The following is a 115343-nucleotide window of genomic DNA, read 5'->3' as shown; positions in this document are numbered from 1 at the left end:
CGAATTTGCATCCAGTTTATTGGCCAGCGAACTTGGCAGGGTAATTTCAAACGCGCCCAAAAAGGAAATGCCGAATACGATGAGCAGCAGGAAGAAGAAAATATTAAATATGCCGTTAGTGGCCAGCTCGTTAAGCGCGTCCGATCCGAAAATTATAGAGATCAGTAAGCCTAACGTAACATAAATTACGATGATTGATACCCCGTAAATAAGTGATTGCATAACAGCCTTGCTTCTGCTGCCACTTTTTTTGGTGAAAAAGCTTACAGTTAAAGGCAGTAAGGGATAGATACAAGGCAAAATTACCGCTGTGAAGCCACCTAATAGGCCTTCAATAAAGATCTGCCAGAGTGATTTTGGCTTTTCTGCTGTTTTTGAAGCGGCGGTGGTTGCTTTTGCTGGCTTTGCCGCTTCCGCTTTTTTTACAGAGTCGGCATGCTTTTTCCTGATAGCCAAGCTGTCGGCAGCGGTTGGGATATCTGTAAACGTAATACCGGCAGCTGCTGCGGTAGTATCGGCAGATTTTGCCTGCACAGCATAAACCGGGTTAGCTCCCGCTATATTAAGGATGATCAGGGTAATTAATGTGATAAGCCCGGCGCGTAGGGAAGCGCCTCTATTTAATAATTTCATGACTACTGTTAAGGTGTGCTGAATTATTTACCTAAAGGAATATTAAACTCAACATCTTCTGGTGGCAGGCATTTCATATCGTTACAGGTCATAAAGGTTAATTTACCTGTAACCGCTGTTGCTTTGGGCGATTTTAAACTGATTTTTTGGCTAAAAACAACTTCCTTTTCAAAATAGCTCACATTCATGCTGAATGACTTTTCGTATTTGGTGACAGGAGTTGGCTCAGAAGTTTTACCAACAGGAGCATATAATTTTGATGGGGTAAACTCAAATGAAGTTTTTATTGGGCCGCCGTCTTTTACGGTTTGTGAATAAATGTGCCAGCCGTTTTGTATAGTTGCTCTTAAGTATACAATAGCTTCATTATCATTCATTTTTTTTGCCGCGTATGACCACCTTACCGGCGATTCGATCTGGGCGTAAGCGCCAACGCTGATGATAAGCGCGGTTACCAATACCAATAGTTTCTTCATTTGTGTTTTAAGTTATTTATTTGTTTAAAAATTTCAATTCTTTGAGGTTAAACTCCAATTGCTGCCCCTTAGTATCTTCAATAACCAGCAAGCCATTTGGCAGTACATTTTTTACAGTGCCATTAAAAACTCTGTTGTTTGACTCAAAGCTTTTAACCTCGTTTAACCAGTATAGTCGGCTTAAGTAAGTATTCCTTACAAAATCAACTTCGCCAGCCTTGAGTTTCAGATAGTATACTTCAAGGCAGTTGCAAATTTCCGATAATAACAGGGTTAATTCATAATCCTTTTGTAAGATTTGTTTGACAGAAGTGGCATTTGATGCCCCGGAAGGGAAATTTTCCTGGTTTATGTTTAAGCCGATGCCAATAACCGAGTCTTTTAGCTGCCCGCCCTGTATGGTATTTTCAATGAGCATACCGCCAAGTTTCCGGTCGCCGTAATAGATGTCATTGGGCCATTTGATCTTTAGCTGCTCGCCCAGGATGGGTTGCAATGCGTCATATACGCCCAGGCTTGCTGCTCGGTTCAGGTCAAACTGATCGGCGATGGCTAAAAAATGAGGTTTTAATAACAGACTGAAAGTGAGATTTTTTCCGGGTTCGCTATGCCAGGTGTTTTGTTGCTGGCCACGGCCGGCATATTGCTCTTCTGCCATAATGACCGTACCTTCAGGTACTGGCGTGGAATTTGACAGTAGATTTTTAAGAAAACTATTTGTTGAGTCAACTTGTTTAATTGTTACTAAATTTTGACCAACAAATAATCCTGAAAATATGTTATTTTGCAAAGTGTAATAATTTTATACTCAAAAACGTTCAAAACTAATTCTTTTTGATGGTAAAAAACAAAGTGTTAAGTGAATCTGCCTATATTTCAGAACTGGCAATACATGGTATCCAGGAAAAAAAAGGCAATGATATTATTAGGTTAGACCTTCGTAATATTTTCAGTTCAGTAGCAGATTATTTTGTAATCTGTCATGCTGATTCGTCGACACAGGTAAAAGCTATTGCAAATAGCATTGAGGATGAAATTTTCAAAGCCACCCAAGCCGAACCCTGGCGCAAAGAGGGAATTGAGCATGGCGAGTGGATACTGCTTGATTATGTGGATGTTGTGATCCATGTGTTCAGGACCGATAAACGTGAGTTTTATGGAGTGGAAGATTTGTGGGGCGATGCAGATATTAAATATTATAAAAGTGCATAAACATCCGTCACAAAAAGGCTCAACGCATAGTCTTACTGTTACCGCGTAAAATTTAAATTATAGATTGTAAGTTTGAGCTCGTTAAAAGAAATGAAAGATATTAAAGATTCTAAATCAGAAAATCCAAGACCTATCCGAAAAATTGTGAACAAGAAGCCCTCTCCAAAACCGCCAAAGTTCAATATCATGTGGTTATATGGTATTGTTATCCTGGCTTTTTTATTGATCCCGGCCTTGTTAAACGGCGGATCGGGCAAACCGGTTACTTTCCAGGAGTTTGAAGCTAACATGCTTCGTACCAATGATGTTCAGAAAATTGTAGCTTATAAAAGTGGTGATTTGGTAATGGCCGATGTTTATATCAAACAACAAAGCTTATCAAAGCCGTATTTTGCCAATAACGTATCTAAAGACAAAAACTTTTTCAATACAAGCACCAGCAGCGGTCCGCAGTTTACTTTTACAGATGCCTCTTACGAGAGTCTGAAAAAATCAATTGCTGATGCTCAGAAAGATGTACCAGATGATCAGAAAGTATCGTTGCAATTTGAGCAGGGCCACGAAAGCCTGTTATCAAACTGGTTGGTACAAGGTGTTATTATGGTGATCTTATTTGCCGGTGTATGGATCTTTATCATGCGCAGAATGAGCGGTGGTTCGGGCGGTGGTCCGGGTGGCCAGATCTTCAACATTGGTAAATCAAAAGCTACCCTGTTTGATAAAGAAGCCCAGGTAACCGTTACGTTTAATGACGTTGCCGGTTTGGAAGAAGCCAAGCAGGAGGTAATGGAGATTGTGGATTTCCTTAAAAATCCTAAAAAATACACCAACCTGGGTGGTAAAATTCCGAAAGGCGCACTGCTTGTAGGTTCTCCTGGTACAGGTAAAACCTTGCTTGCTAAAGCTGTTGCCGGCGAAGCGCAGGTGCCATTCTTCTCACTTTCAGGATCTGACTTTGTGGAGATGTTTGTTGGTGTGGGTGCGTCACGTGTACGTGATCTGTTCCGCCAGGCAAAAGATAAAGCGCCTTGTATCATCTTCATCGATGAGATTGACGCTATTGGTCGTGCCCGTGGTAAAAACAATATAGTTGGTGGTAACGATGAGCGCGAAAACACCCTGAACCAGTTATTGGTTGAGATGGATGGTTTCGGTACCGATTCTGGTATCATCATCCTGGCTGCTACCAACCGTCCGGATGTATTGGACTCAGCGTTACTGCGTCCGGGACGTTTCGACAGGCAGGTATCTATCGATAAACCGGATTTGATCGGTCGTGAGCAGATCTTTAAAGTTCACCTGAAACCTATCAAATTATCTGACGGTGTTGACGCCAAAAAATTATCGGCTCAAACCCCGGGTTTTGCAGGTGCCGAAATTGCTAACGTTTGTAATGAGGCCGCGCTGATTGCTGCCCGTAAAAATAAAGAGTCGGTTGATATGACCGATTTCCAGGATGCTATTGACCGTGTTATCGGCGGTTTAGAAAAGAAAAACAAAATCATCTCTCCTGAAGAGAAACGCATTGTTGCTTACCACGAAGCTGGTCATGCTATTGCAGGCTGGTTCCTGGAACATGCCGATCCATTGGTTAAGGTATCTATCGTACCTCGTGGTGTTGCCGCTTTGGGTTATGCCCAATATCTGCCAAAAGAGCAGTTTTTATACACTACCGAGCAGTTGCTTGATGAAATGAGTGTATCAATGGGTGGCCGTGTTGCTGAGGATATCGTTTTCGGTAAAATTTCAACCGGTGCCCTGAGCGATTTAGAGCGTATCACCAAACTTGCTTATGCCATGACCAAAATTTATGGTATGAACGATAGTGTTGGTAACGTATCATTCTACGATCCACAGGGCGAGTACCAGTTTAACAAACCTTACTCTGATACTACTGCCGAAATGATTGACGCTGAAGTGCGTAAACTGGTTGATGTGGTTTATCAAAAAACTAAAGACCTGTTGAATGCTAAACGCGATGGCCTTGAAAAGATAGCTCAAAAGCTGTTGGAAAAAGAAGTATTATTCCAAAGTGATCTGGAAGAGATATTAGGTAAACGTCCGTTTGACGAGCGTACTACCTATGATAAGTTTGTAAACGGCGAGGCCGCGTTAAACCCGGATGTGGATAACAACGCTATTCCTGATACACTGACTAATCCTGAACTGTCAAGAGTAGACAGCGAAGATCCAAAACTTTAATTTTAAATAATAATACAAAGCCACCGGCCAAGCTGGTGGCTTTGCTTTTTTGTAGCCATGAGGGATATCACCACATCAAAAGAAAAACTGCTTAAAAAAATCAGGAAAGCGCTTTTGGAAAAAAGGGATAACCCGTACCCTCAACTGGAAGATCTTCCCCTTTACCCTCCTTCCGAAGAAATGCCCGAGGTAATCTTTGCCGAGCAGTTCACCAATGTGGCAGGTCAGTTTGTTTTTTGCGAAGATGAGCTGCAGTTTATTGAAAACCTGCTCACCCTTGCCGAAGAACGCAAATGGCATAAAATTTACTGCTGGGAACCCAAATTGCAGGAGATCCTGAACCAGTTTGAATACCCTCACTACGAAACCGATAAAGACTTTGAACAGGCCGAAGTGGGATTTACCCTTTGCGAAGCGTTAATTGCCCGTAATGGCAGTATCCTGCTTTCGAACGGAAACATGGCCGGCCGCAGGTTGAGTATCTATCCATCGGTACATATTGTATTGGCCTATACCTCGCAAATGGTTATGGACCTGAAAGATGGTTTTAAACTCATCAAAGCTAAATATGAAAACCAGCTGCCATCCATGATCAGTACGGTAACCGGTCCGAGCCGCACCGCTGATATCGAAAAAACACTGGTTTTAGGAGCCCATGGCCCTAAGGAACTGTTTGTTTTTATGCTGGAAGGTTGACCGCTGATTTTTTAGATTGCGCTGATTTCGTTGATGTTTTCTGATCTGGATTTAGGCTTAGCTTTATTGTTTTTACTTTTCGCCTTCATCTTTTCGCCTTTATCCTTTCACCTTCTCCCTTCTATCCTTTAATTACCGTGTTTTAACGGGGTATAAAACCGTTAAATAACGGATAGGTTGTTTTGTAATAATTATATAGATTGGGGGCAAAATTAAACCCCGAAATTTATGGACCCTATTGACTTAAAAACAGCCAGGGAAATGGTAGCCCGGTATAAGGAAACCCGAAAAGCAGTTATTGATAAACATCACGAAGTTAACGATACCGAATCGACATGGATCTCGATCGATAAGCTGAAGGAGTTTGTTAATAATTTGCCACCTGAAGCCACTGGTGTAAGGTTGCATTTCGGAGTTCATGATGCCGATCATAGCAATGCGCCGCATCAAACGTCGGTAGCTATTGTTGGTACTGTTGCAGGCGAGGGTAAAGATGAACATATTGATGCCATACAGAGTGATCAGGTTGCAAACCTGTCGGTAAACGGGCTTGCAGCTTTAAGCAGCGGAAGAGAATGCCCGCCTATGTGCCAGGGATAGAATAAATCAACCAGTTTCATGAATGCTAAAGTATATATGTTATTTTAGCATTCATGCTGGAGAATTTTTACTATGTAATGGATGTGGTGGCTTTTGTATGCTGCCTTTTTACATATAAAGGACTTGATAAGAACTTTAAGCGATTATTGCCCTTATTGAGTTTTTTGCTTGTTTACGATTTTGTGAACATTTTTGGCTGGCTAAATATCTATCATTCAAACGCGTGGTGTAATAATATTGAAGACATTCTGCTATTTGCCTTTTTTACATGGTTTATACAGGGATTTGATGAGCGCATTGAAAGACGAAAGAAGGTTTATATAGGTGCTGGGGTAGTCATCTTGCTATCAATACTTGATATTTTATTTGTACAAGGGGGGATTTGGAAAAGGGCTACTGCAGCTACCCTTATACAGGATCTTTTTTTGATATGGATGATCTGTGATTATTACTATCGCCTCTTGAACAATGATAGCGACGAGTATATTGAGCTGATAACCCACCCTCCTTTCCTGGCATTAACTGGCATATTTTTTTATTACTTATCCACAACGTTTTTTTACTCATGTTTTAGTTATATGGCGTATCGGAATAATTATCATTTTTATTTGATAACGGCAACGCTGCTCAACCTAACAACTTTTGCATTGAATTTTTTATTTTCAATAGCCTTTATATGCTCTTTCAAGAAGAACAGGTTATCCTCGTTATAATAGCGGGTTCCGCTTTTATGCTGTTGCTTGGCGTATTCATTATTGGGTTTATGCTTATGTATCAAAAAAAGCAGAACAAGAACCTGCTGGAGCGCGAAAATCTGAAAGCTTCGTTTAAGCAGGAGATGCTAAAAACCCAGATAGAGATCCAGGAGCAAACCCTCAATGATATCAGCCGTGAGATCCATGATAATATCACCCAGGTTTTATCATTTGTAAAACTAAACCTCGGTTTGCTTAACAATAGTCTGGACGAAGAAAAGAAAGGCCGTGTAAACGAAAACCGGGAATTGATTTCGCAAACTATTAATGATTTAAGGAACCTTTCGAAAAGCATGAGCTTTGAGCATATCAGCTCGCTGGGGCTCATAAAAGTACTTGAAGCCGAAACGGAGCGCTTAACCCGCAGTGGTATTATCAATGCTGTTTTTACTGTAGAAGGGGATGTATACAGTATGGGTGAACAGCGGGAGCTCGTGATATTTCGCATATTTCAGGAAGCGGTAAATAACACCTTGAAATACGCTAAGGCGGCTAACCTTAAAATCAGTTTGTATTATACTGCACAAATGTTTAATTTGCTCGTCGAAGATGATGGTGCTGGTTTCAATGCCGAAAAGGTTGAAAATAAGGGCGGTTCGGGGTTACGGAACATTGAAAACAGGGCAGCTTTAGTAGGCGCGGATGTAATTATTACCAGTTCGCCTGGTAAGGGTTGTCAGATAAAATTGTCGTTCAATCCCCTGGTACAACAAATTTATGCTAAAGGAACCCATTCAAATAGCCTTAGTTGATGACCACAAACTCTTCAGGAGTGGTATGGCTGCTCTTGTAACCAATTTCAAAAGATATAACATACTATTTGAGGCTGCAAACGGACAGGAGCTGGTAAACACTATCAAGAGCGGCACTGTTCCGGATATCGTATTGCTGGATATTAGCATGCCCGTTATGGATGGCGTAGAAGCGGCCCAGGTACTCAGGTCAAAATACCCAGGTGTGCGGATTATCATTTTATCTATGTTTGAGGATGCCGAAAAGGTGTTGCTCATGGTTAAAATGGGCGTAAAAGGCTATCTGCTTAAAGATTCGGAACCTTATGAGGTGGAAGATGCACTACTGAAAGTTTCGCAGGGTGAGCTCTACTACCCGGAATTTGTAACCCGTCACCTGATTACCAATTTCAACAGCAAATTAGAGAATATCAAACTCAACCCGCGCGAAATTGAGTTTCTTCGTTTTACGGGAACCGAGCTTACTTATAAAGAAATAGCCGAGGCTATGAATATCAGCGTGCGTACCGTTGATAGCTACCGCGATCAGCTTTTTGAAAAACTCCAGATCAAGAGCCGCGTAGGGCTGGTTTTATACAGCATAAAAAATAAATTGATTGAATTGTAATTTGCTAATTAATTTAGCAAATTTGTTCAATGTCACATGAGGAAAATCCGGAATTTTTTAAAGGACGCGGGGCACAGGTAAACACGCACAATAAGTTTCTGAAAAACAAGTATGTACTTGATCATATCGAGGGTATTGACGAGCCATTGCTCGAAAACACCAACACCCAACTTTTTGAAGAAACACCGAAAAAAATTGTAAGCGAATCCAACAGTCCCGATTTAAGCCATATGTATTCCATCAATCCTTACCAAGGTTGCGAGCATGGTTGCATATATTGTTATGCCCGTAACAGCCATGAATATTATGGTTTTAGCGCCGGGCTTGATTTTGAACGGAAGATCATTATTAAACCAAATGCCCCGGAGCTTCTGGAGCAATATTTCAACAAAAAAAATTACCAGCCGGTTTGCATCATGCTTTCGGGCAATACAGATTGCTATCAGCCTGTTGAACGCAAGCTGGGGATAACACAAAGGTTATTGGAAGTTTTTTGGAAATACAAAAACCCGGTAAGTATCATCACCAAAAACAACGTGATCCTGCGGGATATCGACTTGCTTGCCGATATGGCCAAGCTGAACCTGGTGCATGTAAATGTATCCATTACGTCGCTTAATGAGCAATTACGTCAAAAATTGGAGCCTCGCACAGTAACCGCGACAGGCCGTTTGGCAGTGGTACAAAAACTATCAGAAAGGGGCATTCCAGTACGGGTAATGGCAGCGCCTATCATCCCGGGCTTAAATAGTAACGAAGTACCCAATATCATCAAAGCGGCGGCCGACAGGGGAGCTTTAGCCGCTGGTTTTACGATGGTACGCCTGAATGGTAGCATAGCCGAAATTTTCAGCGACTGGATCTACAAAGCTTTTCCGGACAGGGCCGAAAAGGTGTTGAACATGATCCGGTCAACACACGATGGGCAGCTAAATGACAGCGATTACGGCCGTAGGATGAGCGGCGAGGGCAAAGTGGCCGAATCCATTCACCAAATGTTTAAAATGGCCTGTAAGCGCTTCATGGGCGACAGGCAAATGCCAGAATACGACTATAGTTTATTTGTGCCGAGGAAAGGAAAACAGACGAGTATGTTTTGAGGGGGTAAGTTACTTTAGCTTGTGATTTGTATATTGCTTTATGAGATACCTACTGCTTATCATATTCGCAATTTGTACTAAAACCTCCGCCTGCGCTCAGAGTTACGCACTTACAACCGATGATAAAGTAAAAGCAAAGCTTGACACCTTTAAGAATGAAAACGTTAGCAGGTATATTGTTTATAATGTGAGCTGTAGCGGAGTTCATCCAAGGCTTGTTGTTGATGGGCAATGCACTGTGTACGATATCAAATATGTTGTATGGTTGGAGAATGGAAAATCATACCTGCAACGATTTGATGAGTGTAATGAATATAAGGCTAAGTTAATAGATCAGGAATTCTTCAACACGGTTTCTAAAGGGATAGCTGAAATTAAAATAGCCAGGATTTTATCGCCACAAATTAAAGTAATGAATAATGGAAAGCTTGTATTGATGAATGTAATTCGTGATCATACCTGTGTTTCTATTTTTAAAATATACTGGGGTAGTGAATTTATAGAAAAACATGTCGATCAATTTAATCTATCTTTTAAGTATTCGGATGAAAAGCAGTTGAATATGCATTATCGACACAATCAAAATAGTATTCTGAATAAATTATATAAACAAATACACAGCGCGATTATCGGGGCCGGTTACGTTTCAAAATAGCTTTCTCAACCCCAACACCCATCCCTACCCCAATCACATAACACAACAAATCGCTCCACAAAAAGCCTTCGCCCAAAACCAACCTGCCAAACAAGGTGTGTCGCAGGTCATTTATCCAGGGCGCTTTATAAAGCTGGCTAAACTCTATCGCGAAGCAAAAGATTAAGGCGGCAATTACATTAAACCTAACGGGTTTGTTGATAAACAGGAACCGCATGATAAAATAAATCATGGTAGCCCATAAAATATCGCCTATAAATAATGGGATGAATTTAAAGTGCCGGGATAGTAGGCCCAGTATAATGGTTAATATTATTAATATGAAAAAGGTTATACGGTTTTTAAGCATGCAATAAATATCGGCTAAATAAGCGCAACAAAAAAGGCACCCATCGGGTGCCTTTGATATATTTAACTTTATAAGTGGTTGCTTATGCTTCTTCTACCTCTAAAGCCATTTGCTCATCAACAAGGATACGTCCGCAATGCTCGCAAACGATGATCTTTTTACGCTGACGGATATCTGACTGGCGCTGAGGCGGGATCTGGTTAAAGCAACCAGAGCATGAATCACGTTGAATAGTTACAACTGCAAGGCCGTTTTTAGCATTTTGACGTAAACGGGTGTAAGCAGTTAACAAGCGCTCTTCAATGTTATCCATTGCTTTTGCAGCTTGTGAGTTCAATTCGGTTTCTTCTTTTTCAGTTTCGGCGGTAATGGTGCCTAATTCTTCTTTCTTTGCGTCAAGGTCGCTCTGACGAGCTTCTAAGTCAGCAAGTGCTTTTTCGTAAACCTGGGTTTTGTTAGTGATTTCGAAGCCGTATTCACGGATCTTCTTCTCACTAACCTGTATATCTAAGCCCTGGATCTCAATTTCTTTTGAGATAGCGTCATATTCGCGGTTGTTTTTAACCTCGTTAAGCTGGCCTTCGTATTTTTTGATGTTTGCCTGAGCTTCTTTGATCAGGTTTTTACGGGTAACTATGTCATCTTCCACATCGTCAAGTTCACCTTTGATTTTTTGGATGCGGGTTTCAAGGCCAGCAACGTCGTCCTCAAGGTCTGCAACTTCCATTGGCAATTCGCCTCTTACCTGGCGGATCCTGTCAATCTTGGTGTGGATAGTTTGTAGCTCGTATAAAGCTTTAAGCTTTTGTTCTACGGTTTGTTCCATTAAATAAAATATTTGACGGGGTTTGTATTTACTTCTGTTAAACGGACGGCAAAGATAGGGAATTTTTTCCTAATTATTTCATACAATAATTGTTGCGTAAATTGTTCACTCTCAAAGTGTCCGATATCCGCGATAACTATCTTTCCTTCGGCATCAAAAAACTCATGATACTTGTAATCGGCTGTGATAAAAATATCGGCTCCGGCGGCTATGGCATGCTTCAGCAAAAAGCCTCCCGAGCCTCCGCAAACAGCTACTTTTTTAACGTGTTTGCCCAATAATTTAGTATGCCGTATCACATGGGTACGCATCTTATCCTTTACATGAAACAGGAAGCTTTCCTCATTGATTGGTATTTCCAGTTCACCAATCATTCCGGAGCCAACCTGCTGATGCTGATTGGTTAAATTGTAAAGATCATAAGCCACCTCCTCATAAGGATGGGCCAGGATCAGCGCCATCAGGATCTTACTTTCCAAATTGGCCGGATAAACAGTTTCTATCCTAACCTCATTTTCACTATGACGTTTGCCAACTTCGCCAACGTAGGGATTAGCGGCATCATTGCCTTTAAATGTTCCGGTACCCTCGGCATTAAAGCTGGTTTCGCTGTAATTGCCGATGTTACCTGCTCCAGCGCTAAACAAGGCGTCGCGTACGGCATCAGCATGGCTTAGGGGCACATAGGTAACAAGCTTTTTGATCAGGTTATGTTTAGGAAGCAGGATCCGGGTATTTTTCAGCCCTAAAGTTTCGCAGATGCGGGCGTTAACCCCGGTCATAATGCTATCTAAATTGGTATGAATGGCGTATATGGCAATGCCTTTGCGAATGGCTTTTTCAACCACGCGCTCCACATAGGTTTTGCCGTTGAATTTTTTAAGCCCTTTAAAAACTATTGGATGATGCGATATGATCACCTGGCAACCTGTTGCGATAGCTTCGTCAACCACGGCTTCGGTACAGTCAAGCGAAACCAAGGCCTGGCTCACTTCCTGGTCCGGATTGCCAACTATTAAACCGGAATTATCATAATCTTCCTGGTAGTTAAGCGGCGCTAAGCTTTCAAGGTAAGCGGTTAAGGCGGATAATTTCATTAAGCAAGTTTAGAGATAAATAATGGCTTGTTTAACTACTCATTTTAGCCATCTGGTAGCTTTCGTAAGCCATGTTTTTATTATACTCCAAAGTTATCGACTTATTGTTGATCAAATCGACAATAGTACCTATAACGCAAAGCCCTCCTGTTAAAAAGTAAAGGATACCCATGCCAATTTGGCCCAATACAAAGCGCTGTATACCTGCGAAGCCAACAAAACCCAGCAAGGTAAATAACAATATATCCTGCGAATTTTTACGCTTGTTGCTGTACACCATGTAGAAGTATTTTTTCTGGCTTTCGGTCAAGTCAGGAGTAGCATGTTGTAAAAAGCCCATTTCTTCGGGTGAAAAGCCGGCGAAAGTGCTGTGTGGGTCCTGGTACATGTTCATTTTAGGTAAGGCTTGTTTGATAGTTATTTCAAATTTAAATAATTCTGCCGTTAAACCTAATAGTTAATCATTCTGAAAAATTTAGCTATTACGGATAGGGGTAAACCTATATCCGGTTGTAATACCTGTATGAAAGTTTTAGTAACCGGGGCAACAGGTTTTATTGGCAGGCAGCTTAGCCTGATTTTGGCTATGCAGGGCTACGAGGTTAAAGCTCTATGCCGCAATACCGATCATCCGTATTTAATAAAGCATAAAAACATTGAGCCGGTTACGGGCAATATCTTATATCGGCAAAGTTTGGGCAGGGCTATGCAGGACTGCCAGCAGGTGTACCATACCGCGGCTATGGCCAAAATGTGGTGCCGCAACCCCGATGACTATCATGAAACCAATGTTGTAGGCACCCGTAATGTGCTTGAAGTTGCTGCCAATGCAGGTGTGCAAAAAATGGTTTATACATCTACCTGTGGTGTATGGGGCCCAACGGTTAAGCATCCCATGAGCGAAAATGATCCGCGGATTGCGGGTTTTCCTATTGCTTACGAGCGTACCAAATACCTGGCCGAGCTTGAGGTACAAAATTTTATAAAACACGGGATACAAATAGTTACGGTAAATCCGTCACGGGTTTATGGCGAGGGGCCGGTTACCGAAAGCAATACGGTTGGCAAAATGGTTTCGGCCTATATGCGCGGCAAATGGCGCTTTATTCCCGGTAACGGTGAGCAGGTGGCCAATTATGCGTTTTTAAGTGATGTTGTTGAGGGCCATATTGCAGCTATGGATAAAGGCCAAAGCGGAGAACGCTATATTTTGGGTGGAGAGGATATCAGTTTTAACGAATTTTTTAATACGGTTTGTGAGGTATCCGGCAAACAGCACCGGCTGATCCACCTGCCGCTAAAGGCGATTGAATTTTATAGTCATGTCGAAAAGCTTAAAACACAGCTTACTGGTTTACGCCCCTTCTTTTTGCCCGAGTTTGCCGAACGTTTAAAGTACGATCAGAAATATAGCAGCAATAAGGCCATAACACATCTGGGCTACCGGATAACTCCTTTTGCTGAGGGGATGCATAAAACAATTAATTACCTTAAACAAGCCTGAACCGTGATCACTCAAACAGCCATCATAACCGGCGCCAGCGAAGGACTGGGCAAGTCGTTTGCCATTGAACTGGCATCGCGCCATATTAACCTGGTATTGGTTTCATTGCCTGCATCCGGCTTGCCTGAATTGGCTTCCTTTATCCGCAAAAACTTTGAGGTTAAGGTGAATTATCTTGAAATTGATTTAACACTTGCAGAAAGTTACCCGGCAATTTTTAATTACCTTAGTGCTGAGCAAATTACAACCCACCTGCTTATTAACAATGCCGGTTTGGGCAACTGGTCGTGGTTTGAGGATCTGAATATTGGTTTCTACAAAAAACAAATTGAACTGAACGTGATTACTCCTGTACTGCTTACACGCTTATTTCTGGCCCAGGCCGATACTGCTTGTACTTCATACATATTAAATGTGGGCAGTTTGGGCGGTTTGTTTGTGGTACCTAAAAAGCAGGTGTATGGCGCTACCAAATCATTTATCAGGTATTTTACCAAATGTTTACAGCTGGAACTGCATGGCTCAAATGTGAAGATCAGCTTGCTTAGCCCTGGAGGTATTAATACCAAGCCCGAATTGCTGGTGATGAATAATAAGCTTAAAGGCATATCAAAGGCAACCATTATGGAGCCGGGACACGTAGCACGTATAGCGATAGATGGCCTGTTGAAAGGGAAAAAAGAAATTATCCCGGGTATGATAAACCGGGTACTTGTTTTATTAAACAGTTTGCTGCCCGCTGCTGTTAAGGAAATCATTATAAGGCAGCGGCTGGCCACCATTATTAAAAGCTGACGGCATGATCATTTCATTACTTACGTATAGGCATATTAAAAACCTCTGCAGCTTTTTTAAGCATACGCGCAATAGCTTTAAGCTTATTAATAACGAGCGTATTGTTATTATTTCGGGCAGCATGCGCGGGTTGGTATTGTATTTTGACCGCGATGCCTGCGAGGTGAAAAATGGCGAAACCGATTTTATCAGTATTGATATTACCCGCGATTTTTCGGTTGATATGCTGATGCGGATCCTGGTTAATCATAATATCATAACTCCCGCCTTTGAGGGCTGATGCCCTTGCCATCCCCGGCAGATTAGTTTGCATAATTGTTCCTTAGCGAGAGCAACCGTTTAAAGTCGTACACTGGTTGTAACGTTTCCGAACAATATGATCTTGTCTTTATGTGCAATTGATTCATTGTTAGTTGATTGTGTTGTGGCATGAAATTTAAAGTCATATTATCATAACTTAACCTGATATCACAAACATACCATCCTGATTATTTTTATATGGGCTGATATCCCGATTGGGATATTGCAAAATACATCCGGAATATAATAGCCGTAAAGCCGTTATGATCTGTATATTGAGGAGTAAAATCATCGGGAAATGATGTGGCTTTTTTTAGTAAACCTTTAAACCTACATACCATGATCAGAACTTACTTTAAACTCGCCTACCGTAATTTAATTAAGGACAAAGCTTACTCCATTATCAACATATCCGGTTTAGCCATCGGTCTTGCGGCAAGTATCCTGATATTGCTTTGGGTACAAAACGAAACAAGTTATGATAAGTTTCATGAAAACGCAGGGCAATTATATCGTATAAATTGGGATGTTGATGGCTTAACCATGGCCGGTACTCCCACTGCAATGGCCGCTTCAGTAAAAGCACAATTACCGGCTGTTAGAAACGCGGTACGTATAAGCCCTAAGAGTTACCTGTTTGAAGCCAACGATAAAAGGTTCATAGAAGACCGGGTACTTTATGCCGATCCTGATTTTCTGGATGTATTTTCATTTCCGCTTGTAAAAGGTGATAAGGCTGAAGCTTTTAAACAGATAGATGGCGTTTTAATAACCGAGGCAACGGCTGCCAAATATTTTGGCAATCAAAACCCGGTGGGGAAATTTCTGAAAAAAGACAATAGCGAAAATGTAGTAGTGACCGGGGTTTTAGCTAACATTCCCGCCAATTCACACATGCAATTTGATTTTGTAATGCCAACGGCAGCGTTATACCGGGCTAATCCTAAAGTAGAAAAATTTCAATGGGAAGCGCCTTATTTTCATACCTATGTTCAGTTGGACAAAAGCTTTGATCCAAGCCCCGCTAATTTGAAAAAACTGGAAAGCCAGATTTTTCAAATCTACCATAAACACGAACCGCAAATGAAAAGCGCGTTTCATCTTCAGCCAATTACCCAAATTCACATGGCCCCGGCTATCGAAATGGATTTGCCCGGCCATGGCAATGCGTTGTACTTAAAAATGTTTTTTGTTGTGGCTATTTTGATACTTGCCGTTGCCTGTATCAATTTCATGAACCTGGCTACCGCGCGCTCGGCCCGTCGGGCGAAAGAGATCGGCCTGCGAAAAGTAGCCGGAGCGCAAAGATTTCAGCTGATATTCCAGTTTTTAAGTGAAGCGGTGTTCATTGCTTTTTTATCACTCTTACTTGCACTATGGATAGTGATTTTAGTTCTGCCGATGTTTAATCAGTTAGTTGGCAAGCAGCTTACTGTTAATTTTGCGGATGCTAAGCTTTGGCTTAGTTTGCTGTGTATTGCTTTGATAACCGGGGTGATATCCGGCAGCTACCCGGCCCTGTTTCTGTCCGGCTTTAACCCTGTCAAAGTGCTTAAGGGGAATGTGAAATCAATGGGTGGTAATTTAATTTTCCGTCATGCTTTGGTAGTAACCCAGTTTGTGGTCTCGGTGGTACTGTTGATAGGTACAGTGGTCATTTACCAGCAGCTTAAGTTTGTAAGGGAAAGAAACCCTGGTTTCAATAAATCCAGCCTTTTATACATGGATATAAATGGTGATATGGAAGAAAAGGGGACCTTATTGAGAAATGAGTTGAAACAGAATCCGCTTACCAGTGATTTTACTATTACCAGTGAGCTCCCCATTGATGTTGGGATTGGTGCAAACGCCTCATGGCCGGGTAAGGATCCCAAAACGCTTGGTAACCCTACACCGGGAATGTACGTGAGTGAGAGTTTTGCCCGCTTATTCGGATTGAAATTACTGGCAGGCCGTTTCTTTTCTGAATCGATTAAAACCGATTCGAATAATTGCGTTATTAATCAGAAACTATTGGGTTTGATGGGCTTTACTGATCCTGCGGCAGCCATTGGAAAACCGATGTCCTTGCATGATAAACCAAGTGTTATTATTGGCGTTGTTAAAGATTTTAATTTTAAACCGGCCCAGTCGGCTATCGAGCCCTTGATCATTGCCTTAACCGACGGCGGCGGTACTGTGGTTATACGAACCAAACCCGGGGCAACCTTTGCAACTATTAAAGTGCTGGAAAAAATGAGCAGAGGAATTAGCCCGGCTTATCCTTTCAGTTTTAATTTTGTTGATCAGCAAATGGCCAGCCTTTATCACGGTGAGCAACAGATGGGCAATATTTTTAAGTTGTTTGCCGCGATAGGGATTTTTATATCATGCCTCGGTTTGTACGGTTTATCAGCATTTATTGCCGAGCAGCGTACTAAAGAAATTGGCGTGCGCAAGGTATTAGGAGCATCGGTATTTAACCTGGTTTACCTGTTATCATCCGGAATCACCAGGTTGATCCTGATAGCTATCTGCATAGCGCTACCGGTTGCGTGGTATGCGGCGAATACCTGGCTGGCCGGATTTGCTTATCACATTAATATTAGCTGGCTGATATTTCTTGTGGCGTCGGGTTCTGCTTTGGGTATAGCCTGGCTTACGGTTAGTTATGAATCTATCAAAGCCGCCAGTGTGAACCCCATTAAGAGCTTAAGGACTGAGTGATGTTTGCGTTACATAAATGAACACTCAATTGTCCGTATCCGAACGATAATGTTTTGTTGCTTTTGTTTAAGTTGTTGATATATAGTTATTTGTGATATTGGCATTGTTTTGCATACCACATAATAAGATAAAATGGATTTTTATGCTGAAGAACTATATCAAAACCGCCTGGCGTAACCTTGTTCGCAATAAATTTTATTCGGTGATCAATATTGCAGGTTTAACTGTGGGGCTTGCCATTGGCATCCTCATCCTGCTTTGGGTGCAGGACGAATTTAGTTTTGACAGTTTTCACAAAAATGCATCAAACATTTACCGGGTTGAACTTTTTGGCGGCACCGGCGCCAGCAGACAGATTTGGCAGGTAACTGTAGCACCCATGGGGCCGCTGGCCAAACAGGAGCTGCCCGCCGTGCAAAATCAGGTTCGCTTAGTCGATAATTGGCTTTACTCATTGTATAAATACCAGGATAAGGTTTTTGGTGAACAGTCGGTAGGCTTTGCCGACCCATCGTTGTTTACTGTTTTTGATTTTCCGTTGATAAGGTAATAAGGCAAAGCCTTTTGCCAATGATAATTCGGTAGTAATTACCAGGAGTACAGCAAAAAAATATTTCGGAAACGATAATCCCCTGGGAAAAGTTATTGTGGCCGATAACAAAGAAAACTTTACGGTATCGGGTGTTATTAATGATTTTCCGCTTAACTCAAGCATTCATTATGACATGATTATGCCCATGAGCTATCATTTTAAATACTTGAGGACTGATTTAAAAAATGATTTGAACCATGATTTTAGCAATTACTCGTACGAAACTTATTTGCAGCTAAAACCCGGTACCTCGTTAAAACAACTATCGGCCGATTTAAATAAGATCCATTTAAAAAGGAAACCTGAAGATACCGATGCTGATTACCTCCTGCTGCCTGTTACCAAAATGCACCTTTATAATGCCGATGGTACCGATAGGGGCATCAGCACTGTACGCATCTTTATTATTATTGCCTTAGTGATATTGGTTATCGCTTGTATCAATTACGTTAACCTGTCAACCGCCCGTGCTATGCTGAGGGCAAAGGAAATCAGCATGCGCAAGATCATCGGCGCGGCCAAAACACAATTGTTTATGCAGTTTGTAGTGGAAACTGCTTTGCTGTTCATGTTTTCGGCGGTTTTAGCCGTGCTGGTAATTTACAACGTGATGCCTGTTTTTAATGAAGTTGCAGGTAAGCAATTGGCGTTTAATCTTTCCGATTATCAAATTTGGTTTATTATCGCCGGAACAATAACTGCTACCTTGCTATTATCCAGCATTTATCCGGCTTTACTGCTTTCATCTTTTGAACCATTAAAAGCACTTAAGGGTAAAATATCAAGCGGTATTGGCGACGTGCTTTTCCGTAAAATACTGGTAGTAGTGCAATTTACTTTTTCGGTGGTGCTCATTGTTGGTACTTTGGTTATTACGCAGCAACTCAAATACATCCAGTCAAAAAATTTGGGGTATGATAAAAGCCGCGTTTTTGGTGTTTGGCTGCGCGATGCCTCAAAGCATTATGACGCTGTAAGGGCCGAGCTTTTGAAGGAACCCGGCATAGAGGCCGTAACCCATGCAACCAGCAGCATCATTAGTAGCGGCATGATATCGGGCGATAATTCATGGGATGGCAAAGCGCCGGGACAAACCTTTATCCTGCATCCAATGGGGATTGATAAAGATTTTATTCAGTTTTTTAAGCTCAAAATGCAGCAAGGCGGCGGCTTTAGCGGCGCCGTAGCTGATTCTACTCATTTTATACTTAACGAAGCCGCCATAAAAGAAATAGGGATGAAAAACCCTATTGGTAAGCATTTCCGTTTCCGAAAAACAAATGGCACCATTATTGGCGTAGTTAAAGATTTTCATTTTGCCAGCCTGCGCGAAAAAATTGCGCCCGCTATTTTCTTTTATCGCCCTTCCGTTTACCAAGCGATGTATATCAAAACCACCACTAATAATGCTACCAAAGCTATAGCGGCGGCGGGTGTGCAGTTTAAGCAATACAACGGCGAGTTCCCTTTTTCTTATAACTTTCTTGATGAAGAATTCAATAACCTTTACCAGGGAGAGCAACGCGAAGGCACTTTGTTTAACTATTTTGCCGGGATAGCGATTTTTATCTCTTGCCTTGGCCTGCTTGGTTTAGCAGCATTTACCGCCCAGGTGCGCACCCGCGAAATAGGTGTGCGAAAAGTTTTAGGCGCAACGGTAGGCAGCGTGGTTACCCTGTTGGCTAAAGATTTTATTAAGCTTGTGCTGATAGCCATTGTTATTGCCTTCCCGATAGCGTGGTTGGCCATGAATCACTGGCTTGACGCTTTCGCGTATCGCATAGGTATAAATTGGACAACCTTTGCATTAGCAGCCGTGATAGCCATTTTAATAGCCTTTATTACTATCAGCGTCCAATCCATTAAAGCTGCGCTTGCTAACCCGGTTGACAGTTTAAGGCGGGAATAGTTTTTGGGTAGAAAATCAAACTCGCGTCATTGCTGAGCGCAGCGCGGCAATCTCGTAACTATACAGAGCGGCTATGCTTCCGTGCAGTTGCCACGCTTCGCTCACAATGACACGGCCTCACCTGTAAACAAAAAGGGCCTAAACATTTAGGCCCTTTTGCTATAAATAACAGATATTACTCTTTACTTTCCAATGCTGCGGCAGCCGGTTCATCAACAAACCATTCTACCTCACCAGATATCGAATCAATAAGCTGAGCAGGATACAGTTCAATATCCTCATCATCTTCCAGTATGTGTTTCACAGCTTCGGCCTTACCTGCTCCGTAAACTAAAAACGCTATTTGGGCTGCGTCATTAATAAGCGGTGCGTTAAGGGTAATGCGCCATACCTGCTGATCTTCCAGCCATACTTCTTTCACACCGGGCACACGATCATGCAATACAGGTGTATACGGGAATAGTGATGCGGTGTGCGAATTATCGCCCAGGCCTAATAATACCAGGTCAAAACTTGCTTCATCATCGTCAAAAAACGCAGAGATCACTTCCCAGTATTTAGCGGCTGCCTCGGCAGGTCCAAATGATGTTTCAACCGGGAAAATTTGTGCCGGGCTTATCATCAATGGCTCAAACAAGGCCTTTTTAGCCATCAGGTAATTGCTGTCTTTATGATCATGGGGCACGTTGCGCTCATCTCCAAAAAAGAAGAAAACCTTTTCCCAGTTTACCTGGTCGGCATAGGTTGTTGAAGCCAGCAGTTCATATAGCTTTTTAGGAGAGCTGCCGCCCGAAAGCGCCACACTGAACTTGCCGTTTTTGTTGATAGCTTCCGTAGCCAGTGTAACAAAATGATCGGCCAGCCCGGTTAATACTTCATCTTCCGTGTTATAGATATTCAGTGTCATTAGCTTTTTATTTTTTACCGTTTACAGGTAAGGTAAACCAATTATAGCCATCGCGGGCAATTAAAGCTTCAGCGGCTTCAGGGCCCCATGAATCGGCCGAATAATTAGGGAAATTAAGGCTCTTTTTGCTTTGCCATGTATTCAGGATAGGCATTACCAGTTCCCATGCAGCTTCCACCTGGTCGCCACGCATAAACAAAGTCTGATCGCCCATCATGGTATCCAGTATCAGCGTTTCATAAGCTTCAGGAGCCTGGTTGGTATAAGTACCTTTATAGTCAAACACCATATCAACGGCGTTTAATACCATATCAATACCAGGGCGTTTAGCCTGAACCTGCAAACGGATGCTCATCTCTGGCTGTATGCTGATGATGAGCCTATTTTGCTGCCAGCTTTCTGTCGCCTCGGCAGGGAAAATCTGGTGCGGAACATCCTTAAACTGGATGGTGATAACCGATGATGACTGGTGCAGCCTTTTACCTGTACGCAGGTAGAAAGGAACACCTTGCCAGCGCCAGTTATCGATGAAAAACTTAATAGCCGCAAAAGTCTCGGTATTTGACTCTTTGTCAACTTTTGGTTCTTCACGGTAGCCGGGCACTTCACGGCCTTTCATCCATCCGCTGCCATACTGGCCCCTAACGGTCGAATTACGAACGTCTTCAGCAGTAAATTTGCGCATGGCTTTCAACACGTCAACTTTACGGTCGCGTACTTCATCGGCGCTAAAGCTTACCGGTGGCTCCATTGCGATGTGACAAAGTAACTGCAACAAGTGGTTTTGGATCATATCCCTCATAGCACCTGAGCCATCGTAGTAATCGCCGCGTTCTTCAACGCCCAATTGCTCAGTAACCGAAATCTGTACGTGCTCGATATAATTACGGTTCCAAAGCGGCTCCATAATGGAGTTGGCAAAACGGAAGGCCATAATATTCTGAACGGTTTCTTTGCCCAGGTAATGGTCAATACGATAGATCTGGCACTCGTCAAAAATGCTCTTTAACAAAGCGTTCAAGTCTTTCGCTGTTTCCAGGTCATGACCAAATGGTTTCTCAATGATGATCCTTACGCGTTTTTTATCTTCAGCCAGTTTAGCTTTTGATATGTTCGACGCGATGATCGGGAAGAAATTAGGTGCTACTGCAAGGTAGAATAACACGTTTGCCTTGGTTTTCCACTCGGCATTGTGTTTTTCAATACGTTTGCCAAACTCTTTATAAGTTTCAAAATCGTTAGCATCAGATACCTGGTAGTAAACGTTTTTTACAAATTCGGCCCATTGCTTATCGTCGGTTTTACCGCTGCGCGAAAACTGGTTGATATCCCTGTGCAGGTTCTCCCTGAATTGCTCGTCGGTAAGTTTGGTACGACCGGTACCTATAATAGAAAATTGCTTTGGCATCCAACCGTCCAAAAACAGGTTGTATAGGGCCGGTGCTATTTTACGCGCATTTAAATCGCCTGTACCACCAAAAATGATAAATATGGTAGGTTCTGATTTAGCTGTTGTGCTCATTGTTGTGTTTTAATTAAAACCGTTAATTAATCGTTTGCCGGAGCCCATTGTGTATGGAAAACGCCTTCTTTACCGATAAGCTCATAAGTGTGCGCGCCAAAGTAGTCGCGTTGAGCCTGGGTAAGGTTTGAAGGCATTCTTTCGCTGCGGAAAGCATCAAAGTAACTTAATGCCGAAGCATAACCCGGAGTAGCAACACCGGCAGCGATTGTAGCCGATAATACTTTCCTGATGCCCGGTAAAGTTTCTTTAACAAGGCTTGCTACATCGCTGTCAAGCAACAGGTGCGGCAATGCTTTATCTTTATTATATGCGTTGTAAATATCATTCAGGAATTCTGAACGGATGATACAGCCGCCTCTCCAGATCTTAGCGATTTCGCCAAGGTGAAGGTCGTAGTTAAATTCTTCTGAAGCTTTAGTAAGCAGGTGCATACCTTGTGCATAAGTAAGGATGCTGGTAAAGTAGAAAGCCTGCTCTAAAGCAACCAATAACTCTTCTTTACTGCCGTTAAGCTCTATTGGATCGTTGTAAACGGTTGAAGCTTGTTCACGTAACGATTTATATTTAGAAAGGTCGCGCATTGATACTGAAGTATCGATGGTTGGGATAGGGGTTACCAAGTCCATAGCCACCTGCGATGTCCATTTACCGGTACCTTTAGCCTTAGCTTCGTCTTTAATATCATCTAACAATAAATGATCGGTACCCGGAGCTTTGTATTTGAAAATATCTTTTGTGATATCTAACAGGAATGATTGCAAACGACCTTCGTTCCATTTAGCAAACAGATCGCCAATTTCTTCGTTGCTTGCTTTCAATCCTTTTTTCAGGATCTCGTAAGTTTCGGCAATTACCTGCATGATACCGTACTCGATACCGTTGTGCACCATTTTAACAAAGTGACCTGACGCGCCAGGGCCAATGTAGGTAACGCAAGGCTCGCCATTAACTTTAGCGGCAATGGCTTCAAAAATAGGTTTCATTACAGCATAAGCATCCTTATCGCCACCCGGCATCATGCTCGGGCCGCGGCGGGCACCCTCTTCACCACCAGATACACCCATACCAAAGAAATGAAGGCCTTTAGCTTCCAATTCTTCAACACGGCGGTTGGTATCGGTAAAGTGCGAGTTACCGCCATCAATCAGGATATCACCTTTTTCTAACAACGGGGTTAATTCCTCAATTACGGCGTCAACAATTTTACCGGCAGGTACCAGCATCATGATAGCCCTTGGCGTGGTTAAGCTTTGTATAAACTCTTTAACATCGGAAAACCCTTTGGCTTCCCTGTCACCAGCTTCCTGGTTTAATGAATCTACTTTACCGGTATCTTTATCGTGTCCGGCAACCGCGAAGCCATGATCGGCCATGTTCAGCAGCAGGCTGCGACCCATAACACCCAGGCCTATCATACCAAAGGCGTATTTGTTTTCTGTTGCGCTCATTTTGTTTTGAGGTTTTCTTTTTTAAGTGTTTCTAAAATTTTCTTGGTGCCTTCGAGGCTGGTGTGCTGGAACGAACGGATACCCAGTTTTTGCGCGGTATCAACAAACATTTTCCTGTCGTCAAAATACACGCATTGTTGCGGCGATGCCTGGGCAATACCCATGGCCAGTTGCCAGATACCAGGATCAGGTTTACGCATTTTAACTTCGCATGATGATACAAAAGCATCAAAACACTCATGCAGTTTAAATTTGCGTACACGGTAATCGTTCAGTTCTTTACCCTCGTTGTTCACCGATATAATACGGAAGCCGCAATCCTTTTTCCAGTCTTTAAGGAATTGCAGCATCGGCAATTCAACAGACGTAGAGTAGATAAAATCCTTAAAATCTTCGCGTACAAAATCCCTTGGGTGATTAAATATCACCGTATCCAAGTATTCATCAAGCGTGATGCTGCCAATTTCGTATACGTTGAAAATAAAATTGTGCAGGGCGTTAACCTCAGCGTAGTCGAGTTTAAAACGTTTGGCCGCTTCTTCACGGGCCTCATGTCCCCATCCGTTTGACAGCAGAATGCCGCCCACGTCAAAAAAAAGGATCTTCAGATCAGCAACTTCCATAGATGTAGTTTTTATTGAAGTCGGGAGTCTTTAGTCTTAAGTTCGAAGTCAAAAAATTATTCCGACTTCGAACTCAAAACTTTCGACTTAAGACTCAGAGCTTAATTATTTGTTTTTTTGTGCTTCGATAGCATTCAACAGCTTTTCAAATGGCTTGTTGAATTTCTCGATGCCTTCGTCTTCCAGTTGCTGGGTTACAGCAGCCAGATCGATACCTAAAGAAGGTAGTTTTGCCAGGATCTCAGTAGCTTTATCTAAACCTGCTTCTAAAGTGTTTGCTGCAATACCGTGATCACGAAAAGCGTCAACAGTTTCCAAAGGAACGGTATCAACAGTATCCGGGCCAATTAATGCCTCAACATATTTGGTATCTTTAAATGCAGGGTTTTTGCTGCCGGTACTTGCCCAAAGCAAGCGCTGTGGCTGTGCACCTTGCTCAGCAAGTTTTTTCCACCTTTCGCTGCTGAATACGCGTTTGTAAATTTCATAGGCTTTTTTAGCCGACGCGATAGCAACTTCACCATATAATTCTTTTTCGCCTTTAGCTTCGATGATTGGGTCAACAACCACGTCGATACGGCTCAGGAAGAAACTTGCTACTGATGCAATGTGTGCGATTTTGTGACCGGCAGCTAAATGCTCTTCCAAACCAGCGATATATGCTTCAGTTACTTCTTCGTAACGCTCTAAACCAAAAAGCAGGGTAACGTTAATGTTGATACCTTTTGCAATTGATTGCTGAATAGCGGCCAAACCTGGTTTAGTGCCAGGGATTTTGATCATTACGTTTTCACGGTCAACTTTTTTCCAAAGTTCTTCGGCTTGTTTAGCAGTACCTTCGGTATCTAAAGCTAAAAACGGAGAAACTTCAAGGCTTACATAACCGTCAACTTTGTTTGACTCTTCGTAAACACCTTTAAACAGGTCGGCAGCAGCCTGGATATCTTTAACAGCAATTTCAAAAAATAATTTTTCGTTGTCAGTTTCAGATTTAAGAGCAGCGATATCAGCATCGTAATCAGAACTGCTGCTGATAGCTTTTTCAAAAATTGCCGGGTTTGAAGTAACGCCGCGTACGCCGTCAACGTCAATTAATTCTTTAAGTTTTCCTGAAGAGATGATCTCACGGTCAATAAAATCAAGCCAGATACTCTGACCAAAACCATGTATCTGCGCTACATTATTAGTTGCCATAATAGGGTTCGTTTTTGTTTGTTAATTATTTTGTTAAAAGCGCGATGAAGGTAGCAAAAATTACTACCAAATCGGTCTGTTATGTAAAGTTCTTAATAAGAATGCCCTTAATTGTAAGGTTTATATCATACTTTGTTAACATATCATTGTTAAGCCGGAAGTTCTAAGTCTTAAGTCAAAAGTCTTGTTTTTCCTGACTTCGGACTTGCGACTTCAGACTAATTATTAGCCGCCATAATGATATTCAGATCAAAGCCGATAAAAAGCCCGCTTTCAATTACTCCTGTTATCGATTTAATATCCCGCTCAAAACTTTTACCGATCTCATTAAACTTAGCATCCAATACCAGGTTGCCATTTTCTGAAATTATCGGGCCGTCTTTACCTTTTGCCGGGCGAATAGTTAACTCCGTTGCACCCAAACTTTTCAGTTCCTTTTCAACGTAAGGCAATGCCTGCGGAAAAACCTCGATAGGCACCGGAAATTTCGAGCCTAACTTATCAACCATCTTCGATTCGTCGACAATGATATAGCTAACCGCGCTTGAGCTGATCAGCAACTTTTCTTTAAACATGGCCCCGCCACGTCCTTTGATCAGGCTTTTATCCGGATCAACCTCATCGGCGCCATCAAACAGCCAGTCGGGTTTATGCTCATACAGGGTAGTTACAGGCAAACCCAGTTTGGCGCAAAACATGGTAAGTTCAACCGATGTTGGGATAGCTTTTACATTCAGCTTTTCATCTTTTACCCTTTGGGCAATGGCCACCAGTGCCAGGTACGATGTTGAGCCCGAGCCAACACCTATAATATCGCCATCCTTAACTTTTGCCGCTATTTCGGCAGCTACCTTTTGTTTGCCTTCGATATTGATGATCTTATCGGCCCACTCCAGGTTATTTATCAGGTTGCTGTTCCAGTTCATTTCTTAAGAGTCAGGAAGTCAAGAATCAAGAGCCAGGAAGACAAAACCCCATCTCTCGGCCATTGATCTTTGCTTTTATAATTTTCAAAATCAAGAATCAGGAAAACTCTTGTCTCCTGACTCTTGATTTCTTGCTTCTACAACAGAGCTTTTGCTCTTTTAACAACGTTATCAACAGTGAAGCCGAAGTGTTTGTACAGATCTTCAGCCGGGGCCGATTCACCGAAGGTAGTCATGCCCAGCATATCGCCTTCGTCGGTGGTGTATTTATGCCAGCCCATTGGTGATGCCATTTCAACAGCCAAACGTTTTCTGCTTGCTTTAGGGAACACCGACTCTTTGTAAGCCGCATCCTGTTTTTCAAACAGCTCCCATGATGGCATACTTACCACACGGGTTGAAATACCTTCTGCTTCCAGTTTTTCCTGCGCCTGCATTACCAGTGCTACTTCAGATCCGGTCGCGATTAAGATTAAATCAGGGCCTTTGCTGCCTTCTGAAAGGATGTAAGCACCTTTTTCCAGGTTTTCGGCTTTACCGTATTTATCCTGATCAAGGATAGGTAAACCCTGACGGGTGAATACCAATACAGTAGGACCGCCTTTTTTCTCGATGGCAACACGCCAAGCATGAGCACTTTCGTTAGCATCAGCCGGACGGATCACGGTTAAGTTTGGTATAGAGCGTAAAGAAGCCAATTGCTCGATAGGTTGGTGGGTGGTACCATCCTCGCCCAAACCGATACTATCATGTGTATAAACAAAAATCGGGTTTATTTTCATGATGGCAGCCAAACGGATTGGAGGGCGCATATATTCAGAGAACATCAGGAAGGTAGCACCGAAAGGTAGCAAGCCTTTGGTTAAAGCCATACCATTTAAAGCCGAACCCATAGCATGCTCACGGATACCGAAGTGGAAGTTACGGCCTGCACGGTTTTCTGATGTAAATGAATCGTATTCTTTCAGGTTAGTTTCGGTTGATGGGGCAAGGTCAGCCGCACCACCAATCAGGTTTGGTAATGCAGGGGCAATAGCGTTCAATACTTTGCCTGATGCCTGGCGGGTTGCCATTTTAGGATCCGAACCTTTAAATACAGGCAGTTTATCTTTCCAACCCGCAGGTAATTCGCCTTTAGCTGCCGCTTCATATTCAGCAGCTAATTCAGGGAATTTAGCCTTATAATCTGCAAATAATTTATTCCATTTTTCTTCAACAGCTGCGCCACGGGCACCTTTGGTGTGGTAGTAATCCAATACTTCATCAGATACGTTGAATGATTTGTCAGGATCGAAACCGAAAAACTGTTTTACCAGTTTAATTTCATCAGCACCAAGCGGCGATCCGTGTGAACCTGCAGTACCTGATTTATTAGGGCTACCATAAGCAATCAGCGAACGAACGCGGATAAACGATGGTTTCTGAGTTTCTGCTTTGGCATTGATCAAAGCCAGCTCTAACGCATGGGTATCATTAACATCGGTAAGGTCCTGTACATGCCAACCATATGCACGGAAACGGGCGCTTACATCTTCATTAAATGCAATATCGGTACTGCCTTCAATAGAGATGTGGTTGTCATCATATAAATAGATCAGGTTACCCAATTGCAGGTGACCGGCTAATGAAGCTGCTTCTGAAGTTACACCTTCCATCAAATCGCCATCGCTGCAAATGGTGTAAATATTGTAGTTGAAAAGTTCAAAACCTGGCTTGTTGTAACGCGCAGCCAAATGTTTTTGAGCTATCGCGAAACCTACAGCATTAGCAAAACCTTGTCCCAGCGGACCGGTAGTTACTTCAACGCCCGGAGCCAAACCGTATTCCGGGTGACCGGCAGTTTTGCTGTTTAGCTGGCGGAACTGTTTGATATCATCTAAAGAAAGATCATAGCCGGTTAAATACAAAAAGTTGTACTGTAAAATACAGGCGTGACCGGCTGATAGAATAAACCTGTCGCGGTTTGCCCAATCAGGGTTTTTAGGGTTATAGTTTAAAAACTTTGTCCATAAAACGTGGCCCATCGGCGCAAGCGCCATAGCGGTACCGGGGTGGCCTGAATTTGCTTTTTGCACGGCATCGGCTGCCAATACCCTTACGGTATCTATTGCCAATTTTTCTATGTCTTTTTGGTTTTCCATTTTATTTATCAGGTATTGTAGTTAGTGTTAGTTTTTAAATTATTCGGTAGGGGTTGCTATTTTACGCTTGGTTTTGCTTTCGCTTTCATCGCGCCAAAGCCTTGCTCCCCCTTTTATGCCATCGGCATTAGTAACTATCTTCATGTTTTTATCAAGCTTAAAAGTAAGCTCGTCTGAATTGCCGCCGCCAATGTATAAAGTATCGTAATTAAATACGGTTTTCAGTATTTTGAAAACCTTCTTCATGCGCTTGTTCCATTTTTCTTTGCCTTCTTTTTCCAAAGCCTTCTCGCCTATGTAGTTATCATAGGTAATACCCTCCTTTATCGGGAGGTGGGCCAGTTCAAAGTGGGGCAATAAATGACCGTCCATTAACAATGCGGTACCAAAACCGGTGCCCAGGGTTATCACCATTTCAAGGCCTTTGCCGGCAACTACGCCAAGGCCCTGCATATCGGCATCGTTAACAACCTGTGCAGGTTTACCTAATGCTTTTTCCAGTTTTTTGCTCAGGTCAACATCCGCCCAATAATCGGTACCAAGGTTAGGCGCGGTTTTAACAACCCCATTTTTTACATACCCCGGGAAGCCAACCGATATTTTATCATAAGCAGGAAAATCCTTAACCAGGGTGTTGATAGCTTTTATAACGTTTTCGGGATTTGCAGGAGCGGGAGTAGGTATCTTATCGTACTCCATTTTTAAATCCCCTTTTTTATTCAGGATAGTGGCTTTAATGTGTGAACCACCGATATCGATTGAGAGAACCCTTAGCTGGGATGGTGTTTTTTTCATTTAGCGTAATTTATTTAGCTGGTTAGCAATTTGGTGAAACCCTTAGTTCCCAGCGCATAAATATCACATTTTAATAATATCAAATTGTTAAATAATCTGATAAAATCAATTTATCGTCCTTAAGCAACACGGTAAAGTTAGCGCTGCTTTTATTTAACAAGCCAATTTTTAAAAGCATTTTTACTTATGCGTGGCAAAATCAGTGTAATTAACGTAAAATGTTAATAACGTTGTAAATTTTTTCAGATAATTAAATTGTTAGTACCTGTTTTAAGCGTAAAAGTTTTCCCTTTCCATACAAAAATGCCGGATGTACCTTTCGGAAGCGTTACGTTTATATTCCATTTTCCATTGTTAAACAAATATTTGGCATAAACCTTTCCATTTGGATGAGGTACTTCGGCACTGATGCTTTTAATCTGCCCTAAATGTGGCTCAATTTTTATTTTGCTGAAGCCCGGCGCATAGGTATCCACACCTAAGATGGTGCGATAAAACTCGATGTTAGGACTTGCACCCCAGGCGTGACAATCAGAACGATTATGGTCAAGATCTGAGATCTCGGCCCAGGTGGTTAAGCCCATTTTAATATTATCCCGCCAGATGCTGAGCCAGTTCAGGTAATCATCGCCCAAACCACCTTTTACCATGGCCTGGTGCAGGTAGTATTTAAAGTAGATGGTACATTGGGTAAGCGCGGTATCATTCAGCAGTTTTAGGCTGATATCATGCGCACCTGCACTGTTAACCATACCTGCCAATACCGCTATAGAATTGGTATGTTGAGAAAATAGCTGCTTATCCTCGGTATCGGCATAAAGTTTTTTGCCGGCATCCCAGTATTTTTTTTGGATGGCGATTTTCAATTGCGCCGCTTTGGCTTTGTACATTGTAGCAAACGCGGGCATCCCCATCTTTGCTTCCATCTCGCCGGCTTGTTGATAAGCCCACATCAGCTGCAGATCTAATATGGCCGATGTTCCTTTGGCGCTTTTAGGGGCCTGACCAAAATCCCAGCCTTTATCGCTCACCCAGTCAACAAATGTCCAGTAGGGGGTATCTTTCAGTGAGCCATCGGCCTGTTGGTATTTGCTGAAAAAGTTGAGCACATCGCGCATACCGGGTAGCTTATCTTTGATAAACAAACTATCGGGGCGATACATCCAATAATCATGCAGCATACCTATGTACCATAACGAAAAGGTAGAGATAATTTGAGGCGAGAACGAAGGATGACGACTTAAGGTGATCCCCTCGGCCAGCCGCGAATGATCCATCTGATTGATGGCATTGCGCACCAGGCGGTCGTCCCCACTATTATAAAAGGATACCAGTGCCTGGATGCGGGTATCACCAACATATTGCAGCTGTTCGTAATACGGGCAGTCGGTATAGGTTTCTCCGGCGCAAAGGCGGGCGGTGCGCCAGCCTATATCCAGCATTTGCTGCATTTCGGGGTTAGATGTTTCCAATTTGGCGTTCATTTTAAACGGATAGCCGGTAAAGGTTCCGTAAATATCATCAATAACCAATGGCTCATCTTTGGTGGTTATTTTAACCTCGATATACCTGAACGTGCGCCAGGTTAACGTAGTGAATGAATTACCGGTGGCGCCATCAGAAACGATACTATCCCTGCGGCCAACAAAGATCTTTCCATCCACATCATCTCGGTTACCCTTAACAGTGCCTTCGGGACCGGTCAGTGTTTTAAATAATGATTCGGTATAACTGATGCCGATGCCTGCATTTTTCCCCTTGCTGAAATTGAGGGTTACAAAGGCGTTGGTTAAATACGTTTGATCAAGCAACAAAGTAGCCGAAGAGTTTGCAGGGATGGTGACCGCCGTTTTACTTCCCGGGAAAGATGAAGGTACGCTTATACCATCCGCCTTTCTTAATACCGGAATCCTTTGCAGGGTCATCTCCATGGCGGGTATGGACGAGGGTACCAGCATCCAGCCAAAAGCGTTGGTTACACCTTTAGGGTTTCCGTTATCAATGCGGATAGCGTTTTTCCAGCTGCTATCGTCAAGCCCGGTAGTATTCCAGTCTTTTATGGATTGATTCAAATCCACCCGTTCGCCCGGACCTGCTACATAATAAGGATGCCAGCCGATACCGGTAATAGGTTGAAATGATTTGTCGCGGATGCATTTCCAGGTTTTGTTGGTGTTGATGACCTCTTCAGTCGGGGTATCACCTTGCATAATAAAGCCCGTTTGTAATGAGATTTGTGCTTCCGGACGGTAATCACCGTCATTCCAAACTATAGCGGAAATAAGGTTTTCGCCCGCTTGAAGATATGGAGCCAGGTCAACCGTTTCGTAATTCCAGTAATAGGTATCCCCGCGCGCGGGGCCTAATGAAACCAGCGTTTGATTGACGTATAGTTTATAGCGGTTATCCGCAGATACATGAACCACAAAAGAAGCAGGCTTAGCGATAAGCTCAATATCCTTCCTGAAATAATAAACCCCGTATTCCTTTAAAGATTCCTGCGGAACGGTGATCCACGATGCCTTCCACTGGTATTTTAAAAGGTCCGGATTTATGGTTTGTGCATACGTTGACGCCGTAACTAAAAGAAAAAATGCAAAAAGATTGCGCGTAAAGAAACTCCTCATGAAATAGTGTGGTTTATAGGTGATTGGCAATTGCCTGCACAGCTAAATTACAATTAAAGCCGCATTATTCCATACGGGGTTTGCTTATTGATTAATCCTGCCGATGGTGGATTATTTCATAATTCCTTTATCTTTATTTTTTACAAACCTAAAACTATGGATGTATTAGCCGTCTTTTTACTGGTGGTTGTCATTATCATGATGCTAAATCACAAGGGCAGTTTAAACAATAAGATCAGGGAACTGGAGTATAAGATATTTGAACTAAAAGGCCTTATTGAACAGCTTAAAATAAACCGGCCTCCGGTTACCGAAGATAAAAAAGCCGAAAAACCTGCACCTATTATCACTCCGCCTCCTCTTGTAGCACCGGTTATACCTGAGCCTCCTGTTGAAAAACCACAACCACCTATTGAAGCTGAAATAAAACCAGAGCCTGTTATAACTCCAAAAGTTGAAAGGCAGCCTGAAGTTATTGAAGATAGTTTTTCAATTATCAATCGCCCGGTAAAAACACGTGATTTTGAGCCTGCTAAACCAGTAACGCCAAAACCATCCTTCTTTGAGCGCCATCCCGATCTGGAAAAATTCATCGGCGAAAACCTGGTCAATAAAATAGGTATAGCCATACTGGTACTGGCCATAGGCTTTTTTGTAAAATACGCTATTGATAATGATTGGATTGGCCTTGTTGGCCGGGTTGGCATAGGCATAGTTTGCGGCGGTATTTTAATAGGCGTTGCCCATATGCTCCGCAACAGCTATAAGGCTTTTAGCTCGGTGCTGGTAGGCGGCGGCCTGGCTGTATTTTACTTCACCATAACGCTGGCCTTTCAGCAGTTTCACTTGTTTGGCCAAACAACGGCATTTATCATTTTAATTGTGATCACCATTTTCGCGGTGGTACTTTCCCTATTGTATGATAAGCAGGAGTTGGCGGTAATTGCCCTGGTAGGCGGTTTTGCAAGTCCTTTTATGGTGAGTAACGGCACCGCCAATTATAATGGATTGTTCATTTACCTGCTCATATTAAATACCGGGCTGCTCATTATTGCTTATTACAAAGCATGGCGGGTGCTTAATATTGTATCATTTGGCTTTACAGTTATTGTTTTTTCTACCGTGCTTTATACCCTTACGGCGGCCACCTATCATATCGGCTTTACTTTTGCCAGTATTTTTTACGCGCTTTATTTTGCTATCAACATTGCCAACAACGTACGCGAAAACAAGAAATTCATCGCGTCGGATTTTAGTATTCTGTTACTCAATACCGGGCTATATTTCGCTACAGGATTATACCTGTTAACCATGATGCATGATGAGCAGTACCGTGGTTTGTTTTGCGTAAGCCTGGCTGTAGTAAACCTGGTGTTATCATACATCCTGTTCCGAAACCGTAAGGTAGATACCAACATTCTTTACCTGTTGATTGGCATTACGCTCACATTTATTTCGCTGGCAGCCCCGATACAACTGCATGGGCATAGCATTACGATATTCTGGGCTTCGGAAGCAGTGCTGCTATACTGGCTTTACCAAAAGTCAAACATCAATTTAATGAGATATACTTCGTTATTGCTGTGGATAGCTATGCTACTAAGCTTATTGATGGATTGGGAGCAAATTTACGGAAATACCAATGTAACGCTTACCGTCATTGCCAATAAGGGTTTTATTACAACACTTTGCGCGGCGGTGAGCTCATTCCTGCTCGCGGTATTAATGTTTAAGGATACAACTGAAGCAACCGGCAGGTTTAAGGTAGATAAACGCGTTTTCAGTATTACCGGGCTTGTCCTGTTATACTTAAGCGGTTTGCTGGAGATCAACCATCAATTCGTAACCAGGTTCCCGTACACCGATCTGAATATTTTATACATGATGGTTTATACACCAGTATTTGTATTTATTTACTACGTGGTATCATTCAAAATAGCCGTTATCAACTTTACCGATAACCTGAAACTTGGTTTGCTGTTAGCCTGCATTACCGTTTACCTGTTGTTAACACCACTGTTTTTTAATCTACAGCATGTAATGCTCGAAACAGGTAAAGTACCGGCTGCCCATTTCGTAGTACACTGGGTAGGCGCATTATTTACAGGGCTGCTGCTATATCGTGTTATCGCGTTAACCCGCAAAAATGAAAAAGCCGGCATTATAACTATATTCACCTGGGTATTGAGTATTGGTGTTGTAGTATTTTTAAGCCTGGAAGTAAGCCTGCTGAGCAACCTGTTATTTTACAACAAGGTAAATTCTATTGACAGAATAGAAACGGTTTATATAAAAACCGGACTGCCTATACTTTGGGGCCTGCTTTCCTTCGCGCTGATGTGGCTGGGAATGAAGCATAAACAGCGGGCTATGCGCGTGGCTTCGTTGACACTGTTCTCCATTACATTGCTTAAATTATTTTTGTTCGATATCAAGAACATCCCGATATGGGGTAAGATAGCGGCTTTCTTTTGCCTGGGTATTTTGCTGCTTATCGTTTCATTCATCTATCAAAAGGATAAAAAAAATACAGCTACAGATGAAGCTAAAAAAGCTGAATAAGCTAACACTTTTTACACTGCTGCTTTGCGGCATAGTATCACCGGCATCGGCACAAAAAAACTTTAAATACAAGGCAGCGCTGCAAAGTATTGACAGCACGGGCTTTTACCGTATTGGTCTGCAACCAGGGTTGATTGCCAAGGCGAAAGCCGATTTATCTGATATCCGCATCGCAGATTCCAAAGGCAATTTTGTACCATACATACAAGCCGGGAGTCTGCCGCAAAAAAGCCAGAAAAGCTTTGTTGTTTTTCCGGAGGTCAGCAACACGCCCAAAACAGATACCAGTACCGTTTTTATCATCGAAAATAAAACCGCCCTGGTACTCGACCGTCTTTGGGTCAGGTTACAAAACACTGCTGTAAAACGTAAAGTGAACCTGCTGGGCAGTGATAATCTTAACCAGTGGTTTGCTATCCAGGAAGACATTCCGCTGCAGGAAGCTATACAAAACAGCGAAGGAACTTATTTACAATTACTATCCTTCCCAGCAAGCAACTATCGTTATTTAAAAATCCAGGTAAACGATAAGAATAAGAACCCTGTTAAATTTTTGCAGGCCGGTGTTTATACCGAATACGCCTCGGCAGCACAAAGTTATACCGCTATAGCGCCTGTAAATGTTATCCGCGCGGATAGCAATAAAGCTACATTTATTGATATTAAGCTAAATGATAAGTACCAGGTAAATAAGCTGCACTTCAATATCAGCGCGCCGAAGTATTACAAACGCGGCGTCGCGGTTTATCAGTTTGTGAACAATGGCAAAGAATTGATTAGCGAAACCGAATTATCATCAGATAAAGACCCCGAGCTGCTGATTGCCGCGAAAACCAATCACCTGCTAATTGAGATCAGCAATGGCGATAACCAGCCGTTGAGCATCGGCGAGATTAAAGCTTATCAATCCGACGAATACCTGATCAGTTATTTGGAAGCCAAACAAAGCTACCAGTTTCTGGCAGGCGACTCATTGGCACAAGCCCCCGAATACGACCTTAAATTTTTTGCTGATAGCATCCGCGGCAACACACCCGTTATTAAACATGAAGCTGTTGTTAAAAACACCGGCTACGCGGCGGCGGTGAAACCTGCTGGTAAAGATTACACGGTGTTGATCTGGGTTGCCATCATAGTATCATTAGGGTTGCTGTTGTTTTTGACTTTGAAGATGACTAAGGAGGTGAAGAAGAAGGAAGGGGATAATTGAGTGCACGTGAACTCTGCTGTTCGAAGTCTCTGACTTCGAACTCATATGCCTGTAGTTTGCAACTACAGGAAATCACTGTAGTCTGAAGACTACAAACATAGTCGTCCGAAGTCAGAGACTTCGGACAGCGAGTAAAACCTTCAATCTGCAACCACTCTTGTATTCAATATCTGTTGCGTAATCTGCTTCTCTATGTTTTCGTTCAACATTTCAATATAAGGGTCGATATCTATTAAAGGCCAATCCGTTCCGAATACGATGTGATCTGTGCCAATTTTTTTGATTTGTTTTTTAAGCGCAATCAGCGGGCGCCAGGTTGTATTCCTTTTGACGGATTTGGTATGGTTACTATTTTCATCGAGCGGAAAAACAGCGCTGACATCAAGGAATAAATTGGGCCCAGGCTCTTTATTTGAATGTAAATAGGCAGCTATAAGCCTCAGTGCTTTATCGGATTGCCTGTCATACCCACCCCAACCTGCCATGTGAGCGATAACCACTTTAGTATTTTTTGCAAAAGGCAGTATTTGCTTTAACAGTATTTCAGTGTTTGCCGCACCGTCCCACTTTTCACTGCTGCGGAAATGAACAAGCAGAAGCAGCTTGTATTTATTGGCAACAGCAAAAACCTTTTGCAACTGTTTAATCTGGGCTTTATCAAAAAGGTTGATCTTACTATTAGCAAAGTGAAGCTTGAGACCGGTAAAACGTTTGGTGACCGCGCAACGCTCAATCTCTTTTATGGCGTAAGGTTTTAGCGGATTGATACTCATAAAAGCCCTCAACCGGTCAGGATACTGTGCGGCTTGCGCGGCAATCCAGTCGTTTTGCTTTTTCACTTCCTGGTATTCATTTTTTACAGGCGTTGCCGGCGAGCCGAACCAATACGCATTTGATATGATCCAGGCCGAATGAAATTTTGCCTTATCAAGCCGCGTGATAATTGTATCGGCATCAAAGCAAAGCGAATCTACCCTGGTGGCTTTCAGATGAAAAGCCTTTAGCATGCGAAATCCCAATTGTACCGTGGCAGAGTCCTGCAGGTGCACGTGATAATCGGTGTAGTGATTTGGCTTTACCTGTGCCTTTAGACTACCGGCCAGTATAAAGAAAAATATTAAGGCAATTGCCCACGGCAAATGGAACTTCATTAAGCCTAATATAACAATTTTATACGGGTCGAGTTCTGTCCCGGTCTTTCTGTTACCCCCTGATACTTAAAATATCATGCACCGCATGTTCCGCCCTTTCATACTGAAATTTAAAACCGCTATCCAGCAAACGTTTGGGAACTACCCAGCGGCTTTTTAAAATCAGTTCGGTTTCAGTACCGATCAGCAATGCGCCGGCCTCAAGCAGCCATTGGGGAGCAGGCAAACCGAAAGGCGCGCCATAGGCCTCGCGGATGACCTGCATCATGTCCGTGTTTTTTTCAGCTTTGGGAGCGGTACAGTTAAACACACCGTTTAACCCGGGATGATCAAGCAGCCATTGCGTGCTGCGGGCCACATCATGCTCGTGTACCCAGGCCATGTATTGCTGCCCGTCGCCTTGCTTACCACCAAGGCCAAACCTTACCAGGTTAAGCAACCGCGGAAAAACGCTGTCACTGTGGCCTAATACAATACCCATGCGCAGGGCAATTTTACGGGTATTAGGTGTATCTGTTTTAAAGAAAGTGCTTTCCCATATATTGCAAACATCGATAGAAAAGCCATAACCTATTTCGCCGGTTTCCTCATCCTGCGCATGGTCTTCGGCATGACGGTAAATAGTAGCAGAGGTTACGTTGATCCAAACTTTTGGCGGGTTAGTCATTTTATTGATCACCCGGCCCAACAGCTCAGTTGGTACTACTCTTGAACGGATGATTTCCCGTTTATTTTTTTCGGTATACCGGCAGTTTACATTTTTGCCGCACAGGTTGATCAGCATATCGGCACCGGTAAGGTGTACTGTCCACCCGGCTTCGGTTTCGCCATCCCAAAGTGCGGTATGCACATTGCCATCAACAGGTTTTTGTTTCCGGGCAAGAATGATCACTTCATCAGCCAGATCGCGATAGTATTTAGCCAGCACAGTACCGAGGTAGCCATTGCCACCTGCCAGTACGATTTTTTTATAGGGTTTCATGATCAGTTAAGGTTTAAAATGAGCAATAACAAAACAATACGGTAGGTTACCCAGGTAATGGTAAGTACCCAGCCAAGCCCCAGCAATTTGGTACGGCGCATATGTTCCAGCAACATCAAACCAGCCACGGCCATAAAATACATGGTATAAACCAGTGGACCGAATTGAAAAAAGCGACTTACCATCAGGCCAATCAAGAGCAATAAACTGCCTGCAAAAGAGATGGTCATCATATTACCAAGATAAGTCCACATGTTACGGCGGTCAAAACTGCATATCGCGGCGCCCTGGAAAAGGATTTGTCCACCGCAAATCAGGTATTCACGGTAAGGGTTACCCAAAGGCACCATTCCCACAAGCAAGTGCGCATACGCCGTTAAGATAAACCCGGTACAAAACCAGGTGAACAGCAGGTACAATAAGCGGTAATGCAGCTTAAAGGTAGGCTGATACTCAAACCCCGTTTCGGCGGCTGGAATAATTACCCGGCGGTTATATGATATAAAAGCATATGCCTTGCTCATAAGCCAGACAAATGGCTTTAAGGCAAATAAGGTGGAAAATATTGGCCAAGTGTTGGCAATTATTTTAAACAGACTTTTAACGCCGTAAGTCACCTCGCCATTTTCCAGGTTTATCAAAGCTATTTCGTTAACGGCCCGTTGCCTGTCATAAACAGGGCAGGTGCCCGCATGCGCTTCCTGGTAAGCAGAACGGCCATTGGCATCGAGCATACCGGTTTTTACAAACGCCCCGGTATAAACACGGCACATAGGGCACTCGGCATCAAACAAGATCATATGATTCTTAAGCGTTTTCATAACTTTCAGTGTTTTCTGAAACAAATATACGATATATTTTAAACTTTCAATAAATACTGAAAATTAAATTTCAATAAAAGTGTTTCACCCTCTTGCAAAATCAGATCTTATCTATAACTTTGAACAACAAAGTACTTTTAATGAAAGAACAAGATATTCATGCAGAGTTAAGTTCCATCCGCGACCTGATGGAGCGGTCGGCCAAGTTTATTTCGCTTAGTGGCCTTTCGGGGGTAATGGCCGGGATCTACGCGTTCATTGGCGCGGGGATAGGATACACTTTGCTTCAGGGCCAGTACGCCGCACTCAGAGAAGGTCAGGTCTTAATTGAAGAATCGCTGATCATTAAATTATTTATCGTAGCCATAGCTGTACTTGTACTTTCAATTGGTACCGGCATCTGGCTATCGATACGTAAAGCCAAAAGAAACGGTCAGCCGTTTTGGAACGCCGGCAGCAAGCGCCTGCTTATTAATATGGCAATTCCGCTGGTAAGCGGCGGTTTGTTTACCATAATATTGGTTTACCGCGGCTATTACGGCATTATAGCGCCTGCCACACTGATATTTTATGGCATGTCGTTAGTTGCCGGAAGTCATTATACATATTCGGGGATTAGAAGCTTGGGGATATTGGAGATTTTATTAGGTTTGCTTTGTGCCGTGATGCCGGGATACGGCTTAATTTTCTGGAGTGTTGGTTTCGGCCTGCTCCACATTATTTATGGTACGGTAATGCATTTTAAATACGATAAGTGAAGATATCATTAGATCAGTTTGATAAAGCCTTTGAAAACCGCATCCGCCTGCAAATCATGAGCGTATTGGTTGCCAACGAAAGCTATGACTTTAACTCGCTTAAAGAATTGCTTGACCTTACCGACGGCAACCTCGCATCGCACCTGAAAGCGCTGGAGAAAGAAGAATACATCCAGGTGGAGAAATCTTTCATAGGCCGTAAACCCAATACGCGCTACCTGGCATCCGAAAAAGGGCGCGCCGCATTCAGGCTGCACCTGCTTGCCCTCGAAAATTTGATCAAACAGCAGAAACTATAATTTTTTTTATTTATTCACTTTGAAATACAAAGTGAATAAATATTCGATTGCGCCTAAACCTAATCACTATAACACCCGGTATTCTCAATAACGAGAATGCCGGTTTTTTCTTTCAGATCAATGCATCTGTTTACAGGAAGCGTAAAACAACTTCAATAATTTTCTTACTACTTTTACATGAAGCATCTGGTTATTTCAAGCAATACATAAAGTATATCTCCCATGGAATTTCAAAACTTATTGATAGCAAATAAAGAGCGTATTCAATACATCACCATCAACCGCGAAAGCAAACTGAATGCCCTTAATAAAGATACCCTTGCCGAACTGCATACCGCATTTGCTGAGGCATTTCAAAATCCGGACGTTGGCGGTATCATCATCACCGGTGCAGGACCAAAAGCATTTGTTGCGGGTGCAGATATCAGTGAGTTCGCGGCACTGGATGTTGAAGGAGGGGCGCAGCTTTCACGCAAAGGCCATACCGAAGTTTTTGACCTGATAGCCAATGGCAATAAACCAGTAATAGCGGCAGTAAATGGCTTTGCTTTAGGCGGTGGACTTGAGCTGGCCATGGCTTGTCATATCCGCATAGCATCCGATAACGCTAAAATGGGCCTGCCCGAAGTAACTTTGGGACTGATGCCCGGTTATGGCGGCACGCAGCGCCTCACACAACTGATTGGCAAAGGCAAAGCCATGGAAATGATCCTCACCGCCGATATGATCACCGCTGCCGATGCCTTGCAATATGGCCTGGTTACCCATGTAACTATTCCCGAAGAGTTGTTAACCAAAGCCGAAGAGATCCTGAACAAAATATTAACCCGCGCACCTTTAGCACTTGCTGCCGCCATTCGCTGTATCAACGCCGCATATACCGATGGGGTTAACGGCTATGAAACCGAAATAACAGAATTTGGCAAAAGCTTCGGCACCAAAGATTTTAAAGAGGGAGTGGCCGCCTTTACGGAAAAACGTAAAGCGGAGTTTAAGGGGGAATAGAAAAATTATTCTCGCCCAATCAAGTGCCTATGCCATATCCGTTAACTTGAGGCAAAAAGGGGGATTGTGTGATTCCCCTCTTGAGAGCAGGGCTGTTGCATTCTAATATTGAGTTCTTAAAAACTCGCACGATTAAGCGTCTACGCTTGATCGTTAGCCTTAATTGAGCGTCCACGCTCCCGTAATACGTTATAGACGTAAGCGTGGACGCTTACTTTGGTTATTATTCAAGCGAAAGACGCTTGAACTTGCGTTATATGTTTTAGAATGCAACAGCCCTGCTCTTGAGAGGGGTGTAGGGGTGTGTTTCTGCTTTGATAAGCTAATCGTATAAACACACCCCTGCTATCGCTCATTCCTTCGCGCCCCCTCTCAAGAGGGGATTCTTCAAAGTATTCTTTAATTAATCCCTGGCTATCGCATTTTAGGAGCGTCCACATTCCCGCGTTACCCCTACCAATATTTCTTATCCGTAAGCCATGCTGCCAGGTCTTTATTATAATTAAAGTATGAGGCAGGCGGCATTTTAGCAGCATTCAGAATAATTATCGGCACTTTTATCTCATAAACAGAACCATGGCTTCGGTAAGTTTCCGGTAGCTCTTCTTCTGGGCTGCTTTCCAGGTCGCCAAAAACGGTGGTCGAATCACCAAGCACAACAAGATCACTTATCCTCGCAGGCGGGAGGTGATATTTTTTAGCTGCCTCGGCACGGGTAAGTACTGTTTCAACACCCTTAATTTTATATAGTGCCTTTTTTACTTCCGGGAGATCATCTTTACCCTGATAAACATAAGCAGCGCCGCCAAAGCCACGGTGATGCTTTACATATTTATCTTTCTCAGGGCTTAGCGCCAGTTTAATATCAACATGCTGCAACTGCAACGCTTTCTTCACATCTATGCAGCGACTTTTATGGTTCACGTCATGATCGGCAGTGATGAGGATGGTAGCATCGGGAGCCGTTTCACTGATCAGGCCTATCAGGTTATCAATATTAGTTAAATGCCTGATAGAATTACTATCCGCAGGTGCCCAGGTATGCATCGGATAATCGGTAGTATGGATATAGATACAACGGATGTCCTTACGGTTTTTAAGCAAATAGATGCCGGCCTTCATTGTCCAGTAATTTACTTCGGCACTGTAAATACTTGCAGGCGTGCCTATCTTATTTGTCCATGAGGTATCGGTTGTTTCCGGCGATACTACAATATCGGCACCTTCGGGCAGCAGCGTGGTGCTTTTCTTTTTGCTGGAGATTAGCGCCGATTTAATCCCATCCGCTTTCAACTTTTGAAAAATGGTAGGGGCAAGCACCAGGTGCTTATCCTCCATGTATTCTTCCTCACCCTTGTCATTTAAAAAGAAGTTTCCGCTGATGCCGTTTACTTCCGGAAAGGTGCCTGTGCAAATTGAAGTATTGTTGGCATTGGTAACTGTTGGCATTAAAGCGTTAACCTGTTTAAAAAAGCCTTTGGCAATCATAGCTTTTAAATGCGGCATAGGGGCATTATTAAAATAACTCATGCCAAAACCGTCCATCATAATGATCACTACCCTTTTACCCTGGTTAAATTGTTTCTGCTGGGCCAGGCTTATTTGTCCGGTCAACAATAAGATAAAAGCGATTATATAACGGCAGATATTTTTCATGATCATTTTTTAACGAAAATAACCCGCTCAAAACCCATCTATGTTAACAGGAAATAATTTAATTGAATAATGATCTATCCTTAACACTAAACCGCCTTGAATGACCAATTCTGAAAGTATTTTTTGAAAGACATTTTGCCATTTCACCCAATTTCACGCAGAATTCATCATTTTCAGGCTCAAAACCCCATGTTAAGACAATGTTAATTTTGACAGAAAAACAGCAATTACAAGGCCATTTGACAATATCCTGACCAAAATACCAATAGGGTCAAAAAATAAATTACTATCAATCAATTGATTAAATACTCATGACTTTTGGATGAAAAATCGAATCTGGATTATGCAGTTAATTTGCTTCGTGTTTCAAACAACATATATCAAAAACACAACAATAGTTATGAAAAATTTATTCAAAGTTTCAGCTTTAGCCCTTGCATTTGCAGGCTTAGCTTTTGGTGCAAAAGCACAAACATCTACACCTACTACCCCATCTACAACATCAACTACAACTAAAAGTGGCATCCGTTATAGCATAGGCGTTGAAGCAGGTTTACCTGTTGGCAATTTCAAAGACAACTACAAATGGAACTTAGGCGGTTCGGTTCAGGCTGATATCCCGGTTGTTTCAAACCAATTATTTGTTACTGTTAACGCAGGTTATAACAATGTATTTGGTAAAAACAACATCGGTGGTGTTCAAGGTCTTGATGCAACTGATTTCCACTTAATCCCGGTTAAAGCTGGTTTGAAATACTTCCCAATCAGCAACTTCTACGTACAAGGTGAAGCTGGCGCAGCATTTTTGCTAAACAAATCTGACGTAGGTGCTAACAAATCAACCGCGTTTGTTTATGCTCCACAAATTGGTGTACAATTCCCTGTAAGCGCAAGCAGCTTTATTGATGCTGGTATCCGCTATGAAGCAACTACCAAATATGCAACAGGTATTGATCAAAGCAAAGTGAACTTTATAGGTTTACGTGTAGCGTACGGCTTTTAATATATGGCCCTACAAATACCTTGACATAAAAAAGGGGAGCTCATTCGGGCTCCCCTTTTTTATTGTTTTTTTAATTCATATGAACCTTAATAATTAAATAAATCGTATAAATTAGCACATTGTTTGTATTTTGACACTTAATAAGACATTTACCGCACAATAATTGCTGAATATGAAGAGGATCCTCATCATTGATGATGAAGTTAATGTTGCGTTATTGCTATCGAAGTTTTTAACGCGAAATGGGTTTGACGTTAGTACCGCATCAAGTGGTACGGGGGGTATGGAGGCGTTGAAAAACGGTGAATATCAACTTGTACTTTGCGATTTCAGGCTTGAAGATACCGACGGGCGCGAAATGCTCCGTAACATTAAAATCCAGTATCCTAAAACTGGGGTTATTATCATCACCGGCTATTCAGACATTAAGATGGCTGTTGAGTTGATCAAAATGGGGGCTTATGATTATATCACCAAGCCGCTATATCCGGATGAGATCTTAAATACCATAAATAAGGCTCTTGAAACTCACCACGCGCTGGTTGAGGTTGATGAAGAACCACAAGCCGCTATTGTTTCCGAAAAAGCAAAGACCAATACTGTTAAAAAAACTGTTTTTGCCGCCGAATTTGTTACCGGCACCAGTCGTGCATCAAAAGAGCTTGCCCGGCAGATTGAACTGGTAGCGCCAACCAATTACAGCGTTATTATTTTAGGCGAAAGCGGTACAGGCAAGGAGTCGGTTGCCAAAAGCATCCACCTGAACAGTCCGCGTCATAACCAGCCATTCATAGCTATGGATTGCGGCTCATTAACCAAAGAGCTTGCTGCAAGTGAGTTTTTCGGTCACGAAAAAGGTTCATTCACGGGCGCTTTATATACCAAAATAGGCCACTTTGAAATGGCTAACGGCGGTACGCTGTTTTTAGATGAAGTGGGCAACCTTTCATACGAGATCCAGGCCGCATTGCTTCGTACCGTACAGGAACGCAAGGTTAAAAGGATAGGCAGCACCAAAGAGATTGACCTTGATGTGCGTATTATCATAGCCACCAACGAAAACCTGCAGGAAGGCATCCAAAAGGGCCGTTTCCGTGAGGATCTTTATCATCGCTTTAACGAGTTCAGCATTTACATGCCGCCATTGCGTGAGCGCGGACATGATATCATATTACTGGCCGAACACTTTTTAAAAATAGCTAACCAGGAGCTTGGCCGCAATGTCGAATCCTTTTCGCAGGAAGTTGTGGATTGCTTTATGAACTACCGCTGGCAGGGTAACATCCGCGAGCTTAAAAACGTGATCCGCCGTGCGGCGCTTTTGGCCGAAGGTAACGAGATTACACTTAAAGCATTGCCGCTTGAAATGTCGACCTATAAGTTATCATACGAAGCACCTAATCATTTCACGCAACAGCAACCGGTTGCTAAACCGTATGAGGCCCCAGAGGTTAAGGAAACCCGTCATGATCTAAAAAACGCCGCGCTTGAAGCCGAATATGAAACCATCATCAGGGTGCTTAGGGAGGTTAACTTCAATAAAACCAAAGCCGCCGAGATCCTGAACATCGACCGTAAAACGCTTTATAACAAAATGAAGGCCATTAACCTTAAATAGTAATATGGGGGCTAATGAAGATAAAAACGACGCCGAAGCCTTGCGCAAATTAAGGCACGATATAAAAAATCAACTATCAAACATACACCTTGCGCTTGAGCAGTTGCGGTACGAAATACCTAACCCAACGTCGGATTGTTTGTTTTACATGGATACCATAGAGATAAGCTCAACCCGGATCAATAACCTCCTTAACGATACCAACTAAAAGGCGTTGCAATTAATACTTGAAACGCCAAAACTTTTTGGCGTTTTTTTGTTTTAAGCAAATATCAACACAACAGCCTAAATGTCAGTATTCAACTATAAACAACGCAATAACATCATCCTGGTAAGCATTATTATACTGGGCTGTTTTTTACTTTACGCAATTAGCGGTTTATTTAGTTCGATACTTGGTGCTGTAGTATTGTTTACCATTTTCAGGCCGCTGTTTGTAAACCTGGTCGAAAAACGCAACTGGAACAAAACACTGGTAGCCCTGCTCATCATTTTCAGCTCGCTTATCGTCATCGTTATCCCTTTCCTAACGCTGAGCATCATGATTGTGGGCAAAATTTCAAGCATCAATATAAAAGACCTGCCTATTGACCAATGGACATCAAAAATTGATGCTTTTGCGGCGTCCAATTTAAATCAGCCCCATTTTGCTGAAGACACCCTTCAAAAGCTCGGGACTTTTGGCACAGGCCTGTTTCCATCAATATTAAGCAGCGCAGCCAACATTATTATTACCCTGTTGGTACTGTATTTTCTTTTGTATTTTATGCTTACCCAAATGCGTGAGTTTGAGGCCGGCATGTTAAAATATGCGCCTTTCCGAGAGCAGCATGCATTAAAATTTGCAGCCGCCCTACGCGATTCTACCTATTCCAACGTTTTAGGACAAGGTATAATTGCCGCCACACAGGGCTTTTTGCTGGCTCTGGGCTTTTACGCACTAAGTATTCCGGATGCTGTATTTTGGGGGGTAATAGGGGCATTCATATCTTTTTTACCTGTTGTTGGAGCGCCAACCTTGTGTATTCCGGCAAGTATTATATTATTTGCACAGGGACATAACTGGCAGGGGGTAGCAATACTTGTTTACGGTTTACTGGTTATAGGTAATATTGACAATGTTTTACGCATGATCATTAACAAGCGCATAGCCAACACGCACCCCATAATTTCAATAATCGGGGTATTTATTGGCTTACCTTTGTTTGGTATCCTGGGCCTGGTATTTGGCCCGGTGCTGTTATCTTATTTCCTGCTGTTGCTGGAGATATATGAAACAAACCGCATGGCGGCCGACAGGCTTGAGCGGATAAACAGCAGTGTATAAATTATACCGTACAGCCCTGAACAGTTTTGTGAACACAGGGTAAAATTTATTAATCAGATAAAAGTTAATTTATACTTAAATAAAAATAAATGCGCCAAATACACATATTTGGCAGGATATTTACGAGTAACTAATCAAATGTTCAACTTTAAATTATATTACAATGAATGATAACTCAAAAGTAGTTGTTGCATTGCTTGCCGGTTTAGCAGCAGGGGCAGCGTTAGGCATTTTGTTTGCACCTGATAAAGGAAATGAAACCCGCGACAAGCTTACCGAATCGTTAAAAAACCTTGGCGAGTCAATAAAAGATACTGCAGCTGCTGAAATTGACAACCTGGTTGGTTTAAAAGACAAAGTTGTTGAAAACATTAAGTCGAAAATCAAAGGCGCTGAAGAAGAATACCAGGATGACCTTGAGCACGCATAAGCATGTATAACACCAATCCCGGATGTGGATGAACACCATATCCGGGATATATAACCTTACCCTATGGAAGAGAAAAAAGATACCCAACCACCATTACCACCCATTATTGACCAGTTAAAAGAGTACGCCGAAACACGGTTTAAGCTTTTAAAATATGAAGCAATTGAAGGCGGATCATCCATACTGGCAAGTGTAATTGCCGATGTGGTAGTTGTGATCAGCATGGTGCTGGCCTTTCTTTTTGCCAGTGTTACGCTCGGTTTTTTTCTGGCCGATGTTTTTCACTCCTACTGGGAAGGTTTTGGATGTGTAGCCGTCCTTTACTTTTTGATAGCCATGTTTATCAAGATATTTAAACGACACCTTGAAAGGCCGCTTATTAACATCTTTATTCAAAAAATATTTAAACGATAAACCATGGATCTTCATATCACAAACGTAAGCGATCTGCAGGCCGAAATATTCAGGCTTAAAGCACTCGAAAAACAGCAAAGCGTTGCGCTTAAAGCGCGCTTCAATAGTCCATCGGCTATTTTTTCTACCGCGCTCACACTGTTCCCGCGTTCAAACGATACTGATGGGATAAAGGGTACCAGCTTCTTTCATCCGGATATTCTGAACCTTGTTTCCAGGTTTATTATCCCGCTCGCCTTAAACAAAACTTTATTTAAGCATTCAAATTTTTTGGTAAAAACGCTGGTTGGCCTTGTTTCGCAAAAAGCGTCAAACTATGTTAATGAGGATGCAGTTAGCGGTATTTGGGATAAAGCAAAAGCATTATTTAGCAAATTCACCAAAAAGAAAGAGGATAAGGAATACAAACCGGCACCATATGTTAAGCCGGTAGGTGGGGCTGCGGTATAAATCCTTATTTCGCCCGGTCTGATAAGCGCCTTGAGCCTCAGTTAGGTTTAAATTCGTAAAATTGGTGCTTATTAGATATTTTTGCGCTTTATTTTAAAAATTAAAGTGGGAAAAGATAAGATAAGACGTTTTGCCGAGATTGAAACCTTTAATAACGTACTGCAATTAGATGCCGGCAAACCTTTTAAAGGCCAGTGGAGCCGCGAGTTTTTTAAGAACGATAACCCGGTAGTGCTTGAACTGGCCTGCGGTAAAGGCGAATACACCGTAAACCTTGCCCGCATGTTTCCCGATAAAAACTTTATAGGTATCGATTATAAGGGCAACCGCATCTGGCGCGGCGCTAAAACTGCTATTGAAGATGGTGTACCCAATGTTGCCTTTTTACGTATTCAGATTGAAAACCTGCTCGATTATTTTGCTCCCGGCGAAGTTGATGAGATCTGGATTACCTTCCCCGACCCTCAGCCCCAGCTAAGTCGCGAGAAAAAGCGCCTCACCTCACCACGTTTCCTGGATAAATATGTGATCATACTTAAGCCAGGAGGCTTCGTTAACCTCAAAACTGATAATGATGGTTTGCATGCCTACACTGCCGAAAAGATAGACGAGCTTAAATTGAACCTTCACGTTAAAACCGAAGATCTTTATCATTCGGAGCATGCAGATGAAGTGCTGTCTATCAAAACCTACTACGAGAAAAAATATTTACAGGATAACAAGAACATTAACTACCTTAAGTTTTCATTTCCTGTAAAAGCTTAATGGAAGAGATTAATTTTTTTGAAAAAGTATACCAGGTAGCGCGTCTTATTCCACCGGGACGGGTAACCTCTTATGGCGCTATAGCGGCTTACCTTGGCACCAAAGGTTCATCGCGTATGGTGGGATGGGCTATGCAGGCAGCCGGAAATGTAAAACCTCCCGTTCCTGCCCACCGCGTAGTAAACCGCCAGGGATTGTTAACCGCAAAGGCTCATTTCGGCGGTAACAGGATGGCCGAAATGCTGGAAAGCGAAGGGGTAAAAGTTATTGACGATCAGATCCAGGATTTTAAATCGCATTTCTGGGATCCGATGGTAGAACTGGCGTTGTGATGTAACCCGCTTTCAGTTACCTACTTTATCGCACTTAATTACGTTCCCGCCATCCTGAATGGAAACCGAAGTTATTTTCCCATTTTGATCCTTCGTAAAAAACACTTTTGCGTCTAAATCTAACAGATAAAATTTATCTTCTGATTCAGGAACGAGGTACAGATCCGGGATGCCAGACATTCTTAGTACTAATTGACTTCCTTTCAAAGTAACCGTTACCATTGCCCCATCCGCTCTTTTAAAATTCCCTGTTCGGGACATTAATACTTCTGTAGCCAAACTCATTCTTTTAGGTTCTTCACTGATTGGAGCGCTCTTATAAGCTTTGTAGATTATTTGCGAACCCTCGGGAAAAGCTGCTCGCACAATGTTATTACACATAATGAGTCCATTATCCGCGTTGGTCATTACCACCACTCCCCGTTTCGATTTTGGCAACAATACAATAATTGACGCCACTCCGGGATCATTTCCTGCATGTTGCAATGCATATTCATAGTTGGGCAATCCATTAATAACGCGCCAGCCCAAGCCCTGGTTAATATTGGGGTTAATATAGGCCTGTTTGCTAACCATTTCTTTGTACAATTTGCCGGAAAGATGCGCGCCGTTCAGTACTTCAATGGCAAATTTCGACATGTCATTTACGGTAGTCGTTAAACCCGCTGCCGCGCTGCTTTGAACAGAATAATCATTCTTCACAATTTCTTTACCCTCTGCATCGTACATACCGCTATACAAGGCAAAATCCTTTTTCCCATCCCATTCATGGCTGGTGCTGTTCATGTGCAATGGCCTAAACAATAACGAGTCGGAGAGCTTAGCCAGCGATTTATGGAACCTATGCTCGATTGCCAGCCTGAGATATTCGAAACCTTCCCCTGAATAATTAAATTTCGTTCCCGGTTCAAAATTAAAAGTTAATTTTCCCGAAGCATTCATCCATCTCCAATTGTCAAATCCCGACTGCTGACTTAGCACGTGCCGGGTTGTTAGTTTTTTTGAATATACGTTCGAGGCAACTTCGGAATCGATATAGTAATTGCAAAGAGGCTCGTCTAAATTCCATTTACCATCCTGGACCAGTTTAAGCACCAAAGTGGCAAATACTACCTTAGTGACAGATGCTACCTCAAACAACATCGCTTTGGGAGCAGGTTGTCCATTGCGGGCGTTCCCATATACGTGCGCTTTTACCAATTTATCTTTATCAATTACAACGAGCCCAACGTTGGGAATATTGAGCTCTTTCTGCCATTTTTCTATCTTAAAATCAAGGTCATTATAGTCGTTTGGAGCTGCTTCCGTACTTTGTGAACTATTATTAACAGGTTGCTGAGCTTGGCATAAAGTGCAGGAAAAGCCAAATAGAAAAGCTGCGATAGCAACTACTGGCAAAGATTTTTTTGAATACATTATTAATAAATTCGTCTTTTTCTATTTACACCGTAAACTGCAGCAATTCCATTCTGTTTCCAAATGGGTCAATAAACGAAAACCGGGTGCGACCGGGAATAATCGGTTCTTCCCAAAACTCAACGCCATAACTTTCCAAATGCCGACGGGCTTCGGCAATATCAGTAACTTCAAAAGCGGTATGCCGCGATGTACGAGGCAAGGCATCTTCGGTACTTAAATGCAGTTGAATATCAGCTATCTGAAACCAGTAGCCTTTTGACTTAAAGGCTGGCCGTTCTATGCGTTGCAAGCCCACAACATCCGTATAAAAAATCTTTGCTTCTTCCAGCCGTTCCAGCGGAACACAAACCTGGATGTGGTCGGCGCGTTTAAAGTTGATCATAGTGTGAAGAGGTCGTCATTGCGGGGTGCGAATTGTTAACGTTATTCATGCTCGGCAAAAGTAAGCACATAGCCGTTATTATCTTTTATCGAAAACTCGGTAGCGCCATAAAAAGTAGTTTCAAGACCTTTTAATACGGTTACCTTTTCCTTTATTTCTTCAAAAAACGCACGGATATTTTTAAGGTTGATATATAACAGTAACGAACCTCCGTCGGTACGGTGTATTTCAGGCAGATCTTCGCCCAAACTATCATACGTCTGAAACATCATGGTAACGCTGCCATTAGTCATCATGGCCCAAACCAGATAGGTACCGGTTTCGGGGACACTCATGGTAACTTTGAAACCCAGCAGTTCATAAAAACTGATGGTTTGGTTAATATCATTTACAAAAATGTTGGGCGATAAACTTTCCATAATTAGTGCGTAAAAATTTTGATTAGTGGCTATAAAAATAACAATCCATTCTTTTAAATGCTAAATATTTTAGCTTAATTAGCTTAAATTTTTATTAACAAACACAACATCCCGTGGGAAAACTTGTAGAAGAATTTGACGCCTATCGCTCTAAGATGAACGAAAGGATCATGGAGACCGCCAATACCAACATCAAACGCTTTTTTGCGCTCGATACAACCAGTTATGCCGACGGCGCGCTTGATGTTAAAACCAAAGAGATGCTTGGCCTGGTAGCCAGCATGGTTTTGCGTTGCGACGATTGTATCAAATACCACCTCGGCAAATGTCACGAGGCCGGCGTTAATCATGATGAAATGAACGAGATCTTCATGATAGCCAACCTGGTAGGCGGCTCAATTGTTATTCCGCATTACAGAAGAGCAGTTGAATACTGGGATGAGTTGAATGAAGTGAAATAAGTATACCATTTTCACCACGTCATAGCCATAGCCGTTAACTTGAGCAAATAATGGGGAAAGAGTTTTTAAGTTCCCCTCTTGAGAGGGGGCGCGGAGGAACATGCGGTAGCAGGGGTGTGTTTATACGCTTAACTTATCAAAGCAGAAACACACCCCTCCACCCCTCTCAAGAGGGGAATCGCTCACCTCCCCGCTCTTTTTCTCCTTAAATTAACCGCCGTGGCATATTGCGCCTATAATCCATATAAACCTTAAAAACATGCCAACTTCAAACTCAGAACTTAAGAATCAAGACTTAGTAACCCGCTGCCGCTGGGCAGGCACTGATGAATTATATATTAAATACCACGACCAGGAATGGGGTAAAGAGGTTCATGACGACCATACTTTTTTTGAATTCATGATCCTTGAATCTGCGCAGGCAGGGTTGAGCTGGATCACTATTTTACGCCGTCGGGAGGCTTACCGTAAAGCATTCGCCAATTTTGACGTACAGAAGGTTGCAGCCTTTACTGCGGATGATGTTGAGCGCCTGCTGCAGGATGAAGGCATTATTCGTAATCGGCTTAAAATCCAAACATCCATCAGTAACGCTAAACTGTTTATTGATATACAAAAAGAGTTTGGCTCTTTTGATAAATACCTGTACAGTTTTATGCCGGGAGGTAAAGCCATCATGAACAACTCTAACGCAACACCGGCAACCAGCCCCGAGTCTGACGCGATAGCTAAAGACATGAAAAAACGTGGTTTTAAGTTCTTTGGCACCACTATTTGTTATGCTTTTATGCAGGCCACTGGTATGGTTAATGATCACATTCCTACCTGTAGTTTTAAATAAACAGACGCTAATTTGTATTAGCGTAATTCATTAAAATTGGTGTACTTTGCAGGAAACCATTACCTGCGCTATTGGGTGATGATTGCCTTATTGGTGTAATTCGTGTTAAAATAATTATGAAAAAACTATTTCTTTTGGATGGCATGGCCCTCATTTACCGGGCTCATTTTGCTTTGAGTAAAACACCCCGGTTTACATCAAACGGGTTAAACACTTCGGCAATGATGGGGTTTACCAATACCCTACTGGATGTTTTGAAAAAAGAGGCCCCCACCCATATGGCCGTGGTTTTTGATACGGAAGCACCAACCGAACGGCATACAGATTTTGAAGGCTACAAAGCCCACCGCGAAGCCATGCCCGAAGATTTGGCAAAGGCTTTACCTTATGTAATAAAAATCATACTGGGCTTTAACATCCCGGTTATCACATCTGATGGATACGAGGCTGACGATATTATAGGCACCCTGGCCAAAAAAGCCGAGCAAAAGGGCTACACCGTTTATTGCATGACACCCGATAAAGATTTCGGTCAGCTGGTATCAGATAATATTTTCATTTATAAACCTGCCCGCATGGGTAACGAGATGGAAATACAGGGCGTTAAAGAAATATTAGCCAAATGGGAAATTGAGCGCGTTGATCAGGTTATAGATATTTTAGGGCTCTGGGGCGATGCGGTAGACGGTATCCCGGGCATCCCGGGCATCGGCGAAAAAACAGCCAAAGCACTTATTAAGCAATATGGCTCGATGGAAAACATCTTTGACCATAGCCACGAGCTCAAAGGCAAACAGCGCGAAAACGTAGAGCAGTTTAAAGAGCAGGGGCTGATGTCCAAAAAACTGGCTACCATATTACTGAACGTTCCGGTTGAACTGGATGAAGAAGGTTTGGAAGTATGCGCACCAAGTAAAGAATTGTTAGAGCCATTGTTTGCTGAATTAGAATTCCGCACGCTTGGTCGCCGCGTGTTTGGCGATGATTTCAGTATTACGGAGTTAAAATCGGCCGGCACACAGACAGATCTGTTTGGGGCTCCGGTAGCAACCGGGCGCACTACCATGACTGTTGATGTGGAAGACATCCATGAGGACCTTACTATCGCCGCCAAAAACATTAACAATACCCCGCACGAATATCATTTGGCCGATACTGCCGAAAAGCGTGCAGACCTCATTAAAATATTAGCCCAACAGCAAACATTTTGTTTCGATACCGAAACCACCGGAACCGATCCTAACTATTGCGAGTTGGTAGGCCTGTCGTTCTCCGTTAAACCCGGCGAAGGCTGGTATGTACCGGTTCCAGCCGATCAGGTTGCTGCGCAAAGCATTGCTACCGAATTTAAAGAAATACTTGAAAACGAAAACATCGGCAAAATAGGGCAAAACATTAAGTTTGATATCCTGATGTTGAAATGGTACAACATTGAGGTAAAAGGCACCTTGTTTGATACCATGCTGGCCCACTATATCATTGATCCGGATACGCGCCATAACATGGATATCCTGTCAGAAAACTACCTGGGTTATAAACCTGTGTCCATCACCGAGCTTATTGGCGCCAAAGGCAAAAACCAGGGCAATATGCGCGATGTGGAGTTTGAAAAAATAAAAGAGTACGCAGCCGAAGATGCCGACATTACCTTACAACTCAAAAATGTTTTCGAGCCGAAATTAAAAGAGGTTGAAGGTGAAAAACTGGTAAATGAGATAGAGCACCCGCTGATCTATGTACTTGCCGATATGGAGTACGAAGGTGTAAAAATAGACCATGACACCCTGCGCGATTTCAGTAAGCAATTAGAAACCGACATAGCCCAGTACGAGAAAACAGTTTATGAAAAGGCAGGTGTAAAATTCAATATCGCGTCGCCAAAGCAATTGGGTGAGGTATTGTTTGAAAAACTGTTGCTTGACCCTAAAGCCAAGAAAACCAAAACAGGTCAATACCAAACCGGCGAGGATGTGTTACTTTCTTTAGCTGCCAAAAGCGATATCGTGCGTGATATCCTTGATTTCCGTCAGCTTCAAAAATTAAAATCAACTTATGTGGATGCGTTGCCGCAGATGGTTAACCCGAAAACCGGCAGGGTACACACATCATATAACCAGGCTGTTGCCGCAACAGGTCGTTTAAGCAGTGTTAACCCCAACCTGCAAAATATCCCGATCCGTACCGAGCGTGGCCGTGAGGTAAGGAAAGCTTTTATCCCGAGGGATAATAACCATACTATTGTATCTGCCGATTACTCGCAGATCGAGCTTCGCATTATAGCCGAGATTAGCAAGGATCCGAACATGATGCAGGCCTTTATCAATAACCACGATATCCATACAGCCACAGCTGCCAATGTTTATGGTATCGGGCTTGACGAGGTAACCAGCGATCAGCGCCGAAATGCTAAAGCGGTTAACTTCGGTATTATTTACGGTCAGTCGGCATTTGGCTTATCACAAAGTCTGGGCATCCCGCGTAAAGAAGCCGCTGAAATCATTGAACAATACTTTGTACAGTTTGCAGGTATCAAACAATACATGAGCGATACCATGAATTTCGCGCGCGAAAACGGGTACGTATGTACGCTGATGGGGCGTCGCCGTTATCTGCGCGATATTAATTCTGCCAATGCAACCGTTCGTGGTTTTGCCGAGCGAAATGCCATCAACGCCCCTATACAGGGATCCGCTGCCGATATGATCAAAATAGCTATGATCAACATCCATCGAGAACTGAAAGCCCAAAAACTGGATACCCGCATGACCATGCAGGTACATGACGAGTTGGTGTTTGACGTGCCGCATCATGAAGTGGAAATTGTAAAACCAATCATTATGGATAACATGAAAAATGCCATCAAAACCGAGGTGCCTATCATGGTTGAAATTGGAACAGGTTTGAACTGGCTGGAGGCACATTAATTGCCCCCGGCATTTTACTACGCCTAAGACTTACGAAGTTTTAAAAACTTCGTAAGTCTGGATTCTCCACCATGTAAGCGAAATACCCAATAACCTAAACTATAACAAAAAACTTGCATAGTCGCTCTGTAAATCGGGGATTGCTTCGTTCCTCGCAATGACGTATGGGATTAGACGCTTTCCCAATCCCCCCTTTTACCTATCATTTTTACAACTATAACATCTTAACGATAATAATATTTCAGCGCTTTTTATCTAAATTTTTAAAAACTATATTAATTCTCATAGGTTTCTCTTTTGGTAATCTTTGCTTAAATTGAGCCAATAAAACCTGAATGAAAATATACCATTTGAGTGCTGAATGCTATCCCGTTGCCAAAGTTGGCGGGTTGGCAGATGTTGTTGGCGCATTGCCTAAGTACCAGAACCTTGCAGGTTTGCAGGCTGCTGTTGTTTTGCCTTTTTACGACCGTAAGTTTACCCAGGAAAACGATTTTGAAATTGTTTTTGCCGCGGCAACCTTACTTGGCAACCGCCGTCTTTTCTTCGAGATCCTGAAAGAAAAAACAAATAAGCTTGGTTTTGAACTTTATTTAGTGAAGATCCCAGGTTTACTTGATAGAGAAAATGTATACAGCTACCCCGATGAACGCGAACAGTTCATTGCCTTTCAACTGGCATTTTTAGATTGGATCAGCTATTCGCAGCAAACGCCCGATTTGATCCACTGCCATGATCATCATACCGGGCTGATACCTTTCCTGCTTTATCATTCAAAACTTTATACACGTTTGGCTCATACGCCAACTGTATTTACTATACATAATGGCCAGTATCACGGTGCTTTCGGCTGGGACAGACTTTCATTACTCCCCGAAATCGATCTTACCAAAACAGGATTGCTTGACTGGGCAGGTGGTATTAATCCGCTTGCTGCCGCTGTTAAATGCAGCTGGCGCTATACTACGGTATCGCCAACTTACCTGCAGGAACTTACTTATAACTCAAACGGGTTAGAATACTTGTTTTATATTGAACGGGCAAAGGGATCCGGTATCATGAACGGCATCGACACCGAGGTTTGGAACCCTCAAACCGACCCGATGATCCCAACTAAATTTTCGGCTAAAACATTGGCTAAAGGTAAAAGGGCTAATAAAGAGGCCATTTGCAAGCGCTTTGAACTTGATCCTGAAAAACCATTATTCACCTTTATCGGGCGTTTAGTTGTTGAAAAAGGTGCCGATTTGCTGCCTGCCGCAATTGAGCGCAGCCTGCTGGAGAACGAGGGCGAAATAAACTTTGTGATATTAGGGGCCGGCGACAAGGAAAACGAACTGGCGCTACTTCAACTAAAAAATAAATACCCGGAACATTGCAATGTATTTATCGGCTATGATGAATCGTTGGCTCACCTGATATATGCCGGGGCCGATTTCCTGCTGATGCCATCACGCGTAGAGCCATGTGGTCTTAACCAATTATATGCGCTGCGTTACGGCACTATGCCTATTGTACGCACAACAGGAGGCCTCAATGATTCTGTTATTGACTTTGGCGACGAGGGCGGATATGGTATCCGCTTTGTACAAGCCAGTGTTCAGGATATATGCCACTCGGTGTTCAGGGCCAAACAACTTTATCAGGACACTACGAAAATGCAGCTGCTGCGCAAACAAATGATGGCGCTTGATTTTTCGTGGACACGCTCAACACAACAATACATTGAACTATACGAAAGCTTAAAACTCACTATATGACATCCAAAGTAATTTCCATTGTGCTCGGTGGCGGCCAGGGCAGCCGCTTATCACCGCTAACCGCAACGCGGTCGAAACCGGCAGTACCAATTGCGGGTAAATATCGTTTGGTGGATATTCCCATTTCAAACTGTCTGCACTCGGGCATTACGCGTATTTATGTGTTAACGCAGTTTAACTCGGCATCGTTAAACAAGCATATCAAAAACACTTATCACTTCAGTAGCTTTAGTGATGCGTTTGTTGATATCCTTGCGGCGGAACAAACGCCATCAAGTGTAGCCTGGTTCCAGGGCACGGCAGATGCGGTTAGGCAAAGCTTACACCATTTGGCAGTACATGAGTTTGAGTATGTTCTGATCCTTTCTGGCGATCAGCTATATCAGATGGATTTTGAAGATATGATCAACCATCATATCGAAACCAACGCCGAAATTTCAATTGCTACCATCCCGGTTGATGCAGCTGATGTTCCGGGCTTTGGTATCCTGAAAACAGACGAAAACAACATGATCACCTCGTTCATCGAAAAGCCAAAAAGCAATTTCGAAAGCTGGGCATCAGAAGTTAGTCCGGAAATGCAGGCCGAAGGCCGTGTATACCTGGCATCTATGGGTATCTACATCTTTAACCGCAAATTGTTGTATGATTTGCTTGAGGGCAACGAACGTACCGATTTTGGTAAAGAAATTATCCCGCAATCAATTGAAGGCCACCGCGTAGCCAGCTACCAATACGAGGGTTACTGGACAGATATCGGTACTATTCCTTCATTCTTTGAAGCAAACCTGGGCTTAACCGATAATATCCCTAAGTTTAACCTGTTTGATAAAAACCCGATATATACCCGTGCGCGCATGCTGCCACCGTCAAAAATATCTGGTACGCTGATGGAAAAGTCTATCGTTGCAGATGGTTGTATCATCAACGCCAAGCAGATCACACATTCGATAATAGGTATCCGTACCCGTATTGGTGTTAATACCATTATTGAAAACTGCTATGTGATGGGTAGCGACAACTATCAAACACTGGAGCAAATTGCCGAATCGAAAGAGAGTGCTTCGCCAATTATGGGTATTGGAGATAATTGCCACATTAAAAACGCGATCATCGACAAAAACACATACATAGGCGATAACGTAACCATTAACTGTGGCGAAAAGCTTGAAGACGGTGATTATGGCACACACACGGTGCAAGACGGTATTGTTGTAGTTAAGAAACGTGCTATAATACCAAGTGGCACAGTTATTTAATTAAAAAACAAGAGAAAACAATTCATAGTTAATTTGTTATAATAGGTACAAACCATTTAAAACATAATCAACTATGAAAAAGGCACTATGTATGATTGCTTTAGCAGCGATCAGTTTCAGCAGCGTTTTCGCTCATGGCACATTAGTTCGCCCATCCAAAGGCGTTATGCAAACTGATACTACCAAGAAGAAATCGAAGCCTAAAAAAATGAAAAAAGATACCATCATGAAAAAAGACACCATGAAAATGAGGAGGAAATAAGTCTTTAGTCGGAAGCCGGAAGTTTTAAGTCCGGTTGGTATCAAGCGAAAACCGCCCCGGCAAATGCCGGGGCGGTTCTTGTTTATAATCGTCATGCTGAACTTGTTTCAGCATCCCACATGACAAGTCTACACCCTGTAATGAGAATCTGCTTCGTGGGTTCCCGAAACAAGTTCGGGATGACGTGTGTTTTACAAATCCAAAGTTTCACCAATGGCCGGCAATTTCAAATTCAAACCGGCTTTGATAAACTTCTCAGCTACTTCATCTTTATCAATTTTGATAACCGGGAACGAATCATAATGCACGCCAATAATGTTTTTGCAGTTAATGAACGCCGCAGCTTTAATGGCATCATCTGCGCCCATGGTATAATTATCGCCGATAGGCAAAAATGCCCAGTCGAGATTTTCATCGGCCAGCAGCTTCATGTCATAAGTAAGCGCTGTATCACCAGCAAAATAGATCACTTTACCTTCAGCATAAATTAAAAAACCTGCAGGGTTACCGCCCGGAGAGCCATCAGGCAAAGTACTTGAATGCACGGCATTCACCATTTTAACACGACCGAAATCGAAATTAAAGCCGCCGCCAATATTCATTCCGTGTACATTTTCGATGCCTTTAGTGCCAAGCCAGCCGGCAATTTCGGCAATGCAAATTACCTTTGCGCCGCTGCTTTTAGCAATCTCCAAAAGGTCGGCCACGTGGTCGCCATGTCCGTGCGATACCAGGATGTAATCAGGTTTAATGCTGTGAATATCGATATCTTTTGCCAGTGGGTTAGGGCTTATGAACGGATCGAAAAGCAATTTCTTTCCTCCGGTTACAATCTCAAGGGCGCACTGGCCATAATAAGTAGTTTTCATAGAATGTTATTTTATGATCTGATCAAAAGTAAACACTTAATAACAGCGATTTGATTTAGTGGCAGAAAAGTTACAAATATGTGTTTGAACAACAAATAGCAACTTTTTATTATTCCGGAATAAGTTATTAAATGCAAAAAGCCGGGTTTGCTGCAACAAACCCGGCTTTTATATCTTTCGGAAAAATCCGTATTTACTTAAGTGTTATACCTGTTTTACCCATGGTACCGCCATCAGCATAAAGCATAATGGTGTAAGTGCCTTTCTGGAATGGAAGGGTTGGGTTAATCCAGTCAATGGTGTATTGTGAACCATCATCCTTAAAGTCGATTGATGTTTTATAAGTGTATTGCAAATCCTGGCCGTCGGCACTGAAAGTACCTGAATCTGGTGCGGTGATCAGGTTACCGGTTGGGTCAATCACACGCACATAAATATCGTGCATTGCTTTTGTAGCCAGTGTATTGCTTGCGACTGTGAAATTGATTTTCAATTTTTTAGCCGGATTTGCACGGGTAACATCCACCTCTTTACCGCTGCCCCGTATTTTATAGGCCACCACATCTGATGTGGCCAGCTTAAGCGCCTGGGCAACTTTCACCTTAGCGCCAAGGTCTTCATTTTGTTTAGACAGGGTATCTACCTTTTTAGCAACCGTTGCCAGGTTTGTTTTTAAGGTGTCCCTTTCGTTGGTAAGTGAGGTGTTTTGTTTTTTAAGCTCTTCGATATCTGCGGTGTATTTGGTTACAAAATAGCGGAGCTGTTTAACATCTTCCTGAACTTTTGCAAGCTCCTGTGCGGTAAGTTTACCTTTAGCCAGTTTGGCCCTCAGAACTTTAATGGTAGACTTTAATGAGTCGTTTTTTGCCGTTAATGCGGCGGTCATTTTGGCTTTGCCTGCGGTGACCTGTTCAACCTGCGATTCAAGACTATCAAGCTCGGTTTGCAGCCTCGTTTGCTCATCATGCTGATAAACTATTTTTTTATCGGAGTTGTTTTTTTGCAGGTACAGGTACACATCGGTACCCAATAAAGCAAGTACTACTACAATAAGAAAATAAATGACGTTTGAGTTTTTCTTAGGTTGTTGTTGCCCAGATTGGTTTTCCATAGCAATTAAATGTTAAGTTTTAGCATAGTTAAGCAAGTGGTATAACAAAAGCTTAGCTATAGTGTTTGTTTTTGGCGAAATATCAACTGTTAATTGATGTAAAGCACTATCCTGCAAGTATATACAGGTTGTTTATTTTTAATGGTTAACATAATGAACGTTAAAACAATAAAAATATGATTTAAAAAAAATTATTACATCAATTGTGTTAGGCGTGGGGCTAAAATAAATACAAAATGTTTAAAACACAATAAGGCTTCAATTTTTATACTTCATAATAAACCTGCTACGTTATGAGTTTATATCTTTGCAGCTTGCTAACTTAATATTATTTAATGCATATATACCAACGGTTCATACTCCTTATTATACCCCTGTTTACCTGTTTATCAGTTAATGCGCAGCCGGCAGAACTTGTACCGGCCCCGGTTGACGTAAAAATGCAACCCAAGCGCGAATTCAGGGGGGTATGGATAGCTACCGTTGTTAATATCGACTGGCCAACCAATTCCAAATCGCCGTCAGAAAAGCAGAAACAGGAACTCATTGACATATTAAACTCGCACCAGGAAACTGGAATAAACGCGGTGATGCTACAGGTAAGACCCGCTGCCGATGCCTTTTACGCCAAAAGCCGCGAGCCATGGTCAAAGTACTTAACAGGCAAACAAGGTCAGGCGCCAAGCCCAAACTACGATCCGCTTGAGTTTGCTATTACCGAAGCGCATAAACGCGGTATGGAGCTGCATGCCTGGTTTAACCCATACAGGGCAACCTTTGATGGCAACTTTGCAGCGCTAAGTCCGCAGCATATTACTAAAATCAAACCCGAGTGGTTTTTTACTTATGGTGGAATAAAAACCTTTAACCCCGGCTTACCCGAGGTGCGCGACTATATTGTGCAGGTGATACTGGATGTTGTGGATAATTATGATATAGATGGCGTACACATGGACGATTATTTTTATCCATATCCTATTGCCGGGCAAAAAATAAACGACAACGCAACGTTTAAACAATATGGCGAAGGCTATGATAATATTAAAGACTGGCGCCGTCACAACGTGGATTTGCTGATACATATGATTGCCGATAGCGTTCACGCGCATGACCCTAATATCAAATTCGGTATTAGTCCGTTTGGGATCTGGGCTAATAAGGCACAAAACGAAGAAGGTTCGGAAACCAATGGCGGCTCATCTTACTATGAAAACTATGCCGATACCCGCAAATGGGTAAAAGAGGGCTGGATAGATTATATCAATCCACAACTTTACTGGCAAATAGGTAACCGCGCTGCCGATTTTCAGAAACTGTTAAGCTGGTGGAGTGATAATACCTATGGCAGGCACCTGTACGTAGGTCAGGCAGCTTACCGCATTAACGAACGCAAGGTGCAGGCCTTCAGAAACCCGTCGCAGTTACCGCAACAAATAGGGCTTATTCGTGATAACCCGAGGGTGCAGGGCAGTGTTTATTTCAGCTCTAATTCGCTTACCAGCAACCCGCTTGGCTTTACTGATTCGTTACGTGATAATTATTACCAATATCCAGCCCTGCCACCTGTAATGCTTTGGCGCGATTCGATACCGCCCAATGCCCCGCAACAGGTTACGGCAAAAGCAGTAGGTAAAAGTGTGGCTGTAAGGTGGCTTACGCCAACTTTAGCTAAAGATGAAGAACCTGTTTACGGCTACGTGATCTACCGTTTTAACGATGGTGAAAAGATAGATATCGACAATCCTAAAAATATCCTGAAGATCAAATATGACCCAACTCTGGGTTATGATGACAATACCGTTATTAAGGGTAAAACCTATTTTTATGTGGTCACGGCATTGGATAGGATGAAGAACGAGAGTGAGAGATCTCCGACTATTGCGGTTACGGTGCCGTAGAGCAAAGTTCTTTTTCATTGTAGGGCGAGACTTGTGCGATTCCCTCCCCTGGGAGGGTGTAGGGAGGGGTTTCATCGACAGCTTATTTGCTAAATGGCGTATAAACCCCTCCCTGCCATTACACAATCAGCCGCCCTCCTCCCAAGGGAGGGAATTTGAAATTCATTTAAAGCTCTATCAAACCCTTTTCTTTCAATTTATTCAGGTATATATCAATCTCCGAATCGCCCATACCAAATATGCTTTCAGCTTTCCAAAAGGCGTGGTAAATTTCGATTTTGGTTTTGGCGCCGCTATTGTAAATATCCAGGAGTCTTTGTTCGATATAAGTCAAGCCATCCGCATTGGTTTGCATACGTTTCAGGTGGGCTTTCAACGCGGGCTTAAGCAATGGGACACCGCCCCAAAAGGTATTTTCATTGAGCCATTTTTCTAATCCTGGCAGATCGTTATTAACGTATAACCTCCAGGCATCAAAGGCAAGGCCGAGCTCCCATTCGTTCAGGCGTTCGCGGGCATCGTACAGTTCCTCAAACTGCTCACCGGTTAGTTCACCAAGGCCCTTCTTATTTTCAAACTGAACACAATCTGCTAAACAGATGAGATAAATAGCCGGAGCCGACATATCGGTTTTGAGCGAGAGCATTTCTAATACGCCCAAAAGGTTCACCTGGCAGTGCAAATCAAATTCAAACCATAAATTGATCTCTTTATACTCACTGCTTAGTTTACCAAGCTCATCCAACACCTTATGTTGATAATCATCCTCGGGATCATCAAAGGTTTTGCCGATCCAGTCGCGGCGGGCATTCCAGAAACTCGCCGACAGGATATCCTCCTGCAGCGGGCCTTCAGAAAACACCTCGCGCCAAACCATAACATCGCCATCGAGCCCGGTTTGATCAAAGCCATCTAACGCGGCATCGCCATTTAATATGTGTAGGATAGTGTTCATAAAAGCTAAGTTAAAAATAATTAATACCCCGGTTTCCTAAAGGGTAAGTTTTTTGATTTGTGATGACAATTGATTATAAGAATTGCTGTTTGAGGTTTGCAAAACCCTGTAGTTGCAAACTACAGGCATATTCGTCCGTAGACAGAATCAACGGAGAGTGCATTTGCTTAATTTGCGATAACAGTTATTACAAATCCATTGTCTTAGCAAACAAAAAACCCCGCCTGGGCAGGCGGGGTTAAACATAATTAACTATTTATAACTGATTGAAAAAATCCTTGTTTATTAAGAGCAGCCCATAGAGTTGCCGCAGTTTAAGCACTTGTAGCAGGTGCCGGAACGTACTGTGGTATGCCCGCAAACGTTACAGCTTGGCGCATCGCTTTGTACGCCCATACTAACGTCGAAAGATAAACCTTTTCTTTGAGGATTGACAGAATTATCCAAGGATACCTGATTGTTGGTAGTTGGCTGATATACATTACTTTCGTCCGCGTTAAAAGCATCATCGTCCATTTGCGGATTGCCGAGTATAGTTCCCTCAGTTATTACATGTACAAGGTCGGTACGGTTCTGATACTCATAACCCAGCATCCGGAAAATGTAATCGATAATAGAAGTTGCGCTTTTAATGTTAGGATGGCCGATAACCATGCCCGCAGGCTCAAAACGGGTAAAGGTAAATTTCTCCACATACTCTTCAAGCGGCACGCCATACTGTAAGCCAACCGAAACAGCAATAGCAAAGCAGTTCATGAGCGAACGGAAAGTAGCACCCTCTTTGTGCATATCCACAAAAATCTCGCCCAGGGTACCATCCTCGTATTCGCCGGTTCGTACAAATACATTCTGACCGCCAATGTTGGCCTTTTGTGTAAAGCCACGACGTTTATAAGGCAGGTTCTTTTTCTCCACCACACGCGATAGCTGACGCATGAAAGCCGTATCCTTTGATTTTTCCATAATGGCCATGGCCGCTTCAATAACCTGTTCCGGGGTTAGGTCGGCAAGTTTTACGTTGGCCGCTTCGCCTAATACTTCTTCAACGGTATCCAGCTTATCATCAGCTTCCTCCTTAACATCCGATTTGGTTGAGAGCGGTTGCGACAATTTACAGCCATCGCGGTAAAGTGCGTTGGCCTTTAAACCCAGCTGCCATGAAAGCTCATAGCAATCCTTGATCTCTTCAACCTTGGCCTCGTTTGGCAGGTTGATGGTTTTAGAGATAGCCCCTGAAAGGAATGGCTGAGCTGCCGCCATCATTTTAATATGACCATGAGCGTGGATATAACGCTCGCCTTTGGTGCCGCATTTGTTGGCGCAATCAAAAATCGGGTAATGCTGCAGCTTCAGGTATGGAGCCCCCTCAATGGTCATGGTACCGCAGATGTACTCATTGGCCTCGGCAATCTGTTTTTTATTGAAGCCGATGGCTTTTAATAAATTGAAGTCAGCAGCGTTATATAGCTCGGCAGCGATGCCAAGGCGTTTCAGGCATTCCTCCCCCAGCGTCCAGATGTTGAACGCAAAACCGATTTCAAATGCCGATACCATTGCCTTATCCAGTTTTTCCAGTTCATTGTCTGTAAAACCTTTGGCTTTAAGGGTATCAATGTTGATGTGCGGCGCGCCTTTTAATGTAGCAGCACCCTTGGCATAATTTACAATGGCAGTAACCTCATGCTCCTGGTAACCTAAATTACGCAGGGCTTCGGGTACGGCCTGGTTAATGATCTTGAAATAACCTCCGCCGGATAGTTTCTTAAATTTAACTAATGCAAAATCGGGCTCAATGCCGGTGGTATCGCAATCCATCACCAAACCGATAGTTCCGGTTGGGGCTATAACGGTAGTCTGCGCGTTGCGGTAACCATATTTTTCACCCATTTCAACCGCTTTATCCCAGGCATTGCAGGCTGCCGAAAGCAGGTAGTCAGGGCAGATCTTTTGATCAATACCCGGAGGAGCGATTTCAAGGCTTTCATAATTTTCGGTTGAGTTATAAGCAGCGTAACGATGATTCCGCATTACACGCATCATATGGGCCTTGTTATCGTTATATCGACTGAAAGTACCCAACTCACGGGCCATCTCGGCCGAGGTAGCATAGGCTGTACCGGTCATGATGGCGGTAATTGCCCCACCAATAGCTCGGGCTTCGTCACTGTCATAAGCAATGCCGCTAACCATCAGTGCCGAACCAAGATTGGCATAACCCAAACCAAGCGTACGGTAATCATAGGATAGTTGCGCTACCTCTTTAGATGGAAACTGCGCCATCAGCACAGATATTTCCAGTACGATTGTCCACATGCGACAGGCATGTTCAAAACCTTTTACATCAAACACACGGGTTTGCGCATCAAAGAAATGGGCAAGGTTGATGGATGCCAGGTTGCAGGCCGTATTATCCAAAAACATATATTCCGAACACGGGTTGGAAGCGTTGATCCGGCCACCTTCGGGACAAGTATGCCACTCGTTGATGGTACTGTCAAACTGCACACCCGGATCGGCACAGGCCCAGGCCGCAAATGAAATATCATCCCATAACTTTTGAGCAGATATAGATTTAACGGTTTTGCCACTCATCCTGCTGGTTAAATTCCAGCTTGAACCGGTTTTAAGCGCGTTGAAAAAATTATTAGGGATCCGTACCGAGTTATTGGAGTTCTGACCGGATACCGTACGATAAGCCTCGCCCTCATAGTCGGAAGAATAGCCAGCCGCAATCAGCGCCGCTACTTTCTTTTCTTCTTCCACTTTCCAGTTCACGAAGCTCTCAATTTCGGGGTGATCAAGATCAAGGCAAACCATTTTGGCTGCGCGCCGGGTTGTACCGCCTGATTTGATAGCCCCTGCTGCCCTGTCGCCAATTTTCAGGAACGACATCAGTCCGGATGAATAACCTCCGCCGGATAGTTTTTCGTTATCGCCACGTATTTTGGAAAAGTTGGTACCTACGCCCGAACCGTATTTAAAAATGCGCGCTTCACGAACCCATAGATCCATAATGCCGCCTTCATTCACCAGGTCGTCATCAACAGAAAGAATGAAGCAGGCATGCGGCTGCGGGCGCTCGTAGGCCGAGGTTGATTTGCTGAGTTGCTCTGTTACCGGATCCACAAAATAATGCCCCTGGGGCTTGCCTGTAATGCCGTATGAGGTATGTAAACCGGTATTGAACCATTGCGGCGAGTTTGGAGCGGCCAATTGCCCAACAATGGTATAAACTATTTCGTCATAAAATATTTCAGCGTCTTTAGGTGTGGCAAAATAACCGTAACGCATGCCCCAGTCCTTCCAGCAATTGGCCATGCGGTGGGCAACCTGCTTAATGCTTTTTTCGGATCCGGTTGTACCATCAGGTTGCGGCACGCCGGCCTTGCGGAAATATTTTTGAGCCAGGATATCAGTAGCCACCTGCGACCAGCTTGCAGGCACCTCAACATCGTTCATTTCAAACACCGCGTCGCCGGAAGGATTGCGGATAACCGACGATCGCTTTTCATACTTAAACAGGTCATAAACGTTAATGCCTTCTTTGCTGAAATAGCGTTCTGCTTTGAGTCCCTTTCCTCCGCTTGCCGGGGGTGTGTTCCTGGTAATGTTTTTAGCCATAGCTTTTCCTGAATTATGATAAAATTAACTGAGTAGATGCAACACTAAAAAAGGTTCAGGGGTTTTAACTCAAATCTATCAGTATGCTGAATAGCATAATAGCCAGAGTTTTCCACAGAGTAGATATAAATAAGGCGTATGAACTTTGGCTAATTTGCAGGGGCTGTTTTTCAGTTATTTACGGTGTTAATAACTAAGAATTGAGGGTGTTTTTGTTGGAGAAAACGAGGCGTTTTTAATCATGTTCAGCGACAGCGATTTAGGGGAACATAAGCTTCATCGTTGTTGTGCGAAAAAGTTTACTGGCTTGTAGCTGGCGCAAGTATGTAGGGCTGGCCTGAGCGACGGCTACTTGTGCCTTCGACGGCATAAAAGGCACAAGCAGCCTTTGCCCTTATTCCCTGCCCCACATGCTTGCGCCAGCAAAAGGAGAGCATCGTTATACAGCAAAAAGCCTCCGGATTACTCCGGAGGCTGTGGTTAATTGTTATATTAAGATCAGTCAACAATTACATCTCTAAAAAATGGTCGAAAGTATCGCTGCGGATACCCAGCCTTAAGGTTTCTAACGGAATGATATCCGTAGGGGCTATGTTACCCAGGCTCACGTTGGCGCCAATCAGTTTAATAAACCAAACCTGCTGTGCTTTTTGAGGGGCTTCCCAAATGATGGTTTCTTCCGGAATCTGGGTCAGGATCTCATCAACTAAACCCTGGCGTACTTCGCCCGAATCACGGTAGATCCCTACATTGCCGCTTTCGCGGGCTTCGGCAATAACCTTCCATGAACCAGCCTCAATTTCGGCACTCATCAGTTTAATCCATTTATACGGCGCAAAGATCTTTTGAACATCTTTTGAGCCTACTTCAGATATTACAGTAACCTGTTTGGCCAGCTCGCTGATGTATTTACATTTTACATCATGCTCAATGGTAATCGATCCGTCAGATACTTCGCAATGTTCCAACTGGTATTTATCTAATAAACGGCGGTAATCATCAAACTGGTTACGCACAATAAAAGCTTCAAACAAGGTACCACCAAAATAAACCGGGATCCCGGCCTCGCGGTAAAGTTTCAGCTTTTGTTCAAGGTTAGGGGTAACATATGATGTAGCCCATCCCAGTTTTACAATATCAGTGTAGGCGCCACCAACTTCAATAAAATCTTCAACCTGGCGTAAACTAAGCCCCTTGTCCATAACCATGGTAATGCCTTTATCACGTGGTTTAGCTGTACGTTCGGGAAGATGATTGATAGTGTAGTTCATTGTGAGTATTTGTTATAGCCTATAACTAAAAGTTCTAACGAGGCAAAGGTCGCAACAAATATGCAGATGTGCAAATTTCAAATGTTAAATGATCTTAAAGCTCATGGTAAATTCATGTTGTTGGTTATGGTGAGTGGTTGATTGTAATTTGACTTTTCTGGCGGTATAGCGGTAGTTGATATTCCTAAAACACGAAAGACGCACAATGTGCGTCTTTCGTGTTTTAGTTTATTTAAAAGGCAGAACCATTCACCTAATCAACTCAATCAACCATTCACTCCCTACTTCGTATACCTGTTAATGATATCCACAATTACTTTATTCTTTTGCAATTGTGGCAGGTAATCAAACAGGATATAGTGCTTTTCCGGGTCGGCAGCTAAGGCATACTCAAGGTTGTTAAGGGCTTCGTTGTACTCGCCTTTAGCAAACAGGTAGGCCACCATACGGTAGTAAAGCTCGGCAGCTTCGGGGTTGTTTTTAATGGCCTGGGCTATGATCTCTATAGCTTCATTAAGCTTTTGCTGCTCATAAAGTATTGATGAATAGTCCAGCCAGGCGTCAATGTCCAGTGGGTTTAATTCTACCACTTTCTCATAAGCCTTTTCCGCTTCATCTAAATGGCCAAGCTTGTATTCGGCATCAGCTATGGCAAACCAGTAATCGGCATTGGCAATATCCAGGTCGAGCGCTTTTTTGTAAAAGTGCAGGGCCTCAAAATAGCGCTCTTCAAAATCAAGGGTAACACCAATCCCAAACCAGGCATCGGCCAGTTTCGGATCCATCTTAACCGATTTTTTGTAGAAAGCACGGGCATCATCCATTTGCTCCAGCTTTTCGTAGCATTCGCCAATAGCGCAATAAGTATCGGCATTGGGCTGCTCATACTCAAAGGTGTGACGGTAAACCTCTATCGCTTCGGCATATTTTTCGAGGTTAACCAGCGCGTTACCTTTGTTGAAATAGGCCGATGCAAAACTGTCCTTAATTAATATGGCATAATCGTAAGCATCGATAGCTTTTTCAAACAGGCTTAGCTTGGTATAGGCGTTGCCTAAGTTATACCAGGCCGCGTAGCTATATGGTTCGTTATCTATATATTGCTGATAAAACTGCACGCTTTCCTGCTGGTTGTCCATTACGTCGTAGCAAAAAGCCAGTTCGTAAAGGGCATCCTGGTTTTCCATGTTTTGCTTAAGACAAAGCTTAAGGTAAGTAATGGCAGTATCATAATCGCCCATATTTTGGTAAACGTAGGCAATGTGCAGCAGTATCTCGTCGGTTTCTTCGGCAAGGTCAAGGGCTTTTTCGTAGTTTTCCAGTGCCTCGGCATAGCGCTCCAGGCTTTCGTACAGGTTACCACGGATAATATAAATATCCGCGTCCGACGCTTCAAGCATAGCAGCTTTATCCAGCGCGGCAAAAGCCTCCGGTACTTTGTTGCTTACCACAAGCAGTTGAGCCTGTTTAATCAGGAAAATTGCCGCAAAAGGGTGCTGATTTCGCGCGTACTCTGCTACCTGTAATGCCCTGGCCGGATCATTCTTTTCGATGTAGTAGTCGATAATGTTCTCAAACGCCTGGGCATCAAAAAAGTACAAGTCCTGATTTCTGATCATTTCCTCGTACCGTTCTACCGAGAATTTTGGGTCTTCGGTAAAACCAAATTCAAATTCTTCTTCCATTCAATTTTGTTTGCAGAACATCCGCTTTAGGTTGACAAATTGCCTTGTAAAGACTTATTAAGTGTCAAATTACAACAACTAACTTCCAAATTGCAATTTAGTTTTCAACATTCAAACATTGTTAACAACTGTTAAATACAAAGCATTGATAATTAATAGCAATGGATACAACAGGCAACGGACGAGTGATTCTGGAAAATTTGCCCTAAAGATTTCTACCTTTGACAAAAGTAACAATTATGGAGCCTAATATTTCAGATATCCTAAAACGTTTACATATAAACGATATTAATGAAGCCTTTAGTACAGGCGGCAACTGGGGCAGTAGCGCCGGTGCTGCTGTAAAAGATATAACATCGCCTGTTGATGGTAAAAAGATAGCTTCGGTACGTATGGCAACCGAAGCAGATTACAATCAAGCTGTTGATCAAGCTGCCAAGGCGTTCAAAACCTGGCGTAAAACCCCGGGCCCTAAACGCGGCGAGATTGTACGCCAAATTGGCGAGGCGCTGCGTGCCGCCAAGCAGGATTTGGGTACCCTGGTATCTTACGAAATGGGCAAAAGCCTGCAGGAAGGTCTTGGCGAAGTACAGGAAATGATAGATATTGCCGATTTTGCCGTTGGCCTGAGCCGCCAGCTATATGGTTTAACCATGCACAGCGAACGTCCGGATCACCGCATGTATGAGCAATACCATCCGCTGGGCATTGTTGGTATCATTTCGGCTTTTAACTTCCCGGTGGCAGTTTGGAGCTGGAATTCATTGCTGGCCTGGGTTTGCGGCGACGTGTGCATCTGGAAACCATCCGAAAAAACACCCTTGACGGCTATTGCCTGCCAGCATATTGCACAGGAAGTTTTTAAAAAGAATAACATTGAAGAGGGCGTTTCATGCCTGGTTATTGGCGACCGCAACATTGGCGAACTTATGGCTGCTGATACCCGCGTTCCGCTGGTTTCCGCTACAGGTTCAACCCGTATGGGTAAAGCTGTAAGTGCCGCCGTTGGCGCAAGGCTTGGCAAAAGCCTGCTGGAGCTTGGCGGTAATAACGCCATTATCATCAGCGAAAATGCCGACCTGGATATGTCACTTATCGGGGCGGTGTTTGGAGCGGTGGGTACTGCCGGTCAGCGGTGCACCAGCACCCGCAGGCTCATTATTCACGAAAGTGTTTACGAGGCTTTTAAACAAAAACTGATTAGCGCATACAAGCAGATCAGGATTGGTAACCCATTAAATGAGCATAACCATATGGGCCCGCTGATTGACACTGATGCCGTTGCCCTATACCTTAACTCGATTGAAAAATGCAAGACTGAAGGTGGCAATTTTGTAGTTGACGGCGGCAGGCTTGAAGGCGCAGGTTATGAGTCGGGCTGCTATGTAAAGCCTTGTATTGCCGAAGTTGAAAATCATTTTGAGATAGTGCAGCATGAAACCTTTGCACCTATCCTTTACCTGATAAAATACAGTACCATTGAGGAAGCCATTGAACTGCAGAACGGTGTTCCGCAGGGATTATCATCGGCCATTATGACCAATAATTTGCGTGAGGCAGAACAATTTTTGTCATACGCTGGTTCTGACTGTGGCATTGCCAATGTTAACATTGGCACGTCCGGCGCCGAGATTGGCGGTGCTTTCGGTGGTGAAAAAGAAACCGGCGGCGGCCGTGAATCAGGGTCAGACGCATGGAAAGTTTATATGAGGAGACAAACCAATACTATAAACTACTCAAAAACGTTGCCTTTAGCCCAGGGGATAAAGTTTGATTTGTAAATCAGCTCTTTGTCATTGCGAGCGAAGCGTGGCAATCGCATACTATACAAAGCGGCCATGCTTACGTGCGATTGCTTCGTCGTTCCTCCTCGCAATGACATGATTTTTTGTTTTTGCGTTAGGGATAGCAGCGGATACCGGCCATGAGCGTAATGCCTGCAGGCGTATGAGCGGATAGCCCGGCCGGAGGAAACGCCCGGAAATAAAGGGTCAAGATTTACCGATGGGAGAAAATAAATAAAAATTAAAAGAATAAATTAAACTTATATCTGATAGAAGCCGTTAAAAAAGGATTTAACTCAATAGTTTAAACAGCATTCCTGCAAGAACAAAGTGATTTTGCACTGTGCATAGCCGATCCGCCAATTGGGGATTGCTTCGTACCTCGCAATGACGCTTTTTTAATGCTTCTAAAGAATTCTATATACCATATAAACACTGTTCATGTTCAAATTTTGTAAGTACGTAAGCGCAACCACCTTATCAGCAGCATTATTAATTAATCTACCGGCATCGGCACAACAGGCACCCGCCGCCGATCCAGCCCCGCCAAAAGCATGGCACCTGCTTGATTTAAAGGAGACCGGCTTTTACGGCATCAGCTTAAAGCAGGCTTATTTGTTTTTACAAGGCAAAAAAAGTAAGCCCGTGGTTGTCGCAACTATCGACAGCGGTGCTGATACCCTGCAAACAGACCTGAAAACAGTGTTATGGGTAAACAAAAAAGAAATTCCAGGGAACGGTATTGACGACGACCATAACGGTTACATTGATGATATACATGGCTGGAATTTTTTAGGTGGCCCGGGCGGCAAAGCCGATTTTACCCAAACCACCGAAGAAGTACGCGAATACAACAAGCTGAAAGGCAAGTACGCCTCTGTTACCGACTCGACAGCCACGGATAAAAAGGAATATGCCTACTGGCTGCGTGTTAAAACAGTATATGACTCGACTGTGAACAAAGCTAACACCGAAATCGGCCAACTTTCGCCGGTAATGAACGCGCTGATGGTTACCAGCGGATACATTAAACGCGGTCTTAATTTGCCTGCCAATGGCACCTTTACGCAGGCCGACCTGGTACGCGTGAAAGCCAGCAATGATACCTTGAGCCAAAGCAAATATGTTTGGGAGTCGGTATTTGCGCAGGAGGGGGCCAACTCAACCAATGCCAAGATCATTAAAGACCTGAGCGAGTACCTGGCCAAGCTTAACAATGATATTTCGCCCGACCTTACTTCGCGCAAACGCATTGTGGGCGATGACCCAGATGTTATGGACGGCAAGCCATATGGCAATAACCTGGTAAAATTTGCTGATGCAGCGCACGGCACAGGCGTAGCCGGACTGATTGGCGCTGTACGTAATAATAACTACGGCATTAACGGCGTAGCCGACAATGTAAAACTGATGATCATTAAAGCCGTACCTAACGGCGATGAATACGATAAAGATGTAGCCAATGCTATCCGCTACGCGGTTGACAATGGCGCCAGGGTGGTTAACATGAGCTTTGGCAAAAAGATCTCGCCTCATAAAGAATGGGTTGATGCAGCCTTTAAATATGCCGCATCAAAGAATGTACTATTGGTAATGGCTGCAGGTAACGACAACCAGGATATGGACACACAGCCTGAGTTTCCGAATGATACCTTTTTAGACGGATCGTCAACAGACGCTGATAATGTAATCAGCGTGGGGGCTTCGGGCGCTAAATTAGGACAAAACCTTGCAGGTGATTTCTCTAACTACGGCAAAAAGAGTGTCGACGTTTTTGCCCCGGGGGTAAAGGTAACATCTATTACTACCGATGCTGAAGTTGATACTGAAGATGGCACCAGCTTTTCATCGCCAATAACAGCCGGCATAGCCGCTTTGATATTAGAATATTATCCAAACCTTAGTGCTAAACAGGTGAAAGAAGCCATTTTAGGCTCGGCTACACCACTTACCGGCACCATGGTTTTGAAGCCCGGCAGCAAAACCGAAAAGGTTGATTTTACAACACTTTCAAAAACCGGCGGTATTGTAAACGCTTACAAAGCGTTACAACTTGCGTCTAAAATGAAACCCGAGGTTCTGGTTAATTAATTTTATAATAATTAAGAAGAATAATGCGATGGCATAATCTTCTTAATTATCAACATTTTACCCTTAACTGCGTGCCTTTCAAACTGGTTAAAAGTCAAAATAAAAAAACACTTTCCAGTTATGGTATTTTTCCCTACATTTGCGGGCTAATTGTTGCTCATTGAAATCGCTTAAGAAATATTCGATTCCCTTTACGGGGCTTAAACTGGGGAAACACCAGTTTGAGTATGACATACAGGATGACTTTTTTGATGAGTTTGAGTACTCGTTAGTAAAAAAGGCAACCCTGCACTGTGAGGTTGAACTGGATAAGCAGGAAACTATGCTGATCCTGAACTTTAAGATTGACGGCACAATTGATACCACCTGCGACAGGTGTTTATCGCAATTGCCTCAACAGGTTGATATTACTGAACAACAGATAGCTAAGTTCAGTGATGAGGAGATTGATGAAGACGAAGAGATCATCACCCTTGGTAAAAACGATCATGAGATTGATATAGCCGGGTTGATTTATGAATACATAAACGTTGCAGTACCGTTTATTTCGGTTTGCGACAACGAGGGCGAAACCCCTTATTGTGATAAGGAAATGCTTGACAAGCTGAATAAGCTTTCGGCAAATGATGAACAAAGTGAGCAAACAGACCCACGGTGGGATGCGCTCAGGAACATGAATAAATAATTAATATTAGGATATTATGCCACATCCAAAGCGGAAATTTTCGAAATCAAGGAGAGATAAACGCAGAACTCATTACAAAGCGGAAGCTCCAACTTTAACTACCTGCCAAACTACAGGCGCTGTGCACTTGCCACACAGAGCATACACTGTTGATGGTAATGTTTACTACAACGGTAAAGTTCTTATTGAGAAAGCAGCAGTAGCATAAGTTTAATTTTCTGCAAATGAAGATTGGCTTAGACATTATGGGCGGTGATTACGCTCCCAAAGCAGCTGTTTTAGGAGCTATCGAAGCTTATAAAACTTTATCCGCCGACCAGAAACTGGTTCTTATTGGCGATAAGGAAGTTACAGTAAGTATTCTTCAGGAAAATGGTGTGAGCCCCGATCACTTCGAGTTTGTACATACAACCGAAGTTATTGGCATGGGCGAGCATCCTACCAAAGCTATTGTCCAGAAGCCTGACTCCAGCATATCAGTTGGTTTTCAACTGCTTAAAGCCGGCGAAATTCAGGCCTTCTCGTCTGCTGGTAACACCGGCGCTATGCTTGTTGGCGCCATGTTCAGTGTAAAAACCATTCCGGGTGTTGTACGCCCGGCTATGACTACTATTGTACCCAAACTTAAAGGAGGTTTGGGTATTTTGTTGGATGTAGGTGCCAATGCCGATTGCAAACCCGATGTGCTTGTTCAGTTCGGGGTACTTGGCAGCTTGTTTGCCCAAACCGTTTATGATATACCTAACCCACGGGTTGCGCTCATAAACATTGGCGAAGAAGAGGAAAAAGGCAATTTACTTTGCCAGGCTACCTACCCATTAATGAAAGAAACAAAGTTGTTTAACTTTGTTGGCAATGTTGAAGGACGCGATCTTTTTAGCGAAGGTACCGACGTGTATGTATGCGATGGTTTTACCGGCAATGTAATATTAAAGCTTGCCGAATCGTTTTACGTTATAACGAGGAAGAAACAGCTGAAGGACGAGTTTTTTGACAGGTTTAATTATGAACAATACGGCGGTAGCCCAATACTGGGTGTAAATGCCCCCGTTGTTGTTGGTCACGGCATCTCGAGTCCGGAGGCTATAAAAAACATGGTCCTTTTATCAAGGAATATGGTAGAGAGTAACCTCGTTGATAAAATAAAACAAGCATTCCAGTAATTTTATAAAGATGAGTAAAGTTCATGCCGCTATTACCGCTGTACATGGTTACGTTCCCGACTATGTATTAACCAACCAGGAACTGGAAACAATGGTTGATACAAATGACGAGTGGATAACCAGCCGTACCGGTATCAAAGAGCGACGCATATTAAAAGGCGAAGGCCTTGCTACATCTGATATGGCGGTCCCTGCCGTTACCGAGCTCCTTAAAAAACGCGGTATCGGTGCCGATGAGATCGATCTTATCATCTTCTGTACTACCACCCCCGATATGATATTCCCGGCTACGGCCAACATTTTAGCCCATAAAATTGGTGCAAAAAATGCATGGGGATTTGATTTACAGGCAGCCTGCTCAGGTTTCCTGTATGGCTTAACCTCGGGCGCGCAGTTTATTGAAAGCGGCAAGCACAAAAAAGTATTGGTTGTTGGCGGCGATAAAATGTCGGCCATTGTAAACTATAAAGACCGTGCTACCTGCATCATTTTTGGTGATGGTTGCGGCGCTGCCCTGCTTGAGCCAAATGAGGAAGGCAACGGCCTTATCGATTCTATTTTAAGAAGCGATGGTGCCGGCGGCCAGTACCTTAACCTTAAGGCAGGCGGTTCATTAAAACCAGCCAGTCATGCTACTGTTGACGCGGGCGAACACTACGCTTACCAGGAAGGGCAGGCGGTGTTTAAATTCGCGGTAACCAATATGGCTGATGTTGCACATGAGGTTATGGAGCGTAACAACCTTACAGGCGATGATATTGCCTGGTTGGTACCGCATCAGGCCAACAAGCGCATTATCGACGCTACTGCAAACCGTACAGGTATCAGCCCCGAAAAGGTGATCATTAATATTGAGCGTTACGGTAATACTACCAACGGCACTATCCCTCTTTGTTTATGGGAATGGGAAAGCAAGTTTAAAAAAGGGGATAACCTTATTTTAGCAGCTTTCGGCGGTGGCTTTACCTGGGGCTCTGTGTATTTAAAGTGGGCTTATTAATTTGATGTTAGTGTTCCAGATATGGAACAGATGGAACACCGGTAAATCGGTGTTAACTGCATCAAAAAAATAAAACATCTGTAAACGGCACATGTTATCTGCTTATAAAAACATATAAAACTGTTCAATTGTGATATAATTGAACCTCTGATTAATTAACTAACGTATAATTTGCAACAAAGGGCATTTGCACATCAGTACATGGATTTGCATATTTGCACAACGGGAATTTGCACATTAATTGTATAACTTAGATATAAACTTTGTCCCAAACCAATTAATCCTTCAACATGGATATTAAACAAATTCAGGACCTTATTCGCTTTGTTTCCAAATCGGGCGTGAACGAAGTATCAATCGAGCAAAAAGATTTTAAAATCACAATAAAAACCAACGAGGTACAACCTACGGTGGTTCATGCTACTATTCCGGCTGTTACACAACCTGTTACTCCGGTATTGCCATCTGCTCCGGCCCCAACACCAGTTGAACCTGCTGCACCGGCCGCTCCGGATACATCGAAATACATTACCGTTAAATCGCCAATGATCGGTACTTTTTACCGCTCATCAAGCCCGGATAAACCTTTGTTTGTAAACGTTGGCGACGAGATAAAACCAGGTACTGTAGTATGTATCATCGAAGCTATGAAACTGTTCAATGAAATTGAATCAGAAGTTTCGGGCCGTATAGTGAAAGTACTTGTTGATAACGCTTCACCTGTTGAGTACGATCAACCACTGTTTTTAGTAGAACCAGTTTAATTGATGTGCGAATGTGCAGATTTCAGATGTGCAAATGATGATTAAGTCATTTGCACATTAATAATTTACATATTTGCCAATCAATAATCCGCTAATATTTTTCATCTGCATATTTGCACATCTGTAATTTGCATATTAAAGAAAAACAATGTTTAAAAAAATATTAATAGCTAACCGTGGCGAGATCGCCCTTCGTGTTATCCGTACCTGTAAGGAAATGGGTATTAAAACGGTTGCTGTATATTCAACTGCCGACCGCGATAGTCTGCATGTTCGTTTTGCTGATGAAGCTGTTTGTATCGGTCCGCCGCCAAGCCGCGATTCCTATTTAAATATTCCTAACATCATATCGGCTGCCGAGTTAACCAATGCGGATGCTATCCACCCTGGTTACGGCTTCTTGTCTGAAAACGCTAAGTTTTCGGCTATTTGCGCTGAGTATGGTATCAAATTTATTGGTGCTACTGCCGAGCAGATCAACCAGATGGGTGATAAAGCTTCGGCTAAAGACACCATGAAAAAAGCCGGTGTACCTATTGTTCCCGGTTCTGATGGTTTACTTTCTGATGTTAAATCGGGTATTGCTATTGCCAACAAAATTGGCTACCCGGTTATACTGAAAGCTACTGCCGGTGGTGGTGGCCGTGGTATGCGTATTGTTTGGAAAGACGAAGAGTTTGAAAACGCATGGGACTCGGCCCGTGCCGAATCTGGTGCTGCCTTTGGTAACGATGGTCTGTACCTTGAAAAATATGTTCAGGACCCGCGCCACATCGAAATACAGGTTGTAGGCGACCAGTTTGGTAAAGTTTGCCACCTGTCTGAACGTGATTGCTCTATCCAGCGCCGTCACCAGAAACTGGTTGAAGAGGCCCCATCGCCTTTCATGACCGAAAAACTTCGTAAAAAAATGGGTGAGGCTGCCATTAAAGGCGCCAAAGCTGTAAAATACGAAGGTGCCGGTACAGTAGAGTTTTTGGTTGATAAAGACCGTAATTTCTACTTCATGGAAATGAACACCCGTATCCAGGTTGAACACCCGGTTACCGAAGAGGTAATCAACTTCGACCTGATCAAAGAGCAAATTAAAGTTGCTGCAGGTATCCCTATCTCAGGTAAAAACTATGAGCCAACAATGCATGCCATTGAGTGCCGTATCAATGCCGAAGATCCGTTTAATGGTTTCCGCCCGTCACCAGGTAAAATAACCAATTTCCACTCTCCGGGTGGTCACGGTGTACGTATCGATACGCACGTTTACTCAGGTTATGTTATCCCTCCAAACTACGACTCAATGATAGCTAAAGTTATTTGCGTGGCCCAAACCCGCGATGAAGCTTTAAGCACCATGGAGCGCGCTTTGAGCGAATTTGTGATTGAGGGAATTAAAACCACTATTCCATTCCATTTAAAATTATTGAAGGATCCTAACTTCCGGGCCGGTAACTTTACCACCAAGTTTATGGATACATTTGAGATATAATTCAAACTATCTTCATAAAATATTACGTACTTAGCAAGATAGCGTTTATACAGCGGTATATATTATAATGAGCGACAGCAAGATCATCAAGGCCATAAAAGATAAAGGGAAAACGTTAGAGGCAGAAATGTCGTTCTTTGATCACCTCGAGGCTTTAAGGTGGCACCTCGTAAGAGCTTCAGTAGCCATTGTAGTATTTACCGTTGTTGTTTTTTACTACTACGACTGGATTTTCAGTACCATTATTATGGGTCCCAGCAAGTCAACCTTCTGGACCTATCGCATGCTTTGCAAACTTGGTGCTGCGCTTCACCGCGATGGTTTCTGTATTGATAATGTAAATGTACACCTCATCAATACCGAAATGGCAGGTCAATTTACCCTGCAGATCAACTCTTCGCTTATCATCGGTATTACCTTAGGTGTTCCGTACCTGATATGGGAAATATGGCGTTTTATAAAGCCTGCCCTTCATGAGGCCGAGCGCAAAGCCGCCACGGGCTTTGTATTTTATGCCTGTATTCTTTTCTTTTTAGGGATCACATTCGGTTATTTTGTGATCACCCCAATGTCAATCAACTTCCTGTCGAGCTATACGGTTAGTACTGCTATTCAAAACTTGTTTGATATTGACTCTTATATTTCATCGGTAGCCACGCTTACGCTCGCTACCGGCGTGGTTTTCCAATTGCCTATATTGGTTTATATACTGGCAAACTTAGGCATTATGACGCCTAAGTTTATGAAAGAAACCCGCCGTTACGCTATTGTAGTGATCCTGATCATTGCTGCGGTGGTTACCCCTACACCAGATATGCTTACCATGACAGTGGTTAGTATACCGCTATTCGTGTTGTACGAGGTGAGTATAGTTGTAGCAGGCCTTGTTGAAAAAAGAAAGATTAAAAAAGAGCTGGAATTCAATAAGGGTAATTAATCCTATTTGACACCCCGCGCCTCTTCAAATGTTCTTCTAATGACAACCATCGCAAATAGGTGAGATCTGCATATTTTCAATTGGATTATTCGCCGTTTCGCGCCGAAGCAGATTAGCCTGTTTATAACAAATTATTTACCTTTAAAAAGTGATAAAACGTTATACTTTTGATAAATGATGCAAGGATTAAAAATCGCTATCGGTTCGGATCACGCCGGGTATGAATACAAACAAATTTTAACAGAAACACTTTCATCTATCGAAGTAAAAGACTTCGGCACTTACTCGTCCGAGTCGGTTGATTATCCTGATTTCGCGCATCCTGTAGCCAACGCAGTTGAAAGCGGTGAGTGTGACCTTGGCATCCTGATTTGTGGTGCAGCTAATGGCGTTGCTATAACGGCCAATAAACATCAGAACATTCGTGCGGCTATTTGCTGGAAAGAAGAAATTGCCGTACTGGCCCGCAGCCACAACAACGCCAACATAGTTTGCGTACCCGCCCGCTTTGTTACCCCCGAAGAAGCAAAGGCCATAGTTACCACATTTTTGAATACTGAATTTGAAGGCGGCAGGCATGCCAATCGGGTAGAGAAGATAGCCTGCGTTTGATAGGTGAAAGGACAAAGGCGAAAGGTTAAAGGTTTTTACCTCTTCTTTCGCTTTGCAAAATGCAGCTACCTTTCGCCTTTGACCTTTAGCCTTTACCCTTAAAAAAAGAACTATTAACTAAAAGAATGAATAAATTACCATTATTGCTTATCGCGCTGGCCTCGGCAACTACGGCCTGTGCACAGCAGAACGCCACGGCAATGAAATACGCCGGGCTGATCACTGCCGACGATGCGAAAAAGCACTTGAGCATCCTGGCTTCTGACGCCTTTGAAGGCCGCGAAACTGGCAAGCCCGGTGCCGAAAAAGCTGCTAACTATATAGCCGGCGAGTTTAAAAAATTAGGATTGCAGGCCCCTGTTAACGGCTCATATTTTTTTGATGTACCCCTTACCGAAAACGCGCTGAAAGTAACAGCATTTACGGTTAACGGTAAATCATTTGAGTATGGTACCGATTTTTATTTAGGCGGCGCATTTCCGGATAAAAGCACATCAGTAAGTGATATCGTTTTTGTTGGCTACGGCACCGATGCTGAAATTGGTAATACCGACCTGGCCGGCAAAATTGTGCTTTGGATTAATGAAGATAAGCCAGAAGCAGGCACTACGCCAAACACCAGCTACCGCATGAGCAATGCGCGTACTAAAGTTGTCAAAAACTTACAAAGCAAAAACCCGGCTATCATATTAGCGGCCAACCCCGGCATTGCAGCAGCTTTAGCCCGTTTCGGCAAAAGCGTAACAAGTCCAAGGTTAACTATTAAGGACGAAGCGGCTAAACCGGCAAACACCAACGCCCCTGTATTTAACATTACCGCGGTACTGGCCGATGAACTGGTAAAATCGACTGGTAAAACTTATGCCGATCTTAAATCTGCTTCGGCAGCGGCAACTACACCCGCTACGGTTATAAAAGACAATGTAGTTGTAAACTACGTAACCACTAAAAAAGACGTAAAAGCGGTTGATGTATTAGGTTACATGCCGGGCACCGATCTGAAAGATGAAGTATTGATCTTTTCGGCACACTATGACCATATTGGTCTAAATCCTGATGAAAAAGCTAAAGACAAAGTAAACAACGGTGCCGACGATGACGGTTCAGGCACTACAGGTATTTTGGAAATCGCCCGCGCATTCTCAAAGGCTAAAAAAGATGGTCATGGCCCTCGTCGCAGCATCCTGTTTTTAGGTAATGTTGGCGAAGAAAAAGGTTTATTGGGTTCTGAGTATTATTCAGATCATCCTGTATTCCCGCTGGCCAATACCATTACCGATTTAAATATTGATATGATCGGCAGGGTAGGTGAAGAGTACATTGGCAAACCCGACTCTGCAAACTATGTTTATCCAATTGGTTCGGCTATGCTAAGCAAGGAGTTACATGAAATTGGTGAGAATGCAAACAATACTTACACCAAATTAAAACTTGATTATAAGTACGACGATCCTAATGATCCTAACAGGTTTTACTACCGTAGCGATCACTACAACTTTGCAAAACACGGCGTACCAATTATCTTCTATTTTAACGGTGTACATGCCGATTATCACCAACCAGGCGATGAAGTAAGCAAAATCAACTTCCCGCTATTGGCCAAACGCGCTCAACTGGTATTTTATACCGGCTGGGACCTTGCCAACCGCGACAAGCGTCCCGTTGTGGATGCAGCTGCTGGGAAATAGTGAGTGGTTGATTGGGTTGATTAAGGGATTAGTAACCTGTTTAAGAATATTTTTGTAGAGGCGCATCACATGCGCCTCTTTTTGTTTTAAGAAAGTTTTAAAACCTTCTCATATATTATCTGTTCACAAACAACCACTCACTTAATCAACCATTCACCAAATTAAAAACAAAATCCTACTTTCGCATATATGGGAGCAATCGCTGAAGAATTTTTGGTAAAATCGGAAGAGAAGGCATTTGATGCTGATCATCGCCGTATTATCAACTTCAATATCGACCGTTATGATAATGCGGTGTCCCGTGGCCTATCACGTATTATCAATTTAGATAATGCCAAGAAAAAGGGCCATGTGCTCAAATGGAAAGTGATGGAAAACCTGGACAAGTTCCTGCCGGAATTTGAAGCCAATTTCCAGAAGCGCGGTGGCAAAGTGATTTGGGCCAACGATGTGGAAGAAGCACAACGCGAAATCCTGAACATCATTAATAAAGCCAATGCCAAAACTGTAGTAAAGTCCAAATCGATGGTTACAGAAGAAATTCACCTGAATGAATTTCTGGAAAGTAACCATATCGAGTCATTGGAAACAGATTTGGGCGAGTATATAGTTCAGCTTTTAGGCCAAAAGCCTTATCATATTGTTACTCCGGCCATGCACCTGAGCAAGGAGGATATCGCCAAACTTTTCCACGAAAGGTTTGGTACCCCTATTGATGCTACACCCGAACAAATTACGCTGAAAGCCCGCGAACTGCTTCGCGATAAATATGTACAGGCCGATGTTGGCATTACCGGAGCTAATTTTTTACTGGCTGATACCGGCAGCATAGCCATCAGCGAAAACGAAGGTAACGCGCGTCTTTGCACCACGTTCCCTAAAATCCATATCGCTATTGTGGGTATCGAGAAAATCATCCCTTCAATAACCGATCTGGATCTGTTTTGGCCCATGTTATCTACCCATGGTACCGGGCAAAACTTAACAGTTTACAATACGATACTAAGCGGTCCGCGCCAGCCAAATGAAACCGACGGCCCCGAAGAAATGTACGTAGTGCTCTTGGATAATGGCCGTACAAACCTACTGGCAAAAAAAGACCAGCGCCAGGGTCTTTACTGTATTCGTTGCGGAGCTTGCCTTAATGGTTGTCCTATTTATAAAAATATTGGCGGCCACACCTACGCTACAACCTACAGCGGCCCTATAGGATCTATCATTACCCCTCACACACGGGGCATGGAAGATTTTAAGCACCTGAGCTATGCTTCAAGTCTTTGCGGTAAATGCACCGAGGTATGCCCTGTTAAAATCGACATCCACAAAATGCTGCTCCTCAACCGCCGCGATGCCGTTAACGAAAACCTGGTGACCAACAAAGAACGCTGGGGTTGGGCCATTTGGAAAAAAGGGATGCTTAAGCGTAAGCTTACAGACTTTTTTGGCGGTGGCATGAAAAACTTCCTGCTTAAAACTTTCTTCAAACGCACCTGGGGACATCTGCGCGAGATGCCAAAAGTGGCTGACAAATCATTCAGCAAGCAATGGCAGGAAATGAATAACACTCCTGAAGAATAGCACTATGCGTAAAATAATATTAAATCTTGCTGTAAGCCTCGACGGCTTCATTGAAGGCCCCAACGGCGAATACGACTGGTGCCTTGCCGATCAGGATTATGGCATGACCGAGTTTTTAAGCAGTAGCGATGCTATTTTCATAGGCCGTAAAAGCTATGATCTGCTCATGAGTACCGATCCGGAAATGTTTGGTGCTTTGAAAATGTATGTCTTTTCGGATACGCTGCCACCATCGCCAAACCCCAACACCGAGATCATCAAAAGCGCCGACTTTAAATCGAGGGTTGAAACGATCAGGGATCAGCCGGGTAAAAACATCTGGATGTTTGGTGGGGCAAGCCTTGTTTCTGCTTTTATTGAAGAGGGGTTTATCACTGAGTTTTTACTTTCGGTACATCCTATTATTTTAGGAAGCGGCAAGCCATTGTTCATGGGCTCGAAAGATCGTGTCGAACTTATTTTACTTGGCAGCGAACAGTTTTCGAGCGGGCTGGTACAGCTTAGGTATACCATCAAACCAAAGTTTGATTTAGGAATGCTGGATGGTATGTAGACTGTGTTAAATACTTAAAAAGTTGTCATTTCGATAGAGCCGGTATGGCCGGTGGGTTGGCGCGAAAGAGAAATCTTGTACGCCATGCTTAGTTCGATTTGCAAGACGTATAAGATTTCTCCTCGTTCCTCGTTCGAAATGACATATTTTACAGGGCAAGCTTATCCCACCTGAATTACTACATAATCCTTTTGCATCCTTTTTACCTGCTCGGCCATGCGTTTGATGAACAGGTAATTTGCTGTGCCGCCTATAACCGCGCCCACAACGGGCACCAGGCGTTCGGCGGTACGGGTGCCCAATATCACGAGCATACGTTCGGCTATGCCCTCCATCATGCTCCTGGTGATGGCCACACCGGCCTCTACACGGACCGACGTTGCCACTAAGGACATAAAATCGTCGAATCCGTTATCATATGTACCCCTGTAATAATACATGATCCCCATAATAGCCCTGAACTGTTGGGTGATGAGGTTAATGAAATCAAAAGGGATTCCCGCTACAAGTGTAAACATGCCCCCACTCCCGGCCATAGCACCGGAGCCTGCCGCAAGACAGGCACACTGGTTAATAAAACCTTCGAGGCCCAGCTTATCAACACCGTTTTTTATTTTAAGCTGATCGATACCCTCAAATATTTTCCTAAACCCTGTGTGGGCAAGGTTTTCGGTATGCAACCTGATATCAGTACCTATTTTATTGAGTTTGATGAGTTTCATTGTATGCTGATTATTCACCAGATTACGATCCGGCGTATATCAGTAACAACGGATGTCAACAGCTGTTTTTGTCAACGGCCCGAAATAGAAATAATAATTTATCCCTGTAAATTTATATAGAGTTCGAAGCTTTCTTGTTTTTTGATTCTTGCCGTCTTGCCTCTATCCTCTATTTCCATTTAAAGCTCTTAATCATCACAGCCATATCCTGCTTGATAAAATTAAGTACTGGCTGTATAGAGTCCAGGCGGGGTTCGCTGTTAAAATATAACGCCCCGCGGATATAATTATGCACGCTATCGGTCAGGAAAAACTGGGCAGATGATGCGGCATTACCATCTATAGTATAATAGATGCCATAAACCTTTTTATCGGCATAATGAATGATGCCCTCATCAATGGATGTGGCTTTTACCGTATGCTTAAATGCAAAGGTACGCGCGTCCTCAACCAATTGGTTAAACTCCTTTTTCGACGTAATAGGCTGATAACTCAAATGCAGCGTAGCATTAAATTGCGGAAACTGCATATTTACCCAGCAGGGTTTGGCATCGCGTTTTCTATCAGGTTCGATGTAGGCGTATTTAGGATAGGTAAAAGCATAAGGGCAACCCGTCGCGTAATCCTGGTATTCCTTTTTGGGGAATGGTATGCGATAGAAGCCACGTGGTTTAGGCGCATAGTCATGATTGCCGCCACACGCTGCCAGAAACAATAATGCCGCTACCAATAAGGTTAAATACTTCATGGGTGTTTCTCTTTTGAGTTCCAGATCTCCCACGATTTTTCGGCCTGCAAAACCAGCATCTCGTAGCCATTCTTTGTTTTAGCGCCCTGCTCACGGCCTCGCTTTAAAAACAGGGTTTCTTCGGGATTGTATATCAGGTCGTATAAAACATGATCATCACCAATAAACTCATAAGGGATTGGCGGGCACTCGTCAACATTAGGATAGGTTCCTAAAGGGGTAGTGTTTATGATGATCTTATGTTGGGTAATATGATGTGGTTTGAGATCCTTAAACAAAATATTGTCCGGGTGGTGCGTGGGTTTGCGGGTAATAACTTTATAGCTGATACCCAAATTTTCCAGTACACACTTTACAGCCTTTGCAGCTCCGCCGTCACCCAAAATCAGGGCATCATCGTTTCCATCGCCAATTAAAGGTTTTAACGATTCCTCAAAGCCATAAATGTCGGTATTGTATCCTTCCAGCCTGAAATCATGGTCTTTAACCCCAATCTCACCCGAAAACGCAGCTTCAACCGGGCTTTCGGCTGTCACCCTGATACAGTTCACTGCACCGGCTTTGCGGGCGTCATGCTCTATCCAATCTAAAAAAGGTAATACATTTATTTTATGCGGAATAGTTACGTTAAGGCCGCAAATATCAGGATGCTCATCAAGCAGGTCTTGTAGGTCTTTAATATGTTCAATCGGGTAAAGATCGTAGCGGGCATCAGTAATGCCTTCGGCTTCAAATTTTTCGGTAAAAAACTTTTTTGAAAATGAATGGGAGAGCGGAAAACCGATTAGTCCGTAGTGTTTCATGGTCAATTCTATAACAATACCAGCTGCTAAAGTAATCAAATAAGCTTTAAGCCGGGCATATACCTTTTATATGGCGTAATATTAACACCAAAACAAACAAATTTAACTATTGATTTAAAACCAACATCCGTGATTACCTTATAAATAAATATTATTTATAAGGTAATTTATTTCAAATTAATTAATTCCAGTTTTCGATAAAGTTGTAATTTGGACACATTATCATGACCCCTATTACAATTTCAACCACCCATCTTTTCCGAAGGATACTTCTTCTATACTTCATTGTTTTATGCAGCCTGGTTGCCCGGGCACAAAACAAACTCAAAGCAAATAAGGAACCGATATTGAAAACGCTCCGTGGCATGAAAAGCCAGGACTCGGCCGCAATGCTTGCAAAAAGGCTTATCGATTCGGCAAGGAAAAATAGTAACCAACCTTTTGAAGCCAGGGTACTATTGGCACAAGCATACCAGGCTTATGGTATAGGCAATGAACATGATGCTTTAACATTTGGACGTGAGGCTACCAAACTTGCTACCCCTGCAGATTCGCTCACTTACGAAAAAGCCCCCATCATGGTGGCTTATATGCTTAGCCGCGAAGCCAAAACGGTTGAAGCCTTAAATGTAGCTTTCAAAATATTAAAGGAGTGTGATAACCGCGGATGGAAAGGTTTAAGTATTGATTGCCGGGCCTGCATCGCCGACATCTACCGGTCGATAGACAACCCTAAACAAGCTTTACCTTATGCCGAGCAGGCTGCCAAAGACGCCCAAAGTTTAAAGGATACCGCAGCTTATATTTTCGCATTGAGCAATATATCCAATATACTTTCTGAGCGCAGCATGTCATCGCCGGCAAACCTGGCTAAGGCTACGCTACTGATGGAGCAGGTACTTGATAAAAGGTACGCGCATTTTCTTTCGGACTTTAGCATAGCCCGTTACCAGGGCAACCTGGGCCGACTTTACCTCATGACCAACCAGGATAAAAAGGCCAAAGACATCCTGATACAATCGCTGGAGTTATCCCGTAAAGGTGATTTTAAAACCCTCGAAAAGCATAACCTTAACGAGCTGATGACCATGTACGTTGATCATAAGGATTTTAAAAAGGCAGTGCAATACGGCGAGATGGCCATTGCTATCCAACCAGAGGCGCAAAGTAACCTAACCATACAAAAAAATATCTACAACCATTTAACAGATGCATATAAAGGCCTTGATGATTATAAAAATGCCTTTAAATATAACAACCTTTATCGCAGGCTTAATGACAGCATCAACGCGCTTGATAAAGTACGGGACGCAGCCGAACTGGATAAAAAATACCAGGCAGATAAACGCTTGCTGATAGCAGCCAACCAAACCAAGCTGGTTGAAATTCAGCGCGATTTTTTGATCGCGATTGCGTTGGTCATAGCCGTTGCTTCAGTTATTGGTTACCGGTGGTTTATACTTAAAAAGAAAAGAGAGGCTGCTTTACTGGCCGAAGAACATAGTCAGCTGGAAAAGCTGGATGCGATGAAAACGCGCTTTTTTGCCAACATAAGCCATGAGTTACGCACGCCGCTTACATTGATCATTGGGCCGGCCAATCAACTGATGGACTTTAATAATTATGCCGATGAGCAGCGGGGAATGTTGCAAACCATATCAAACAATAGCAAAAAGCTGCTTAACATCGTCAACGAGCTGCTTGATCTTGGTAAACTTGAAGCCGGTAAGTTAACCGTGAATCCAAAACCTGTTGCTTTGGCTTCACTGATAAAAGCTTTATACCAGAGTTTTGCATCAGCTGCTGAATATAAAGGGATCAGTTACAGGTTGATTGACTCCGTTGATCCCACGCTTTTTGTTTCGCTTGATCAGGAAAAGTTTGAAAAAATAGTTAATAACCTTATAGGCAATGCCATCAAGTTTACGCCTCACGGAGGAGACATCACCATTGCATCAACAGTAAAACAGGATAAAATAGAATTTAGCGTAGCCAATACCGGTACAGGCATTCAGCCTGACGATTTGCCGCACATATTCGACCGTTATTATCAGGGTAAACGGGATAATGCGCCGTTAGAGGGAGGAACAGGTATAGGCCTTGCTATTGCGCGCGAATTTACCGAGCTGATGGGTGGCCACATTTCTGTAGAAAACAACAGGGGCGAGGGCGTAATGTTTAAAGTCGGGCTACCGCTTCATATTACCAGAGAAATAGCTGCCGGGATAGTTCCAGGCGAAAGTGGCCTTAAAGCTAACGGATATCCCTCTGTAAGTGCTACCGAACAGCTGATCATGCTGGTAGAAGACCATCATGAGATGGCAGCATATATTGCCGATATCTTGCGCCCTATATACAAGCTTGTTACAGTGAGCAATGGGAGCGAGGCATTGAAAAAGCTACAGGAATTGCCGGCTACCCCAAGCCTGATCATATCGGATGTAATGATGCCCGAAATGGATGGCTTTACCTTACTCGAAACCCTTAAACAAAGTGCCGAGTACTGCAGGATCCCCGTGATTATGCTTACAGCACTCGCCGATACGCGCCATAAGCTTAAGGCGCTCCATACAGGCGTCGACGATTATCTTACCAAGCCGTTTTTAAGCAGCGAATTGCTTGCACGTACAGCCAACCTGATAACTAACGCAGCCGCCCGTGCCGCGGCAACCGTCGCTGAATACGACGAGTTAGCCACCGTCTCTAACGAATCACCAATTGAGCAATCATCGACAGAAAACGTCGACCAGATACTTTCACCTGCGGATTTGTTATGGCTGGAGGAATTGGAAACCACGGTACGCAAACATACCGGCAAAACCGACCTTACCCTTGCCGCGCTGAGTTATGAGCTTGCTATTAGCGAGCGCCAGTTGTTCAGGCGGATAAAATCAATTACCGGGCTTACACCTAATAAGTATATCCGTGCCATCCGGTTACAGATTGCCCGTGAGGCTATTGAAAGCGGCAAGTACCGTACGGTTGCCGAAGTATCCTATGCCGCCGGTTTTGATACGCCCGCGTACTTCGGCAAATTGTTTAAAGAATACTATGGCAGGGATGTTAACGAGTTGCTTTAAACTTATATATCCCTATCATTCTAATTATCCTTTTTAGTTTTCAGGCATTTTTTAACTTAAAGTGTACTTTTTTAACATAAATGGCGGTTTTGTGAAGTTAAATGGCAGTTTTGTTATACAACTTTTAGGCAGCTTTGTGACATACAATCCCCCTGAATAATGACTGTTACTGTTAATGAAGATAAGTTTATTGCCCAAAACAATAACACCAATACCATACCAACTATTGGTAAAACAAATGCAGCAACGTGCCCACGCTGTAAAAATAAATTTTGCGACAGGATAAAAAGAGGCACAATTGTCAAGCTGCTGCTTCCATGGCTTTCATTAAAACGTTACCACTGCACCAAGTGCAACAATCGTTTTTACAAACGCTCATAAGCATCCCGGCTATTTGAAAAAACATCTACCTTTTATTTTTTAGGATAGCAAAAGAAATCGGCCTTTTAACCTTAAACCTAAATTGTGCTTGATTTTAATTGTGCTTTGCCGGTTACCTTAGGGTGGCCGGCATTGTTTTTTTATAGATCGTCCTCCAACAAAAAAGCCCGCCAGTTATCCCGGCGAGCCTTCTTCATTAAAAGTAAGATCTTAAATAGCCTTATTCAATTACACTTAATTTTAGTGTATTGGTTTTTCCTTGTTTAATGATAGGAGTAGAAGCTGTGTTAACAACGATATCGCCTGTTTTAATCAGGTTTTCAGCTTTAAGCATGTTATTAACATCGGCAATAGTTTGGTCGGTACTTTCTAACTGATCATAGTAGAATGCCCTTACACCCCAAACAAGGCTAAGCGCGTTAAGCAACTGCTTGTTTGATGTAAAGATATAAGTACTTGCCTTAGGCCTGTGGCTTGATATTTCAAATGCAGTATAGCCTGATGTAGTCATTGAAACAATACCCACCGCGTTGCTTTGCTCAGCAATGTGTACGGTTGACTCGCAAAGCGCGTTGATCAGGAAGTCTGGAGATGCAGGATCCTTAACAACCGCTTCTTTAGGGGCATTGAAAGGATAGCCAAGCTCTTCAACGTTACGAACTATCTTAGCCATAGTTTCGATAACGATAACCGGAAACTCACCAACAGATGTTTCACCGCTTAGCATTACCGCGTCGGCGCCATCAAGTACAGAGTTTGCAACGTCATTCACTTCGGCACGGGTTGGGCGCGGGGTAGTAATCATTGACTCCAGCATCTGGGTAGCAACAATTACCGGTTTTGAAGCAGCGCGACATTTACGGGCAATCATTTTTTGCAACAATGGCACTTCTTCAAGCGGCATTTCAACACCCAGGTCACCACGGGCAACCATTACACCATCTGTAGCGGCAATAATGGCATCAATATTTTCAATGGCTTCAGGTTTTTCAACTTTAGCTATTACTTTAGCTGCAGAGCCGTTACGTGCAATAATACGTTTAAGGTCTACAATATCTTCGCCTGTACGAACGAAAGAAAGACCAATCCATTCAACATCCTGTTTAAGGGCGAATTCAAGGTTGATCAAATCCTCTTCTGTTAAGCTCGGGATAGATACTTTAGTGTTTGGCAGGTTAACACCTTTACGTGATGTTAAAATACCACCGTGAATTACCTCACATATAACTGTATCAACTTTGTTGGTTTCAATAACCCTTAATTGCAGCTTACCATCATCAAGCAAAATAATTTCGTTTGCCTGTACATCCTGCGGGAAGGTATCATAAGTAATGTAGATCTGCTCATCGTTACCAATGCACTCATGTGTGGTAATTTTGATGTGCGTTCCGTTAACTAAATGAATACCGCCATCCTTTACCAGGCCTATACGGATTTTAGGACCCTGTAAATCTGCAAGGATACCTACGTTGGTTTTGTATTGCTCGTTAATTTCACGGATAAGATCGATCACTACCTTATGATCTTCGGGCTTACCGTGCGAAAAATTAAGACGGCAAACGTTAACACCTGCCTTGATCATCGCTAATAAAACATCCTTTTTAGCTGATGCCGGCCCCATGGTGGCAACAATTTTTGTTCGATTATAGTATAGTTCCATATTATTCGGGTTAAAACTGGAGGGTATTTAATGATTGTAAAACCGACATTTTTTAAATTCGGCGCTAAAATAACAGATTTTCCCGTGATTTTATTTTTTTTGGATCAATCTTTACTGCCGCAACTATCTCCGGTATTTTATTGAGCGAAGAGATGATCGTATCAAGCTCATTATCATCTATATAGTTACGTATCATTAAAAAATAGTCGGCACTTTTTATTTCAGGCACCAGGTAACCGTCTGAGCCTTTATTGCCAATAAAGAAGAAATCCGTTTCGGTGGTTTCCCAACTGTAGCGGTATAATGAAAACAAAACAGGATCAGCCCCGGGGTAGATATCCACTTCGAGGTCGTCGTTTTTTACGAAATTAAAATTCAGGTACTTATTGATAAGGAAACAAACGCGATAGTCCTTAAGCGACGTTGTTATCGCAATGAGCACAAAATCAAAATCGATCTCAAACTTTAAAAATTTCCTGTTCAAAATCATTACTTTTACGCCGTCAAAATTACTAATACAAACTGTTTCAATAAAATTTTGTTTAGAGAATTATATTGTAAAAGTTTTAGATTTGTTTATTGACAGAATTTATTTTTCTTTGCACTGAATTTTTATTAATCATTAAACTATAAAGACTATGTCTGATATCGCTTCAAGAGTAAAAGCTATTATCGTAGAAAAACTGGGTGTTGACGAAAGTGAAGTTACGCCAGAAGCGAGTTTCACCAATGATCTTGGTGCCGACTCGTTAGACACCGTGGAATTAATCATGGAGTTTGAAAAAGAATTTAACGTGGCTATTCCTGACGATCAGGCTGAAACTATTGGCACTGTTGGCCAGGCAGTTGCTTACCTTGAAAAAAACGTTAAATAAGAACTCCCTAACTGGATTAAATGGAGTTTAAAAGAGTTGTAGTAACCGGGCTTGGAGCACTTACTCCTATTGGTAACACCGTTACAGATTACTGGAACGGATTGATCAATGGAGTAAGTGGCGCTGCCTTGATTAAAAGTTTTGATACCGAAAAATTCAAAACTAAGTTCGCGTGCGAAGTAAAAGGCTTTGACGCGGATGGTTTTTTGGGCCGTAAAGACGCCCGTAAATTGGATCCCTTTGTACAATACGCCTTATATTCAACAGAAGAGGCCGTAAAAGACGCGGGATTAGATTTTTCGAAACTGGATACCAGCCGTATAGGTGTTATCTGGGGTTCGGGCATTGGTGGTTTAAAAACTTTCCTTGACGAGGTTATGGCCTTTGCAAAAGGCGATGGTTCACCACGTTTTAACCCGTTCTTCATCCCTAAAATGATAGCCGACATAGCCCCTGGCCATATTTCTATTAAATATGGTTTGCGTGGCCCTAACTTCACTACCGTTTCTGCGTGTGCTTCATCAAACAATTCACTGATAGATTCATTTAACTATATCCGTTTGGGTAAAGCTAATATGTTTATCAGCGGTGGTTCTGAAGCTATCATCAACGAAGCCGGTATTGGTGGTTTTAACGCTATGCATGCATTATCAACCCGTAATGATGATCCGGCAACGGCATCACGTCCGTTTGATCTGGACAGGGATGGTTTTGTGGCCGGCGAAGGTGCTGGTACCATTATTTTAGAAGAGTTAGAACATGCTAAAGCCCGCGGCGCTAAAATATACGCCGAAATGATGGGTGGCGGCATGAGTGCCGATGCTTACCACATGACAGCCCCTCACCCCGATGGCCTGGGTGCTGCTTATGTAATGCGTGCAGCCCTTGAAGATGCTAACTTAACCCCTGCCGATATTGATTATGTGAACGTTCACGGAACATCAACCCCAATCGGTGACCCGCAGGAAGTTAAAGCGATACAGGACGTGTTTGGCGAAGATATCTACCGTATCAACATCAGTTCAACCAAATCAATGACAGGTCACCTTTTAGGTGCTGCCGGCGCGGTTGAAGCTATTGCTTCGATATTGGCATTGAAACATGGTATCATTCCACCAACCATTAACCACTTTACCGACGATCCTGCCTTTGATCCAAAGATCAATTTTACTTTCAATACCGCTCAAAAACGCGATATAAGGACGGTGCAGAGCAATGGATTTGGTTTTGGCGGCCACAATGCTTCTGTAATATTTAGAAAATACGAAGATTAATTGTGGTAATTTGATGCCTATCAATCGGTTCTACAAACTATATATATCCCCTAACCGGAAATATGTTAAAATATTAAAGAATTTGCTCGGCTTCGTGCCGGGCAATTTGTCTTTATACCGCATGGCTTTTCGCCATAAGTCGGTAGCGCAAAACATTAAGAAGGGGGTAAAGAACAGCAACGAGCGCCTGGAGTTTCTGGGTGATGCTGTATTGGGCAGTGTTATTGCCGAAGTACTTTTCAAATTATACCCTTATGAAGATGAGGGCTTCCTGACCGAATTGCGCTCAAAAATAGTGAGCCGCGTAAACCTCAACGCGCTCGGTAAAAAACTTGGCTTTGATAAACTCATTGAATATGATAACCGTATGCTTAACTCAAGCAGGCAGGGTTCATTATTGGGTGATGCTTTTGAGGCCCTGATTGGTGCAGTTTACCTGGATAAAGGGTACGACTTTACCAAAAACTTCCTGATCAATCATATCATAAAACCACATATTGATATCCACACGCTGGAGCAAACTGAAACCAATTTCAAGAGCAAACTCATTGAATGGTGCCAACGCCATGGTCGCGATATTATTTTTGAACTGGTAACTAACCAGGATGGCGAAAGCACCAAACTTTTCACTGTACAGGCTAACGTAGATGGCGAAGTAATGGGCTCGGGCAAGGAATTCAGCAAAAAGAATGCTGAAAAACTTGCTGCCGAAAAAGCCTGCGAAGCCTTAGGGATCTAATTCAAAAAAACTTTATTAATTAAAGAGGCGGTTGTTTCTCTTTTTTAAGCTGTACAGGGCCTTCGCCAAGCTTTACAGTTGAATCGGGCACGATGAATGTCGGGCTGTTTAACCTTTCCAGCTTATCTTTTTCGCTGCTGTTTTTATAATACTCATACGCCCGGATAGTATGCTTAATCAGGTCATAATCTGTCCAGGCTTTGATATCCTTATAGGTAGGCGTATAGTAATTCATGAATTTACGGGCAAGGCTGTCTGTAGCCAGGCCGGTATACTGCTTCACGAACGGAATGTTATAATGTTTATGAATTTCGGCCTGTTCCAGTTCGCTCTGGGCGTTTTGGGCAAAACGGCGTGCGCGATTGGGAGTTGTACCCAAAAGCTCGTAAAGACCAGTTACCGGGTTACTCAGGAAAGATAACACGGGCGGCTTTCCATCGTAAGTACTACCTTGTTTCTTATAATCTCTCAAAACCTCGTTTATCTCCTGCCTTTTAGTTTGGCCAACAACTTTTACCTCATCAAGCTTGATTATTGGCTGCATGTAAACAGGCATATCGCTGTTATTCAAAACCACTACTTTTTGTGGGGTGTAGTCATCCCGGGAGAAAAGCAAAGTATCACCAACGCGGGTTTTTATGCTGAACCAGCCAACATCGTCACTAAGTATCAGTGTTTTGGTATTCAGATCTTTAACAAAAACTTGTCCTACACGCTCATTGGTCACCTTTTTGGAGATAACACCCTTTACCGTAAATTCCTGAGCAGAAGCATAAACGGACATAAGGCATAGAACGCCTGTTACAAGCAGGTATAAATAGTTGCGCATCAGTGATAATTGAACGTAAATATAGGAACTCTATTTTACAGCAAATGTGAAAAAGTGTTAAAGGGCTTCGCATTGGTGGTTAGAGGATAGAGATTAGAGGTTTGTTTCGAAACGCCCAGGAAGCTAACGCCAAACTTTAACCATCAATGTCGATGTCCCGATACGCCTTTTCCAAGTGGAAAACACTAATCTCTAACCTCCAACCACTAATCTCTAAAATTACTATCTTTGCGCATGATAAAATCCATGACAGGGTATGGAATTGCCAGTTTTGATACCGGCAATACAAAATATACCGTAGAGGTTAAATCCCTGAACAGCAAATTTTTAGAATTATCGCTTCGTTTACCGAAGATTTTTGCCGAAAAAGAGTTTCAGCTGCGTACCGATTGCAGTAAACTCATCGAACGCGGTAAAGTTAATTTATCTATTAACACCGAGCAGGCGAGTCAGGCGGTAAAAGCTGCAGGTATTGATAAAGATCTGCTAAAACATTACTATAACCAACTTAAAGCCGTAAGTGAAGAACTTGGCGAGCCAGGCGGCAACCTACTTGAACTGGCATTAGGTTTACCTGAAGTTGTAAAATACGAAGAAGATACCATATCCGAAGATGAGTGGAAATCTGTTGAGAAAACTTTTCAACAGGCCATGGCTGCTTTCCAGGAATTCCGCACCCAGGAAGGGAATGTTATTGAACAGGAAATTAAAGGCCGCATCAGCACCATTTTGAAAAACCTGGAGCTTGTTGAACTGGAAGACCCTAAACGGGTTCCATTAATTCGCGAGCGCCTGGACACATTCTTAGCCGAAGCGGCGAGCCGCGAAGCTATCGACCAAAATCGCTTTGAACAGGAGTTGATCTACTATATTGATAAGCTTGATATTACCGAAGAAAAGGTAAGGCTGAAAGCGCATTGCGAATACTTTATAGAAACCCTGAAAAATGCCGACGCAAACGGTAAAAAACTGGGCTTCATTTCGCAGGAAATTGGTCGTGAGATCAACACATTAGGCTCAAAAGCCAACGATGCCAACATCCAGAAACTGGTAGTAGGCATGAAAGAAGAGCTTGAAAAAATTAAAGAACAACTGTTAAACGTATTGTAAAGTTCATAGATAATGGTTCATAGTTCATGGATTAATTTCATTACTATAACCAGCTATGAACCATGAACTATAAGCTATGAGCCAAAACGGTAAACTCATCATATTTTCGGCTCCGTCGGGTGCTGGTAAAACAACAATTGTACATCATTTGCTGGGGAAAATCCCTGAGCTTGAATTTTCCATTTCGGCTACCACGCGTGAGCGCCGCGGCGATGAAGTGCATGAGCAGGACTACTATTTCATTAGCAAGGAAGAGTTTTTGCACCGTATTGCAAAAAAACAATTTGTTGAATTTGAAGAGGTTTATACCGGTACTTTTTATGGTACACTCCGTACCGAAATTGAGCGCATTTGGGCGCAAGGCAAAACAGTAATATTCGATATCGACGTTGAAGGCGGACTTCACCTTAAACGTAAATATGGCGCCCAGGCACTGGCTATATTTGTTCAGCCCCCATCACTTGAGGTTTTAATTGAAAGATTGACCGGCAGGGGTACCGATAGCGAAGAAAAACTGAAAGAACGCTTTGCCAAGGCAGAAAAAGAACTTAAATACGCTCCGCAATTTGATATTATACTCAAAAATTACGATCTTGAAACGGCTTGCACAGAGGCAGAGGATTTAGTGAGCGCGTTTATTGGCCCCCCGGCCCCCTAAAGGGGGAGTGCAAAAAACTCATCTTGCACACCGGGACTATTTAATCTACAAAACTTTTAATTCCCCCTTTAGGGGGTTAGGGGGCACTACATGAAAATAGGCTTACTGTTTGGTTCGTTTAATCCTATACACATAGGGCATTTGATAATTGCTAATTATATGGCAAACCATACCTCGCTTGATAAGGTATGGCTAGTGGTATCACCCCAAAATCCGCTAAAAAAATATGGCGACCTGATCAACACTTACGACAGGTTGGAAATGGCTCGGTTAGCTACGGATAACGCAACCAATATTACCGTAAGCGATGTGGAACTGAAACTGCCACAGCCATCATATACCATTGATACCCTTGCCCATTTAAAAGAAAAATACCCGGAACACGAGTTTGCCCTGATAATGGGGTCTGACAATCTGGGCACGTTACATAAATGGAAAAATTATAAGCTTATCCTACGCGATTACCGCATTTTTGTATATCCGCGCCCAGGCTACGAAAATGCCGAACTGGCCGATCATCCATCAGTTACCATTACCATGACGCCGCTCATGGAGCTGTCGGCAACCTTCATCCGCAAATCCCTCGCCGAAAAAAAGAATGTACAATATTTTGTACCTGACCCGGTGTTGAAATTTATTGAGAGTAAGAGTTTGTACAGGTAGTCGAAGTACCTTATCTATAAAATACCCCAGCGTCCGTGTCCTCACGGGCGCTTTTTATTACATGCAAGTTGACCGTGAGGACACGGCCAAGCGGAGAACGAAAAGCGTCATTGCGAGGTACGAAGCAATCGCGAACTGCACAGGGACACATGCATAGCCACTCTGTAAAGTCGGGGATTGCTTCGTACCTCGCAATGACGGGTGTATAGAAATACGAAGTAATTTCTTAATCCACAAAGTGATATAAAAACACAACATCGCCGCTGAAGGCAGGCTTACGCTGGTCTTTTATTTCCATTTCGATGCTCATGGTAGCTTTGATCACGCCACGCAGGTTTAACAAACCAGCCAGCTTTACTTTCAGGCGCACCTCACTATCAACTAATACCGGCTGGGCAAAACGCAGGTTTTCGATCCCATAGTTAATTTCCATTTTCAGGTTGCCTATAGTTACGATTTCTTTCCACAGGTGAGGAATGAGCGAAAGCGTAAGATAGCCATGTGCTATGGTTGATTTAAAAGGACTTTCAGTTTTAGCCCTTTCAGGGTCGGTGTGAATCCATTGATGATCAAGCGTAGCATCAGCAAATTTATTGATCTGCTCCTGCGTAATAGTATGCCATGATGATACACCAAGGTCATTGCCTACCTGCTGTTCAAACTCCTGAAAATTATTAATTACAATCATACTGGTTTAATGATAGTTAGGGTGTTCTGTTTTGAAGCCGCAAAGGTATAAAATCTAACCAGTTATTCGCCCAGTAAAGCTTTCAGACTTTCAAGTGTATCGGCTTCTTCTTTGGGCTTATCATGCCGCCATCGCAAGATCCTCGGAAAACGCAACGCGATACCCGATTTATGCCGGGTTGATTTATTGATACCTTCAAAGCCTATTTCAAACACCAATTCTGGCTTTACGGTACGTACGGGGCCAAATTTTTCGATGGTGTTGCGTTTTATAAAATAGTCAACCTTGTTGATCTCTGCATCCGTAAGGCCCGAGTAGGCTTTGGCGAAAGGCACCAGCTTATCGCCATCCCAAACAGCGAAGGTATAATCGGTATACAAATCCGCCCGGCGACCGTGCCCTTTTTGAGCATAGATCATTACGGCATCAACCGATAGCGGGTCGATCTTCCATTTCCACCAGTCGCCTCGTTTACGACCAACCTGGTAAGCGGCGCTTTTACGCTTCAGCATAATCCCTTCGGCTATCATAGCGCGCGATTGCTCCCTGATGCTACCAAGCTGCTCCCAGGTTTCAAAGCCAATCAACGCCGAAATTCGAAATATTTCGGGGTATTGCGTTTCGGCCTGTAAATGTTCCAAAATCTCCCGTCTTTCGGCTTGAGTTTTATAGCGGATATCCTCGCCTTTATACTCCAGGCAATCATAAGCTATCACGGCAACGGGGCTTTCTTCCAGGATCTTTTTACTCAGGTTTTTCCGGCCGATACGGGTTTGCAGCACATTAAAAGGCATAGGTAAACCGTTCTGAAAACTGAGGATTTCTCCGTCAATCACTGTACCATCGGGCAGCCCGTTCAGGAAAGGGTGAAGTTCAGGAAACTTTTCGGTGGCGAGGTCTTCGCCCCGGCTCCAGATAAAAATTTCAGCGCCCCGCTTTATCATTTGCGCCCGGATGCCATCCCATTTCCATTCGGCCTGCCAGTCGGCGGCATCACCAAGGGCAATACCTACTTCGGCGGGTGTTTTTTGCTTTTCGGATGTTTCCTGTATTGGATAAGCTAAAAAGAAAGGGTAGGGGCGTGAAATATTTGCCGCGGCATCCTGTTCTTCCATCAGCTGCGAAAACTGATAAGTTTCGGGCAGCCAACTGCCCATTACACGATGGGTAAGTACAGCGGGTTCCAATCCGGAGATATCAGCCAATGCCTTAATCACCAGATTTTGTGATACGCCAACCCTGAAGCTACCGGTAAGCAGCTTGTTAAACACAAAGCGCTCCTGATTATCCAGCATCGCCCACGACTCCATCAGCCACTCCTTTTTTTCTTCTTCTGTTTTATCGTTAAGAGCATTAATCTCGGCTATCCACTCGGTAAGGGTTTTGCTGCTGCTCGCGTTGCTTTGCGGCATCAACAAAGCCATGGTTTCAGCCAAATCGCCTACTACATGATAGCTTTCCTCAAACAACCAGGCGGGAATGTGCGATGCCTCAATAGCCCAGTTACGAACAAGTGTTGAATTGATTTGCCGCTTGGGCCGCCGACCAGTAAAAAGGGCAAGCATGTGCATCTTATCAGTATCGGGCACGGTATTAAAATAGTCTTTTAATACCTTAACCTTTTCATTGGTTTTGTTGGTTTCGTCAAGCGATAAAAAGAGTTGCGCGAATGCTTTCATGAGATACCTCCTTCCCCCTCTAAATCTCCCCCGAGAGGGGAGACTTCACTTGAAGATTTATCATAGGTTTCAGGCTCCCTTTCTTCTGATGAAGGTTGAGGTGAGGTATCTTCCTCTTCGCCACCATAAAGCGTATGCACCTCACGTGCGTTAAAACCTATCTCACTTAAATATCTTGAAAAAGTGGCGGTGTAGCCGTGGGTAAGATAAACACACTCACAGCCCGTGGCGTCAATAGCACTGATGAGGCCGTCCCAGTCAGCGTGGTCAGACAGGACAAATCCCCTATCGGCAGCACGACGGCGTTTAGCTCCGCGGATAGCCATCCAGCCCGAGCAATAGCCAAAACTATAAGGCTGAAACTTGCGCATCCATGGCGTGCCCACCGATGAGGGCGGCGCTATAATAATGCCTTTCCTCACTTCTTCCTTCGAGCTCTCCTGTGTGATCCGTTCTGTTGGATTTAACAGCACACCATTGCGGCGCAAAGCTTCATTGGTATTTTCGATAACACCATGGGTATAAACCTTGCCGTTAAATAGATCGAGATTCTGCAGGATGCGCTGCGCTTTCCCTAATGAGTAACCTACGATCACTGTAGCCAGCCCGTTATCGATATTATTTCGCCACCAGCTATTGATCTCGTTAAATGTTTGTACCTGCGGTTTCCATTGATAAACCGGCATACCGAACGTACACTCGGAAATAAAGTGATGGCATTTAACCGGTTCAAAAGGGGTGGAGATACCGTCGTTTTCCACTTTATAATCGCCTGAAACCACCCAAACCTCACCTTTGTATTCAACCCGGATCTGTGCCGAACCAATTACGTGCCCTGCGGGATATAGCGATATGCTTACACCATTCTTTAGTACGGTTTCACCATACTCAACCGTTTGGAGGTTGATTTCGCCAAGGCGATACAACAACACCTCGCGTGACAGATGATGCGCTAAATAGTGTTTATGCCCCCAATAAGCATGATCGGCATGGGCATGGGTTATCACAGCATCATCAACCGGTTTCCAGGGATCGATATAAAATTTGCCCTGCGCACAGTAAATTCCTCTGTCAGTAAATTCAAGCAGCGGTTTTTTGGCCATGATGTATAAACTACTGATAAGCAAATTGGTTTGCCCCCCGGCCCCCTAAAGGGGGGAGCAAAGAAATCAAAAAGCGAGGGGCTGTGTGATTCCCTCCCCTGGGAGGGTGTAGGGAGGGGTTTCATCGACTGGGTTAATCGCTAAATGGCGTATAAACCCCTCCCTGCCAACTTGCGATCCTAACGCACCCCTCCCAAGGGAGGGAATTTTCAATTCATGGCCTATTACTTTGCCAAGGGAGGGAATTACCTTTTTATGGGCTACTACCTTTTGAAGAGAGGATTTTAAATTCGTTTACTTAAACCACAACCTCGCCTGCTTTTCATCTACTTGCAATCCAACCTCGCGTCCTAATATTAAACTATTATTATCCGGGATATGCCCTGCCGGGAAATCAAAACATACCGGGTAATCATAGCCTTTTACAATATCCATCACTATCTGCGGCACGGTTTGGCCGAAGGGGATGTCATTATCTTTAATATCGGTAAAGCCTCCTACTACCAGGCCTGCCAGTTTTTTTAGTTTACCGGCCCTGTCCAACATTCGCAGCATTCTATCTACCGAATAAAGGTATTCGCCCACATCTTCTATAAACAGAATTTTCCCTGTATAATCTAAATCAGATACTGAACCGGCAGATGCTAACAGTAGGGATAAATTACCGCCGATTATAATGCCTGTAGCCTCGCCGGGCTTGTTAGTATCGTGTGTTGTAAATTCATAGCTTAACTCTTCGCCAAACAGGGCCCGCCTTAAAGTATCTATCGAATGTTTGGACGCATCCGGGATATTAACCGGCATTTGCCCGTGTATGGTTTGCGCACCGTAGTTGGTAAACAGGTGAGAATGCAATATTGTAATATCGCTAAAACCGATGAGCCATTTAGGGTTTTGTGCAAAGCGACTGAAATCAACTTTATCAATCATTCTCACGGTTCCGTAGCCTCCGCGAGCAGCTATGATGGCTTTAATACTGTCATCATCAATAAAGCGCTGCATATCGGCCGCCCTTAAATCATCATCGCCTGCAAATTGGTGAAACGAAGCTTCCACCGTATCGCCTAATACAACTTCTAATCCCCAGCTTTGCAACAGCGCAATGGCATCTGTCATAGGATTAGGCAGCTTTTTTGCCGGGCAAGTAATGGCAATTTTATCGCCTTTTTTAAGGTAAGGTGGGTGAGTTTGAACCATGATTTTAAAGATTGAACGATTACCTTGATAATAAGAGACAAAAAATCAGGAAATCCTTAAATCATGAGCATCATGGTTCGGGCATTTTTCCCACTTAAATCAATTATCTTTGCACACTATTTACCAAGGCGATATTTAATGTCACAACTCAACAAATATAAACGATTCACCATTACATCGGCCCTGCCTTATGCCAACGGCCCCTTACATATTGGTCACCTTGCCGGTGCATATCTTCCGGCAGATATTTTTGTGCGGTATTTAAGGCTAAAAAAGAAGGATGTAGTGTATATATGCGGCTCGGATGAGCATGGCGCGGCCATTACCATCAAAGCCAAAAAAGAAGATACTACGCCCCAAGCTATTATCGACAAATATCACAAGCAAATAAAAGAGAGTTTTGAAGAGTTCGGGATCGCTTTTGATATTTATCATCGCACCTCGTCGCCTATTCATCATGAGCTGAGCCAGGAGTTTTTCCTAAACCTGTATGAAAAAGACGAGTTTATTGAGAAGTTTTCTGATCAGTATTTTGACGAAGATTTTCAGCAGTTTTTGGCCGACCGTTATATCATTGGCACCTGCCCAAATTGCGGCAATGAAAATGCCTATGGCGACCAATGCGAGCGTTGCGGTACTTCACTCAACCCAACCGACCTGATCAACCCGATCTCAACTCTGAGCGGTAAAACTCCGGTATTGAAATCGACCAAGCATTGGTACCTGCCGTTAGATAAATACCAGCCATGGTTGGAGCAATGGATTGACGAGAAGGAAGGCAGCTGGAAAGTGAATGTTTTTGGCCAGTGTAAATCATGGCTAAAATCGGGCTTGCAACCACGCTCCATGACCCGCGACCTTGACTGGGGTATTGATGTGCCCTTAGCCGAGGCCAAAGGCAAAAAGCTTTACGTGTGGATGGATGCACCTATCGGCTACATTTCGGCCACCAAGCAATGGGCTATTGATAATAAAAAAGACTGGAAATTATACTGGAAAAAACAGGCTGATGAACAGGATGACGCTTGTTTGCTGCATTTTATCGGCAAGGATAATATCGTGTTCCACTGTATTATTTTCCCTTCTATATTGCACGCGCACGGCGAATATATTTTGCCTCAAAACGTGCCGGCTAACGAGTTTTTGAATTTAGAAGGCGATAAACTTTCAACCTCACGCAACCACGCGGTTTGGTTGCACGAATACCTGGAAGAGTTTCCGGGTAAACAGGATGAGCTACGTTATGTGCTAACATCTATTCTGCCAGAAACCAGCGACAGCGAGTTTACCTGGAAAGATTACCAGGCCCGTGTAAATAACGAGCTGGTGGCCATCCTGGGTAACTTCGTAAATAGGGTAATGATACTGATGCATAAGTTTTACGGCGGTAAAATTGAGACGGATACCGACAGGATTGAATTTACCGACGAAAGCCTGAGCACCGGTATTGGCGAATATTACGACGAGATAGAGAAGAACCTCGAAGCTTACCGCTACCGTCAGGCTTTACAGGCTGTAATGGACATGGCCCGTTTAGGTAACCGCTACCTGACCGAGAAAGAGCCTTGGAAAACCATCAAAACAGATCCTGCCGCTGCCAAAGAAGCATTGCACAACTGTTTGGTGTTGATTGGTCATTTGGCAACCGCGGCACAGGCGTTTTTACCGGCTACTGCTAAAAAGATCATTACCATGCTTAATCTGCCTAACGAGCCGATAGCTTATGATCAGGAAATGTATTTCAACAATGGTCACCAGTTAAACCCGGCAGCGCTATTATTTGAAAAGGTAGAAGACGATGTGATAGAAGCCCAGCTTAAAAAATTATCAGATAAAAAAGCCGCCGCCATTCCGCCAAAATCTGCCGATGTGCAGCCTGCAAAGGAAAACGTTAATTACGAAACCTTTGCCACCATGGATATCCGCACCGGTACCATTTTGGCTGCTGAGAAAGTTGCAAAAACTAAAAAGCTGCTGAAGCTGACTATTGATACCGGCATCGATGAGCGCACCGTAGTATCGGGCATTGCCGAATACTATGAGCCGGAAAACATCATCGGCCAAAAAGTGAGTATCCTGGTAAACCTGGAACCGAGGGAGATAAAAGGCATTGTATCGCAAGGTATGATCCTGATGGCCGAAAACAGCGAAGGCAAGCTAAGCTTTGTTGCCCCAACCGAAGATTTCCACAACGGCGCGGTAATTAGATAGATGTGCAGGTTTCAAATGTGCAGATGTGCAAATGAAGCCCGCTTTAAATTTTGAATTTTAAGGTGTGATTTTTCATTGAAAAATTGCACCTTTGCAAACTAAATAAAAGATCAGCCTTTTCGGGCTGATTTTTAAACGGTCCCGTAGTTCAACGGATAGAATAGGAGTTTCCTAAACTCTAGATATGAGTTCGATTCTCGTCGGGACCACGATAAAGCCAGTAATTTTTTATAATTACTGGCTTTTTTACGTTATGGGGAGAAGTTTGTTTAAGTTGGATTGGAGTTACTCGAACCTTGCGACTTATGTTACACACACATAATTATTAATATAAAAGACAATGACTATATCAAAAAGGACGACTTTAAGAATTATCATTGGTTGTTTGATACTTAATTGCTTTGCTGGTGTTTCAGCTAAAAGCCGGTTATTTCAGGTAGATCCTTTTGCAATATTAAAAGGATGCAAATGCATTAGATCATTGAAAGGGAAGTCTGGCGAAATGTTGGGGTATATATACGTAAAGGAAAATAATGAATATACGAATGTTGTTTTGACAACATTGTTGGTTGTTAAAGAGAACGGTCATAAATTAGATACTCTTTACAGAATTGATTCCAAAGGTTTTTTTAATTCGCGAGGAAAAGCAGAATTAAAAAATGAGGTTAAAGGGTATCATGGGTTTAAATTAGCCAAGGAACTGAAAAAGCACACAGATTTATTTTCGATAGGATTTACAGACCGTAATGGTAAGGCGTATTCAGATGATAATGATTTTCTTATTATTTGGGATTACAAAAAGAAAGCTTTTGAATATTATCCTGCACCATAATTTCTTTAAAAAAGACCAATATTCATTTTTTCAGCTCGTGCAAATCACCCATAAAAAATTGGATACTTTGGGGGGGGGGAGGGGATAAAGAACACTATAAAATAAAAGCCTGCAAGTCAAACACTTGCAGGCTTTTATTTTTCATGCAAAATGCACCTATCTTACCCCTGCTCAATCTGCTTTAAGCTGTCCATCTTTTTATAAGCTAAAAATCCTTTGATATCCTCAAAATGCTCACGGACGCGTTTATTGCCAAACTCGAATACTTTTTGCACCAGTCCGTCAAGGAAATCACGGTCGTGGGATACCAGGATCAGCGTTCCGTCAAAATCTCTAAGGGCATCTTTGATGATATCCTTGGTTTTCATATCCAAATGGTTGGTAGGCTCATCCAGGATGAGCACGTTTACAGGCTCCAGCAACAGCTTGATCATGGCCAAACGCGTTTTTTCGCCCCCTGAAAGTACTTTGACTTTTTTGGTGGTATCATCGCCGCTGAACATAAACGCGCCCAAAAGATCCTTGATCTTTACTGTGCCATCACTCAATGGGATCTGGTCGATGGTATCAAATACGGTTAAATTCTCATCTAATAACGAGGCCTGGTTTTGGGCAAAGTAGCCGATCTTGGCATTGTGACCAACTTTTAAACTTCCTTCAAAATCTATTTCGCCCATGATGGCTTTGATCATGGTTGATTTACCTTCACCATTTTTACCAACAAAAGCCACTTTTTCGCCCCGCTCAATCACCATGGCTGCGTTCTTGAACACCACATGATCACCATAGGTTTTTGTCAGGTCTTCAACCATTACCGGGTACTGACCAGAACGTGGCGATGGCGGAAATTTCAATCGCAACGCAGAGGTATCCACTTCATCGATCTCGATGACCTCAAGCTTCTCAAGCATTTTCACGCGCGACTGTACCTGCAATGTTTTTGAGTACGTACCCCTGAAGCGGTCTATAAATTCCTGGTTATCGGCAATAAAACGTTGCTGCTCCTCGTAGGCTTTCAGTTGGTGTACCCTACGCTCGGCACGCAATTGGAGATAATGTGTGTATTTGGCCTTATAATCATAGATCCGGCCTATGGTAACCTCAATGGTACGGTTGGTAATGTTATCAACAAAAGTACGGTCGTGGGAGATAACCATAACTGCCCTGGCCGAGTTAACCAGGAAATCTTCCAGCCATTGTATACTCTCAATATCCATGTGGTTAGTAGGTTCATCCAGCAAGATCAGGTCCGGTTTCTTTAACAGAATTTTGGCCAGCTCGATACGCATGCGCCAACCGCCCGAAAACTCGGAAGTTTGGCGGGTAAAGTCTTTTCGTTCAAAGCCTAAACCTTTCAATACCTTTTCAACCTCTGCGTCATAATTCACCTCTTCCTGCGAATAAACTTTCTCGCTCAGTTCCGATACCTTTTCAATCAGCTTCATGTAGTCGTCGCTGTCGTAATCGGTGCGAATGTTGAGCTGCTCATTCACTTCGTCCAGCTCCTTTTGCATCTGGTTGGCCTCATCAAAAGCTTTCATCGTTTCCTCAAAAACGGTTACGTTATCATGAGTGAGCAAATGCTGCGGCAAATATGCAATTACGGCATCCTTGGGGCCGGTTACGTTGCCGGTAGTAGGTTTTGCCGCACCTGCAATGATTTTGAGGATGGTAGACTTGCCGGCGCCATTTTTACCCATCAGGGCTATCTTATCATTCTCGTTTATTGAGAAGGTTACGTCGCTAAATAAGGTGGTTCCGCCAAATGAAACGGAGATGTTATTAACATTAATCACTGTATGGTAATATTGAATTTTGCACAAAGATAAGTGAAAGACACAGAATTACGGCAGGAGAATGAAGGGATGCGGTCAGGCTATGTTTGCGCTATATGGTCGGGACTAACTTTTCTTTACCCCTTAAACTAAATTTAATTTTTTTTGTATTTTGCCAAATGGTTTACACGCCGCAAATCGCGACCAGCCCATGCAATAGAAATAATCAGCGGTATACAACTATCTCGACATTAAAAAATTAAGCGCTTTTTGGTTTGAGCTAACGGGAGAAACGTCAAGTTTCAGTTTAGAGAGCAGGATATTTCATTCTATAAGTATCTGTGCTATAGTTTTGGCTTGCTTTTATATACCTTATAATATTTTCGCAGGGTTGTATGTTGCGGCGCTATCCTGTTTGGTAATTGCCTGCTTCTTTTTCTATCAATATTACTATTCCCGGTATCACGGTAAAAAGCATAACAATATTGTATTTGGCTTAACTGGTCTGCTTCTTTTTTCTGTTAATTATTTTGCCAATTCGGGCATCAATGGCTCTACCGATTTAATATGGCCTGCTTATTTGTTGATGCTATTCGCCATTTCGCCTTACAGGCACTATTTAACCTGGTTAGTGATCTATATAACGGCCTTCGTGATACTGCACATGGTGGAATACCAATATCCCGCTTTGGTTCAATATCCCTTTACTGCAGGAAAAGGACAGTTTATCGACAGGATTACCGCGTTTCCGTTACCGGTGATCGCCATTTATTTCATTATCAGCTTCATTAAACGTAGTTATGATAAAGAAAGGGTTATTGTTGAGTTAAGGAATAAAGAGATCTCACTACAAAAAGGCTTGCTGGAGCAAAGTAACGCGGAGAAGAACAAGTTGATGTCCATCATTTCGCATGATATGCGGGCACCGCTCATCAACATACAGGGTTACCTGGAACTGCTGAACGAAACCCAAATTGACAATACACAACGATTGGTATTAGAAAAAGATTTGCTTGCCGCCACCAATAACACCATGCAAATGCTTACCAATCTGCTCTATTGGACAAAATCGCAAATGGAGCGGCTACGGTAAACTTACAGGAGGTAAACCTTGCTTCGGTGTTAAAGAGCACGCTTGACCTGGAAAAAATGCTGGCCGTAAAAAAAGGTATAGCTTTGAATTACGATATTAATGATAAAATAACCGTATTTGCCGATACCGATATGCTGCAACTGGTAGTACGCAACCTGGTAAATAACGCCATCAAGTTCACTCCAAAAGGAGGCGATATCACAATACAGGCCCAAGGATTGGCCGGTAAGGCTAAACTAACCGTTAGCGACAATGGAAAAGGTATAACCGAAACAGAACAACATAATATTTTCCGGGTAACATCAGATCCTTCATTTGGCACCAACAATGAGAAAGGTGTTGGCCTGGGTTTATTGTTGTGTAAAGAATTTATAGAACGCCAGGGCGGTAGTATTGGCTTTGAAAGTGTCTTTGGGCAGGGTTCCAGCTTTTTTATTTTTATTCCGGCGAAGGTGGATTAATCTCTTTTCGCTCTCTTATATACACCCTCTTTTTAAATACCTAACTCCTTCATTCTTAAATAAAATCGCTGTATTTTTAAGTGACCAATTTTTATCCCACCCGGGATAGCGCTTACTGAAAGTACCACCACTTACAAACCGATAATTTTTAAGAAAATGGAACAACAACCTAACCAACCGTCACCAGAAAACATTATGAAAATCGGCACCGGCTTTTGGGCTTCAAAAATCTTGCTAACTGCTGTCAGTTTCAAGTTATTCACCACACTTGCCGAAAAGAAATCCATGACGGCCAAAAACGTCAAAGACCTTTTAGGCCTTAAATGCACCGACAGGAATGTTTATGATTTTATGGATGCCTTAACCGCGTTTGGTTTTTTAAAGCGCGAAGGTATTCTGGATACTGCCACTTACTCGAACACTATAGATACGGATACATTTTTGGATAAAAATAAGCCGTCATATATAGGAGGGATTCTTGAAATGGCAAATAACCGTTTATATACATTTTGGGGAAGCCTGGGCGATGGATTACTTACCGGATTGCCGCAAAATGAAGCGAAAAGGAGCGAAGATTTTTTTGGGTTGATATACCAGGACCCCGAAAAACTAAAAGAATTTACCGGCGCCATGAGCGGCATCCAGATGGGCAACTTTATGGCATTTGCTCAAAAGTTTGATTTCTCCCAATATAAAACACTGATTGATGTGGGCGGTTCGGCCGGGTTGCTTTCAATTATGGTTGCCAAGCATAATGAGCACATGCGCTGTACAACTTTCGATCTGCCCCCTGTTGAACCCGTTGCAAGTGCTTCTATACAGAAATTTGGGTTGGAAGACAGGGTAAATACCGCCAGTGGCGATTTCTTTAGCATGCCAATACCCAGCGCCGATGTGGTTGTAATGGGAAATATCCTGCATGACTGGGACGAGGAAAACAAAATAGCCTTAATGCGAAAAGCATATGACGCGCTCCCTGCCGGCGGAGCATTTGTAGCCATCGAGAATGTTATTGATGATGAAAGGAAACAAAACGTTTTTGGGTTGATGATGAGTTTGAACATGCTTATCGAAACCGGAACCGGGTTTGACTATACCTTTGCCGATTTTAATAAGTGGGCGAATATTGCCGGGTTTAAATCAACCATGCTTTTGCCTCTGGCAGGGCCGTCAAGCGCGGCTGTCGCTTACAAGTAATATCGCGCAGGCACGTTTTACAATTCGTAAACACGCTTCATGTTCCCTGTCCAATCTATTTAGTTAGCTTTGCTCACCATGTTTGATGTCTTCGAAAAGTACTTACGCCAATGGGTTTCTGTTTCTGACGAAGAGATGGCGTTGATCCGAGCTGCAAGTATGGAAAGAAAGTTACGTAAATGGCAATCTATCCTGCACGAAGGCGAGGTTTGGAAAATCACATGTTTTATTACAACCGGTTGTTTTCGCCTATACAGGTTTAGTGCCGATGGAACAGACCATACGCTTAGGTTCGGGGTAGAGAATTGGTGGATTAGCGATCAGGAGAGTTACAATCATGAAAAACCTTCTGAATACAATATTGAAGCCTTAACTGCCAGTACTGTTATCATCTGGACCAAGGAGAAATGGGAAGAGCTAAGAGAAACCATTCCCGCGGTAAAAATATTTAATGAGAAGCTTTTAGCGCGCGGTTACGAAACCAGTCAGCAGCGCATATTTTCATTGATCAGCAATTCGGCAGAAGAAAAATATCTCGAGTTCCAAAAAACGTATCCGAAAGTGTTTAATAGCGTTCCCCTGCATATGGTTGCCTCTTACCTGGGAATTTCACGTGAAACCTTGAGCCGTATTCGAAAAGACTTTACACGCCGCGATTAAATAAGGGACTATTCTCCCCCAAACATTCTCTTTCTGTTGCAAAAAGCGTGACAAATGTCAACGCCATTTTGCGTCATATGGCTTCTTTTCCGAAGGCCATTACCTCTCACCTTTGTTTTGTAGCCCGGTAGTTCGGGCAAATAATTCAAACATTTTTTTTAATCATGAAAACTAATATCGAATACACTGCATCAACTGTTCCTACTCAGTTCGTATCTATAAATGGTACTTCGTTCGCTTACCGTCGTTTCGGCAACAAAGCGGGCTTGCCGCTGGTGCATTTGCAGCATTTTACCGGCACCATGGAAAACTGGGACCCCATGGTATTGGACGCCCTGGCGCTGGACCGTGAGATTATCATTTTTAATAACAGGGGAGTAGCGAGCACCGGAGGAGAAACACCAGATAATATAGCGGCCATAGCTAAAGACGCGGAAGCATTTGTTGACGCGCTGGGTTTGGAAAAGATAGATCTGCTGGGTTTCTCTATGGGGGGCATGGTGGCTCAACAATTCACGCTTAACAGGCCGGAGCTCGTTAATAAACTAATTTTACTGGGTACAGCCCCGCGCGGAGGGCACGAGATTGATGATTTTACGCCTGAAGTTTGGGCCATTTTTGCCAAAGAATTTCCTTCAGAATATGAGATCTTACTGGAAACCCTGTTTTCACCAACAACAACCAGTCAGCAAGCCGCTTATAAATTTCTGAACCGCGTAAAAAATGGCAGAGTTGAAAATCGCGACAGCAAGATCAGCGAACAGGTAGCACCTGCACAGTCGGCCGCAATTAAAGGCTGGGCCAATATCAACCCTGGCGATTATACTTATTTAAAGGCCATTAAGCAGCCTGTGTTTGTGTTAACCGGCCACAATGACATTATATTCCCAACGGTCAACTCCTTTTTGCTGCAACAAAATTTACCTGACGCGCAACTGATTATTTATCCGGATTCAAACCATGGAGCACAATATCAGTTCCCCGACCTGTTTGTTAAACAACTAACTGACTTTCTTAATGGCGTAAAATAATTGCGAACATCAATTTAGCCTTTTACAAGGCCACATTCTGTTGCAATTGCTTTTGAAAGTAATAATTCTATGACCATCCCGGGGCCTTCAGATTAATTCTGAAGGCCCTTTTTTGTGGGGACGATACGACTAATGTCAACAAAGAAATTTGCCTAATATTTCATTAAAGGTTTCTGGCTTTTCCATCATCGGGGCATGCGCGCATTCGGGAATCATAACAAGTTTTGAATTGAGTAAATGGGTGTTAAATTCATTTGCGACATGAGGCGGGGTAATTTGATCGTCCTCGCCCCATATCAATAAAACAGGTACCGATATTTCAGGAAGACGCGAAAGCACATTATCTCTTTGAGCCGACCTGGCAGTTCTGACAGCGCACAGGCATTTCAACGGATCTGTAGTGATTTGCATCACCTCAGACACAAGCTCATCGGTTGCTATAGCGGGATCATAAAATGTAGTAGCCACTCTCTCTTTAATGTATGCATAATTCCCCCGTTTAAGGTAACTGCCAACCTGGGTATTTTCATAAAGTCCGGAACTGCCGGTCAATATCAATTTAGCTACGTTATCAGGGTGACGATGAGTATAAAGTATGGCAATATGCCCACCAAGTGAATTACCTACCAGGATAACATTTTTCAGGTCTGCCGATGCGATCATCGTTTCAAGAAAATTAAGGAGATGCTCCAGGTTGTTTTTAGGGTTTTCGTATATAGGCAGTTTGGGTATATAAATATCAAATCTATCTTCAAAATGCTTAACAACTCCTGTCCAGTTGCTTAGGCCTCCAAATAACCCATGGAGTAATATCATGCTTTGTTTCATCCGTTTTTTAAACAAAGCTATTCCCCCTAATAAACCTATTTTGTGATTCTGGTCACAAAAGCCGCCGGGTTATTTTAGTAAGTATAACCTTGCCCGGCTTAAGGCTTCCCGGCTGATATAGAGGTAGCGGGCAATATTGGTAAGCGAAATTTTTTGTATAATGGCAGGGCGGCGCTCCAGCAGGTACCGGTAACGTCTCGCGGGGCTTTTTAACGACAGGATATGCTCGTGCTCTGATTGCTGCTCAAGTATCTCCTGGTATAACTGCAAGTTTACATGCAGCAGGTTTATATGCAGGTCGTAAAGAGGCTGCATTTTTTTGATATTGATCTTCAAGATCACCGCGTCTTCAAGTGCCGTAATACTTACCGCAGAAGGGGCCTTTTTATTATAGCTTTCACAATTTGCCAGAAAATCATCGGGGAATCCGAATTTGATGATCTTCTCGTTACCGTCGTCATCCAGGATAGAAAATTTAAACAACCCAGAGATAACAAAGGCCGAAAAGCGTGCCACTTTCCCATACTTTAAAAACGAATCGCCTTTTTTAATATGTTTAACAACAGCCATTGAATGCAGCAACTGCCATTCCTGGTCGGTTACTATTGGGTATTTTTTCTTAAGCTGCCCATACCATTGTGGTAATTCGAGTTTCATTAAAATATGGTTTCAGTTAATATGCTAAAAAATGAACAGATACTTTGTACTGTTACATCAATTCCCATAAAAAGCCTTTTGCTTCACGCTACAAATCAAGTATAAAATAGTTATTGTTTTGTTGTTTCAGCGCCATAATTATTCTTTACGATCACTGAATATTTTGAAGTGTATGTTAAATGTCTAATTTGGCCATATACAGAAATGATTATGACAAAAGAAAAACCCGAATTTTGGGAGAAAAGCTTTGTGGAAAAGCAGGAAATGTGGGGATTTGAACCATCAAAGTCTGCTGTATTGACAAAAGACTTTTTTGTTGAAAAATCTGTAAAAAACATACTCATTCCCGGCATTGGTTATGGCCGGAATGCAAAGATCTTCAGAGAGAACGGCATTAACGTAACCGGAATTGAAATATCAAAAACAGCCATTGAAATGGCCAGAAAGCATTATGGAACTGATATGGCTATCTATCATGGCTCCGTAACCGATATGCCATTTGATCAAAATCAATACGATGGGATATTTTGTTATGCTTTAATTCATTTACTTGACAGCGACGAACGAAAGAAACTGATAGCCGACTGCTATGATCAGTTAACTGATAATGGCTACATGGTTTTCACGGCGATATCAAAGGAAGCCCCAACCTATGGACAAGGAAAACTGATCAGCGATGATCGTTACGAGATTTTTGAAGGAGTCAGGATGTTCTTTTACGACCGGGAATCAATCGCTGCTGAATTCGGTAACGCCGGTTTGTTTGAGATTGCGGAGGTGACTGAAAACTTCCCCTTCTTTTTAATTAAATGCAGAAAAGCTGAATAAAGCATTTAAATTAGGCTAACACAAAAAAATGTCAGCATATCCAAAAGTTAAAGATGAAGAGTTAGTAGGCACTTATCCGGCAATATCCAAATCAGGAGGAGGTTATGTTTGGGACGAAGTATTAGAATATCGGGTTTGGTGCCACCCCCATGATGGCGCGCCCGATCTTGAAGACGGCGATGATTATTATTACGTTTTTGATAACCACGAAGAAGCACTTGAATTTTCGCAAACAAACCCGGGATGCGAAGAACCAGTGGCTCTTATTTTGCAGGAAGAGTATATAGATGAGCCCCAACCAGGGCAATACATACATATTAAAGAACAAAGAATTACAGAGTGGCCGGTTGAGTTTTTAAGTCGTCCAAAAAGAAATCCTAATACCATCCCTGCTTTTTTATCTCCCAATGCTCCAGTTAATAGATTAGAAATCTTGCGTGGGTTAACGTCTTGAGTTGTTTCTAAATTATGTCAACAAACAAGCCTCTGGACTACCATCCAGAGGCTTGTTCCAATCAATCCAGAATATCAAATACCCAATTCGGTGGTTACAAAAACCTCGCGGTTTTCCAGCAACGGAACGATCTGTCCTACAACAATACTTTGAAAATGTACTGATCCGCGATGATCTGCAACAGCCGCTTCATCTTTATAACTTTCAGACAATAACAGTGTATTGGCATCGGTAGTGCTTTGGTTGATTTTATAAAACAGGTTGCCTTCTTCTGCCCGGCTTTGCTTGGCAACGTCGGCGAGTAGGTCGAGCACTGTGTTTAACTTGCCTTCTTTAACTTGCCATTTGGCAAAAACATTAATGGTTTGCTGGTTCATTTCTTTATGTTTTAAAGTACTCCTTTATCGAAAATAAAAGAAGCGGGCTACATTATGCTTCTAAAATTTTAATTACACTTTCGGCTACACCTTTTGCCGATGCCGGGTTTTGGCCGGTAACCAAACGGCCGTCGGTAACTACATAGGCCTGCCATGGGGCGGCAGCACTGTAATTAGCGCCACGCTGTTTCAGGGCGTCCTCCAATTCAAACGGAACATCTTCTTTGGCGTAGTTTTCTTCTTCGGCTTTACTGAAACCGGTTACATTTTTACCGTCAATCAGGTAGCTCCCATCGTTCAGTTTTACATTGATCAACGCCACCGGGCCGTGACAAACGGCGCTTACTACACCACCTTTTTCGTACATATCCGATAAAATGTTTTGCACGGTAATATTCTCAGGCATATCTACCACTGGAGCTAAACCGCCGGGAACAAATACCGCGTCATAACCGATTATTGATACCTCGTCTATTTTTTTTGTATTTCTCATAGCATCGGCACCTTCTCCGTTCAGGAA

Annotated in this window: 109 protein-coding genes, 1 tRNA gene and 1 pseudogene (2 of these 111 only partly in view); 67 read left to right on the top strand and 44 right to left on the bottom strand. The window is 43.0% G+C overall.

Annotated elements, in window-relative coordinates; genetic code table 11:
- The 3 genes in view from EAH55_RS03885 to EAH55_RS03875 are tightly spaced (at most 23 nt apart) and all read right to left on the bottom strand, a layout consistent with a single transcriptional unit that may run on beyond the window.
- Positions 1 to 633, bottom strand: partial view of a protein-disulfide reductase DsbD family protein gene (locus EAH55_RS03885; RefSeq protein WP_121808540.1) — the start only. The gene continues 1125 nt to the left of window position 1, outside the view; the window shows 633 of its 1758 coding nt (coding positions 1-633); it begins with the start codon at positions 631 to 633; its stop codon lies beyond the left edge, outside the window.
- Positions 634 to 656: 23 nt separating this feature from the next.
- Entirely contained in the window at positions 657 to 1109 is a 453-nt protein-coding gene (locus EAH55_RS03880) for a protein-disulfide reductase DsbD domain-containing protein (RefSeq protein ID WP_121808539.1), read from the bottom strand.
- 16 nt (positions 1110 to 1125) lie between these two features.
- On the bottom strand, positions 1126 to 1899 hold the full coding sequence (locus EAH55_RS03875) for a biotin--[acetyl-CoA-carboxylase] ligase (protein WP_121808538.1): 774 nt from the start codon (positions 1897 to 1899) through the stop codon (positions 1126 to 1128).
- Between the two features lie 47 nt (positions 1900 to 1946).
- Here EAH55_RS03875 and rsfS point away from each other — a divergent pair, with 47 nt between their 5' ends.
- The 9 genes from rsfS to EAH55_RS03830 all read left to right on the top strand — a co-directional run bounded on the left by rsfS (position 1947) and on the right by EAH55_RS03830 (position 9688).
- The gene (gene rsfS / locus EAH55_RS03870) at positions 1947 to 2321 is read left to right on the top strand and encodes a ribosome silencing factor (protein WP_091167167.1); all 375 of its coding nucleotides are present in this window, start codon (positions 1947 to 1949) and stop codon (positions 2319 to 2321) included.
- A gap of 90 nt (positions 2322 to 2411) precedes the next feature.
- Entirely contained in the window at positions 2412 to 4523 is a 2112-nt protein-coding gene (gene ftsH, locus EAH55_RS03865; protein WP_114940920.1) for an ATP-dependent zinc metalloprotease FtsH, read from the top strand.
- Between the two features lie 57 nt (positions 4524 to 4580).
- Entirely contained in the window at positions 4581 to 5219 is a 639-nt protein-coding gene (locus EAH55_RS03860) for a LutC/YkgG family protein (RefSeq protein WP_121808537.1), read from the top strand.
- 228 nt (positions 5220 to 5447) lie between these two features.
- Positions 5448 to 5819, top strand: a complete 372-nt coding sequence (locus EAH55_RS03855; protein WP_114940922.1) for a hypothetical protein — start codon at positions 5448 to 5450, stop codon at positions 5817 to 5819.
- A gap of 53 nt (positions 5820 to 5872) precedes the next feature.
- Positions 5873 to 6532, top strand: a complete 660-nt coding sequence (locus EAH55_RS03850) for a hypothetical protein (protein ID WP_121808536.1) — start codon at positions 5873 to 5875, stop codon at positions 6530 to 6532.
- Positions 6496 to 7326: a sensor histidine kinase gene (locus EAH55_RS03845; RefSeq protein WP_121808535.1), complete on the top strand. Its 831-nt coding sequence runs from the start codon at positions 6496 to 6498 to the stop codon at positions 7324 to 7326. The genes EAH55_RS03850 and EAH55_RS03845 overlap by 37 nt, the downstream gene beginning before the upstream one ends.
- Positions 7292 to 7933, top strand: coding sequence for a response regulator transcription factor (locus tag EAH55_RS03840; RefSeq protein WP_114940925.1), 642 nt, complete (start codon positions 7292 to 7294; stop codon positions 7931 to 7933). The genes EAH55_RS03845 and EAH55_RS03840 overlap by 35 nt, the downstream gene beginning before the upstream one ends.
- Before the next feature lie 29 nt (positions 7934 to 7962).
- Positions 7963 to 9033 carry a PA0069 family radical SAM protein gene (locus tag EAH55_RS03835; protein WP_112571381.1) on the top strand — a complete coding sequence of 357 codons (1071 nt, stop codon included), beginning with the start codon at positions 7963 to 7965 and terminating at the stop codon, positions 9031 to 9033.
- 40 nt (positions 9034 to 9073) lie between these two features.
- A complete protein-coding gene (locus tag EAH55_RS03830) occupies positions 9074 to 9688 on the top strand; it encodes a hypothetical protein (RefSeq protein ID WP_121808534.1) in 615 nt (204 codons plus the stop codon).
- Here EAH55_RS03830 and EAH55_RS03825 read toward each other — a convergent pair.
- From EAH55_RS03825 to EAH55_RS03810, 4 genes are all read right to left on the bottom strand, one after another.
- Positions 9660 to 10037 (bottom strand): ribosomal maturation YjgA family protein, encoded by a 378-nt coding sequence (locus EAH55_RS03825; protein WP_121808533.1) that lies wholly within the window; start codon positions 10035 to 10037, stop codon positions 9660 to 9662. The two genes, EAH55_RS03830 and EAH55_RS03825, sit on opposite strands and share 29 nt — an antisense overlap.
- Positions 10038 to 10119: 82 nt before the next feature.
- Positions 10120 to 10863, bottom strand: a complete 744-nt coding sequence (locus EAH55_RS03820) for a zinc ribbon domain-containing protein (RefSeq protein WP_114940928.1) — start codon at positions 10861 to 10863, stop codon at positions 10120 to 10122.
- Entirely contained in the window at positions 10863 to 11960 is a 1098-nt protein-coding gene (locus tag EAH55_RS03815) for a Nif3-like dinuclear metal center hexameric protein (RefSeq protein WP_121808532.1), read from the bottom strand. Before EAH55_RS03815 ends, EAH55_RS03820 begins: the two co-directional genes overlap by 1 nt.
- Before the next feature lie 31 nt (positions 11961 to 11991).
- On the bottom strand, positions 11992 to 12354 hold the full coding sequence (locus EAH55_RS03810; RefSeq protein WP_112571564.1) for a TM2 domain-containing protein: 363 nt from the start codon (positions 12352 to 12354) through the stop codon (positions 11992 to 11994).
- A 129-nt stretch (positions 12355 to 12483) separates the two neighbouring features.
- Between EAH55_RS03810 and EAH55_RS03805 the strand changes: the two genes are divergently transcribed.
- The 7 genes and pseudogenes from EAH55_RS03805 to EAH55_RS03785 all read left to right on the top strand — a co-directional run bounded on the left by EAH55_RS03805 (position 12484) and on the right by EAH55_RS03785 (position 19766).
- On the top strand, positions 12484 to 13464 hold the full coding sequence (locus EAH55_RS03805) for an NAD-dependent epimerase/dehydratase family protein (RefSeq protein ID WP_121808531.1): 981 nt from the start codon (positions 12484 to 12486) through the stop codon (positions 13462 to 13464).
- A 3-nt stretch (positions 13465 to 13467) separates the two neighbouring features.
- A complete protein-coding gene (locus EAH55_RS03800) occupies positions 13468 to 14259 on the top strand; it encodes an SDR family NAD(P)-dependent oxidoreductase (RefSeq protein ID WP_121808530.1) in 792 nt (263 codons plus the stop codon).
- 4 nt (positions 14260 to 14263) lie between these two features.
- Entirely contained in the window at positions 14264 to 14539 is a 276-nt protein-coding gene (locus EAH55_RS03795) for a hypothetical protein (RefSeq protein WP_121808529.1), read from the top strand.
- A gap of 359 nt (positions 14540 to 14898) precedes the next feature.
- Positions 14899 to 17265 carry an ABC transporter permease gene (locus EAH55_RS03790; RefSeq protein ID WP_121808528.1) on the top strand — a complete coding sequence of 789 codons (2367 nt, stop codon included), beginning with the start codon at positions 14899 to 14901 and terminating at the stop codon, positions 17263 to 17265.
- Between the two features lie 142 nt (positions 17266 to 17407).
- Positions 17408 to 17815 (top strand): ABC transporter permease, encoded by a 408-nt coding sequence (locus EAH55_RS31125; protein WP_208644783.1) that lies wholly within the window; start codon positions 17408 to 17410, stop codon positions 17813 to 17815.
- 31 nt (positions 17816 to 17846) lie between these two features.
- Positions 17847 to 18128, top strand: a pseudogene (locus EAH55_RS31390) (ABC transporter permease); the annotation flags it as partial.
- Positions 18129 to 18203: 75 nt separating this feature from the next.
- Positions 18204 to 19766, top strand: coding sequence for an FtsX-like permease family protein (locus tag EAH55_RS03785; RefSeq protein ID WP_317127562.1), 1563 nt, complete (start codon positions 18204 to 18206; stop codon positions 19764 to 19766).
- 175 nt (positions 19767 to 19941) lie between these two features.
- Here EAH55_RS03785 and pgl read toward each other — a convergent pair whose 3' ends face one another.
- From pgl to EAH55_RS03740, 9 genes are all read right to left on the bottom strand, one after another.
- Positions 19942 to 20673 (bottom strand): 6-phosphogluconolactonase, encoded by a 732-nt coding sequence (gene pgl, locus EAH55_RS03780; protein ID WP_112571444.1) that lies wholly within the window; start codon positions 20671 to 20673, stop codon positions 19942 to 19944.
- Between the two features lie 7 nt (positions 20674 to 20680).
- Positions 20681 to 22195 (bottom strand): glucose-6-phosphate dehydrogenase, encoded by a 1515-nt coding sequence (gene zwf / locus EAH55_RS03775; RefSeq protein ID WP_121808527.1) that lies wholly within the window; start codon positions 22193 to 22195, stop codon positions 20681 to 20683.
- 26 nt (positions 22196 to 22221) lie between these two features.
- On the bottom strand, positions 22222 to 23646 hold the full coding sequence (gene gndA / locus EAH55_RS03770) for an NADP-dependent phosphogluconate dehydrogenase (protein WP_121808526.1): 1425 nt from the start codon (positions 23644 to 23646) through the stop codon (positions 22222 to 22224).
- Positions 23643 to 24269 carry an HAD family hydrolase gene (locus tag EAH55_RS03765; RefSeq protein ID WP_121808525.1) on the bottom strand — a complete coding sequence of 209 codons (627 nt, stop codon included), beginning with the start codon at positions 24267 to 24269 and terminating at the stop codon, positions 23643 to 23645. Before EAH55_RS03765 ends, gndA begins: the two co-directional genes overlap by 4 nt.
- A 105-nt stretch (positions 24270 to 24374) precedes the next feature.
- Entirely contained in the window at positions 24375 to 25463 is a 1089-nt protein-coding gene (tal, locus tag EAH55_RS03760) for a transaldolase (protein WP_121808524.1), read from the bottom strand.
- Between the two features lie 218 nt (positions 25464 to 25681).
- Entirely contained in the window at positions 25682 to 26389 is a 708-nt protein-coding gene (gene rpiA / locus EAH55_RS03755) for a ribose 5-phosphate isomerase A (protein WP_112571454.1), read from the bottom strand.
- A gap of 137 nt (positions 26390 to 26526) precedes the next feature.
- Entirely contained in the window at positions 26527 to 28530 is a 2004-nt protein-coding gene (gene tkt / locus EAH55_RS03750) for a transketolase (protein WP_121808523.1), read from the bottom strand.
- A gap of 39 nt (positions 28531 to 28569) precedes the next feature.
- Positions 28570 to 29325 carry an ROK family protein gene (locus tag EAH55_RS03745; RefSeq protein WP_121808522.1) on the bottom strand — a complete coding sequence of 252 codons (756 nt, stop codon included), beginning with the start codon at positions 29323 to 29325 and terminating at the stop codon, positions 28570 to 28572.
- A 242-nt stretch (positions 29326 to 29567) separates the two neighbouring features.
- Entirely contained in the window at positions 29568 to 31952 is a 2385-nt protein-coding gene (locus EAH55_RS03740) for an alpha-L-rhamnosidase-related protein (protein ID WP_121808521.1), read from the bottom strand.
- Positions 31953 to 32108: 156 nt separating this feature from the next.
- Here EAH55_RS03740 and EAH55_RS03735 point away from each other — a divergent pair, with 156 nt between their 5' ends.
- Both EAH55_RS03735 and EAH55_RS03730 read left to right on the top strand, forming a co-directional pair.
- On the top strand, positions 32109 to 34514 hold the full coding sequence (locus EAH55_RS03735) for a DUF2339 domain-containing protein (RefSeq protein ID WP_121809024.1): 2406 nt from the start codon (positions 32109 to 32111) through the stop codon (positions 34512 to 34514).
- Positions 34492 to 35724 (top strand): hypothetical protein, encoded by a 1233-nt coding sequence (locus tag EAH55_RS03730; protein ID WP_121808520.1) that lies wholly within the window; start codon positions 34492 to 34494, stop codon positions 35722 to 35724. The genes EAH55_RS03735 and EAH55_RS03730 overlap by 23 nt, the downstream gene beginning before the upstream one ends.
- 140 nt (positions 35725 to 35864) lie before the next feature.
- Here EAH55_RS03730 and EAH55_RS03725 read toward each other — a convergent pair whose 3' ends face one another.
- Genes EAH55_RS03725 through EAH55_RS03715 form a run of 3 tightly spaced genes read right to left on the bottom strand, consistent with a single transcriptional unit; the run spans position 35865 to position 38678 of the window.
- Complete coding sequence (locus EAH55_RS03725; protein ID WP_121808519.1) at positions 35865 to 36875, bottom strand: amidohydrolase family protein; 1011 nt, start codon at positions 36873 to 36875, stop codon at positions 35865 to 35867.
- A 52-nt stretch (positions 36876 to 36927) separates the two neighbouring features.
- A complete protein-coding gene (locus tag EAH55_RS03720; RefSeq protein ID WP_121808518.1) occupies positions 36928 to 37857 on the bottom strand; it encodes a TIGR01777 family oxidoreductase in 930 nt (309 codons plus the stop codon).
- Positions 37858 to 37859: 2 nt separating this feature from the next.
- A complete protein-coding gene (locus EAH55_RS03715; RefSeq protein WP_121808517.1) occupies positions 37860 to 38678 on the bottom strand; it encodes a thiol-disulfide oxidoreductase DCC family protein in 819 nt (272 codons plus the stop codon).
- 140 nt (positions 38679 to 38818) lie between these two features.
- Here EAH55_RS03715 and EAH55_RS03710 point away from each other — a divergent pair, with 140 nt between their 5' ends.
- The 3 genes from EAH55_RS03710 (at position 38819) to EAH55_RS03700 (ending at position 40740) form a co-directional block, all read left to right on the top strand.
- On the top strand, positions 38819 to 39436 hold the full coding sequence (locus tag EAH55_RS03710) for a hypothetical protein (protein WP_121808516.1): 618 nt from the start codon (positions 38819 to 38821) through the stop codon (positions 39434 to 39436).
- Positions 39433 to 39735 (top strand): winged helix-turn-helix domain-containing protein, encoded by a 303-nt coding sequence (locus EAH55_RS03705; RefSeq protein WP_112571474.1) that lies wholly within the window; start codon positions 39433 to 39435, stop codon positions 39733 to 39735. The genes EAH55_RS03710 and EAH55_RS03705 overlap by 4 nt, the downstream gene beginning before the upstream one ends.
- 222 nt (positions 39736 to 39957) lie before the next feature.
- Entirely contained in the window at positions 39958 to 40740 is a 783-nt protein-coding gene (locus EAH55_RS03700; protein WP_121808515.1) for an enoyl-CoA hydratase/isomerase family protein, read from the top strand.
- A 453-nt stretch (positions 40741 to 41193) separates the two neighbouring features.
- Here the strand turns inward: EAH55_RS03700 and EAH55_RS03695 are convergent, their stop codons facing one another.
- Positions 41194 to 42396 (bottom strand): alkaline phosphatase family protein, encoded by a 1203-nt coding sequence (locus EAH55_RS03695; protein ID WP_162996738.1) that lies wholly within the window; start codon positions 42394 to 42396, stop codon positions 41194 to 41196.
- Between the two features lie 400 nt (positions 42397 to 42796).
- Between EAH55_RS03695 and EAH55_RS03690 the strand changes: the two genes are divergently transcribed.
- The 9 genes from EAH55_RS03690 to EAH55_RS03650 all read left to right on the top strand — a co-directional run bounded on the left by EAH55_RS03690 (position 42797) and on the right by EAH55_RS03650 (position 48735).
- Complete coding sequence (locus tag EAH55_RS03690; RefSeq protein ID WP_162996737.1) at positions 42797 to 43399, top strand: outer membrane beta-barrel protein; 603 nt, start codon at positions 42797 to 42799, stop codon at positions 43397 to 43399.
- Between the two features lie 172 nt (positions 43400 to 43571).
- Complete coding sequence (locus tag EAH55_RS03685; protein WP_121808512.1) at positions 43572 to 45017, top strand: sigma-54-dependent transcriptional regulator; 1446 nt, start codon at positions 43572 to 43574, stop codon at positions 45015 to 45017.
- A 4-nt stretch (positions 45018 to 45021) separates the two neighbouring features.
- Entirely contained in the window at positions 45022 to 45225 is a 204-nt protein-coding gene (locus EAH55_RS03680) for a hypothetical protein (protein ID WP_121808511.1), read from the top strand.
- 81 nt (positions 45226 to 45306) lie between these two features.
- Positions 45307 to 46344, top strand: coding sequence for an AI-2E family transporter (locus EAH55_RS03675; protein WP_121808510.1), 1038 nt, complete (start codon positions 45307 to 45309; stop codon positions 46342 to 46344).
- 163 nt (positions 46345 to 46507) lie between these two features.
- The gene (locus EAH55_RS03670) at positions 46508 to 46774 is read left to right on the top strand and encodes a YtxH domain-containing protein (RefSeq protein ID WP_090532345.1); all 267 of its coding nucleotides are present in this window, start codon (positions 46508 to 46510) and stop codon (positions 46772 to 46774) included.
- A 63-nt stretch (positions 46775 to 46837) separates the two neighbouring features.
- Entirely contained in the window at positions 46838 to 47188 is a 351-nt protein-coding gene (locus tag EAH55_RS03665; protein WP_112571488.1) for a phage holin family protein, read from the top strand.
- A 3-nt stretch (positions 47189 to 47191) separates the two neighbouring features.
- Positions 47192 to 47638, top strand: coding sequence for a hypothetical protein (locus tag EAH55_RS03660; protein ID WP_114940877.1), 447 nt, complete (start codon positions 47192 to 47194; stop codon positions 47636 to 47638).
- A 105-nt stretch (positions 47639 to 47743) separates the two neighbouring features.
- Entirely contained in the window at positions 47744 to 48403 is a 660-nt protein-coding gene (gene trmB, locus EAH55_RS03655; protein ID WP_112571492.1) for a tRNA (guanosine(46)-N7)-methyltransferase TrmB, read from the top strand.
- Entirely contained in the window at positions 48403 to 48735 is a 333-nt protein-coding gene (locus tag EAH55_RS03650) for an MGMT family protein (RefSeq protein ID WP_121808509.1), read from the top strand. The genes trmB and EAH55_RS03650 overlap by 1 nt, the downstream gene beginning before the upstream one ends.
- Before the next feature lie 12 nt (positions 48736 to 48747).
- Here EAH55_RS03650 and EAH55_RS03645 read toward each other — a convergent pair whose 3' ends face one another.
- Genes EAH55_RS03645 through EAH55_RS03635 form a run of 3 tightly spaced genes read right to left on the bottom strand, consistent with a single transcriptional unit; the run spans position 48748 to position 50955 of the window.
- Positions 48748 to 50151, bottom strand: coding sequence for a serine hydrolase (locus EAH55_RS03645; RefSeq protein ID WP_121808508.1), 1404 nt, complete (start codon positions 50149 to 50151; stop codon positions 48748 to 48750).
- A 25-nt stretch (positions 50152 to 50176) separates the two neighbouring features.
- Complete coding sequence (locus EAH55_RS03640; protein ID WP_121808507.1) at positions 50177 to 50536, bottom strand: VOC family protein; 360 nt, start codon at positions 50534 to 50536, stop codon at positions 50177 to 50179.
- Between the two features lie 41 nt (positions 50537 to 50577).
- Positions 50578 to 50955 carry a VOC family protein gene (locus EAH55_RS03635; RefSeq protein WP_121808506.1) on the bottom strand — a complete coding sequence of 126 codons (378 nt, stop codon included), beginning with the start codon at positions 50953 to 50955 and terminating at the stop codon, positions 50578 to 50580.
- A gap of 113 nt (positions 50956 to 51068) precedes the next feature.
- On the opposite strand from EAH55_RS03635, the gene EAH55_RS03630 reads away from it, so the two are divergent.
- The 6 genes from EAH55_RS03630 to EAH55_RS03605 all read left to right on the top strand — a co-directional run bounded on the left by EAH55_RS03630 (position 51069) and on the right by EAH55_RS03605 (position 58462).
- Positions 51069 to 51416, top strand: a complete 348-nt coding sequence (locus EAH55_RS03630) for a carboxymuconolactone decarboxylase family protein (protein ID WP_121808505.1) — start codon at positions 51069 to 51071, stop codon at positions 51414 to 51416.
- A 259-nt stretch (positions 51417 to 51675) separates the two neighbouring features.
- Positions 51676 to 52257, top strand: a complete 582-nt coding sequence (locus EAH55_RS03625) for a DNA-3-methyladenine glycosylase I (RefSeq protein ID WP_121808504.1) — start codon at positions 51676 to 51678, stop codon at positions 52255 to 52257.
- A 116-nt stretch (positions 52258 to 52373) separates the two neighbouring features.
- Positions 52374 to 55181: a DNA polymerase I gene (gene polA, locus EAH55_RS03620; protein ID WP_121809023.1), complete on the top strand. Its 2808-nt coding sequence runs from the start codon at positions 52374 to 52376 to the stop codon at positions 55179 to 55181.
- Between the two features lie 335 nt (positions 55182 to 55516).
- Positions 55517 to 56941 (top strand): glycogen synthase, encoded by a 1425-nt coding sequence (locus EAH55_RS03615; protein ID WP_121808503.1) that lies wholly within the window; start codon positions 55517 to 55519, stop codon positions 56939 to 56941.
- The gene (locus EAH55_RS03610; protein ID WP_112571510.1) at positions 56938 to 58200 is read left to right on the top strand and encodes a glucose-1-phosphate adenylyltransferase; all 1263 of its coding nucleotides are present in this window, start codon (positions 56938 to 56940) and stop codon (positions 58198 to 58200) included. The genes EAH55_RS03615 and EAH55_RS03610 overlap by 4 nt, the downstream gene beginning before the upstream one ends.
- A gap of 73 nt (positions 58201 to 58273) precedes the next feature.
- Positions 58274 to 58462 (top strand): hypothetical protein, encoded by a 189-nt coding sequence (locus EAH55_RS03605; RefSeq protein WP_121808502.1) that lies wholly within the window; start codon positions 58274 to 58276, stop codon positions 58460 to 58462.
- 191 nt (positions 58463 to 58653) lie between these two features.
- On the opposite strand, the gene EAH55_RS03600 is transcribed toward EAH55_RS03605, so the two are convergent.
- Together EAH55_RS03600 and EAH55_RS03595 are read right to left on the bottom strand one after the other, a co-directional pair.
- Positions 58654 to 59331 (bottom strand): metal-dependent hydrolase, encoded by a 678-nt coding sequence (locus EAH55_RS03600; protein ID WP_112571514.1) that lies wholly within the window; start codon positions 59329 to 59331, stop codon positions 58654 to 58656.
- Positions 59332 to 59524: 193 nt separating this feature from the next.
- Positions 59525 to 60442: a hypothetical protein gene (locus EAH55_RS03595; RefSeq protein WP_112571516.1), complete on the bottom strand. Its 918-nt coding sequence runs from the start codon at positions 60440 to 60442 to the stop codon at positions 59525 to 59527.
- A 335-nt stretch (positions 60443 to 60777) separates the two neighbouring features.
- On the opposite strand from EAH55_RS03595, the gene EAH55_RS03590 reads away from it, so the two are divergent.
- Entirely contained in the window at positions 60778 to 62340 is a 1563-nt protein-coding gene (locus EAH55_RS03590) for a glycoside hydrolase family 10 protein (protein ID WP_121808501.1), read from the top strand.
- Positions 62341 to 62506: 166 nt separating this feature from the next.
- Here the strand turns inward: EAH55_RS03590 and EAH55_RS03585 are convergent, their stop codons facing one another.
- The 4 genes from EAH55_RS03585 to EAH55_RS03570 form a co-directional block, all read right to left on the bottom strand.
- Positions 62507 to 63295 (bottom strand): DUF1835 domain-containing protein, encoded by a 789-nt coding sequence (locus tag EAH55_RS03585; protein WP_121808500.1) that lies wholly within the window; start codon positions 63293 to 63295, stop codon positions 62507 to 62509.
- Between the two features lie 285 nt (positions 63296 to 63580).
- Complete coding sequence (locus EAH55_RS03580; protein ID WP_121808499.1) at positions 63581 to 66916, bottom strand: vitamin B12-dependent ribonucleotide reductase; 3336 nt, start codon at positions 66914 to 66916, stop codon at positions 63581 to 63583.
- A gap of 509 nt (positions 66917 to 67425) precedes the next feature.
- Positions 67426 to 68187, bottom strand: coding sequence for a phosphosulfolactate synthase (locus EAH55_RS03575; protein WP_112574563.1), 762 nt, complete (start codon positions 68185 to 68187; stop codon positions 67426 to 67428).
- Positions 68188 to 68468: 281 nt separating this feature from the next.
- A complete protein-coding gene (locus EAH55_RS03570) occupies positions 68469 to 69872 on the bottom strand; it encodes a tetratricopeptide repeat protein (RefSeq protein WP_112574564.1) in 1404 nt (467 codons plus the stop codon).
- A 239-nt stretch (positions 69873 to 70111) separates the two neighbouring features.
- Here EAH55_RS03570 and amaB point away from each other — a divergent pair, with 239 nt between their 5' ends.
- The 13 genes from amaB to EAH55_RS03505 all read left to right on the top strand — a co-directional run bounded on the left by amaB (position 70112) and on the right by EAH55_RS03505 (position 84210).
- Positions 70112 to 71653, top strand: a complete 1542-nt coding sequence (gene amaB, locus EAH55_RS03565; RefSeq protein WP_121808498.1) for an L-piperidine-6-carboxylate dehydrogenase — start codon at positions 70112 to 70114, stop codon at positions 71651 to 71653.
- A gap of 444 nt (positions 71654 to 72097) precedes the next feature.
- Positions 72098 to 73747, top strand: a complete 1650-nt coding sequence (locus EAH55_RS03560; RefSeq protein WP_121808497.1) for a S8 family serine peptidase — start codon at positions 72098 to 72100, stop codon at positions 73745 to 73747.
- Between the two features lie 160 nt (positions 73748 to 73907).
- Positions 73908 to 74432, top strand: coding sequence for a YceD family protein (locus EAH55_RS03555; RefSeq protein ID WP_112574567.1), 525 nt, complete (start codon positions 73908 to 73910; stop codon positions 74430 to 74432).
- A 16-nt stretch (positions 74433 to 74448) separates the two neighbouring features.
- Positions 74449 to 74640, top strand: a complete 192-nt coding sequence (rpmF, locus tag EAH55_RS03550) for a 50S ribosomal protein L32 (RefSeq protein WP_090534782.1) — start codon at positions 74449 to 74451, stop codon at positions 74638 to 74640.
- Positions 74641 to 74656: 16 nt separating this feature from the next.
- Positions 74657 to 75595, top strand: coding sequence for a phosphate acyltransferase PlsX (plsX, locus tag EAH55_RS03545; protein WP_112574568.1), 939 nt, complete (start codon positions 74657 to 74659; stop codon positions 75593 to 75595).
- A 10-nt stretch (positions 75596 to 75605) separates the two neighbouring features.
- Complete coding sequence (locus EAH55_RS03540) at positions 75606 to 76595, top strand: beta-ketoacyl-ACP synthase III (RefSeq protein WP_112574569.1); 990 nt, start codon at positions 75606 to 75608, stop codon at positions 76593 to 76595.
- Between the two features lie 290 nt (positions 76596 to 76885).
- Positions 76886 to 77359 (top strand): acetyl-CoA carboxylase biotin carboxyl carrier protein, encoded by a 474-nt coding sequence (gene accB / locus EAH55_RS03535; RefSeq protein WP_112574570.1) that lies wholly within the window; start codon positions 76886 to 76888, stop codon positions 77357 to 77359.
- A gap of 148 nt (positions 77360 to 77507) precedes the next feature.
- Positions 77508 to 78842: an acetyl-CoA carboxylase biotin carboxylase subunit gene (accC, locus tag EAH55_RS03530; protein ID WP_112574571.1), complete on the top strand. Its 1335-nt coding sequence runs from the start codon at positions 77508 to 77510 to the stop codon at positions 78840 to 78842.
- A 67-nt stretch (positions 78843 to 78909) separates the two neighbouring features.
- Entirely contained in the window at positions 78910 to 79779 is an 870-nt protein-coding gene (tatC, locus tag EAH55_RS03525; protein WP_112574572.1) for a twin-arginine translocase subunit TatC, read from the top strand.
- Between the two features lie 177 nt (positions 79780 to 79956).
- Positions 79957 to 80391 carry a ribose 5-phosphate isomerase B gene (gene rpiB / locus EAH55_RS03520; RefSeq protein ID WP_114940988.1) on the top strand — a complete coding sequence of 145 codons (435 nt, stop codon included), beginning with the start codon at positions 79957 to 79959 and terminating at the stop codon, positions 80389 to 80391.
- Between the two features lie 125 nt (positions 80392 to 80516).
- The gene (locus EAH55_RS03515) at positions 80517 to 82079 is read left to right on the top strand and encodes a M28 family peptidase (RefSeq protein WP_121808496.1); all 1563 of its coding nucleotides are present in this window, start codon (positions 80517 to 80519) and stop codon (positions 82077 to 82079) included.
- Positions 82080 to 82268: 189 nt separating this feature from the next.
- Positions 82269 to 83657 (top strand): LutB/LldF family L-lactate oxidation iron-sulfur protein, encoded by a 1389-nt coding sequence (locus EAH55_RS03510; RefSeq protein ID WP_121808495.1) that lies wholly within the window; start codon positions 82269 to 82271, stop codon positions 83655 to 83657.
- 4 nt (positions 83658 to 83661) lie between these two features.
- On the top strand, positions 83662 to 84210 hold the full coding sequence (locus EAH55_RS03505) for a dihydrofolate reductase family protein (protein ID WP_121808494.1): 549 nt from the start codon (positions 83662 to 83664) through the stop codon (positions 84208 to 84210).
- A 161-nt stretch (positions 84211 to 84371) separates the two neighbouring features.
- Here the strand turns inward: EAH55_RS03505 and EAH55_RS03500 are convergent, their stop codons facing one another.
- The 3 genes from EAH55_RS03500 to EAH55_RS03490 form a co-directional block, all read right to left on the bottom strand.
- The gene (locus EAH55_RS03500) at positions 84372 to 84932 is read right to left on the bottom strand and encodes a hypothetical protein (RefSeq protein ID WP_112574576.1); all 561 of its coding nucleotides are present in this window, start codon (positions 84930 to 84932) and stop codon (positions 84372 to 84374) included.
- Positions 84933 to 85101: 169 nt separating this feature from the next.
- Positions 85102 to 85680 (bottom strand): gliding motility lipoprotein GldD, encoded by a 579-nt coding sequence (gene gldD / locus EAH55_RS03495; protein ID WP_121808493.1) that lies wholly within the window; start codon positions 85678 to 85680, stop codon positions 85102 to 85104.
- On the bottom strand, positions 85677 to 86483 hold the full coding sequence (locus EAH55_RS03490) for a shikimate dehydrogenase family protein (protein ID WP_121808492.1): 807 nt from the start codon (positions 86481 to 86483) through the stop codon (positions 85677 to 85679). Before EAH55_RS03490 ends, gldD begins: the two co-directional genes overlap by 4 nt.
- A 224-nt stretch (positions 86484 to 86707) precedes the next feature.
- On the opposite strand from EAH55_RS03490, the gene EAH55_RS03485 reads away from it, so the two are divergent.
- Positions 86708 to 89563 carry an ATP-binding protein gene (locus EAH55_RS03485; protein WP_121808491.1) on the top strand — a complete coding sequence of 952 codons (2856 nt, stop codon included), beginning with the start codon at positions 86708 to 86710 and terminating at the stop codon, positions 89561 to 89563.
- 601 nt (positions 89564 to 90164) lie between these two features.
- Here the strand turns inward: EAH55_RS03485 and pyk are convergent.
- Positions 90165 to 91604 (bottom strand): pyruvate kinase, encoded by a 1440-nt coding sequence (gene pyk, locus EAH55_RS03475; RefSeq protein ID WP_112574581.1) that lies wholly within the window; start codon positions 91602 to 91604, stop codon positions 90165 to 90167.
- 64 nt (positions 91605 to 91668) lie between these two features.
- Positions 91669 to 92094, bottom strand: coding sequence for an IPExxxVDY family protein (locus EAH55_RS03470; protein ID WP_223818063.1), 426 nt, complete (start codon positions 92092 to 92094; stop codon positions 91669 to 91671).
- A 148-nt stretch (positions 92095 to 92242) separates the two neighbouring features.
- Between EAH55_RS03470 and EAH55_RS03465 the strand changes: the two genes are divergently transcribed.
- From EAH55_RS03465 to rnc, 3 genes are read left to right on the top strand one after another with little or no spacing between them, the layout of a single operon-like run.
- A complete protein-coding gene (locus tag EAH55_RS03465) occupies positions 92243 to 92479 on the top strand; it encodes an acyl carrier protein (protein ID WP_031266521.1) in 237 nt (78 codons plus the stop codon).
- A 20-nt stretch (positions 92480 to 92499) separates the two neighbouring features.
- The gene (gene fabF / locus EAH55_RS03460; RefSeq protein ID WP_112574582.1) at positions 92500 to 93753 is read left to right on the top strand and encodes a beta-ketoacyl-ACP synthase II; all 1254 of its coding nucleotides are present in this window, start codon (positions 92500 to 92502) and stop codon (positions 93751 to 93753) included.
- Between the two features lie 13 nt (positions 93754 to 93766).
- Positions 93767 to 94492 (top strand): ribonuclease III, encoded by a 726-nt coding sequence (rnc, locus tag EAH55_RS03455; protein ID WP_112574583.1) that lies wholly within the window; start codon positions 93767 to 93769, stop codon positions 94490 to 94492.
- A gap of 19 nt (positions 94493 to 94511) precedes the next feature.
- On the opposite strand, the gene EAH55_RS03450 is transcribed toward rnc, so the two are convergent.
- Positions 94512 to 95321 (bottom strand): hypothetical protein, encoded by an 810-nt coding sequence (locus tag EAH55_RS03450; RefSeq protein ID WP_121808489.1) that lies wholly within the window; start codon positions 95319 to 95321, stop codon positions 94512 to 94514.
- 234 nt (positions 95322 to 95555) lie between these two features.
- On the opposite strand from EAH55_RS03450, the gene EAH55_RS03445 reads away from it, so the two are divergent.
- The 3 genes from EAH55_RS03445 (at position 95556) to nadD (ending at position 97752) form a co-directional block, all read left to right on the top strand.
- Complete coding sequence (locus EAH55_RS03445; RefSeq protein WP_223818062.1) at positions 95556 to 96431, top strand: YicC/YloC family endoribonuclease; 876 nt, start codon at positions 95556 to 95558, stop codon at positions 96429 to 96431.
- Positions 96432 to 96507: 76 nt separating this feature from the next.
- A complete protein-coding gene (gene gmk / locus EAH55_RS03440; RefSeq protein WP_121808488.1) occupies positions 96508 to 97089 on the top strand; it encodes a guanylate kinase in 582 nt (193 codons plus the stop codon).
- 90 nt (positions 97090 to 97179) lie between these two features.
- Complete coding sequence (gene nadD / locus EAH55_RS03435) at positions 97180 to 97752, top strand: nicotinate (nicotinamide) nucleotide adenylyltransferase (RefSeq protein ID WP_112574588.1); 573 nt, start codon at positions 97180 to 97182, stop codon at positions 97750 to 97752.
- Between the two features lie 226 nt (positions 97753 to 97978).
- On the opposite strand, the gene EAH55_RS03430 is transcribed toward nadD, so the two are convergent.
- The 4 genes from EAH55_RS03430 to EAH55_RS03415 form a co-directional block, all read right to left on the bottom strand.
- Positions 97979 to 98440, bottom strand: a complete 462-nt coding sequence (locus EAH55_RS03430) for a MaoC family dehydratase (RefSeq protein ID WP_112574589.1) — start codon at positions 98438 to 98440, stop codon at positions 97979 to 97981.
- A gap of 62 nt (positions 98441 to 98502) precedes the next feature.
- Complete coding sequence (locus EAH55_RS03425) at positions 98503 to 100119, bottom strand: ATP-dependent DNA ligase (protein WP_121808487.1); 1617 nt, start codon at positions 100117 to 100119, stop codon at positions 98503 to 98505.
- Positions 100116 to 101222, bottom strand: a complete 1107-nt coding sequence (locus tag EAH55_RS03420; RefSeq protein ID WP_121808486.1) for a ligase-associated DNA damage response exonuclease — start codon at positions 101220 to 101222, stop codon at positions 100116 to 100118. The genes EAH55_RS03425 and EAH55_RS03420 overlap by 4 nt, the downstream gene beginning before the upstream one ends.
- 294 nt (positions 101223 to 101516) lie before the next feature.
- Complete coding sequence (locus EAH55_RS03415; protein WP_121808485.1) at positions 101517 to 102419, bottom strand: S66 peptidase family protein; 903 nt, start codon at positions 102417 to 102419, stop codon at positions 101517 to 101519.
- A gap of 138 nt (positions 102420 to 102557) precedes the next feature.
- Between EAH55_RS03415 and metG the strand changes: the two genes are divergently transcribed.
- The 3 genes from metG to EAH55_RS03400 all read left to right on the top strand — a co-directional run bounded on the left by metG (position 102558) and on the right by EAH55_RS03400 (position 105462).
- On the top strand, positions 102558 to 104630 hold the full coding sequence (gene metG / locus EAH55_RS03410; RefSeq protein ID WP_121808484.1) for a methionine--tRNA ligase: 2073 nt from the start codon (positions 102558 to 102560) through the stop codon (positions 104628 to 104630).
- 137 nt (positions 104631 to 104767) lie between these two features.
- Positions 104768 to 104839 (top strand) — tRNA-Arg (locus tag EAH55_RS03405).
- A 131-nt stretch (positions 104840 to 104970) separates the two neighbouring features.
- Positions 104971 to 105462, top strand: a complete 492-nt coding sequence (locus tag EAH55_RS03400) for a hypothetical protein (protein ID WP_162996736.1) — start codon at positions 104971 to 104973, stop codon at positions 105460 to 105462.
- Between the two features lie 161 nt (positions 105463 to 105623).
- Here the strand turns inward: EAH55_RS03400 and EAH55_RS03395 are convergent, their stop codons facing one another.
- Positions 105624 to 107258, bottom strand: a complete 1635-nt coding sequence (locus EAH55_RS03395) for an ABC-F family ATP-binding cassette domain-containing protein (protein ID WP_121808482.1) — start codon at positions 107256 to 107258, stop codon at positions 105624 to 105626.
- Positions 107259 to 107652: 394 nt separating this feature from the next.
- Here EAH55_RS03395 and EAH55_RS31235 point away from each other — a divergent pair, with 394 nt between their 5' ends.
- From EAH55_RS31235 to EAH55_RS03375, 5 genes are all read left to right on the top strand, one after another.
- Complete coding sequence (locus EAH55_RS31235; RefSeq protein ID WP_244228088.1) at positions 107653 to 108330, top strand: ATP-binding protein; 678 nt, start codon at positions 107653 to 107655, stop codon at positions 108328 to 108330.
- A complete protein-coding gene (locus EAH55_RS31230; RefSeq protein ID WP_244228087.1) occupies positions 108297 to 108791 on the top strand; it encodes a sensor histidine kinase in 495 nt (164 codons plus the stop codon). Before EAH55_RS31235 ends, EAH55_RS31230 begins: the two co-directional genes overlap by 34 nt.
- 156 nt (positions 108792 to 108947) lie before the next feature.
- Positions 108948 to 109988 (top strand): methyltransferase, encoded by a 1041-nt coding sequence (locus tag EAH55_RS03385; RefSeq protein WP_121808481.1) that lies wholly within the window; start codon positions 108948 to 108950, stop codon positions 109986 to 109988.
- A 159-nt stretch (positions 109989 to 110147) separates the two neighbouring features.
- Positions 110148 to 110648 (top strand): Crp/Fnr family transcriptional regulator, encoded by a 501-nt coding sequence (locus EAH55_RS03380; RefSeq protein ID WP_208644781.1) that lies wholly within the window; start codon positions 110148 to 110150, stop codon positions 110646 to 110648.
- A gap of 164 nt (positions 110649 to 110812) precedes the next feature.
- Entirely contained in the window at positions 110813 to 111679 is an 867-nt protein-coding gene (locus EAH55_RS03375; protein WP_121808479.1) for an alpha/beta fold hydrolase, read from the top strand.
- Positions 111680 to 111814: 135 nt separating this feature from the next.
- On the opposite strand, the gene EAH55_RS03370 is transcribed toward EAH55_RS03375, so the two are convergent.
- Together EAH55_RS03370 and EAH55_RS03365 are read right to left on the bottom strand one after the other, a co-directional pair.
- A complete protein-coding gene (locus EAH55_RS03370; protein WP_121809022.1) occupies positions 111815 to 112495 on the bottom strand; it encodes an alpha/beta fold hydrolase in 681 nt (226 codons plus the stop codon).
- An 81-nt stretch (positions 112496 to 112576) separates the two neighbouring features.
- Positions 112577 to 113164, bottom strand: coding sequence for a Crp/Fnr family transcriptional regulator (locus EAH55_RS03365; RefSeq protein WP_112574604.1), 588 nt, complete (start codon positions 113162 to 113164; stop codon positions 112577 to 112579).
- A gap of 210 nt (positions 113165 to 113374) precedes the next feature.
- On the opposite strand from EAH55_RS03365, the gene EAH55_RS03360 reads away from it, so the two are divergent.
- Both EAH55_RS03360 and EAH55_RS03355 read left to right on the top strand, forming a co-directional pair.
- On the top strand, positions 113375 to 113992 hold the full coding sequence (locus EAH55_RS03360) for a class I SAM-dependent methyltransferase (RefSeq protein ID WP_208644780.1): 618 nt from the start codon (positions 113375 to 113377) through the stop codon (positions 113990 to 113992).
- 28 nt (positions 113993 to 114020) lie between these two features.
- Positions 114021 to 114446, top strand: a complete 426-nt coding sequence (locus tag EAH55_RS03355; protein WP_121808477.1) for a GCN5 family acetyltransferase — start codon at positions 114021 to 114023, stop codon at positions 114444 to 114446.
- A 74-nt stretch (positions 114447 to 114520) separates the two neighbouring features.
- Here the strand turns inward: EAH55_RS03355 and EAH55_RS03350 are convergent, their stop codons facing one another.
- On the bottom strand, positions 114521 to 114823 hold the full coding sequence (locus EAH55_RS03350) for a putative quinol monooxygenase (protein ID WP_121808476.1): 303 nt from the start codon (positions 114821 to 114823) through the stop codon (positions 114521 to 114523).
- Positions 114824 to 114875: 52 nt separating this feature from the next.
- Positions 114876 to 115343, bottom strand: the 3' portion of a protein-coding gene (locus EAH55_RS03345; RefSeq protein ID WP_121808475.1) for a type 1 glutamine amidotransferase domain-containing protein. Its footprint extends 201 nt past the window's final position; the window shows 468 of its 669 coding nt (coding positions 202-669); its start codon lies beyond the right edge, outside the window; it ends in the stop codon at positions 114876 to 114878.

This window comes from Mucilaginibacter kameinonensis (assembly GCF_003675385.1).
In the GTDB taxonomy this organism is placed as follows: domain Bacteria; phylum Bacteroidota; class Bacteroidia; order Sphingobacteriales; family Sphingobacteriaceae; genus Mucilaginibacter; species Mucilaginibacter kameinonensis.
Note: the sequence above shows the minus strand (reverse complement) of the source record. Positions and strands in the feature narration are given on the sequence as shown.

Bases quoted from the DNA above. Each gene is read 5' to 3' on its own strand.
- EAH55_RS03880 (WP_121808539.1), bottom strand. From the start codon at position 1,109: ATGAAGAAACTATTGGTATTGGTAACCGCGCTTATCATCAGCGTTGGC.
- rsfS (WP_091167167.1), top strand. From the start codon at position 1,947: ATGGTAAAAAACAAAGTGTTAAGTGAATCTGCCTATATTTCAGAACTG.
- ftsH (WP_114940920.1), top strand. From the start codon at position 2,412: ATGAAAGATATTAAAGATTCTAAATCAGAAAATCCAAGACCTATCCGA.
- EAH55_RS03860 (WP_121808537.1), top strand. From the start codon at position 4,581: ATGAGGGATATCACCACATCAAAAGAAAAACTGCTTAAAAAAATCAGG.
- EAH55_RS03855 (WP_114940922.1), top strand. From the start codon at position 5,448: ATGGACCCTATTGACTTAAAAACAGCCAGGGAAATGGTAGCCCGGTAT.
- EAH55_RS03850 (WP_121808536.1), top strand. From the start codon at position 5,873: ATGCTGGAGAATTTTTACTATGTAATGGATGTGGTGGCTTTTGTATGC.
- EAH55_RS03845 (WP_121808535.1), top strand. From the start codon at position 6,496: ATGCTCTTTCAAGAAGAACAGGTTATCCTCGTTATAATAGCGGGTTCC.
- EAH55_RS03840 (WP_114940925.1), top strand. From the start codon at position 7,292: ATGCTAAAGGAACCCATTCAAATAGCCTTAGTTGATGACCACAAACTC.
- EAH55_RS03835 (WP_112571381.1), top strand. From the start codon at position 7,963: ATGTCACATGAGGAAAATCCGGAATTTTTTAAAGGACGCGGGGCACAG.
- EAH55_RS03830 (WP_121808534.1), top strand. From the start codon at position 9,074: ATGAGATACCTACTGCTTATCATATTCGCAATTTGTACTAAAACCTCC.
- EAH55_RS03825 (WP_121808533.1), bottom strand. From the start codon at position 10,037: ATGCTTAAAAACCGTATAACCTTTTTCATATTAATAATATTAACCATT.
- EAH55_RS03820 (WP_114940928.1), bottom strand. From the start codon at position 10,863: ATGGAACAAACCGTAGAACAAAAGCTTAAAGCTTTATACGAGCTACAA.
- EAH55_RS03815 (WP_121808532.1), bottom strand. From the start codon at position 11,960: ATGAAATTATCCGCCTTAACCGCTTACCTTGAAAGCTTAGCGCCGCTT.
- EAH55_RS03810 (WP_112571564.1), bottom strand. From the start codon at position 12,354: ATGAACATGTACCAGGACCCACACAGCACTTTCGCCGGCTTTTCACCC.
- EAH55_RS03805 (WP_121808531.1), top strand. From the start codon at position 12,484: ATGAAAGTTTTAGTAACCGGGGCAACAGGTTTTATTGGCAGGCAGCTT.
- EAH55_RS03795 (WP_121808529.1), top strand. From the start codon at position 14,264: ATGATCATTTCATTACTTACGTATAGGCATATTAAAAACCTCTGCAGC.
- EAH55_RS03790 (WP_121808528.1), top strand. From the start codon at position 14,899: ATGATCAGAACTTACTTTAAACTCGCCTACCGTAATTTAATTAAGGAC.
- EAH55_RS31125 (WP_208644783.1), top strand. From the start codon at position 17,408: ATGCTGAAGAACTATATCAAAACCGCCTGGCGTAACCTTGTTCGCAAT.
- EAH55_RS03785 (WP_317127562.1), top strand. From the start codon at position 18,204: ATGCACCTTTATAATGCCGATGGTACCGATAGGGGCATCAGCACTGTA.
- pgl (WP_112571444.1), bottom strand. From the start codon at position 20,673: ATGACACTGAATATCTATAACACGGAAGATGAAGTATTAACCGGGCTG.
- zwf (WP_121808527.1), bottom strand. From the start codon at position 22,195: ATGAGCACAACAGCTAAATCAGAACCTACCATATTTATCATTTTTGGT.
- gndA (WP_121808526.1), bottom strand. From the start codon at position 23,646: ATGAGCGCAACAGAAAACAAATACGCCTTTGGTATGATAGGCCTGGGT.
- EAH55_RS03765 (WP_121808525.1), bottom strand. From the start codon at position 24,269: ATGGAAGTTGCTGATCTGAAGATCCTTTTTTTTGACGTGGGCGGCATT.
- tal (WP_121808524.1), bottom strand. From the start codon at position 25,463: ATGGCAACTAATAATGTAGCGCAGATACATGGTTTTGGTCAGAGTATC.
- rpiA (WP_112571454.1), bottom strand. From the start codon at position 26,389: ATGAACTGGAACAGCAACCTGATAAATAACCTGGAGTGGGCCGATAAG.
- tkt (WP_121808523.1), bottom strand. From the start codon at position 28,530: ATGGAAAACCAAAAAGACATAGAAAAATTGGCAATAGATACCGTAAGG.
- EAH55_RS03745 (WP_121808522.1), bottom strand. From the start codon at position 29,325: ATGAAAAAAACACCATCCCAGCTAAGGGTTCTCTCAATCGATATCGGT.
- EAH55_RS03740 (WP_121808521.1), bottom strand. From the start codon at position 31,952: ATGAGGAGTTTCTTTACGCGCAATCTTTTTGCATTTTTTCTTTTAGTT.
- EAH55_RS03735 (WP_121809024.1), top strand. From the start codon at position 32,109: ATGGATGTATTAGCCGTCTTTTTACTGGTGGTTGTCATTATCATGATG.
- EAH55_RS03730 (WP_121808520.1), top strand. From the start codon at position 34,492: ATGAAGCTAAAAAAGCTGAATAAGCTAACACTTTTTACACTGCTGCTT.
- EAH55_RS03725 (WP_121808519.1), bottom strand. From the start codon at position 36,875: ATGAAGTTCCATTTGCCGTGGGCAATTGCCTTAATATTTTTCTTTATA.
- EAH55_RS03720 (WP_121808518.1), bottom strand. From the start codon at position 37,857: ATGAAACCCTATAAAAAAATCGTACTGGCAGGTGGCAATGGCTACCTC.
- EAH55_RS03715 (WP_121808517.1), bottom strand. From the start codon at position 38,678: ATGAAAACGCTTAAGAATCATATGATCTTGTTTGATGCCGAGTGCCCT.
- EAH55_RS03710 (WP_121808516.1), top strand. From the start codon at position 38,819: ATGAAAGAACAAGATATTCATGCAGAGTTAAGTTCCATCCGCGACCTG.
- EAH55_RS03700 (WP_121808515.1), top strand. From the start codon at position 39,958: ATGGAATTTCAAAACTTATTGATAGCAAATAAAGAGCGTATTCAATAC.
- EAH55_RS03695 (WP_162996738.1), bottom strand. From the start codon at position 42,396: ATGAAAAATATCTGCCGTTATATAATCGCTTTTATCTTATTGTTGACC.
- EAH55_RS03690 (WP_162996737.1), top strand. From the start codon at position 42,797: ATGAAAAATTTATTCAAAGTTTCAGCTTTAGCCCTTGCATTTGCAGGC.
- EAH55_RS03685 (WP_121808512.1), top strand. From the start codon at position 43,572: ATGAAGAGGATCCTCATCATTGATGATGAAGTTAATGTTGCGTTATTG.
- EAH55_RS03680 (WP_121808511.1), top strand. From the start codon at position 45,022: ATGGGGGCTAATGAAGATAAAAACGACGCCGAAGCCTTGCGCAAATTA.
- EAH55_RS03675 (WP_121808510.1), top strand. From the start codon at position 45,307: ATGTCAGTATTCAACTATAAACAACGCAATAACATCATCCTGGTAAGC.
- EAH55_RS03670 (WP_090532345.1), top strand. From the start codon at position 46,508: ATGAATGATAACTCAAAAGTAGTTGTTGCATTGCTTGCCGGTTTAGCA.
- EAH55_RS03665 (WP_112571488.1), top strand. From the start codon at position 46,838: ATGGAAGAGAAAAAAGATACCCAACCACCATTACCACCCATTATTGAC.
- EAH55_RS03660 (WP_114940877.1), top strand. From the start codon at position 47,192: ATGGATCTTCATATCACAAACGTAAGCGATCTGCAGGCCGAAATATTC.
- EAH55_RS03650 (WP_121808509.1), top strand. From the start codon at position 48,403: ATGGAAGAGATTAATTTTTTTGAAAAAGTATACCAGGTAGCGCGTCTT.
- EAH55_RS03645 (WP_121808508.1), bottom strand. From the start codon at position 50,151: ATGTATTCAAAAAAATCTTTGCCAGTAGTTGCTATCGCAGCTTTTCTA.
- EAH55_RS03640 (WP_121808507.1), bottom strand. From the start codon at position 50,536: ATGATCAACTTTAAACGCGCCGACCACATCCAGGTTTGTGTTCCGCTG.
- EAH55_RS03635 (WP_121808506.1), bottom strand. From the start codon at position 50,955: ATGGAAAGTTTATCGCCCAACATTTTTGTAAATGATATTAACCAAACC.
- EAH55_RS03625 (WP_121808504.1), top strand. From the start codon at position 51,676: ATGCCAACTTCAAACTCAGAACTTAAGAATCAAGACTTAGTAACCCGC.
- polA (WP_121809023.1), top strand. From the start codon at position 52,374: ATGAAAAAACTATTTCTTTTGGATGGCATGGCCCTCATTTACCGGGCT.
- EAH55_RS03615 (WP_121808503.1), top strand. From the start codon at position 55,517: ATGAAAATATACCATTTGAGTGCTGAATGCTATCCCGTTGCCAAAGTT.
- EAH55_RS03610 (WP_112571510.1), top strand. From the start codon at position 56,938: ATGACATCCAAAGTAATTTCCATTGTGCTCGGTGGCGGCCAGGGCAGC.
- EAH55_RS03605 (WP_121808502.1), top strand. From the start codon at position 58,274: ATGAAAAAGGCACTATGTATGATTGCTTTAGCAGCGATCAGTTTCAGC.
- EAH55_RS03600 (WP_112571514.1), bottom strand. From the start codon at position 59,331: ATGAAAACTACTTATTATGGCCAGTGCGCCCTTGAGATTGTAACCGGA.
- EAH55_RS03595 (WP_112571516.1), bottom strand. From the start codon at position 60,442: ATGGAAAACCAATCTGGGCAACAACAACCTAAGAAAAACTCAAACGTC.
- EAH55_RS03590 (WP_121808501.1), top strand. From the start codon at position 60,778: ATGCATATATACCAACGGTTCATACTCCTTATTATACCCCTGTTTACC.
- EAH55_RS03585 (WP_121808500.1), bottom strand. From the start codon at position 63,295: ATGAACACTATCCTACACATATTAAATGGCGATGCCGCGTTAGATGGC.
- EAH55_RS03580 (WP_121808499.1), bottom strand. From the start codon at position 66,916: ATGGCTAAAAACATTACCAGGAACACACCCCCGGCAAGCGGAGGAAAG.
- EAH55_RS03575 (WP_112574563.1), bottom strand. From the start codon at position 68,187: ATGAACTACACTATCAATCATCTTCCCGAACGTACAGCTAAACCACGT.
- EAH55_RS03570 (WP_112574564.1), bottom strand. From the start codon at position 69,872: ATGGAAGAAGAATTTGAATTTGGTTTTACCGAAGACCCAAAATTCTCG.
- amaB (WP_121808498.1), top strand. From the start codon at position 70,112: ATGGAGCCTAATATTTCAGATATCCTAAAACGTTTACATATAAACGAT.
- EAH55_RS03560 (WP_121808497.1), top strand. From the start codon at position 72,098: ATGTTCAAATTTTGTAAGTACGTAAGCGCAACCACCTTATCAGCAGCA.
- rpmF (WP_090534782.1), top strand. From the start codon at position 74,449: ATGCCACATCCAAAGCGGAAATTTTCGAAATCAAGGAGAGATAAACGC.
- plsX (WP_112574568.1), top strand. From the start codon at position 74,657: ATGAAGATTGGCTTAGACATTATGGGCGGTGATTACGCTCCCAAAGCA.
- EAH55_RS03540 (WP_112574569.1), top strand. From the start codon at position 75,606: ATGAGTAAAGTTCATGCCGCTATTACCGCTGTACATGGTTACGTTCCC.
- accB (WP_112574570.1), top strand. From the start codon at position 76,886: ATGGATATTAAACAAATTCAGGACCTTATTCGCTTTGTTTCCAAATCG.
- accC (WP_112574571.1), top strand. From the start codon at position 77,508: ATGTTTAAAAAAATATTAATAGCTAACCGTGGCGAGATCGCCCTTCGT.
- tatC (WP_112574572.1), top strand. From the start codon at position 78,910: ATGAGCGACAGCAAGATCATCAAGGCCATAAAAGATAAAGGGAAAACG.
- rpiB (WP_114940988.1), top strand. From the start codon at position 79,957: ATGCAAGGATTAAAAATCGCTATCGGTTCGGATCACGCCGGGTATGAA.
- EAH55_RS03515 (WP_121808496.1), top strand. From the start codon at position 80,517: ATGAATAAATTACCATTATTGCTTATCGCGCTGGCCTCGGCAACTACG.
- EAH55_RS03510 (WP_121808495.1), top strand. From the start codon at position 82,269: ATGGGAGCAATCGCTGAAGAATTTTTGGTAAAATCGGAAGAGAAGGCA.
- EAH55_RS03505 (WP_121808494.1), top strand. From the start codon at position 83,662: ATGCGTAAAATAATATTAAATCTTGCTGTAAGCCTCGACGGCTTCATT.
- EAH55_RS03500 (WP_112574576.1), bottom strand. From the start codon at position 84,932: ATGAAACTCATCAAACTCAATAAAATAGGTACTGATATCAGGTTGCAT.
- gldD (WP_121808493.1), bottom strand. From the start codon at position 85,680: ATGAAGTATTTAACCTTATTGGTAGCGGCATTATTGTTTCTGGCAGCG.
- EAH55_RS03490 (WP_121808492.1), bottom strand. From the start codon at position 86,483: ATGAAACACTACGGACTAATCGGTTTTCCGCTCTCCCATTCATTTTCA.
- EAH55_RS03485 (WP_121808491.1), top strand. From the start codon at position 86,708: ATGACCCCTATTACAATTTCAACCACCCATCTTTTCCGAAGGATACTT.
- pyk (WP_112574581.1), bottom strand. From the start codon at position 91,604: ATGGAACTATACTATAATCGAACAAAAATTGTTGCCACCATGGGGCCG.
- EAH55_RS03470 (WP_223818063.1), bottom strand. From the start codon at position 92,094: ATGATTTTGAACAGGAAATTTTTAAAGTTTGAGATCGATTTTGATTTT.
- EAH55_RS03465 (WP_031266521.1), top strand. From the start codon at position 92,243: ATGTCTGATATCGCTTCAAGAGTAAAAGCTATTATCGTAGAAAAACTG.
- fabF (WP_112574582.1), top strand. From the start codon at position 92,500: ATGGAGTTTAAAAGAGTTGTAGTAACCGGGCTTGGAGCACTTACTCCT.
- rnc (WP_112574583.1), top strand. From the start codon at position 93,767: ATGCCTATCAATCGGTTCTACAAACTATATATATCCCCTAACCGGAAA.
- EAH55_RS03450 (WP_121808489.1), bottom strand. From the start codon at position 95,321: ATGCGCAACTATTTATACCTGCTTGTAACAGGCGTTCTATGCCTTATG.
- EAH55_RS03445 (WP_223818062.1), top strand. From the start codon at position 95,556: ATGATAAAATCCATGACAGGGTATGGAATTGCCAGTTTTGATACCGGC.
- gmk (WP_121808488.1), top strand. From the start codon at position 96,508: ATGAGCCAAAACGGTAAACTCATCATATTTTCGGCTCCGTCGGGTGCT.
- nadD (WP_112574588.1), top strand. From the start codon at position 97,180: ATGAAAATAGGCTTACTGTTTGGTTCGTTTAATCCTATACACATAGGG.
- EAH55_RS03430 (WP_112574589.1), bottom strand. From the start codon at position 98,440: ATGATTGTAATTAATAATTTTCAGGAGTTTGAACAGCAGGTAGGCAAT.
- EAH55_RS03425 (WP_121808487.1), bottom strand. From the start codon at position 100,119: ATGAAAGCATTCGCGCAACTCTTTTTATCGCTTGACGAAACCAACAAA.
- EAH55_RS03420 (WP_121808486.1), bottom strand. From the start codon at position 101,222: ATGGCCAAAAAACCGCTGCTTGAATTTACTGACAGAGGAATTTACTGT.
- EAH55_RS03415 (WP_121808485.1), bottom strand. From the start codon at position 102,419: ATGGTTCAAACTCACCCACCTTACCTTAAAAAAGGCGATAAAATTGCC.
- metG (WP_121808484.1), top strand. From the start codon at position 102,558: ATGTCACAACTCAACAAATATAAACGATTCACCATTACATCGGCCCTG.
- EAH55_RS03400 (WP_162996736.1), top strand. From the start codon at position 104,971: ATGACTATATCAAAAAGGACGACTTTAAGAATTATCATTGGTTGTTTG.
- EAH55_RS03385 (WP_121808481.1), top strand. From the start codon at position 108,948: ATGGAACAACAACCTAACCAACCGTCACCAGAAAACATTATGAAAATC.
- EAH55_RS03380 (WP_208644781.1), top strand. From the start codon at position 110,148: ATGGAAAGAAAGTTACGTAAATGGCAATCTATCCTGCACGAAGGCGAG.
- EAH55_RS03375 (WP_121808479.1), top strand. From the start codon at position 110,813: ATGAAAACTAATATCGAATACACTGCATCAACTGTTCCTACTCAGTTC.
- EAH55_RS03370 (WP_121809022.1), bottom strand. From the start codon at position 112,495: ATGATATTACTCCATGGGTTATTTGGAGGCCTAAGCAACTGGACAGGA.
- EAH55_RS03365 (WP_112574604.1), bottom strand. From the start codon at position 113,164: ATGAAACTCGAATTACCACAATGGTATGGGCAGCTTAAGAAAAAATAC.
- EAH55_RS03360 (WP_208644780.1), top strand. From the start codon at position 113,375: ATGACAAAAGAAAAACCCGAATTTTGGGAGAAAAGCTTTGTGGAAAAG.
- EAH55_RS03355 (WP_121808477.1), top strand. From the start codon at position 114,021: ATGTCAGCATATCCAAAAGTTAAAGATGAAGAGTTAGTAGGCACTTAT.
- EAH55_RS03350 (WP_121808476.1), bottom strand. From the start codon at position 114,823: ATGAACCAGCAAACCATTAATGTTTTTGCCAAATGGCAAGTTAAAGAA.